The sequence below is a fragment of the Prochlorococcus sp. MIT 0604 genome, from assembly GCF_000757845.1.
Lineage (GTDB): Bacteria > Cyanobacteriota > Cyanobacteriia > PCC-6307 > Cyanobiaceae > Prochlorococcus_A.
Genome location: NZ_CP007753.1, coordinates 1,477,056 through 1,592,398 on the forward strand (window position 1 = coordinate 1,477,056; position 115,343 = coordinate 1,592,398).

General features: G+C 33.3%; 127 protein-coding genes and 2 tRNA genes (2 of these 129 cut by a window edge). 51 read left to right on the plus strand and 78 right to left on the minus strand.

Features of this window, described 5'->3' with window-relative positions; all coding sequences use genetic code 11:
• On the plus strand, positions 1-130 hold the 3' portion of the coding sequence (gene secG, locus EW14_RS08195) for a preprotein translocase subunit SecG (protein ID WP_042850981.1). Its footprint begins 98 nt before the window's first position; only the last 130 of its 228 coding nucleotides appear in the window; its start codon lies off the left edge, out of view; it ends in the stop codon at positions 128-130.
• 67 nt (positions 131-197) lie between these two features.
• On the opposite strand, the gene groL is transcribed toward secG, so the two are convergent.
• Both groL and groES read right to left on the minus strand, forming a co-directional pair.
• Positions 198-1,835: a chaperonin GroEL gene (gene groL / locus EW14_RS08200; RefSeq protein ID WP_042850982.1), complete on the minus strand. Its 1,638-nt coding sequence runs from the start codon at positions 1,833-1,835 to the stop codon at positions 198-200.
• A gap of 51 nt (positions 1,836-1,886) precedes the next feature.
• A complete protein-coding gene (groES, locus tag EW14_RS08205) occupies positions 1,887-2,198 on the minus strand; it encodes a co-chaperone GroES (protein ID WP_002806275.1) in 312 nt (103 codons plus the stop codon).
• Between the two features lie 219 nt (positions 2,199-2,417).
• Here groES and atpD point away from each other — a divergent pair, with 219 nt between their 5' ends.
• On the plus strand, positions 2,418-3,878 hold the full coding sequence (atpD, locus tag EW14_RS08210) for a F0F1 ATP synthase subunit beta (protein ID WP_011819053.1): 1,461 nt from the start codon (positions 2,418-2,420) through the stop codon (positions 3,876-3,878).
• Positions 3,879-3,922: 44 nt separating this feature from the next.
• Entirely contained in the window at positions 3,923-4,327 is a 405-nt protein-coding gene (atpC, locus tag EW14_RS08215; protein ID WP_002806495.1) for an ATP synthase F1 subunit epsilon, read from the plus strand.
• 3 nt (positions 4,328-4,330) lie between these two features.
• On the opposite strand, the gene EW14_RS08220 is transcribed toward atpC, so the two are convergent.
• From EW14_RS08220 to EW14_RS08225, 3 genes are all read right to left on the minus strand, one after another.
• A complete protein-coding gene (locus tag EW14_RS08220; RefSeq protein WP_042850984.1) occupies positions 4,331-4,807 on the minus strand; it encodes a 30S ribosomal protein PSRP-3 in 477 nt (158 codons plus the stop codon).
• A gap of 106 nt (positions 4,808-4,913) precedes the next feature.
• Positions 4,914-5,072, minus strand: coding sequence for a hypothetical protein (locus EW14_RS10500; protein ID WP_197049584.1), 159 nt, complete (start codon positions 5,070-5,072; stop codon positions 4,914-4,916).
• Between the two features lie 53 nt (positions 5,073-5,125).
• A complete protein-coding gene (locus EW14_RS08225; protein ID WP_042850985.1) occupies positions 5,126-6,451 on the minus strand; it encodes an aminopeptidase P N-terminal domain-containing protein in 1,326 nt (441 codons plus the stop codon).
• Between the two features lie 74 nt (positions 6,452-6,525).
• On the opposite strand from EW14_RS08225, the gene EW14_RS08230 reads away from it, so the two are divergent.
• The 4 genes from EW14_RS08230 to EW14_RS08245 are packed head-to-tail and all read left to right on the plus strand — an operon-like array spanning position 6,526 to position 11,029.
• A complete protein-coding gene (locus EW14_RS08230) occupies positions 6,526-7,503 on the plus strand; it encodes a CNNM domain-containing protein (protein WP_042850986.1) in 978 nt (325 codons plus the stop codon).
• Between the two features lie 3 nt (positions 7,504-7,506).
• On the plus strand, positions 7,507-8,748 hold the full coding sequence (locus EW14_RS08235) for a GTP-binding protein (RefSeq protein ID WP_042850987.1): 1,242 nt from the start codon (positions 7,507-7,509) through the stop codon (positions 8,746-8,748).
• Positions 8,749-8,756: 8 nt separating this feature from the next.
• Positions 8,757-9,335 (plus strand): nicotinate-nucleotide adenylyltransferase, encoded by a 579-nt coding sequence (locus tag EW14_RS08240; protein WP_042850988.1) that lies wholly within the window; start codon positions 8,757-8,759, stop codon positions 9,333-9,335.
• On the plus strand, positions 9,332-11,029 hold the full coding sequence (locus tag EW14_RS08245) for an NAD+ synthase (RefSeq protein ID WP_042850989.1): 1,698 nt from the start codon (positions 9,332-9,334) through the stop codon (positions 11,027-11,029). The genes EW14_RS08240 and EW14_RS08245 overlap by 4 nt, the downstream gene beginning before the upstream one ends.
• Here EW14_RS08245 and EW14_RS08250 read toward each other — a convergent pair.
• The 11 genes from EW14_RS08250 to EW14_RS08300 all read right to left on the minus strand — a co-directional run bounded on the left by EW14_RS08250 (position 11,026) and on the right by EW14_RS08300 (position 18,373).
• Positions 11,026-12,084: a DUF3326 domain-containing protein gene (locus EW14_RS08250; protein WP_042850991.1), complete on the minus strand. Its 1,059-nt coding sequence runs from the start codon at positions 12,082-12,084 to the stop codon at positions 11,026-11,028. The genes EW14_RS08245 and EW14_RS08250 overlap by 4 nt on opposite strands.
• 26 nt (positions 12,085-12,110) lie before the next feature.
• Positions 12,111-12,302 carry a hypothetical protein gene (locus EW14_RS08255; RefSeq protein WP_042850993.1) on the minus strand — a complete coding sequence of 64 codons (192 nt, stop codon included), beginning with the start codon at positions 12,300-12,302 and terminating at the stop codon, positions 12,111-12,113.
• Positions 12,299-12,625, minus strand: coding sequence for a 2Fe-2S iron-sulfur cluster-binding protein (locus tag EW14_RS08260; RefSeq protein WP_042850994.1), 327 nt, complete (start codon positions 12,623-12,625; stop codon positions 12,299-12,301). Before EW14_RS08260 ends, EW14_RS08255 begins: the two co-directional genes overlap by 4 nt.
• Before the next feature lie 16 nt (positions 12,626-12,641).
• The gene (locus EW14_RS08265; protein WP_042850995.1) at positions 12,642-13,589 is read right to left on the minus strand and encodes a F0F1 ATP synthase subunit gamma; all 948 of its coding nucleotides are present in this window, start codon (positions 13,587-13,589) and stop codon (positions 12,642-12,644) included.
• Positions 13,590-13,607: 18 nt separating this feature from the next.
• Entirely contained in the window at positions 13,608-15,125 is a 1,518-nt protein-coding gene (gene atpA / locus EW14_RS08270; RefSeq protein ID WP_011863563.1) for a F0F1 ATP synthase subunit alpha, read from the minus strand.
• A 30-nt stretch (positions 15,126-15,155) separates the two neighbouring features.
• Complete coding sequence (atpH, locus tag EW14_RS08275; RefSeq protein WP_025930851.1) at positions 15,156-15,698, minus strand: ATP synthase F1 subunit delta; 543 nt, start codon at positions 15,696-15,698, stop codon at positions 15,156-15,158.
• Positions 15,698-16,210, minus strand: a complete 513-nt coding sequence (locus EW14_RS08280; protein WP_042850996.1) for a F0F1 ATP synthase subunit B — start codon at positions 16,208-16,210, stop codon at positions 15,698-15,700. Before EW14_RS08280 ends, atpH begins: the two co-directional genes overlap by 1 nt.
• The gene (locus tag EW14_RS08285) at positions 16,207-16,668 is read right to left on the minus strand and encodes a F0F1 ATP synthase subunit B' (protein ID WP_042850997.1); all 462 of its coding nucleotides are present in this window, start codon (positions 16,666-16,668) and stop codon (positions 16,207-16,209) included. Before EW14_RS08285 ends, EW14_RS08280 begins: the two co-directional genes overlap by 4 nt.
• Before the next feature lie 68 nt (positions 16,669-16,736).
• Positions 16,737-16,982, minus strand: coding sequence for an ATP synthase F0 subunit C (gene atpE, locus EW14_RS08290; protein WP_002805169.1), 246 nt, complete (start codon positions 16,980-16,982; stop codon positions 16,737-16,739).
• Positions 16,983-17,146: 164 nt separating this feature from the next.
• On the minus strand, positions 17,147-17,872 hold the full coding sequence (atpB, locus tag EW14_RS08295; protein WP_011863567.1) for a F0F1 ATP synthase subunit A: 726 nt from the start codon (positions 17,870-17,872) through the stop codon (positions 17,147-17,149).
• A 24-nt stretch (positions 17,873-17,896) separates the two neighbouring features.
• Positions 17,897-18,373, minus strand: a complete 477-nt coding sequence (locus tag EW14_RS08300) for an ATP synthase (protein ID WP_042850998.1) — start codon at positions 18,371-18,373, stop codon at positions 17,897-17,899.
• A gap of 266 nt (positions 18,374-18,639) precedes the next feature.
• On the opposite strand from EW14_RS08300, the gene EW14_RS08305 reads away from it, so the two are divergent.
• From EW14_RS08305 to EW14_RS08315, 3 genes are all read left to right on the plus strand, one after another.
• On the plus strand, positions 18,640-19,875 hold the full coding sequence (locus EW14_RS08305; protein WP_042850999.1) for an FtsW/RodA/SpoVE family cell cycle protein: 1,236 nt from the start codon (positions 18,640-18,642) through the stop codon (positions 19,873-19,875).
• A gap of 82 nt (positions 19,876-19,957) precedes the next feature.
• A complete protein-coding gene (locus EW14_RS08310) occupies positions 19,958-20,614 on the plus strand; it encodes a cytochrome c biogenesis protein CcdA (protein WP_042851001.1) in 657 nt (218 codons plus the stop codon).
• Positions 20,615-21,901 (plus strand): cytochrome c biogenesis protein ResB, encoded by a 1,287-nt coding sequence (locus EW14_RS08315; protein ID WP_042851002.1) that lies wholly within the window; start codon positions 20,615-20,617, stop codon positions 21,899-21,901.
• On the opposite strand, the gene queF is transcribed toward EW14_RS08315, so the two are convergent.
• On the minus strand, positions 21,898-22,308 hold the full coding sequence (queF, locus tag EW14_RS08320) for a preQ(1) synthase (protein ID WP_025889331.1): 411 nt from the start codon (positions 22,306-22,308) through the stop codon (positions 21,898-21,900). The genes EW14_RS08315 and queF overlap by 4 nt on opposite strands.
• Positions 22,309-22,495: 187 nt before the next feature.
• Here queF and EW14_RS08325 point away from each other — a divergent pair, with 187 nt between their 5' ends.
• Both EW14_RS08325 and EW14_RS08330 read left to right on the plus strand, forming a co-directional pair.
• A complete protein-coding gene (locus EW14_RS08325) occupies positions 22,496-22,741 on the plus strand; it encodes a hypothetical protein (RefSeq protein WP_025923532.1) in 246 nt (81 codons plus the stop codon).
• Positions 22,742-22,765: 24 nt separating this feature from the next.
• Positions 22,766-23,104, plus strand: a complete 339-nt coding sequence (locus tag EW14_RS08330) for a P-II family nitrogen regulator (RefSeq protein WP_011377098.1) — start codon at positions 22,766-22,768, stop codon at positions 23,102-23,104.
• Between the two features lies 1 nt (position 23,105).
• Here EW14_RS08330 and EW14_RS08335 read toward each other — a convergent pair whose 3' ends face one another.
• Positions 23,106-23,918 carry a TlyA family RNA methyltransferase gene (locus EW14_RS08335; protein ID WP_042851005.1) on the minus strand — a complete coding sequence of 271 codons (813 nt, stop codon included), beginning with the start codon at positions 23,916-23,918 and terminating at the stop codon, positions 23,106-23,108.
• A gap of 290 nt (positions 23,919-24,208) precedes the next feature.
• On the opposite strand from EW14_RS08335, the gene purB reads away from it, so the two are divergent.
• Positions 24,209-25,504, plus strand: coding sequence for an adenylosuccinate lyase (gene purB / locus EW14_RS08340; RefSeq protein ID WP_042851006.1), 1,296 nt, complete (start codon positions 24,209-24,211; stop codon positions 25,502-25,504).
• A gap of 48 nt (positions 25,505-25,552) precedes the next feature.
• Positions 25,553-26,938, plus strand: a complete 1,386-nt coding sequence (locus tag EW14_RS08345) for a class II fumarate hydratase (protein WP_042851007.1) — start codon at positions 25,553-25,555, stop codon at positions 26,936-26,938.
• A gap of 10 nt (positions 26,939-26,948) precedes the next feature.
• Here EW14_RS08345 and EW14_RS08350 read toward each other — a convergent pair whose 3' ends face one another.
• A complete protein-coding gene (locus EW14_RS08350) occupies positions 26,949-29,675 on the minus strand; it encodes an RNA helicase (RefSeq protein ID WP_042851008.1) in 2,727 nt (908 codons plus the stop codon).
• 139 nt (positions 29,676-29,814) lie between these two features.
• On the opposite strand from EW14_RS08350, the gene EW14_RS08355 reads away from it, so the two are divergent.
• From EW14_RS08355 to bioA, 5 genes are read left to right on the plus strand one after another with little or no spacing between them, the layout of a single operon-like run.
• Complete coding sequence (locus EW14_RS08355) at positions 29,815-30,954, plus strand: aminotransferase class I/II-fold pyridoxal phosphate-dependent enzyme (protein WP_042851010.1); 1,140 nt, start codon at positions 29,815-29,817, stop codon at positions 30,952-30,954.
• A complete protein-coding gene (locus EW14_RS08360; protein WP_042851011.1) occupies positions 30,951-31,664 on the plus strand; it encodes a hypothetical protein in 714 nt (237 codons plus the stop codon). Before EW14_RS08355 ends, EW14_RS08360 begins: the two co-directional genes overlap by 4 nt.
• Entirely contained in the window at positions 31,648-32,418 is a 771-nt protein-coding gene (locus EW14_RS08365; protein ID WP_042851012.1) for a methyltransferase domain-containing protein, read from the plus strand. Before EW14_RS08360 ends, EW14_RS08365 begins: the two co-directional genes overlap by 17 nt.
• On the plus strand, positions 32,415-33,080 hold the full coding sequence (gene bioD / locus EW14_RS08370) for a dethiobiotin synthase (protein WP_042851013.1): 666 nt from the start codon (positions 32,415-32,417) through the stop codon (positions 33,078-33,080). Before EW14_RS08365 ends, bioD begins: the two co-directional genes overlap by 4 nt.
• Positions 33,081-34,382 (plus strand): adenosylmethionine--8-amino-7-oxononanoate transaminase, encoded by a 1,302-nt coding sequence (gene bioA / locus EW14_RS08375; RefSeq protein WP_042851014.1) that lies wholly within the window; start codon positions 33,081-33,083, stop codon positions 34,380-34,382.
• Between the two features lie 8 nt (positions 34,383-34,390).
• Here the strand turns inward: bioA and EW14_RS08380 are convergent, their stop codons facing one another.
• Together EW14_RS08380 and EW14_RS08385 are read right to left on the minus strand one after the other, a co-directional pair.
• A complete protein-coding gene (locus EW14_RS08380) occupies positions 34,391-34,648 on the minus strand; it encodes a DUF3143 domain-containing protein (protein ID WP_042851016.1) in 258 nt (85 codons plus the stop codon).
• Between the two features lie 16 nt (positions 34,649-34,664).
• Complete coding sequence (locus EW14_RS08385; RefSeq protein ID WP_042851017.1) at positions 34,665-35,105, minus strand: J domain-containing protein; 441 nt, start codon at positions 35,103-35,105, stop codon at positions 34,665-34,667.
• Between the two features lie 88 nt (positions 35,106-35,193).
• On the opposite strand from EW14_RS08385, the gene rsmG reads away from it, so the two are divergent.
• Positions 35,194-35,907 carry a 16S rRNA (guanine(527)-N(7))-methyltransferase RsmG gene (rsmG, locus tag EW14_RS08390; protein WP_042851019.1) on the plus strand — a complete coding sequence of 238 codons (714 nt, stop codon included), beginning with the start codon at positions 35,194-35,196 and terminating at the stop codon, positions 35,905-35,907.
• Between the two features lie 2 nt (positions 35,908-35,909).
• Here rsmG and EW14_RS08395 read toward each other — a convergent pair whose 3' ends face one another.
• The 13 genes from EW14_RS08395 to rpsT all read right to left on the minus strand — a co-directional run bounded on the left by EW14_RS08395 (position 35,910) and on the right by rpsT (position 51,217).
• On the minus strand, positions 35,910-37,103 hold the full coding sequence (locus tag EW14_RS08395) for an aldo/keto reductase (protein ID WP_042851020.1): 1,194 nt from the start codon (positions 37,101-37,103) through the stop codon (positions 35,910-35,912).
• Positions 37,104-37,113: 10 nt separating this feature from the next.
• Positions 37,114-37,473: a ferredoxin gene (locus EW14_RS08400; RefSeq protein ID WP_042851021.1), complete on the minus strand. Its 360-nt coding sequence runs from the start codon at positions 37,471-37,473 to the stop codon at positions 37,114-37,116.
• 8 nt (positions 37,474-37,481) lie between these two features.
• Positions 37,482-37,874, minus strand: a complete 393-nt coding sequence (locus EW14_RS08405) for a DUF1257 domain-containing protein (RefSeq protein WP_042851022.1) — start codon at positions 37,872-37,874, stop codon at positions 37,482-37,484.
• Positions 37,861-38,076, minus strand: a complete 216-nt coding sequence (locus tag EW14_RS08410) for a DUF2997 domain-containing protein (RefSeq protein WP_042851023.1) — start codon at positions 38,074-38,076, stop codon at positions 37,861-37,863. The genes EW14_RS08405 and EW14_RS08410 overlap by 14 nt, the downstream gene beginning before the upstream one ends.
• A 150-nt stretch (positions 38,077-38,226) precedes the next feature.
• A complete protein-coding gene (locus tag EW14_RS08415) occupies positions 38,227-38,994 on the minus strand; it encodes a HEAT repeat domain-containing protein (protein WP_042851024.1) in 768 nt (255 codons plus the stop codon).
• Positions 38,995-39,012: 18 nt separating this feature from the next.
• Entirely contained in the window at positions 39,013-39,138 is a 126-nt protein-coding gene (locus EW14_RS10660; protein ID WP_255347394.1) for a hypothetical protein, read from the minus strand.
• A gap of 82 nt (positions 39,139-39,220) precedes the next feature.
• Positions 39,221-40,267 carry a 23S rRNA (adenine(2503)-C(2))-methyltransferase RlmN gene (gene rlmN / locus EW14_RS08420; protein ID WP_042851025.1) on the minus strand — a complete coding sequence of 349 codons (1,047 nt, stop codon included), beginning with the start codon at positions 40,265-40,267 and terminating at the stop codon, positions 39,221-39,223.
• A 29-nt stretch (positions 40,268-40,296) separates the two neighbouring features.
• Entirely contained in the window at positions 40,297-40,449 is a 153-nt protein-coding gene (locus tag EW14_RS08425) for a high light inducible protein (RefSeq protein WP_042851026.1), read from the minus strand.
• A gap of 55 nt (positions 40,450-40,504) precedes the next feature.
• Positions 40,505-44,605, minus strand: a complete 4,101-nt coding sequence (locus tag EW14_RS08430; protein ID WP_042851028.1) for a DNA-directed RNA polymerase subunit beta' — start codon at positions 44,603-44,605, stop codon at positions 40,505-40,507.
• 35 nt (positions 44,606-44,640) lie between these two features.
• Positions 44,641-46,545: a DNA-directed RNA polymerase subunit gamma gene (locus EW14_RS08435; protein WP_042851029.1), complete on the minus strand. Its 1,905-nt coding sequence runs from the start codon at positions 46,543-46,545 to the stop codon at positions 44,641-44,643.
• A 36-nt stretch (positions 46,546-46,581) separates the two neighbouring features.
• Complete coding sequence (gene rpoB / locus EW14_RS08440) at positions 46,582-49,875, minus strand: DNA-directed RNA polymerase subunit beta (RefSeq protein ID WP_042851030.1); 3,294 nt, start codon at positions 49,873-49,875, stop codon at positions 46,582-46,584.
• 236 nt (positions 49,876-50,111) lie between these two features.
• The gene (locus EW14_RS08445; RefSeq protein ID WP_042851032.1) at positions 50,112-50,906 is read right to left on the minus strand and encodes a TatD family hydrolase; all 795 of its coding nucleotides are present in this window, start codon (positions 50,904-50,906) and stop codon (positions 50,112-50,114) included.
• 17 nt (positions 50,907-50,923) lie between these two features.
• Positions 50,924-51,217 carry a 30S ribosomal protein S20 gene (gene rpsT / locus EW14_RS08450; protein WP_042851380.1) on the minus strand — a complete coding sequence of 98 codons (294 nt, stop codon included), beginning with the start codon at positions 51,215-51,217 and terminating at the stop codon, positions 50,924-50,926.
• A 120-nt stretch (positions 51,218-51,337) separates the two neighbouring features.
• Here rpsT and hisD point away from each other — a divergent pair, with 120 nt between their 5' ends.
• Positions 51,338-52,624, plus strand: coding sequence for a histidinol dehydrogenase (hisD, locus tag EW14_RS08455; protein ID WP_042851033.1), 1,287 nt, complete (start codon positions 51,338-51,340; stop codon positions 52,622-52,624).
• On the opposite strand, the gene rpiA is transcribed toward hisD, so the two are convergent.
• Positions 52,621-53,334, minus strand: a complete 714-nt coding sequence (gene rpiA, locus EW14_RS08460; RefSeq protein WP_369794271.1) for a ribose-5-phosphate isomerase RpiA — start codon at positions 53,332-53,334, stop codon at positions 52,621-52,623. The genes hisD and rpiA overlap by 4 nt on opposite strands.
• Before the next feature lie 47 nt (positions 53,335-53,381).
• Positions 53,382-54,512, minus strand: coding sequence for a trypsin-like peptidase domain-containing protein (locus EW14_RS08465; RefSeq protein ID WP_042851034.1), 1,131 nt, complete (start codon positions 54,510-54,512; stop codon positions 53,382-53,384).
• Positions 54,513-54,670: 158 nt separating this feature from the next.
• On the opposite strand from EW14_RS08465, the gene rimP reads away from it, so the two are divergent.
• The 4 genes from rimP to infB are packed head-to-tail and all read left to right on the plus strand — an operon-like array spanning position 54,671 to position 60,242.
• A complete protein-coding gene (gene rimP, locus EW14_RS08470) occupies positions 54,671-55,138 on the plus strand; it encodes a ribosome maturation factor RimP (protein ID WP_042851035.1) in 468 nt (155 codons plus the stop codon).
• A 34-nt stretch (positions 55,139-55,172) separates the two neighbouring features.
• Positions 55,173-56,576 carry a transcription termination factor NusA gene (nusA, locus tag EW14_RS08475; protein ID WP_042851036.1) on the plus strand — a complete coding sequence of 468 codons (1,404 nt, stop codon included), beginning with the start codon at positions 55,173-55,175 and terminating at the stop codon, positions 56,574-56,576.
• A complete protein-coding gene (locus EW14_RS08480; RefSeq protein ID WP_197049585.1) occupies positions 56,573-56,854 on the plus strand; it encodes a YlxR family protein in 282 nt (93 codons plus the stop codon). Before nusA ends, EW14_RS08480 begins: the two co-directional genes overlap by 4 nt.
• Positions 56,855-56,903: 49 nt before the next feature.
• A complete protein-coding gene (infB, locus tag EW14_RS08485) occupies positions 56,904-60,242 on the plus strand; it encodes a translation initiation factor IF-2 (protein WP_042851037.1) in 3,339 nt (1,112 codons plus the stop codon).
• 15 nt (positions 60,243-60,257) lie between these two features.
• Here the strand turns inward: infB and EW14_RS08490 are convergent, their stop codons facing one another.
• On the minus strand, positions 60,258-60,494 hold the full coding sequence (locus EW14_RS08490; protein WP_042851038.1) for a DUF3493 domain-containing protein: 237 nt from the start codon (positions 60,492-60,494) through the stop codon (positions 60,258-60,260).
• Between the two features lie 55 nt (positions 60,495-60,549).
• On the opposite strand from EW14_RS08490, the gene EW14_RS08495 reads away from it, so the two are divergent.
• A tRNA-Thr gene (locus tag EW14_RS08495) sits at positions 60,550-60,621 on the plus strand.
• Positions 60,622-60,764: 143 nt separating this feature from the next.
• On the plus strand, positions 60,765-62,387 hold the full coding sequence (locus EW14_RS08500) for a photosystem II high light acclimation radical SAM protein (protein ID WP_042851039.1): 1,623 nt from the start codon (positions 60,765-60,767) through the stop codon (positions 62,385-62,387).
• Positions 62,388-62,399: 12 nt separating this feature from the next.
• Here EW14_RS08500 and clpS read toward each other — a convergent pair whose 3' ends face one another.
• A complete protein-coding gene (clpS, locus tag EW14_RS08505) occupies positions 62,400-62,717 on the minus strand; it encodes an ATP-dependent Clp protease adapter ClpS (protein ID WP_042851040.1) in 318 nt (105 codons plus the stop codon).
• 36 nt (positions 62,718-62,753) lie between these two features.
• On the minus strand, positions 62,754-63,980 hold the full coding sequence (locus EW14_RS08510; RefSeq protein WP_042851041.1) for an LL-diaminopimelate aminotransferase: 1,227 nt from the start codon (positions 63,978-63,980) through the stop codon (positions 62,754-62,756).
• A 297-nt stretch (positions 63,981-64,277) separates the two neighbouring features.
• Here EW14_RS08510 and EW14_RS08515 point away from each other — a divergent pair, with 297 nt between their 5' ends.
• Together EW14_RS08515 and EW14_RS08520 are read left to right on the plus strand one after the other, a co-directional pair.
• Positions 64,278-66,083 carry an Rne/Rng family ribonuclease gene (locus tag EW14_RS08515; RefSeq protein WP_042851042.1) on the plus strand — a complete coding sequence of 602 codons (1,806 nt, stop codon included), beginning with the start codon at positions 64,278-64,280 and terminating at the stop codon, positions 66,081-66,083.
• Positions 66,040-66,657 (plus strand): ribonuclease HII, encoded by a 618-nt coding sequence (locus tag EW14_RS08520; protein WP_042851043.1) that lies wholly within the window; start codon positions 66,040-66,042, stop codon positions 66,655-66,657. Before EW14_RS08515 ends, EW14_RS08520 begins: the two co-directional genes overlap by 44 nt.
• Here the strand turns inward: EW14_RS08520 and EW14_RS08525 are convergent.
• Positions 66,643-67,161, minus strand: a complete 519-nt coding sequence (locus tag EW14_RS08525) for a DUF1997 domain-containing protein (RefSeq protein WP_042851044.1) — start codon at positions 67,159-67,161, stop codon at positions 66,643-66,645. The two genes, EW14_RS08520 and EW14_RS08525, sit on opposite strands and share 15 nt — an antisense overlap.
• A gap of 52 nt (positions 67,162-67,213) precedes the next feature.
• Here EW14_RS08525 and pheA point away from each other — a divergent pair, with 52 nt between their 5' ends.
• The gene (gene pheA / locus EW14_RS08530; protein WP_042851045.1) at positions 67,214-68,059 is read left to right on the plus strand and encodes a prephenate dehydratase; all 846 of its coding nucleotides are present in this window, start codon (positions 67,214-67,216) and stop codon (positions 68,057-68,059) included.
• Position 68,060: 1 nt separating this feature from the next.
• Here pheA and EW14_RS08535 read toward each other — a convergent pair whose 3' ends face one another.
• The 7 genes from EW14_RS08535 to rpsL all read right to left on the minus strand — a co-directional run bounded on the left by EW14_RS08535 (position 68,061) and on the right by rpsL (position 74,428).
• Complete coding sequence (locus tag EW14_RS08535) at positions 68,061-68,996, minus strand: methyltransferase domain-containing protein (protein ID WP_042851046.1); 936 nt, start codon at positions 68,994-68,996, stop codon at positions 68,061-68,063.
• Complete coding sequence (locus EW14_RS08540) at positions 68,997-69,653, minus strand: LON peptidase substrate-binding domain-containing protein (RefSeq protein ID WP_042851047.1); 657 nt, start codon at positions 69,651-69,653, stop codon at positions 68,997-68,999. It lies immediately after the preceding gene.
• Between the two features lie 56 nt (positions 69,654-69,709).
• Positions 69,710-70,030, minus strand: coding sequence for a 30S ribosomal protein S10 (rpsJ, locus tag EW14_RS08545; RefSeq protein WP_002807536.1), 321 nt, complete (start codon positions 70,028-70,030; stop codon positions 69,710-69,712).
• A 109-nt stretch (positions 70,031-70,139) separates the two neighbouring features.
• A complete protein-coding gene (gene tuf, locus EW14_RS08550; protein WP_002806605.1) occupies positions 70,140-71,339 on the minus strand; it encodes an elongation factor Tu in 1,200 nt (399 codons plus the stop codon).
• Between the two features lie 45 nt (positions 71,340-71,384).
• Complete coding sequence (fusA, locus tag EW14_RS08555) at positions 71,385-73,460, minus strand: elongation factor G (protein WP_042851049.1); 2,076 nt, start codon at positions 73,458-73,460, stop codon at positions 71,385-71,387.
• A 97-nt stretch (positions 73,461-73,557) separates the two neighbouring features.
• Positions 73,558-74,028 carry a 30S ribosomal protein S7 gene (gene rpsG / locus EW14_RS08560; protein ID WP_042851051.1) on the minus strand — a complete coding sequence of 157 codons (471 nt, stop codon included), beginning with the start codon at positions 74,026-74,028 and terminating at the stop codon, positions 73,558-73,560.
• A gap of 25 nt (positions 74,029-74,053) precedes the next feature.
• Positions 74,054-74,428 carry a 30S ribosomal protein S12 gene (gene rpsL, locus EW14_RS08565; protein ID WP_025915119.1) on the minus strand — a complete coding sequence of 125 codons (375 nt, stop codon included), beginning with the start codon at positions 74,426-74,428 and terminating at the stop codon, positions 74,054-74,056.
• Positions 74,429-74,622: 194 nt separating this feature from the next.
• Here rpsL and gltB point away from each other — a divergent pair, with 194 nt between their 5' ends.
• Entirely contained in the window at positions 74,623-79,185 is a 4,563-nt protein-coding gene (gltB, locus tag EW14_RS08570; protein WP_042851053.1) for a glutamate synthase large subunit, read from the plus strand.
• A gap of 9 nt (positions 79,186-79,194) precedes the next feature.
• A complete protein-coding gene (locus EW14_RS08575; protein WP_042851054.1) occupies positions 79,195-79,488 on the plus strand; it encodes a YciI family protein in 294 nt (97 codons plus the stop codon).
• A 6-nt stretch (positions 79,489-79,494) separates the two neighbouring features.
• On the opposite strand, the gene lipA is transcribed toward EW14_RS08575, so the two are convergent.
• The gene (lipA, locus tag EW14_RS08580; protein WP_052044755.1) at positions 79,495-80,388 is read right to left on the minus strand and encodes a lipoyl synthase; all 894 of its coding nucleotides are present in this window, start codon (positions 80,386-80,388) and stop codon (positions 79,495-79,497) included.
• Positions 80,389-80,732: 344 nt separating this feature from the next.
• On the opposite strand from lipA, the gene EW14_RS08585 reads away from it, so the two are divergent.
• Both EW14_RS08585 and EW14_RS08590 read left to right on the plus strand, forming a co-directional pair.
• Positions 80,733-81,356 carry a recombinase family protein gene (locus EW14_RS08585; RefSeq protein ID WP_052044756.1) on the plus strand — a complete coding sequence of 208 codons (624 nt, stop codon included), beginning with the start codon at positions 80,733-80,735 and terminating at the stop codon, positions 81,354-81,356.
• A gap of 1 nt (position 81,357) precedes the next feature.
• A complete protein-coding gene (locus tag EW14_RS08590) occupies positions 81,358-81,570 on the plus strand; it encodes a hypothetical protein (protein ID WP_042851056.1) in 213 nt (70 codons plus the stop codon).
• Here the strand turns inward: EW14_RS08590 and EW14_RS08595 are convergent.
• Positions 81,567-82,475 carry a serine hydrolase gene (locus EW14_RS08595; RefSeq protein WP_042851057.1) on the minus strand — a complete coding sequence of 303 codons (909 nt, stop codon included), beginning with the start codon at positions 82,473-82,475 and terminating at the stop codon, positions 81,567-81,569. The genes EW14_RS08590 and EW14_RS08595 overlap by 4 nt on opposite strands.
• A gap of 3 nt (positions 82,476-82,478) precedes the next feature.
• Here EW14_RS08595 and EW14_RS08600 point away from each other — a divergent pair, with 3 nt between their 5' ends.
• Positions 82,479-83,237: a C40 family peptidase gene (locus EW14_RS08600; RefSeq protein ID WP_042851058.1), complete on the plus strand. Its 759-nt coding sequence runs from the start codon at positions 82,479-82,481 to the stop codon at positions 83,235-83,237.
• A 64-nt stretch (positions 83,238-83,301) separates the two neighbouring features.
• Here the strand turns inward: EW14_RS08600 and EW14_RS08605 are convergent, their stop codons facing one another.
• Both EW14_RS08605 and EW14_RS08610 read right to left on the minus strand, forming a co-directional pair.
• On the minus strand, positions 83,302-83,901 hold the full coding sequence (locus EW14_RS08605) for a photosystem I reaction center protein subunit XI (protein WP_025891181.1): 600 nt from the start codon (positions 83,899-83,901) through the stop codon (positions 83,302-83,304).
• Between the two features lie 28 nt (positions 83,902-83,929).
• Positions 83,930-84,043, minus strand: a complete 114-nt coding sequence (locus EW14_RS08610; RefSeq protein WP_011863629.1) for a photosystem I reaction center subunit VIII — start codon at positions 84,041-84,043, stop codon at positions 83,930-83,932.
• 92 nt (positions 84,044-84,135) lie between these two features.
• On the opposite strand from EW14_RS08610, the gene EW14_RS08615 reads away from it, so the two are divergent.
• Positions 84,136-84,528 carry a hypothetical protein gene (locus EW14_RS08615; RefSeq protein ID WP_042851059.1) on the plus strand — a complete coding sequence of 131 codons (393 nt, stop codon included), beginning with the start codon at positions 84,136-84,138 and terminating at the stop codon, positions 84,526-84,528.
• Positions 84,529-84,532: 4 nt separating this feature from the next.
• On the opposite strand, the gene EW14_RS08620 is transcribed toward EW14_RS08615, so the two are convergent.
• The 3 genes from EW14_RS08620 to psaA form a co-directional block, all read right to left on the minus strand.
• Entirely contained in the window at positions 84,533-85,495 is a 963-nt protein-coding gene (locus EW14_RS08620; protein ID WP_042851061.1) for a glycosyltransferase family 2 protein, read from the minus strand.
• Positions 85,496-85,598: 103 nt separating this feature from the next.
• The gene (psaB, locus tag EW14_RS08625) at positions 85,599-87,827 is read right to left on the minus strand and encodes a photosystem I core protein PsaB (RefSeq protein WP_011819135.1); all 2,229 of its coding nucleotides are present in this window, start codon (positions 87,825-87,827) and stop codon (positions 85,599-85,601) included.
• A gap of 27 nt (positions 87,828-87,854) precedes the next feature.
• Positions 87,855-90,158, minus strand: a complete 2,304-nt coding sequence (psaA, locus tag EW14_RS08630; protein ID WP_042851062.1) for a photosystem I core protein PsaA — start codon at positions 90,156-90,158, stop codon at positions 87,855-87,857.
• A 334-nt stretch (positions 90,159-90,492) separates the two neighbouring features.
• Here psaA and cobJ point away from each other — a divergent pair, with 334 nt between their 5' ends.
• Positions 90,493-92,295, plus strand: a complete 1,803-nt coding sequence (gene cobJ / locus EW14_RS08635; protein WP_042851063.1) for a precorrin-3B C(17)-methyltransferase — start codon at positions 90,493-90,495, stop codon at positions 92,293-92,295.
• 97 nt (positions 92,296-92,392) lie between these two features.
• Positions 92,393-93,181 carry a TIGR01548 family HAD-type hydrolase gene (locus tag EW14_RS08640; protein WP_042851064.1) on the plus strand — a complete coding sequence of 263 codons (789 nt, stop codon included), beginning with the start codon at positions 92,393-92,395 and terminating at the stop codon, positions 93,179-93,181.
• Between the two features lie 178 nt (positions 93,182-93,359).
• Here EW14_RS08640 and EW14_RS08645 read toward each other — a convergent pair whose 3' ends face one another.
• Positions 93,360-94,034 (minus strand): zinc-ribbon domain-containing protein, encoded by a 675-nt coding sequence (locus EW14_RS08645; protein ID WP_052044757.1) that lies wholly within the window; start codon positions 94,032-94,034, stop codon positions 93,360-93,362.
• A gap of 498 nt (positions 94,035-94,532) precedes the next feature.
• Here EW14_RS08645 and EW14_RS10505 point away from each other — a divergent pair, with 498 nt between their 5' ends.
• The 3 genes from EW14_RS10505 to EW14_RS08655 are packed head-to-tail and all read left to right on the plus strand — an operon-like array spanning position 94,533 to position 96,768.
• The gene (locus EW14_RS10505; protein WP_071840812.1) at positions 94,533-94,709 is read left to right on the plus strand and encodes an AlpA family transcriptional regulator; all 177 of its coding nucleotides are present in this window, start codon (positions 94,533-94,535) and stop codon (positions 94,707-94,709) included.
• Between the two features lies 1 nt (position 94,710).
• A complete protein-coding gene (locus EW14_RS08650) occupies positions 94,711-95,985 on the plus strand; it encodes a hypothetical protein (RefSeq protein ID WP_042851065.1) in 1,275 nt (424 codons plus the stop codon).
• 27 nt (positions 95,986-96,012) lie between these two features.
• Positions 96,013-96,768 carry a hypothetical protein gene (locus EW14_RS08655; protein WP_042851066.1) on the plus strand — a complete coding sequence of 252 codons (756 nt, stop codon included), beginning with the start codon at positions 96,013-96,015 and terminating at the stop codon, positions 96,766-96,768.
• Between the two features lie 26 nt (positions 96,769-96,794).
• Here the strand turns inward: EW14_RS08655 and EW14_RS10510 are convergent, their stop codons facing one another.
• Positions 96,795-96,944: a hypothetical protein gene (locus tag EW14_RS10510; protein WP_197049586.1), complete on the minus strand. Its 150-nt coding sequence runs from the start codon at positions 96,942-96,944 to the stop codon at positions 96,795-96,797.
• Between the two features lie 481 nt (positions 96,945-97,425).
• On the opposite strand from EW14_RS10510, the gene EW14_RS08660 reads away from it, so the two are divergent.
• Entirely contained in the window at positions 97,426-98,136 is a 711-nt protein-coding gene (locus EW14_RS08660) for a hypothetical protein (protein WP_042851067.1), read from the plus strand.
• Between the two features lie 344 nt (positions 98,137-98,480).
• Here the strand turns inward: EW14_RS08660 and EW14_RS10515 are convergent, their stop codons facing one another.
• Positions 98,481-98,627, minus strand: a complete 147-nt coding sequence (locus tag EW14_RS10515; RefSeq protein WP_197049587.1) for a hypothetical protein — start codon at positions 98,625-98,627, stop codon at positions 98,481-98,483.
• Positions 98,628-98,820: 193 nt separating this feature from the next.
• On the opposite strand from EW14_RS10515, the gene EW14_RS08665 reads away from it, so the two are divergent.
• From EW14_RS08665 to EW14_RS08675, 4 genes are read left to right on the plus strand one after another with little or no spacing between them, the layout of a single operon-like run.
• Positions 98,821-99,396: a recombinase family protein gene (locus EW14_RS08665; RefSeq protein WP_052044758.1), complete on the plus strand. Its 576-nt coding sequence runs from the start codon at positions 98,821-98,823 to the stop codon at positions 99,394-99,396.
• 2 nt (positions 99,397-99,398) lie between these two features.
• Positions 99,399-99,629 carry a hypothetical protein gene (locus tag EW14_RS08670; protein ID WP_042851069.1) on the plus strand — a complete coding sequence of 77 codons (231 nt, stop codon included), beginning with the start codon at positions 99,399-99,401 and terminating at the stop codon, positions 99,627-99,629.
• Positions 99,626-99,784 (plus strand): hypothetical protein, encoded by a 159-nt coding sequence (locus EW14_RS10520; RefSeq protein ID WP_197049588.1) that lies wholly within the window; start codon positions 99,626-99,628, stop codon positions 99,782-99,784. Before EW14_RS08670 ends, EW14_RS10520 begins: the two co-directional genes overlap by 4 nt.
• Complete coding sequence (locus EW14_RS08675; RefSeq protein ID WP_042851070.1) at positions 99,785-100,219, plus strand: hypothetical protein; 435 nt, start codon at positions 99,785-99,787, stop codon at positions 100,217-100,219.
• 3 nt (positions 100,220-100,222) lie between these two features.
• Here the strand turns inward: EW14_RS08675 and EW14_RS10135 are convergent, their stop codons facing one another.
• Positions 100,223-100,399 carry a hypothetical protein gene (locus EW14_RS10135; RefSeq protein ID WP_156095686.1) on the minus strand — a complete coding sequence of 59 codons (177 nt, stop codon included), beginning with the start codon at positions 100,397-100,399 and terminating at the stop codon, positions 100,223-100,225.
• Positions 100,396-100,749 carry a hypothetical protein gene (locus EW14_RS08680; RefSeq protein WP_197049589.1) on the minus strand — a complete coding sequence of 118 codons (354 nt, stop codon included), beginning with the start codon at positions 100,747-100,749 and terminating at the stop codon, positions 100,396-100,398. Before EW14_RS08680 ends, EW14_RS10135 begins: the two co-directional genes overlap by 4 nt.
• A 665-nt stretch (positions 100,750-101,414) precedes the next feature.
• Here EW14_RS08680 and EW14_RS08685 point away from each other — a divergent pair.
• The 4 genes from EW14_RS08685 to EW14_RS08695 all read left to right on the plus strand — a co-directional run bounded on the left by EW14_RS08685 (position 101,415) and on the right by EW14_RS08695 (position 103,209).
• Positions 101,415-101,969: a hypothetical protein gene (locus tag EW14_RS08685; RefSeq protein ID WP_156095687.1), complete on the plus strand. Its 555-nt coding sequence runs from the start codon at positions 101,415-101,417 to the stop codon at positions 101,967-101,969.
• Positions 101,970-102,255: 286 nt separating this feature from the next.
• Entirely contained in the window at positions 102,256-102,396 is a 141-nt protein-coding gene (locus EW14_RS10140; RefSeq protein WP_156095688.1) for a hypothetical protein, read from the plus strand.
• Between the two features lie 394 nt (positions 102,397-102,790).
• Entirely contained in the window at positions 102,791-102,943 is a 153-nt protein-coding gene (locus EW14_RS08690) for a hypothetical protein (protein WP_156095689.1), read from the plus strand.
• A gap of 2 nt (positions 102,944-102,945) precedes the next feature.
• Positions 102,946-103,209 carry a hypothetical protein gene (locus EW14_RS08695; RefSeq protein WP_042851074.1) on the plus strand — a complete coding sequence of 88 codons (264 nt, stop codon included), beginning with the start codon at positions 102,946-102,948 and terminating at the stop codon, positions 103,207-103,209.
• Between the two features lie 690 nt (positions 103,210-103,899).
• Here EW14_RS08695 and EW14_RS08700 read toward each other — a convergent pair.
• Positions 103,900-103,988 (minus strand) — tRNA-Ser (locus EW14_RS08700).
• A gap of 61 nt (positions 103,989-104,049) precedes the next feature.
• Positions 104,050-105,249 (minus strand): alanine racemase, encoded by a 1,200-nt coding sequence (gene alr, locus EW14_RS08705; protein WP_042851075.1) that lies wholly within the window; start codon positions 105,247-105,249, stop codon positions 104,050-104,052.
• A gap of 17 nt (positions 105,250-105,266) precedes the next feature.
• On the opposite strand from alr, the gene EW14_RS08710 reads away from it, so the two are divergent.
• A complete protein-coding gene (locus EW14_RS08710) occupies positions 105,267-105,824 on the plus strand; it encodes an HNH endonuclease (protein WP_042851076.1) in 558 nt (185 codons plus the stop codon).
• 10 nt (positions 105,825-105,834) lie between these two features.
• Here EW14_RS08710 and prfA read toward each other — a convergent pair whose 3' ends face one another.
• The 17 genes from prfA to rpsH all read right to left on the minus strand — a co-directional run.
• Positions 105,835-106,929: a peptide chain release factor 1 gene (gene prfA / locus EW14_RS08715; protein ID WP_042851077.1), complete on the minus strand. Its 1,095-nt coding sequence runs from the start codon at positions 106,927-106,929 to the stop codon at positions 105,835-105,837.
• A 27-nt stretch (positions 106,930-106,956) separates the two neighbouring features.
• Complete coding sequence (rpmE, locus tag EW14_RS08720) at positions 106,957-107,217, minus strand: 50S ribosomal protein L31 (protein ID WP_025895047.1); 261 nt, start codon at positions 107,215-107,217, stop codon at positions 106,957-106,959.
• 13 nt (positions 107,218-107,230) lie between these two features.
• Entirely contained in the window at positions 107,231-107,641 is a 411-nt protein-coding gene (rpsI, locus tag EW14_RS09945) for a 30S ribosomal protein S9 (protein WP_025938698.1), read from the minus strand.
• A 9-nt stretch (positions 107,642-107,650) separates the two neighbouring features.
• Positions 107,651-108,082, minus strand: a complete 432-nt coding sequence (gene rplM, locus EW14_RS09950; RefSeq protein WP_042851078.1) for a 50S ribosomal protein L13 — start codon at positions 108,080-108,082, stop codon at positions 107,651-107,653.
• 114 nt (positions 108,083-108,196) lie between these two features.
• On the minus strand, positions 108,197-109,003 hold the full coding sequence (gene truA, locus EW14_RS08735) for a tRNA pseudouridine(38-40) synthase TruA (RefSeq protein ID WP_042851079.1): 807 nt from the start codon (positions 109,001-109,003) through the stop codon (positions 108,197-108,199).
• 37 nt (positions 109,004-109,040) lie between these two features.
• On the minus strand, positions 109,041-109,391 hold the full coding sequence (gene rplQ, locus EW14_RS08740) for a 50S ribosomal protein L17 (protein WP_025938701.1): 351 nt from the start codon (positions 109,389-109,391) through the stop codon (positions 109,041-109,043).
• Between the two features lie 14 nt (positions 109,392-109,405).
• A complete protein-coding gene (locus EW14_RS08745) occupies positions 109,406-110,344 on the minus strand; it encodes a DNA-directed RNA polymerase subunit alpha (protein WP_041484570.1) in 939 nt (312 codons plus the stop codon).
• A 51-nt stretch (positions 110,345-110,395) separates the two neighbouring features.
• Positions 110,396-110,788 (minus strand): 30S ribosomal protein S11, encoded by a 393-nt coding sequence (gene rpsK, locus EW14_RS08750; protein ID WP_002805825.1) that lies wholly within the window; start codon positions 110,786-110,788, stop codon positions 110,396-110,398.
• Between the two features lie 44 nt (positions 110,789-110,832).
• Positions 110,833-111,198, minus strand: a complete 366-nt coding sequence (gene rpsM, locus EW14_RS08755; protein ID WP_002807728.1) for a 30S ribosomal protein S13 — start codon at positions 111,196-111,198, stop codon at positions 110,833-110,835.
• Between the two features lie 41 nt (positions 111,199-111,239).
• A complete protein-coding gene (gene rpmJ / locus EW14_RS09915) occupies positions 111,240-111,356 on the minus strand; it encodes a 50S ribosomal protein L36 (protein ID WP_011377173.1) in 117 nt (38 codons plus the stop codon).
• 45 nt (positions 111,357-111,401) lie between these two features.
• Complete coding sequence (locus EW14_RS08760) at positions 111,402-111,950, minus strand: adenylate kinase (protein ID WP_042851080.1); 549 nt, start codon at positions 111,948-111,950, stop codon at positions 111,402-111,404.
• Positions 111,950-113,269, minus strand: coding sequence for a preprotein translocase subunit SecY (gene secY, locus EW14_RS08765; protein ID WP_042851081.1), 1,320 nt, complete (start codon positions 113,267-113,269; stop codon positions 111,950-111,952). Before secY ends, EW14_RS08760 begins: the two co-directional genes overlap by 1 nt.
• Before the next feature lie 29 nt (positions 113,270-113,298).
• On the minus strand, positions 113,299-113,757 hold the full coding sequence (rplO, locus tag EW14_RS08770) for a 50S ribosomal protein L15 (RefSeq protein WP_042851386.1): 459 nt from the start codon (positions 113,755-113,757) through the stop codon (positions 113,299-113,301).
• A gap of 5 nt (positions 113,758-113,762) precedes the next feature.
• Positions 113,763-114,383, minus strand: coding sequence for a 30S ribosomal protein S5 (gene rpsE / locus EW14_RS08775; protein ID WP_052044759.1), 621 nt, complete (start codon positions 114,381-114,383; stop codon positions 113,763-113,765).
• Positions 114,384-114,399: 16 nt separating this feature from the next.
• Complete coding sequence (gene rplR, locus EW14_RS08780) at positions 114,400-114,768, minus strand: 50S ribosomal protein L18 (protein WP_042851082.1); 369 nt, start codon at positions 114,766-114,768, stop codon at positions 114,400-114,402.
• Between the two features lie 14 nt (positions 114,769-114,782).
• Positions 114,783-115,322 carry a 50S ribosomal protein L6 gene (rplF, locus tag EW14_RS08785; RefSeq protein WP_011819158.1) on the minus strand — a complete coding sequence of 180 codons (540 nt, stop codon included), beginning with the start codon at positions 115,320-115,322 and terminating at the stop codon, positions 114,783-114,785.
• A 12-nt stretch (positions 115,323-115,334) separates the two neighbouring features.
• Positions 115,335-115,343, minus strand: the 3' end of a protein-coding gene (gene rpsH / locus EW14_RS09955; RefSeq protein WP_011819159.1) for a 30S ribosomal protein S8. Its footprint extends 393 nt past the window's final position; only the last 9 of its 402 coding nucleotides appear in the window; the start codon falls outside the window, past its right edge; its stop codon occupies positions 115,335-115,337.

Sequence of the window (115,343 nt, forward strand, 5' to 3'; positions counted from 1 at the left end):
AGCAGCCAGTGGAAGCTCTATGTTCAACAGCGCTAGTAGTGCAGAAGCCTCTCTCAACAAAATAACTTGGACTTTTTTAATTATATTTTTATCTCTCGCAATTATTCTCAGTGCTGGTTGGATTTCATAAAAATTGTATAAAAAAGGGACCATTTTGAATGGTCCCTTTTAAAAAATTAATTAAAAAAATTGTTTGGTTAGTAATCGAAGTCACCACCCATACCCGGAGCACCTGCTGGAGCAGCCGAATCTTTTTTCTCAGGTAGATCTGCAACTATACATTCAGTGGTTAGAACCATACCAGCTATTGAAGCTGCATTTTGTAATCCTGAACGTGTTACTTTTGCGGGATCAACTATACCAGCGGAGGACATATCTACATATTCCCCAGTAGCAGCATTAAATCCATCATTAAATGGTTTAGTTTTTACGTTTTCAGCAATCACAGCTCCATTAGAACCTGCATTCTCAGCAATTCTCATAAGAGGAGCAGTGAGTGAAGCCTCAACAATATTAGCTCCAATTAATTCTTCTCCTTCTAAATTTTTATCAGCCCATTCTTTTAAAATAGGAGATAAATGAGCGAGAGTTGTTCCTCCTCCAGGTACAATTCCTTCTTCAACAGCTGCTTTTGTTGCATTAATAGCATCCTCAAGACGAAGCTTTTTATCCTTCATCTCAGTTTCTGTAGCAGCACCAACCTTAATTACAGCTACGCCTCCAGCTAATTTAGCTAGACGTTCTTGAAGCTTTTCTTTATCGTATGAGGAATCAGTCTCATCCATTTGCTTCTTAATTTGATCACATCTAGCTTTAACTGCTTGCTCATTACCTTCAGCTACAATAGTTGTAGTCTCTTTATTGATAGTTATTCTTCTACCAGTTCCAAGCATATCTAAAGTAGCACTTTCTAATTTCAAGCCTGCATCTTCAGTAATAAGTTGTCCATTGGTTAAAACGGCCATATCTTCAAGCATTGCTTTTCTTCTATCCCCAAATCCAGGAGCTTTTACTGCAGCAACATTTAACACTCCTCGTAATCTATTGACAACAAGAGTTGCTAAAGCCTCTTTTTCGATATCTTCAGCAATAATGACTAGTGGCTTGCCAGTTTTAGCTATTTGTTCCAAAACAGGGACTAAATCTTGCACTAAAGCAATTTTTTTATCAGTCAGAAGGATATATGGTTCATCTAAAACAGCCTCCATTCTCTCTGTGTCTGTTGCAAAGTAAGGTGAAATATAACCTTTATCGAATCGCATGCCCTCAGTAACTTCTAATTCAGTAGTCATTGATTTTCCTTCTTCCAAAGAGATAACACCTTCTTTACCAACTTTATCCATGGCATTGGCAATCATTTGACCAACTTCTTCGTCGTTTCCAGCAGCAATAGTTCCACATTGAGCAATCGCATTGCTATCACTGATAGGTTTGGAATTCTCCTGAATTTTACCAACTAGAAATTCAGTCGCTTTATCAATTCCTTTTTTTAAGGTAATTGCATTAGCTCCTGCAGCAACGTTTCTTAACCCTGCTTTAACCATTGCATGAGCTAAAACAGTGGCTGTTGTAGTACCATCTCCAGCTGCATCATTAGTTTTCGAAGCAGCTTGTCTGATTAAAGCAACCCCCGTATTTTCAATGTGGTCCTCTAATTCGATCTCTTTAGCGATTGTGACACCATCATTGATAATTTGTGGAGCACCAAATTTTTTCTCTAGTACAACATTTCTTCCTTTTGGTCCAAGCGTTACAGCCACAGACTCAGCAAGGATATCAATTCCTCTCTCGAGCGCTCTACGAGCTTGCTCATTGTAAATAATTCTTTTAGCCATGTTTAGGCAGTAATTTAGTAATAAGTTTTAATAATTTTTGAAACAAATATTCTAGCTTACAACAGCTAAAATATCCTTTTCTGAGAGCAAGACATATTCGTCCCCTCCCAATTTAATGTCTGTACCAGCATATTTGCTGTACAAAACTTTATCGCCAATACTCACTTCTGGAGTTTGTCGAGAACCATCGTCATTAAGTTTGCCAGGACCGACCTGAGCAACCTCGCCAACCTGTGGTTTTTCTTTGGCTGAATCAGGCAAAAGTATGCCCCCAGCAGTTTTTTCCTCAGATGCGGAAACTTTAATAAATATTCTATCTCCCAGTGGTTTTACTGTAGAGACTGTAAGTGAAACAGCTGCCATAGGTTAATGGAGGAACATAATTGGGACGCTTTGCGTCATAAAAATGGAAATAAAAAATCTCCATCCGTAACATCAACAACATAATCTCCTGAGTGGCAATTAAACCATACTTAAACTGTGCGGGTGGCCGAACCCATTTAACGAATCTACCCATAAGGTGGTAGTATTTTCGGATTATATGCTGTTTAAAATCAGCTTTTCATCACCAATCAATAAAAAATGGTAGCAACTCCATCAATTTCTTCACAAACAAAAGGCGTGGTACGTCAGGTAATTGGCCCAGTTTTAGATGTAGAATTTCCAGCTGGAAAATTACCCAAAATATTAAATGCTTTAAGAATTGAAGCTAAAAATCCTGCTGGACAAGATATAGCGCTAACTGCAGAGGTCCAACAGCTCCTTGGCGACCATAGAGTAAGAGCCGTAGCAATGAGCGGCACTGACGGCCTTGTAAGAGGCATGGAAGCAATCGATACAGGCGCACCAATATCCGTACCCGTTGGAGAAGCAACTTTAGGAAGAATATTTAATGTTTTAGGAGAACCAGTAGATGAACAAGGTCCAGTAAATACTAAAGATACTGCTCCGATTCATAGAGCTGCTCCAAAGTTAACAGATCTAGAAACAAAGCCCAAAGTTTTTGAAACTGGAATAAAAGTTATCGACCTTTTAGCTCCTTACAGACAAGGAGGAAAAGTTGGATTATTCGGAGGCGCTGGGGTGGGTAAGACCGTCCTTATTCAAGAATTAATTAATAATATCGCAAAGGAACATGGTGGAGTTTCTGTTTTTGGCGGAGTAGGTGAAAGAACTAGAGAGGGGAATGATCTATATGAAGAATTTAAAGAATCAGGCGTTATCAATGCAGATGATTTAACTCAATCAAAAGTTGCATTATGTTTTGGACAGATGAATGAGCCTCCTGGTGCAAGAATGAGAGTAGGCTTATCCGCACTTACAATGGCCGAACATTTTAGAGATGTAAATAAACAAGACGTTCTACTTTTTGTTGATAACATTTTTCGATTTGTTCAAGCTGGCTCTGAAGTATCTGCGTTACTTGGAAGGATGCCTTCAGCTGTTGGATACCAACCCACTCTGGGAACTGATGTTGGTGAATTGCAAGAAAGAATTACATCTACATTAGAAGGGTCAATTACATCTATACAGGCAGTTTACGTACCTGCTGATGACCTAACAGACCCTGCTCCAGCTACAACTTTTGCTCATTTAGATGCTACTACCGTGCTTGCTAGAGCTCTTGCCGCTAAGGGAATTTACCCAGCAGTTGATCCATTAGACTCAACAAGCACTATGCTACAACCATCAGTTGTTGGCGATGAGCATTACAAAACAGCAAGAGCTGTACAATCAACTTTACAAAGATATAAAGAACTACAAGATATCATCGCGATTCTTGGTTTAGATGAGCTTTCTGAAGAAGATAGGTTAACAGTAGACAGGGCCAGAAAAATTGAAAAATTCCTTTCACAGCCTTTCTTTGTAGCAGAAATATTTACAGGAATGTCTGGTAAATACGTAAAATTAGAAGATACCATTGCTGGTTTCAATATGATTTTGTCAGGTGAATTGGATGATTTACCAGAACAGGCATTTTACTTAGTTGGTAATATTGATGAAGTTAAAGCAAAGGCTGAAAAAATAAAATCAGAAAAATAAATATCTGAAATATATATAATTTAACCTTCAATAATTTTAAATTAATGGCAATTTCTCTAAAAGTTTTAGCTCCTAACAAAAATGTTTATCAAGGGGAAGCTGAAGAAGTAATCCTTCCAAGTACTACTGGTCAGCTTGGTATACTACCAGGACACATCTCTTTAGTTACAGCTATAGATATTGGCGTTTTAAGGCTAAGAATGAATTCCCAATGGAAGTCAATAGCTCTAATGGGAGGCTTCGCTGAAATTGAATCAGATGAAGTCATAGTTTTAGTAAATAATGCTGAAATTGGTTCTGAAATTAATGTTCAAAATGCTGAACAAGATCTTAAAGAAGCAAAATTAGCAATTAGTAAATTTTCTGAAAATGAAAAAAATCCAGAAAAAATAAAGGCTCTCAAACAGGTATCGAAAGCCGAAGCAAGGATTCAAGCCGCAAAGAACTAGTATTTAAGCTGTTCCACAAAAAGTTACTTCGGGAAACTTTAATTTGGCCTCTTCTAATTTTTTTGTTTTACCCTCTTCTTGCCAATAATTTATTACTTCAGTTGCTTTGTTCAGAATTTCTACTCTTTCGTTATCTGTAATCCAACCTTTATTCTCTAGCTCACTTTTTAATTTTTCCCAAGCATCATCTCTTGGCCAAAAATAATAAGCAGTAAGGGGACTAGGTCCTCCGCCTACTATTTGATCAACTGCTAAAGCAACATTATCAGGTAACCACAATACTTTAATTATGAACCTTCCTTCATCAGGTTTTGGGGTATATCCAGTAGGTACACCATCTTCATCAATTGTGGCAGCTGCTAATACAGCTGTGGCACCCATCATTCCTGAATTTGGAGAAGAATTTTTAGAATTAAGGGCATCATCATTTTTTTCCTTTTTTTCTGTTGAATTTTGATTTAACTTATCTGAGGAGGTCATTCACTTATTTATGTTTAATAAATAATTTATCAGTTTATGGTCACATTTTGATTGATTTATTCAAAATTTCTTGATTTTAGTAATTGATACCTTCTAAACAGTATTTTTATCTATCATGAGATACTTCATAAAAGTCGTAAATAGCAGCTTCCAATGAATCCCAAAGATCTTTAGGAATATCGTTTTCTTCTGCGAACATACCAAGCTGGCTGGCCAAGCCTCTTGCTTGAGAAAGTTTCGAATCATATGAATCGGGCTTATTCATTCTTGAGATTTAACTTTATAAAAAATAAATCTAATAACTAAATTAGTCAAATTTTAAAATTCTAATTCAGAAATTTCTTTTAGTGCTGCGATACTCAAAACTTCTGGGTTTGAATCAGTTACCAAAACATCATCTTCAATTCTTATCCCTATGCCTTTCCATTTTTCGTCTATTAGTGGTTGTCCCTCAGGGACTGGGATTCTATCACTAATGTAGATCCCAGGTTCTACAGTAAGAATCATTCCATTTTGTAATGGCACTTCATAATCTCCCATTCTATATGCTCCAACATCATGAACATCTAAGCCGAGCCAATGTCCAGTTCTATGCATGTAAAGATGTTTATAAGACTGACGCTCAATTATCTCCTCAGTACTGCCATACAATAAGCCAAGTTCTTTTAATCCTTCTACCAGAATTGTTAATGCAACATCATGCACAGCACTAGAATTCGATCCCTTTACGGCAGTTTTAATTGCATTTTTCTGGGCACTCAATACAATTTCATATATAGCTTTTTGCTCTTGAGAAAATTTACCACCTATTGGAATAGTTCTTGTTATGTCTCCATTGTAATAATCAGTTAATGAGCATCCAGCATCCACCAATAATAAATCTTCCTTCTTCAAAGGTGCGTTGTTTGAAGTGTAATGCAAAATACATGCATTATCTCCTGAAGCAACAATAGAATTATAAGCTGGTCCTCTCGCCCCTTTTTCCAAAAAGAATCCTTCCAAAATACCCTGAATTTGTCTTTCATTTTTTTTTGATGAGATAGATTCTCTAACTAGTTCATGAGCTTCAGCTGAAATTTGTATAGCCTCTCTCATCCTCTGAATTTCAAATTCACTTTTAATTAATCTCATCTCATTTAAATAAATTTCTGGAGATTTTATAGAATTTGCGCCAATCCCTAATCTCGAGCGGTTGTCAAGTTGTTGTGCAAATATCTCAAGTACCAGTTTCTCAATTAATGGATGCTTACCAATTGAAAAAACAAGTTCATCAGAACCATTCAGGTAAGCAGGGAGTAATTCTCTTAATTCGTTTATTGAATGTGCCTTATCAGCATTAAACTCTTTTTCAGCGCCTTCTAAACCCCATCTAAAACCGTTCCAGACTTCGCTAACAACATCTTTTGGAGAAACAAACATAATAAATCTCTCTCCCTTTGGCTTATGCGATAAGAAAAGAGCAATTGCATTTGGCTCATCGAAACCGGTTAAATACCAAAAATTGCTATCTTGCCTAAAAGGATATTCACAATCAGCATGATGCTTTACAAGATTAGCTCCAGGGATCACAGCAGCTTTTCCACCTAATTTATTTAGGAATATTTCTCTTCTTTCTTCAAAAACTTTTTTATCGGGTTTAAACATAAATTGTGTATTGGCGTGTTTTAAAAAAAAATGGAAGAATGAATTAAAACAGATTTAATACCTAATCTATTTTAATGGAACCAAGTGTATACGGCTTAATATTGCTTATCATTATCATTTTAGTAGGGTCAGCATGTTGTTCGGGAGTAGAGGCGGCTTTTTTAGCTGTTAATTCAATAAGAATTTTAGAAATAGCCTCAAAACAAAAGCCAAAAAGTTCTGCAAATCAACTACTTAAACTCAGAAAACACCTTGGAAGGACGCTGACTGTTATTACAATTACTAATAATGGATTTAACATCATTGGCAGTCTTATTTTAGGTGTATATGGAGCATTGATAATTAATAGTAGTTATGGCTTAACTTTATTTTCAATTGTTTTTTATATATTAGTTGTTCTAGTTGGAGAAGTTCTTCCGAAAGCTCTTGGTACAAGATTTTCAGTTCAGATAGCATTATTATCAGTTCCCATCTTGAGGCTATTAAATACCTTAATGAGGCCATTCTTAATATTAATCGAAAAAATATTTCCAGTTATTACTGCAGAAAATGAAATTTCAACTGATGAAGAGGAAATTAGACAAATGGCAAAAATTGGAAGTCAAAAAGGTTTGATTGAAGCTGATGAAGCAGCAATGATATTTAAGGTTTTTCAATTAAATGATCTAAAAGCTAAAGACTTAATGATCCCTAGGGTATCAGCACCCTGTTTTGATGGTTCTTCTAGCATTGATGAAATTTCAAAACTTATAATGACTAATAACTCTCCATGGTGGGTTATTTTGGGAGATAAAGTTGACAAAATACAAGGTGTGGTTAAGCGTGAAAAAATATTAGCAGAAATAATTATTGGGAAAAATAAAAAATCTTTATCAGAAATTTGCGAACCTGTGGACTACATTCCCGAAATGATTAAGGCAGATCAATTATTAACAAGATTTGACAAGGATCATAAAGGAGTAAAAGTAGTAGTAGATGAATTTGGGGGATTCGTGGGGATTATTGGGGCAGAAGCGGTGTTATCTGTACTAGCTGGTTGGTGGAAAAAATAAATCATGAGACAATTGAAAATTAATAAAAATTATTCACTTTTAAAAAATTGGTGGGAGTCTATTGATCTTACTAACTATGAAAAAAGTTTTTTTAATAGAGAAATAATTTCTTTTAATCAACAACTTTTTAGACTTAAAGAAAAAAAAATAAGAATTAGTGCTTATGGTAAATCGGGCGTAGGAAAATCTTCTGTTTTAAATTCTTTATTAAAAAAAAATATATTCAGAACAAATATTATCCATGGGACCACAAGAGAAATACAAGTGGAACCATGGACAGTCAAAGATCAAAAACTCATTAGTGTAGAGTTACTAGATTGTCCAGGATTTGATTTTTGCAATATTAAATACCCTGATAAAGTTTACCCTTACATAAATCATTCAGATCTCATTTTATTTATAGTTTCGGGAGATTTAAATAGAAATGAATTAAACGAAATAAGCTCCCTAATTAAACATGGAAAAAAAATAATCTTAATTTATAATAAAATCGATCTTTTTACTAAAAATGACGTAAAAGAAATCATAAGAAATATAAAGTTTAAACTTCCAAAAGATTTAAATATTCCAATAATTCTTAATCATGGAAACAATCTTAAAAATCACCTAACAAAAATAATAAAACAACAGGGTGAGATATTGTTAACACTCAATTCACTTCAACTAGCTGACAAATTGTTTCTGCAAATAAAAGAGCAAAGATTGAAAAGGAGGCAGAAACTAGCTCAATCAACTATTGGTAAATTTTCGACCATAAAGGCATCAACAGTAGCACTCAATCCTTTTATTTTGTTTGATGTTGCCAGCAGTTTTGCTCTAGATACTGCATTGATTGGCGAATTAAGTAAAATTTACGGCTTAAATTTGAAGGGTGAATCTACAAGAACAATCTTTAAAAAGATATCAATTAGTAATTTATATTTGGGCGTTACGCAAGTGGGCGTCAATACATCTTTCAATCTTATTAAGAAAGTAATTTTATTAACAGCACCTTTCACTAACGGTCTTTCATTATTACCTTATGGGCCTGTAGCAATTATTCAAGCAGCAATTGCTGTTTATTCTACGAAAATCCTTGGGAAATTAGCAGCAAAAGAGATATTTGTAAGAAGCAAAGTTTCGTTAATAGAACCTTCCATCATGATTCAAAATTTAACTTTAGATGAACCAGAGGTTTTTAACCACATTAATATTTATTTATCAAATAGAAATCTAAATAATAATTTTTTTAGTTTTCTGCCTTAAAATCTAAAATGGAAAAAAACATTGCATTATTTGGTACCAGTGCAGATCCACCTACCGTAGGACATGAGAAAATACTAGATGAATTATCCAAAATTTATGCTTTTACCATTTGTTATGTAAGCAACAACCCTAACAAAAAGCATAAAGAGAGTATCTCAATCCGTAGCCAATTATTAAAAACTCTCATTGAAGATTTAGATAATCCAAAAATATTATTTAATCAGAGTGTTACTAGCCAATGGGCAGTAGAGTCTATTAAAAAATGTAAAAAAATTTATGAATTAAATAATTTAGATTTTGTTATTGGGAGCGATTTAATTAAAGATATTTTCTATTGGAAAAATTTTGATAAAATTACTGATGAGGTAAATTTTTTAGTAATTTTAAGAGAGGGATATCCAGTTGAATTAAATACTCTTAAGATGTTAGAAACTTATAAAGTGAAATTTAAGATTTCACCGATAAAAATCCCAAACATTTCAAGTTCTAAGCTCAGGTCAAACTTTAATTATTCTAATTTACCAACTTCATTAATAGATGTTGTTAAAAAGAATAACTTATATGAATCCACTAAATTAGTTGAATGAAGTTTTTACTTGCTCAAATTAATCCAGTTGTAGGTGATTTAAAGGGTAATGCAAAAAAAATACTTTCTACTGCTTCGAAAGCAAGCTCAACTTCTGCTGATTTAGTTCTTACTCCAGAATTATCACTATGGGGATATCCAGCAAAAGACCTACTTCTAAAAAAAAATTTAATCAAAAATCAATATCAAATTCTTGACCAATTAGCCATAGATATTAATAAAAAATATGGAAATTTGAGCATAACAGTAGGGATAGCTGAGATAATAAATGATTCTTTTTTCCCAAATCTTTATAATTCTATTGCATTGATTGAAAGCGGTGAGTGGAAAATAATTGCTCGTAAAATTATTCTTCCCACCTATGAAGTATTTGACGAGAAAAGATACTTTAGATCAGAAGAAAAAGTTTCTGTATTTACAAAAGAAATTAATAATAAAACTTGGCGACTTGGCTTTACTATATGTGAGGATTTATGGGTCAACAAAAACATAGAAGGTAGAGGAATTCATAAAAAGAATCCTATTTTTGATTTAAAGAAAGAAAAAGTTGATATTTTAGTGAACTTATCGGCCTCCCCATATACCTTCAAAAAGTTAGAGCTAAGATCCAAAGTTTCCAGTTTTGCTGCTCAATATCTTCAAGTACCGCTGATATATGTAAACCAGATTGGAGCAAATGATAATTTAATTTTTGATGGAAATAGTTTTATTCTTGATAAGAATGGATCTAAAATAAAACAATTAAAATCTTTTTCAGAAGACCTCTCCATTTGGGACATTGAGCAAACAAAACCTCAAAAAAATAAATTTGAAAAGTCTGAGATGGCATCAATTTTTGATGCATTAGTCCTTGGTGTTAGGGATTATGCTCAAAAATGCGGTTTTAAAACAGCTTTAATTGGACTAAGTGGCGGCATTGATTCAGCACTAGTTTCAGCAATTGCGGCAGCTGCTCTTGGCAATAATAATATTTATTGCGTCTCAATGCCCTCTAAGTGGAGCTCATCTCATTCAAAGGGTGATGCGAAAGATTTAGCAAGAAGATTAAAGATCAATTACCACAGCATCCCAATTGAAAATTTGATGAGCTCTTTTGAAGAATCTTTTATAAATACCATATCTTTCAAGATGGCTGAAATAACAAATCAAAATATTCAATCAAGAATCAGAGGAACGCTTCTGATGGCTCTAGCAAATCAAGAAAAGCATTTATTACTTTCAACAGGAAATAAATCAGAGCTGGCAGTAGGATATTGCACACTTTATGGTGATATGAATGGGGGATTATCGGTAATTGGGGATTTATATAAAACTAATGTTTTTAAATTATGCAATTGGCTTGATAGTGAAGATTCAATTAATCATAGAAAATCGTATATGTTTGATACTAGCGTAGATTTAATTGGAGAAAATATACGTAAGAAAGCTCCAAGTGCCGAGTTAGGTCCTGATCAATTAGATACCGATTCTCTCCCACCTTATTCTATTTTAGATAATATTCTTAAAGGAATTATTGAAGAGAAAAAAGATTTACCACAATTAGAAGAAGATGGTTATAAAAAAGATTTAATTTTAAAAATTATCTCACTCATAAAAAAAGCGGAATTTAAAAGAAAGCAGGCTCCTCCAATCTTAAAACTAAGCAGTCAATCATTAGGAAGTGACTGGAGAGTTCCCATAGCAATATCTTATTAATCACTATAAGAACTCTGTTGGATTTTTTTTAAAGGCCGTTTAACTGAATCAAGGTTGATCCCTCTTTTGATAGCAAGAATTATACCTGCAGCTTCTAAATAATTATCCACTTCAAAAAGATTGGGATAATCATAAAATTCATTTGTCACTTTTAATATATTTTGATTTTTTACAGAGATAATATTTAAACCTTTTTCAATCCCTGCTAGTACTGCTTCTCCACCTAGTGCCCCATTAGGAACAACGATAGATTCAATATGATCAGGGTGAAGTGAGATTGATTCATTTTTAGCAGGCAATTCAACAATGTCAGGTGCATTGCTTAACCCAATCAGTACTGATGGTAAAAAGGTGTATCCTATTTCTTCTGCAGCTGCACGAGGATCTAAATTTTCATTCAATTCAATTGGATTTAAAGCAGGTGCGTGAGCACAGGGAACTTTTAAAAATTTGCTTATTAAATGACTTATAACTGCTTCGACTCCAGAGATAGGATCAACCCCTTTCCCCTCTCGATAGATATTCGTTTCTAAAGAATCTGAATCATTTGGAAATTTTGCCACAATTGCTATTGCCGTAACTCCTTTTTCTATTAAATATTTTCCAGCATCAATTAGAGTATCAGGATTTTCAATTATGCCGCCACTGATTTTTGAAGAATCAGAATCTAGAACTATGTTTAATGGCTTATTTGTGATCACATAAGAATGAACATTAATCCCTAAAGTAGAAACACATGCATCAGCAACTTGTAAATGTCTTACTAAAATTTCTTTTTCAATGGCTGAATCAAAAATTATCCCAATTTTCTGTTGCTTTACCCTTTTTAAAGCGATTTCTCCTTTAGCAAGCCGGTCTAAACTATAACCCTCAACATAAAAAATATTTTTATCTTTTTCAGAGAGAGTGCCGCCATTCATAACATTTGGATGAGTAATTAAACATCCACTTGCCGATGCTAATAATTTAGCGGTAGGAAGTGCATCCCCAGCAAAGCCTCCTACTTCACAACCAATACCAGTTGGAACAATGAATATTGTTGGTGAATTTTCCATTATTAAAAAATTTCAATTTATATTTTTTAATTAGCTAAGACAGCTTTAATTCTAAGTTTTTTTGTTCCAAAAGAGTCAATAGAACTTTGAATATCAACAATTGACCATCGAATTAAATCACCTTTTTTTTCTAAATTTGTAATGATAAATTCCCTTAAATTTTTTAATTTTATTGAAACTGGCCAATCTAAGCAATAATCAATTGAACTTAATTTCATTTTTGATATTTACCAAATTGATCATTATATAAATCATCTTCGACTTCTTTACCAATAACAATATTCAAATCTGACTTGGGATATGCCACACACAAAAGTGCAAAGCCCCTTTCCCTCAAATCATCATTTAATCCCATAGCATCATGTTGATCTACAGATCCTTCCAATATCATGGATGCACAATCTGTACAAACTCCTGAACAACAACTACTAGGTAAATCTATTCCATTCATTTTTGCCGCTGAAATAATATCTTGGTCTTCAGAACATAAAAAACTAAAAGTCTTTTGCTCAAATTGAACTTTGATATTGTATTCAGGCATATCCTAAATCTTACTGCTAAACTGCTGAACCTCCTACAACTTCTAATATTTCTTGAGTAATAGCTGCTTGTCTAGCTTTGTTATAGGTTAGATTCAAAGTACTTGCTAATTCTTTAGCATTATCACTCGCATTATTCATAGCAGTCATCCTGCAAGCGAGTTCTGAAGCTGCCGACTCTTGAAGAGCCCTTAATACCTGATTCTGTAAATATAATGGTAATAAAGAATCTAATAGTTGATCAGGACTTTGTTCGAAAACAATATCTGATGGCAACTTCTCTGAATCACTTTTTATATTTGTTTTTTCAACAAGTAACTTACTATTTTTTGTAGTCAACCTAAAAATTTCATCATTTTCCTCAGCAATTCCTTGAGGGTCGAGTGGCAATAGTGTTTGAACGACAGGAGCGCAGCTAACTAGAGTGATGAATTTCGTGTAAATAATTTCGACCCTATCAGAATTTTCTGAAAGAAATTCAGCTAAAATCTCATTTGTAACTCCTTCAGAGTCCTTAACTGTGGGTACCTGTTCTAGTTCTTTGAAAGTACTTTTAATTACATATCTATCCTTTCTATTTTGAAAATATCCAATAGCTTTCTTCCCTACCAAAATTAAATTTGGCTGATACCCTTGTTTGACTAATTCTGCGTATCTTATTTCTACCTTTTTTATTATATTTGTATTGTAACCACCGCATAAACCTCTATCTGCAGTTATACAAACTAAAGTAATGCTCTTTACTTCTCTTTTAGATAATAGAGGAGAGTCGACAGCCTCAAATTGTACTCTAGATTGAATATTTTCTAAGACCCTTGCAAGTTTATCTGCAAAAGGTCTGCTCTTAAGAACTTGATCTTGAGCTCTCCTAACTTTTGCAGCTGCAACAAGTCTCATGGCCTCCGTTATCTTTCTTGTATTTTTAACGGAAACGATTCGATCTCTAATCTCTTTAAGATTTGCCATGATATCTCCTAAATAAATTTAAACTGTTGCAAGCATTGATGATTTAACTTCATTTATCACCTCTTTTAGTGTCGCTTCTAATCCATCATTTAATTTCTTTTCTTTAAGAATCTCTTCTATAAATTCTGCTTTATTTAACTTTAGGTATTCCCTTAGTTCAGTTGCGAATTTAGTAACATCTTCAACAGGAACCTCATCAATAAGACCTTTAACTCCTGCATAAACAACTGCAACTTGTTCTGCAAGGTTTAGTGGAGAGAATTGAGGTTGCTTTAATAATTCTCTTAGTCTTTTGCCTCTTTCAAGTTGTTGCTGAGTTGCTTCATCAAGATCAGATGCAAATTGGGAAAATGCAGCTAGTTCATCAAACTGTGCGAGTTCTAATTTTAATGTTCCTGCAATTTTTTTAATTGCTTTTGTCTGAGCGGCTCCTCCAACACGGCTAACAGAAATACCAACATTAATAGCTGGTCTTAATCCTGAGTTAAATAAATCTGCACTCAAGAATATTTGTCCATCTGTAATTGAAATAACATTAGTTGGAATGTAAGCCGAAACGTCCCCTGCCTGAGTTTCAATAATTGGAAGGGCTGTCATAGAACCCCCTCCCATGGCATCAGAAAGTTTTGCTGCTCTTTCTAGTAATCTACTGTGTAAGTAGAACACATCTCCTGGATAAGCCTCTCTTCCTGGTGGTCTTTTTAAAAGAAGAGACATTTGTCGGTAGGCTTGAGCTTGTTTTGTTAGATCATCATAAATAACGAGTGTTGCTTTACCCTGATACATAAAATGTTCAGCAATTGCTGCGCCGGTATAAGGTGCTAAGTACTGTAAAGCAGCTGGTTCTGAAGCTCCTGCACTAACTACGACTGTATAATCTAGGGCTCCTCTTTCTCTTAAGACCTCTACGATATTTGCTACTGATGCTGACTTCTGACCAATAGCTACGTAAACACAAACTACGTCTTGACCTTTTTGGTTGATTATTGTGTCGATAGCAATCGCAGATTTTCCAGTTTGTCTATCACCAATAATTAATTCTCTTTGACCTCTTCCAACAGGAATCATTGCATCTATAGATGTGATACCTGTTTGCATTGGTTCATGCACTGATCTTCTCTTGATTATTCCAGGAGCCATTTCTTCAATCAATCTAGTATCACTTGTTGGAATTTCTCCTTTCCCATCTATAGGTTGTCCGAGAGGGTTAACAACTCTCCCCTGCATTGCTTCACCAACAGGAACAGATGCAATTTTACCTGTGGATTTAACGTTACTTCCTTCTTGAACACCAAGCGCCTCCCCCATTAAAACGGCTCCAACATTATCATCTTCCAGATTTAAAGCTATACCTTCGGTACCATCCTCAAATTCCAATAACTCACCTGCCATGACCTGATCTAAGCCATATATTCTTGCAATGCCATCACCGATTTGCAGAACAGTTCCTACATTGCTAACACTTACAGATTGGTCATAATCAGTTATTTGTTGTTTTAAGATTGAACTGATTTCATCAGGGCGTATAGATACCATGGATTTAAGAATTTAAGGTTGATTTAAAAGTTACTTGGAAAGAGATAAGCCAAGTTTTCTTATTTGTGAAGCAAGAGAAGCATCAATAACTTTTGATCCTACACTGGCGACGAAACCACCAATAAGAGATGGGTCGATTTTAGTTACAAGTTCTAATTTTTCTGTTCCAGCAATATTGATGATCTTTTTGGTAATTAAACCTTTCTGTTCATCAGTAAGCTCGACTGCAGAAGTAACAGTTGCTAATGCAATATTACTATTTTCTCGGTAAATCTCTAAAAATCTATCAAGAATTGAAGTAAGGATTCCAATTCTTTGCCTATCGGCCAATAATTTTAAGAAATTCAATAAAGAAGAATTAACCTTATTTGAAAAAATTTCAATAATGATTTTCTTCTTAGCATCTGTCTCTAAAATGGGAGAGGATAGTGCCTTCTCCAATTCAGGGGAATCATTTATTAATTCCAAGAGTTGTTTAACCTCAGAAACCATCTCTTCAGTTTGCGAATTTTCATTCACAACTTGAAGTAATGCCTCTGCGTATGGTGTAGTAACTGAATTTAAAAGTGGCATTAGTTAACCTCAATATTGTTAATTGATTGAGTTACCAAATTTTCTTGTGTTGTTTTATCAAGTCGATTTGGTAGAGAATCTAAAGCTTTCTTAATTGCCAGTTCAACAGCTTCTTTTCGAAGTTGAGAAATTGCTCTGGATGCTTCAGAGCTCTCATCAGAGATTGCACTTTGTTTAATTCGTGCCATCTCCTCTATAGCTTTTTTCTCACTTTCCATTCTGATTGATTCAGATCTTTTAAGGGAATCTGCTTTTATTTGAGAAGCTTTTTCTTCTGCTAAAGATAAATCTTTCTTCGCTTTTTCTAAAGCTTGAGTTGCATTTAGTAGTCGATCTTCAGCATCTTTTAATTCAAGAAGGATTCCCTCTCTCCTTTTTTGAAGCATTTTACCTAGGAAACCAGGCAAAAATTTATAAAGACCGAAAACTACTACAGCCCAATTAAGGATATTAGTTTCGAATAAATTGAAGTTCAATCCAAAACCTTCTGTAGCTAAGAGAGTTAAATTCATTTTTCTAGAATCAATCTATTAACAATAAGTTCGCTTAGATCATCAGCCTGTTTAGAAAGTTGATCACGAGCAACAGACGTCTGACTTTCAATTTCTAGTCTTGCCTTTTCTTTTGAAGCATTTGCTTCATTGTTAGCAAGTTCTAGTGCTTCTTTATAGAGCTTGTCAGACTCATTTTCAGCTTCGCTCACAATTCTTTGGGCTTCTGTACGAGCACTTTGAAGCTGAGTTAATAAATCAGCTTCTAATTTTTTAACCTCAGAAAGTTTATTTTTGGCCTCAATAATATTATTACTTACAAACTTTTCTCTTTTTTCTACAACATTGCCAACAGGCTTAAAAAAGAGAGAATTTAATATGTAAGTAAGTGCAACTACTTGTATCGCCATTAGTGGCAAAGTGGCATTTATATCGAATAATCCACCTTCTGTAGCACCAAAAAAATTAAAGGCCAACATATGTTTTAGTTGAAGTTAAAAAATTAAATTTAAATATTGCTAATAAGGATTAAAAGCAATATTAACTTTTAGGAAAAAGGATTCGCAAAAAGTAGTACCAAAGCCACAACTAATCCGTAAATTGTTAATGACTCCATGAAAGCGAAAGATAAAAGAAGAGTTCCTCTAATTTTACCTTCAGCTTCTGGCTGACGGGCAATACCCTCAACAGCACCTTGAGCTGCGTTACCTTGTCCAAGACCTGGGCCAATAGCACCTAGACCAACTGCTAAACCAGCAGCTACAACTGATGCAGCGGAAGTAATCGAATCCATAATTTTGAAATAAAGAGCTTAATACTTGTGATAATCTTTGTTGTCATACACGCTTGGACATCCTTTGTTTTAAGAATGGGTCTGATATTTTCAGACCTACGCGATTAGATATTTTGCCAGATTACAGACCCTTTGTAAAAGCGTCTGAATGTATTGGAAGACAGCTAATGGTGTTCTTCAACAGCTTCTCCAATGTAGTAGGCCGCTAGTGTTGCAAAAATCAATGCCTGAATTGCACTTGTAAATAATCCTAGGAACATAACAGGTATTGGGAGAATTAGTGGAACTAAAAAGACTAGAACACCAACAACAAGTTCATCAGCCAAAATATTTCCAAATAGCCTAAAAGAGAGTGATAAAGGTTTCGTAAAGTCCTCTAGAATTTTGAAAGGAAGCATAATCGGAGTTGGGTGAACATAATATTCGAAGTATCTCCAACCCTTATTGCTTAAACCTGCATAGAAATAAGAAAGTGAAACCAATAAAGCCAAGGCTATAGTTGTATTAATATCTGCAGTAGGTGCTCCTAATTCTCCACTTGGTAACTTAATCAATCTCCAAGGAATTAAAGCTCCTCCCCAATTACTAACAAAGACGAATAAAAATAAAGTACCAATAAATGGCATCCAATCTCTATAAACTTTTTCACCTATTTGCGTCCTAGCAAGATCTCTTATGTAATCCCAGAGGAACTCAAGCAGGTTTTGAAGGCCTTTAGGATCATTTTCCATTTTTTTAGTTCCTAAAGAAATAAAAACTAATAAAGCTCCTAATAAAATCCAAGATGTTAAAAATACCTGCCCATGTAGTCTGATATTTCCAATTTGCCAATAAAGATGTTGACCAACTTCTAATGCTGCAAAATTTGTTAGCAAGGAATTAAAAAACATTTGTTTTGAATAAAAAAAATTTACTTAAGAACGTGAAAAATAGAGAATGAGTGAAGGCTTATAAATGAAAAAACCTATCATCGCAGGAAAAATATCCAAAGATCCTAGCTTGCTAGCAAAAATAAAGAGGCAAACTGGAACCAAAAGTTGCAATTTTGATACACCTGATGATTCTTTACCAAGTTTCCCTATACTTTTGGCAAGCAAACGTAGGTAAAAAATGCCGGCAATTGCACCTATAAAAATACTAAAACCAAAATTAAAGCCAAGAAAAATTCCAGTTATTGATGCTAATAAAATAGAAACAATAAAAGTAATTCCAAAAATTGTTAATTGCAATTTTGTGTATTCATCATTTTGGGAAAGCAAATGAGCTATTTGATTGGCAATGCCAGATTTACTTTCTTTGATGATCGAATTATTCAGGGATTGAGGAAATTGAACATTCTTATTAGAAGGATGCTCAAGTTTTTTTCTATTTGAGTCCACTGATGTGAACATAGTTTAGAAACCCCTCTGAATGGTTTAAGTAAGTATATAAACTCACGGAATCTATCATGAAGAGGTGCCTTTTAGCTAGTTTTTTTTTATAAAAAATTAATTCTTAAGATTTATGATGAATCTGTAGGCCATTTTTTACTTTATTCTTCAAAAACAAAATTTTATGAAAAGTCATCTTTTTAATACCGTTAACACTTTAAAACGTTAATAAAAGACTTGGCAAAATCTCAATTAAACGTCTCAATAGTAAATATACATCTAAAAAATTGGAGATAAGTCAAGAAAAAATAAAATATAAAAGAATTTCTAAAAGAAAAAAAACCTTTAGTTATTATTACAAAAAAAATTTCAGCAATTTAAAAGAGTCTATATTTCCCTTACCTTGGGCGATTTGGCCTCATGAAGCAAAAATTCTCATTGTCATAATTGGAATTTGGTCAATCTTTGGAATATGCATACTAGGATCATCAAGTTGGTGGGTGGCTAGTAGAGAAATGGGAAATTGGGCTTACTTCTTAAAAAAACAAATTATTTGGACAATTCCTGGAATTGGTTTATTTTATTTCGTACTTAATACAAACATTAGAAATCTTTTAAAGTTTTCAAGAATTATTTTTTATATTTTATTCTTTTTGATTTTCCTTACCAATCTTACTGGAATTACAGTTAATGGATCTTCAAGATGGCTAGTGCTTGGCAATTTACTTCTCCAGCCATCTGAATTAATTAAACCTTTTCTAATTCTAGAAGCTTCTAATCTTTTCGCACACTGGAATCTAATAAAGAGTGATAAAAAATTAATTTCAATTATAACCTTTGGTTTATTAATTTTATTAATACTTAAACAGCCTAACTTAAGTACTGCATCATTAACTGGAATTCTTCTTTGGGTAATGGGTTTATGTGGAGGAGTAAAACTTAGCTCTCTTTGCTCATTTGCTTCAGTAGGATTAATTACTGGATGTATCAGCATCCTTAATAACGAATATCAAAAACTGAGAGTTACTTCATTTATAAATCCTTGGAAAGATCAACAAGAAAATGGATTTCAATTGGTTCAAAGTTTATTAGCTATAGGTTCAGGTGGTCTATTTGGCCAAGGTTTTGGACTGTCGATACAAAAATTACAGTATCTGCCGTTCATGTATACAGATTTTATTTTTGCCATTTTTGCGGAAGAATTTGGTTTATTAGGATGTACTTTATTCTTAGGATTTTTAGCAGTATTCTCTTATATAAGCCTAAGAATTAGTCTTAAGTGCAGGAACAACTATACAAAATTAGTTGCTATCGGATGTGGTGTGTTGTTGACAGGTCAATCAATAATGCATATTGCTGTAGCAACAGGTTCAATGCCTACTACGGGGTTACCACTACCTTTCATTAGTTATGGTGGCAATTCATTAATAGCGTCTTTTTTTATTGCAGGGATGTTAGTTAGATGTTCATTAGAGTCAACAGGATTCATTGGTATGATTAGTACACGAAAGACTCTTAATTAGTTAGAATTTAAAGGATTAAATTCAAGCTATCGAATCATTTAATTTAGTTATTTCAGAATTATCTCAAAAGGGTAATCTGCTTATGCAGAATGGTCTTAATAGTCCTGGTCCATTTACTATATTTTTGGTTTTCAGCGCAGGACTTCTAACAAGTCTTGGGCCATGTTCATTATCATTACTTCCAGTAACAATTGCTTATATAGGCGGAACAGAGAAAAATAAATTTAAACTTATTAGTTTTTCAGGAGGTGTAGTTTTTTCGCTTGTTGCACTAGGGGCTGCGAGTGGATTCTTAGGTAAAATATATGGGCAAATTCCATCTTATTACACTTCATTTGTTGCCCTAATAGCAATAATAATGGGTTTAAATTTATTAGGAATTCTAAAGTTTCAATTTCCGAATGGACCTGATATAAAAATAATTGAAGATAAAATACCAACATTTATAGCGCCTTTTGCCATAGGGACTACTTTTGGACTAGCTTCTTCACCTTGCATTACTCCAGTTTTAGCAACTCTTTTGGCTTGGGTATCGCAAGCTAAAAACCCGATAATATCTATTATTTTTTTATTTTTCTTTGGGATAGGCCAAGTAACCCCATTAATCATTGCAGGAGCTACTGCAGAAAACTTAAAGCAATTTTTAGCTCTCAGAAAATTTAGTCAAATAATTCCGACTTTAAGTGGGATATTTTTAATTTCCCTAGGGTTATTAAATTTATTTTCAAATTGGATCTAAATGATTATTTTTAAGAATCTAATTTTAAAAATATCAAGTTTAAGATTCGCTATATCGCTGATAATCTTCATTGCTTTTGCCAGTGGAATAGGTACCTTTATACCTCAAGGTAGTAATGATAAATTCTATATCGATAATTTCGATAGAGCTCCCATTTTTGGACTTTTAGATGGAGAAAAAGTCTTAAAACTTCAATTGGATCATATATATACAAGCTTTTGGTTTTTATTTGCATTAATTCTTCTTTGCATTTCTCTGGCAGCTTGTAGTTTCAGGAGGCAAATTCCTTCATTAAAAGCTTCATTAAAATGGGTTGAATATAAGAGCGAAAAAAAATTTAGCAAACTGCAACTAACTACAAGTCATCCAATAAATCAAGATGGAGAACATATATCAAAAGTAGATTTATTACTTAAAAAAAAAGGATGGAAAACATACAAATTTAATAGTCATATTTCTGCAAGAAAAGGGTTAATTGGAAAAATCGGTCCTTTAGTTGTACATATCGGATTAATAGTCTTACTTATAGGTTCAGCATATGGAAGTTTTACAAGTCAATCAAAAGAACAATATTTACTGCCTGGAGAAACTTTAGATCTTGTTAATGAGAGCACAAACTCAAAAGCTAATGTAAAGTTAGTCGATTTTTCTATAGAGCGTGAAAGTGATGGTGTGCCCAAACAGTTTATTTCAAAATTAAATTTTTCTTCTGAAGATCTAAATTTAAATGAAATAAAAATAACCAAAGTTAATCACCCAATCAGGTTTAAAGGATTAACTATTTATCAAGCAGATTGGGCAATATCAAATGTTGTTTTAGAAATAGATAATATCCTTTATCAATTACAATTAAAGGAGATTCCAGAAATTGGTAATCAAGTTTGGGGAGTTTTAGTTGAATTAGGATCGGAGACTAAGAAAAATTTCCTTTTAACAATAGATAATGAAAATGGTCCACTTAAAATTTCGAATATAGAAAATTTTTCCGAGAATAATCTCTATATCAATGACGATCCTTTAGAAGTTAACTCTTCAAAAGTATCTCTGAAAAAAATAATCCCCATCAGTGGATTAATAATTAAAAATGATCCGTCTATACCATTTATTTACTTTTCTTTTATCTTAATAATTTTTGGAACAATAATCAGTCTTATACCAACTAACCAATTATGGATTCTGGTAAACAAAGAATCACAAAAGTTATCTATTGGAGGCCTTAGTAATAAAAATCTAGTTGGTTTTAAAAAAGAATTTTTTAAATTATCAGACGAAATAAAAAATTTTTAATTTCTTTTCTGCCCACTAAAAATATCTAACTGCATAGAAACATTCCCTCTGGGGTTAAATGCAGCATTTAAATGTATCCAGTGAGGTGAACCTTCATTCACTAAATCATCCATAATTCTATTCACAACTTCCTCATGTGATATTTTTATATCCCTAAAATTATTAATATAAAGCTTTAAAGACTTCAACTCATAGACTTTCAAATTAGGTTGATAAATAATATTTAGCTTTGCAAAGTCTGGATAACCAGAAAATGGGCACTTACATGTAAATTCAGGTAACTGAATAGAAATTTCATAAATTCTTTTCTTATTTGGATTATCGAAACAAATTATTTTTGATTCTTCAATAATTCTTTCACCATATAGCGGTCTTTGAGTCGAATCCTCTAATTTAGCTGTACTCATTTTTAGTAGAACTTTTTACTAAACCTATATAAAAACTATATATAAAGAAAAAAATTCGCAAAAGTATCAACAAATTTAAGTATTACAATTGACTAAGTCAAATGATGTTAAATCTTATTTTTGTATCAACTGTAACATTCATTATGTCCGCCGAAAGGTTTATATGTGTGTAGTTCAATAAAAATTAATGGACATTTGTTTGATAACTATCGATAACAACTTAAATAAATCACTTCAACCAAAAACTGCAATTGGAATGTTATGGCTTCAAACACACTTTGAGAATGATCAGTGGGAAGCGTTGTCAAATAGTACAGTAATAATTTCTGAAGAAAATTCCCAACTATTAATTGAAGACGCCAAGAATGCAGGCCTTAATGTTGAATGTTTGTCTGATATTTCAATGCTGGATGTTTTTCCAAAAAACAATTAAAATAGGAATGTTCAATCTTTAATCATGAAGAAAATTGAAGCAATAATACGTCCATTTAAGCTGGAGGATGTAAAAATTGCATTAGTAAATTCCGGCATTGTTGGAATGACAGTTAGTGAAGTTAGAGGTTTTGGGAGGCAAAAAGGACAAGTTGAAAGATATAGAGGTTCCGAATTTACTGTTGAATTCCTTCAAAAACTTAAAGTAGAAGTTGTCGTAGAAGATGAAAAGGTTAATTCAGTCATAGATGCGATTGCTGAAGCAGCAAAAACTGGAGAGATAGGTGACGGAAAAATATTCATCACATCAATTGATTCAGTTGTAAGAATTAGAACTGGCGACAAAGACGAAGAAGCTCTTTAATTCAAAGAGTTTCTTTTACTAAATTTTGTATATATTCACTATTAATACTCTTATTTGATTGACTTCCTAAGGTCATCCAAGCTAGATATTCATGATTCCCAGCAGGACCTACCAGCGGAGAAGCTATCAAATTCTTTATATTCCATTGGAAATTCTTAGCAGCATAGATAACAGACTCTATAGCCTCAGTATGGAATTTAGGATTGCGAACAACACCTCCTTTACTGACTTTATCTTTACCTACCTCAAATTGGGGTTTAATTAAAAAAATTCCCTCAATACAATCACCTTGTAATAAATTACCAATAGATTTAAAAACTAACTTTAATGAAATAAAAGACAAATCAGCAACAACAAAATTTGGTAATTCATTACTTCTAGATAAAAGATCATTAGGTTTTAAATTTCTAATATTAGTTCGTTCAAAAAGTATAACTTTTGGGTTATTTCTAATCTTCCACGCAGTTTGTCCATAACCAACATCTATCCCATAAACTAACTTTGCACCTTGTTGCAATAAGCAATCAGTAAATCCCCCAGTAGAGATTCCTGCGTCAATACATATTTTGTCTTTTACTTTAATTTCAAGTTTTTTAAATGCCTCCAACAATTTTTCGCCGCCCCTTGATACAAACATAGGCGCGGAATCAATAAAAAACTCAGATCCAAATAATACTTGTTGTCCAGGTTTATCCCATACTTTTCCATTGATATCTCTAACCTTGCCCGCAAGAATTAACCCTTGGGCTTTTTGACGAGTTTCACATAAACCACTTTTAAGAAGATAAAGGTCTAATCTACTTTTTTTAATCATCTATTAATCAATAAAAAAAGACTGAATAATGAACTTCTACAAGATTAAGATCCAAATTCTTTAATACCTTCCAATTTTAAATAAGAACTAAAAAATTACCCATTATTAACGAAAGGAATAAAGGAATAAATGCAAACATTTTTATATTTAAGCTTTCTTAATTAGCCAGAAAAATGTTACATAAGAAAATAATAGCCAGGCAAATATCTTCAATGGCAAGTACATCTATAAGGTATAGAGCAATAATTCGATTTTAGTTATAAAGTTTAAATTGATAATTAATAAAAATTGTGATCGAGCGTTACACATTACCCGAAATGGGGAAAATCTGGACTGATAGCGCAAAATTCCAGAGTTGGCTTAAAGTTGAAATAGCTGCATGTGAAGCAAATTTTTCCCTGGGAAAAATTCCTGAGAATGCCATGAAAGAGATACGTTCAAATGCAAAGTTTGATGAATCTAGAATTACAGAAATTGAGAAAGAAGTTAAACATGATGTCATAGCATTTCTTACAAGCGTTAATGAATTTGTAGGAGATTCTGGAAGATATATACATGTTGGTATGACCAGTAGTGATGTACTTGATACTGGCTTATCTCTTCAGTTAAAAGATTCTTGCAAATTGTTATTAGAAGAAATTGAGAACCTAGAAAATGAAGTCAGATTATTAGCAAGGAAGCATAAAAATACCTTAATGATTGGCAGATCTCATGCAATTCATGGGGAGCCAATTTCCTTCGGTTTTAAACTTGCTGGATGGTTAGCAGAAATAATAAGGAACAAAAAAAGATTGTTAACACTGAAAGAATCTGTAGCTATTGGACAAATAAGTGGTGCAATGGGAACTTACGCTAATACGAATCCCAAAGTAGAACAAATAACTTGTGATTTACTCGGCTTAAAGCCAGATACAGCAAGTACGCAGGTCATATCGAGAGACAGGCATGCAGAATATGTTCAAACTATTGCACTAGTTGGCGCTTCTCTAGATAGATTCGCGACTGAAATAAGAAATTTACAAAGAACTGATGTTTTAGAAGTTGAGGAGGGCTTTACAAAAGGGCAAAAAGGAAGTTCTGCCATGCCTCATAAAAGAAATCCTATTCGAAGTGAAAGAGTAAGCGGTTTAGCAAGAATTTTGAGGAGTTACGTCGTAACAGCACTGGAAAATGTTCCACTTTGGCACGAAAGAGATATAAGCCATAGTTCAAATGAACGTATCATGTTACCTGACGTATCAATCTGTTTGCATTTTATGCTCAGGGAAATGAAAGATATAGTAAGCAATTTGCAAGTTTATCCAAAAAATATGCTCAAAAATTTAAATATATATGGTGGTGTAATCTTTAGTCAGAAAGTTTTACTTTTGCTTGTAGAGAAAGGGTTGTCTAGAGAAAAAGCTTATAGCTTAGTACAAAAAAATGCGCATCATGCTTGGAATACCGAAAATGGGAATTTCAAACAAAATATAGAGAGAGATAATGAAATAATAGATTTAATTGATCAAAGTGACTTAGAAGAATGTTTTAATCCTTCAATTCATCTCAATAATTTAAGTGTAATATGGGAGAAGTTAGGTATATAGGATTACTGAAAACCTTATCTAAGTTAAACCAGTGTTTTCAGAGCAATAATGACAAAAAACTTTAGGATTGAAAAAGATAGTATGGGAACAATAGAGGTTCCCATTGAAGCTTTGTGGGGCGCTCAAACACAAAGATCGATAAAAAATTTTTCTATTGGAGAAGAATTAATTCCAATCGAATTAATTTATTCACTCACCCTCATAAAAAAAGCTGCTTCAATCGCTAATTTTAATTTAGGTTTAATGGATAAAAGAAAAAAAGATTTAATTGTAGAGGCATGTACAGAAATACTTGATGGGCTTCATGATTCACAATTTCCCTTAAAGGTTTGGCAAACAGGAAGTGGCACGCAAACAAATATGAATGTAAATGAGGTAATTTCAAATATTGCAGCATTAAAAACAAATTCAGAGCTTGGTAGTCATCAACCAATTCATCCTAATGATGATGTAAATAAATCTCAGTCAACTAATGATACTTTTCCTGCTGCTATTCAAATATCAGTTGTTAATGAAATAATCAAAAATTTAGTTCCAACGATACGAGAACTTACTAAGAGCCTTGATAAAAAAAGTGAACAATGGAAAGACCTCATAAAGATAGGAAGAACCCATTTTCAAGATGCAGTGCCCCTTACTTTTGGGCAAGAAATATCAGGATGGTCAGAGCAACTTAAAGATGCTGAGAATGCAATTATTATAAGTCTGAATGAATTGTATTTTTTACCTTTGGGAGGAACTGCAGTTGGAACAGGGATTAATTGTCCAAAAGGATTTTGTGAAGAGTCTATAAAATCAATTTCCGATGATACAAATCTAATGTTCTATAAATCGAAAAATAATTTTTCTATCATGGCCTCTCATGATCGTCTAGCTCAAGTAATGAGTCAGATAAAAATATTAGCAGGTGCATTATTTAAAATTTCAAATGATATAAAAATTCTATCTTCTGGTCCAAGATCAGGAATATATGAACTAATTATTCCTCAAAATGAACCTGGAAGTTCTATCATGCCGGGTAAAGTGAATCCAACTCAATGCGAAGCCTTATCAATGGTTTGCACTCAGATAATGGGTCTTGAATATGCAGTCTCAATGGCAAATTCTAGCGGCACTTTACAGATGAATGAATATAAGCCTCTTATTGGATTTAATATTCTCACAAGTTTAAAATTACTTAAAAATGTAATAGAAAACTTCAGAATTAATTTAGTTGATGGGATGGAACCTAATCAAAAGAAAATGAAGTTAAATTTAGAAAATTCACTAATGTTGGTTACAGCCATAGTGCCAAAAGTTGGTTATGAAAAAGCAGCTAAAATTGCAAACCTTGCCTTCAAAGAATCATTAAATTTAAAAGAGGCAACACTTAAATTAGGTTATTTAAACGAAGATGAATTTGATGAAGCAATGAATATCAATTCAATGATTTGATTAAAAAAATTTAAGAATTATTGTCAATTCTTTTTGTTGCAGGATTAATATCTTCAGAGACTTTTATAAGATCATTAGATTCAGAAACAGGAAAACGATTAATAGCTTTTAATGCTAGCTTTGCTTTGCTTTTTAATTTATTACTAACACCATTACAGTATTGCACTTGAGAAAGGACATCAATTGATCTTCTAATAATCCTCACTACATCACCTTCGTCTAATGAAGTATTAAAAACCAAATCTTTCCATTTTTTTCCTCTTGCCCATTCAGAAATAATTCCAGTCAACTCTGTTTCTAAATAGATAGGAATTTCAATATGAAACTCATTTTGTTGAAATGAGACTAATTTTCTTAAACCATCCAATTCATTAAAAACATCTATTACCTTTAAAGAAGGCTTGAAATTACACCAAAGATTAGGCCTCCTTACATCAACACATATAGCTTGAATAATTGCAGCTAACTCAGGAGGATCTAAATCGTCTAAATAACCACTAACTAAAACAAGACCAATCCATAATTCATTTTCACTTCTTATTGCACCCACTGTTTGTCCAACTTCTGTCAATTCCAAATCATTTAAACAACCAAAATGATTCAAAATTTGTATCAAATCGGTAAAAGTTCTCCAGTTATGATTTTCTTTATCCTCAAGAAGTTTTTTTCTAATATTTATTTCTTGTTCAATATCAATAATTCTTTTTCTATATTTCTTTAATTTCTTAGAGTCTCCAAATCTGTGTGCAGGATGATCAGTAACTGTTTCTTCTAAATTATTAATTTGTTGCTGTTGTGCCAAAACTTCCGTTGTCAAATCATATTGTGGAGTTTGTAAATCATTTTTTTTAGAAACTTCAAAAATTTGATCCGCATAACACTGCGACTTATCATCTCCCCTAAATACCTCTCCAGAAAAATACATCTCTGGCACTTCGAGTCCTAAGACATCAATTGCATCCAAATCATTAAAAATACTTACTATGTATGAGGGTTTTATAAGAATAAATAAATTATCAATTGTCAAACACAATAAACTCTTAATTTTTTGGGATTCATATATTTTCTTGCAAATTAATCCTGGAACAATTTTTCTTTTCATTTGAGGAGCCTTGATTGAAATTAAGCTTCCATCTTTGATATATGGGAGTGCATTAGTTATCTCTTCTGATAATTTTTCTGCTGATTGTTTTTCTAAAATTTTCAAGAGTCTTCTCTCTTCTTTGAGACGATTTCTTAACTTTTCGTATGCATCAAAATCTTTCCATGAAACGTTAGATGTAATTTTTTTTAATTCAATTAAATCCTTATCTAAATTTTCAAGAATTATATTCTCGCCTGATGATTCACCTAAATATAAAAAACTACCAAAACTTCTTTTAATTAATTCTTTAGACTTCTCTAAAGTATAACTTTGTAAAAGATTCAGTACCATACCATAGCTGGGAGTGAATTGGCTTTCTAAATTATTTGGTTTGCTAATAGCCAGTGCACTTGCTTCTTTGGCCCCTTCGAATCTTGTTTGTAATGTAACAACATATCCCTGGGTATCTTTTCCTCTTCTTCCAGCTCTTCCTGACATTTGCAAAAATTCACTGCTAAATAATAATCTATGCCCATCTTCTGTCCTTTTTGATAAAGAAGAAATAACAGTTGTTCTTGCGGGCATATTTATTCCTGCAGCAAGAGTTTCAGTTGCAAAAACAACTTTTATTAAACCTTGCTGAAATAATTCCTCAACCAATTCTTTCCATGCAGGCAATAATCCAGCATGATGAGATGCAATACCGCGTTTTAATGCCTCGCATTGAGATTTATCTTTAATTGCTTCTTGATTATTTTTAAGATAAACGTCTAATTTTTGGGATATCATACTTGCTTCGGAATAACTTACTAAAGTTAAATCTTTTATATTCTCAATTGCCTTGTCACATCCTCTTCTACTAAAAATAAAATAAATAGCTGGCAACATATTTCGTTCAGCTAGTTTCGAGACCACAAAGCCAATTGAGGGAGACTTTGGTTGCATTATCCTACCCACCTTTCCTCTTATTTTCTGCCCTTTAGGAGCTCTCCAAATCTTACAGTTTGGATGAATTCCATTACCCTTATTATTTAAAAGTGGATGGAGGCCTTTAACACTACAAAAAATAAAATCAAGTGGGACTGGTCTCTTATCACTATTAATTAGTACTGTGGGGCCATGAACTTTTTCTATCCAATTTTGTAATTGATCTGAATTGGCTATTGTTGCTGATAAAGCTATTATTTGAGTTCTACTAGGGCAATGGATAATAGTTTCTTCCCAAACTGTGCCTCTTTGGGGATCATTCATATAATGACATTCATCAAGAATCACAGATTCTAAATTTTCTAAGGGATCATCAAATTCATCAAATTCGCCATAAAGCATATTCCTAAAAATCTCAGTCGTCATAACTAAGATTGGTGCTTCTCTATTTATGCTTATATCTCCAGTTAAAAGACCAACTTTATTCTCTCCATATTGATTAGCAAAATCTCTAAACTTTTGGTTTGACAGGGCCTTTAAAGGGGTTGTATAAAAAACTCTGCTGTCATGAGACAAGCCTCTATATATAGCAAATTCCCCTATCAATGTTTTTCCCGAACCTGTTGGTGCCGTTAAAACAACAGAATTTCCGCTATTAATAGCTCGTATTGCTTCTAATTGGAAATCATCTAGGGGAAAGGGGAAATATTCCTCTAAATTAAGCAATAATTGTGATTGAAGAGAGGATGAGTTAACTTCTTAATATATGATCTATATAGATATTAATAAACAAAAAATACCTTGCAAACTTTAATAGTAAATCTAGATCTTTTTAATTAAATCCACTTTATTTTATTTTACCAAAATGAAAAAAGTAAAAATTCCAAAAAATAGAATCCGTAAATTAAAAACATTTTCTTTAGGTAAAAAATCATTCGAACTTTTAAGTTTAAATTCGCAAAATAAAAAACTTATAGACTTATGCAGTAATGATTATTTTGGATTAAGTAGGGACAAGGATTTAATAAAAGCTGCTTACGAAATAAGCTTGTTAGAAGGTGTTGGTTCAGGAAGCTCTAGGTTTATTACAGGTTCAAGACCAATACATAAATTATTAGAAACAGAACTTGCCAAGTGGCTTGATCAACAAAAAGTATTACTTTTCCCAAGCGGATTTCAAGCAAATATAGCCGCTATCGAGGCTTTAGCAAACAGAAATAGTATCGTCATAGCAGATAAATTGATCCATAACTCTTTATTGGTTGGAGTCAAAGCTGCTCAAGCAAGACTGGTTAGATTTTCACACAATAATTTAAAAGATTTAGAAGATAAAATTATTAAATCTAACCCTTCAAAAAATTCCATTTTAGTTGTTGTTGAATCTCTTTATAGCATGGAGGGATCAATTGCTCCGCTCAGGGAAATAACGGAAATTTGCAAAAAAAATAGTGTTCAATTATTAGTTGACGAAGCTCATGCAATTGGAATCTTGGGCCCTGAAGGCAGAGGTTTAAGTTTTAATTGTCGTTCAGATATAACTATGATTACTGGAACTTTTGGAAAAGCATTTGGAAGCGGTGGAGCTTTCATAGCTTCTAATTCAGAAATTGGTGAGTATCTTATCCAAACAAGTGGTGCATTTAGGTATACAACTGCTCTTGCACCATCTTTAGCTGCTGGAGCGCTAGAAGGTTTAAAAAAGATTTTAGAAAATAAAGAATGGGGTAATGATTTGTTATCTTCTGCGAAGATATGGAAAGATGAAATTATTAAAAATTTTAGTTTTCCAATTCAGGGAGATTCTCACATTTTATCAATTATTGTTGGCAAAGAAGAGAAGGCAATTTATCTACAAAAATATCTTGAGGAAAATGGGTTTTTAGCAATTGCGATAAGACCTCCTACTGTTCCAGTTGGGCAATCAAGAATCAGAATAACAATACGAAGGAACATAGATTTTAATCTACTAAAAAATTTCATTGCAGTATTAAAAGAGTTTAAATGAAACAAATTATTACTCAACATGGATGGGGACTAAATAAATATTTCTGGGATGATTATAAAATTGATTTTTTAAATAATAATTGGCATTGGCAAGATAATGAAAGGGGCTATTTTTCAACAAATAATTATCAAGCAAAATGGATTAAAAGCGAATCTAAAAAAGAAATCAGAATGACTTTGTGCCATTCATTTGGTTTTCATTTAATTCAAAAAAAAATCTTAAAAGAAGCAACTCATATTGTTCTTATAAATTCTTTTAATAATTTTCTTCCTTTAAGTAATAAGAGAAACTTTATTTTGAGGTCTCTAAAAAGAATGGAAACAAAAATCATAAAAGATGAACCTAGGGATATGTTGAAAGAATTTATACATAGATCATTTATGCCAAATCATATGAATAATAGTTTTAAAAATATCTTTTATAAAAGTTTAGAGAGTTTAAATAAAACTCTTCTTTTAGGAGATTTAAAACAACTTTACATCAATAGAGATTTTCCAGTATTTTTAAGAAAAGATTGCAAAATTATTTTTATAAAATCAGAAAATGATTTGATTCTTGACAACGAATCAAATAATAACTTTTTAGATTCTCTAAATAAAACACTTGATAAGAAGCCAATTTTAATTAAATTAGCTCAGCAAGGTCATTGCTTGAATAATTTAAATTTATACGAGATCTTACTTAATACACTTAATGATGAAAATGGATAGTAAACAGTGGAATACGAAAATAAAAAATAATTTCAATGATGCTGCATATCGGTATTGCGAACATTCAAATATTCAGAAATTTTTTGCAAAAAAGATTGTTCAATTTATCAAAGAATTAAATCCCCAAAAAAAAGGTGAATGGATAGATCTAGGATCAGGACCAGGAATATTAGCTGATGAAATAGAAAAAATATTTTCTTCCCAAAAAGTAGCCAGAATTGATTTCAGCAAAAAAATGCTTCTTGAGAATAAATTATCTAGTAAAAAAATTTTATGGGATTTGAATAATGATTTACCTTCTGAAATTAATAACTGTTCTCTTTTAACATCTAACTTTTGTATCCATTGGTTAAACAACCCAGAAAAGATAATTAAAAATTGGTTTAGTAAATTAAAACCTGGAGGTTTTTTAATCATTTCTTATCCAACAAAAGATTGTTTTCCTGAATGGAAAGATACTTGTAGAAAAATTGATATTGAATATAGTGGTCTTAATTTCCTTTGCTCTGAAGAATTATTGAAATATTTCAAATCAACTGAAATTCATTATTCAGAAAAGTTTAGTTATCTTGAAAATTTTGAAGATGTATATAAGCTTTTCAAAAGCATTAAAAATGTAGGGGCACAATCAACAAATTGTAAACGCAAAACAGTGAAGGAGTTAAAAAAAATTCAAAAGTTCTGGCCAAAGAATTACAATAATACAGTTAACCTTTCATGGCAAATTGAGATTCAAATCATAAAGAAAATATGAGCAGTCAGAATAGTATTTTCAAATTTATAATTTGTGGAACAGATACTGATATTGGAAAAACTTTAATAAGCTCTTTTTTCGTTAAAGGATTAAATTCCTTTTATTGGAAGCCTATTCAAAGCGGTATTGAATCGCAAACTGATAGTCAAACTGTTGAAAAACTTGCACAATTAAGTAAAGAGAAAATCATCAAAGAAGCTTATGTCTTTACGAAACCTCTATCTCCTCATTGGGCTGCTGAAATAGATCAAAAAACTATTAACTTTGACAAGTTGAGATTACCAAAAGTGCAAGGCTCATTAATTGTAGAAACTGCAGGTGGATTAATGGTTCCAATAACACGCAATTTTTTGCAAATAGATCAAATAAAACAGTGGAATCTTCCGGTAATACTTGTGTGTAAGAGCTCACTTGGCACTCTTAACCATACCCTACTTAGTATTGAGGCATTAAAACGAAGAAATATTGAGATTTTAGGTTTAGTAGTAAATGGCGAAAAACATCTAGATAATCCAAAAACTCTAGTTGATTTTAGTGGTATTCCGTTAATTGCTGAATTTCCTTACATCAAAAAAATGGACTCAAACAATTTAGATATACTATGGAAAGAACTAGACATCAAGAATAAGTTGATCTCACTTTTAAACTCAAAAATAAGTTAAATGAAATCTTTGGACTCAAAAACTCCAAATCAAGATTGGCACCCAAATATTTGGCCACCTTTTACACAAATCAATAAAAGCAAACCGCAAATAGAAGTAACTCATGGTAAAGATGCCCTCCTATTTACTAAAGATCCTAAAAAAGAGCTAATAGATGCAATTAGTAGTTGGTGGGTAACCCTTCATGGTCATAGTAACGAATATATTGCGGATGCAATTTTCAATCAATCAAAAAAACTTGAGCAAGTTATATTCGCTGATTTTTTACATCCACAGGCAAAAAAATTGGCAGAAAGACTTAGTGAATTAACAAAACTAGAAAGATTATTCTTTTCTGATAACGGTTCTACTGCAGTGGAAGTCGCTTTAAAAATTGCCTTCCAATCTTGGCAAAATAGAGGAGAGACAAGAACTCAAATAGTAGCTTTTGATGGCGCCTATCATGGCGATACATTTGGGGCAATGGCTTTAGGTGAAAGAAATATTTTTAATGAGAATTTCGATAATCTTATGTTCCCAGTTAGAAGAGTCCACTGGCCTTCAACTTGGATAAACGATGAAGAAGTAGAAAATAAAGAAAATGATGCTGTTCAAAAATTAGAAACTCTACTTAAAACTCCCACAGTTGCAGTGATCCTTGAGCCACTTGTTCAAGGAGCAGGAGGCATGAATATGGTTAGGCCTCAGTTTATAAAAAAAGTTTCAGAAATTATAAAAAATAATAATTCATTGTTAATTGCTGATGAAGTTTTGACTGGGTTTGGAAGATGTGGAAGTCTTTTTGCGTTTCAAAAGGCAAAAATCGTTCCTGACTTAATAAGTATTTCAAAAGGCTTAACTGGTGGATTTTTACCAATGGGAATAACTTTATGCAAAGAAAAAATTTTTCAATCCTTTATTGATGATTCCCCAAGAAAAACTTTTTGGCATGGACATAGTTTTACTGCTAATCCTTTAGGTTGTGCTGCGGCTAACGCTAGCCTTGATTTATTAGAAAAAGAACCACACAGATACCTTTCATTTGAAGAAAAACATTTATCTCACTTAATTAAATTTAAAAACTTACCGCATATAAAAAAGATAAGGGTATCCGGCACAATTGCTGCCTTCGATTTAGATATTGGGAACAAAAAAGGTTATTTCAATAATATTGGCAAAGAAATAAAGAGACTTGCAATGGAGCAAGGTTTATTTATTAGACCCCTTGGGAATGTTATTTATCTCTTACCACCTCTCTGCATAACCGATGATCAATTAGAAAAAAGTTACTGGATAATAATGCAAATTTTAGAAAATCTTTAGATAGAAATTTACGGGCCCTGCAGTATTTCATTTTCCACATCTTCTCTATTAATGCAATAGGAAAATAGTCTTTTAGTTTCTTGTCCTTCACTTTCCCAGATAACACTTAAATCTTCTTGTTCAAAAATAATAGTTGCATTCCAATTTGAAAGTAACAGATACCATTTAGATGGATTATTAATATCCTTCACAGCACCTAGATCATTTAGCCACAATTCCAATGATTGAAGTGAATTTTGATTAATAGGTTTTTTAGAGGGATTCACAGACTTTTTAAAAAAATTATTTAATTAGCCAAAGCGGTATTGTCTCTAATTCTTTTCCAGTAAATGAAGCAATAAAAATTGAACAAATTAAACTTATAGCAATGATGATAATTAAAAGAAACAACGAAAACAATTCTCCATTCGAAAAAGGTCTTCTATTTCCAATTAAATTTTGATTATTAGAATCGATTACTAAATTATTTAAAACGTTAGAATTATTTCTACTTCTAGAGTTTTCTTTAAGTTTGTCATCATATATTTTCCTTAAATTACTATTATTTAAATGTTCATAAGCTTCTAGAACTTCTTGAAATTTACTTTTAGCAACGTCTATTTCTAATGAAGTTGTATCAGGATGCAACTCAATAGAAAGTTTACAAAATGCTTTTCTTAATTCATGATTGGATGCATTTTCATTTACACCTAAAATTTTGTAATAGGAAGTTTCCCCTTTCAAAATAATCTTTTATTAATATTGTAATTCTAATAAATTTTTACTAAATAGAATGTATTTAATGGATGGTTAAATTCATATTTATAACGAAATGAAAAAACAAAACATTCCAGAAGAAATTCTTTCCTTAATAACTGAAGAAGAAATAAATTTATTTCAAGAGTTACAAGTTAAAATTAAAGAATTAAATAATAAAACTAATCTAACAAGATTAACTGATGGGGATGATTATTGGATATCTCAAGTTTTTGACAGCATTTGGCCATTTAAAGCTTTTACGAATATTAATTTTGATAATAAAAAATATTTAGATATTGGATCAGGCTGTGGCTTCCCAGGATTAGCTTATGCCATAACTCATCCTAATTCTGAGATATACCTTATTGATTCTTTGAAAAAGAAAACAGATGCAATAAAAATTTTAGTTGAACAGATCAATTTCAAAAATAATATTCATGTAATCAATGATCGGATTGAGAACTTAGCTCACCAATCATCAATGAGAAATAATTTTAATATTGCAACAACTAGAGCGGTTAGTAATCCATCAACAGTTTCAGAATATATCCTACCAATGTTAAAAAGAGAAGGGTTTGGAGTTTTATATTGTGGCAAATGGACGAATGAAGAAAGGAAAAATCTAGATAAAACTTTAGAAATATTAGAAGGGAAAGTTAAAGATAAAAAAGAGATACTATTACCAAGAAATAAAGGCACCCGAAATATTATTCTTATTCAACAAAAAAGATTATGCCCTGAAATTTACCCAAGAAAAGTTGGCAAACCTGAAAAAAATCCATTATGAAATTATTTTTTTGATAACCTTTTAGCATTCTTATCTCCAAACTTTTCTTTTAAATTTCTCAATTTTCTTATAACTTTTTTTGGATTTATATGACCTTCTAATACTTTCAATAATTGTCGCTCAGAAACATCTTCATCTAGTAAATTTGCGTTGAATCCTGGGAACCAGTGGCTTCCATTACCAAGCAATTGATATCTAGCTCTTGCATATCCTTCCATACCCAACCAATCGATTAAATTTGAAAGCCAAAGCAGAACAGGAATATTAATATTTCCCGGCGTATATTCCCAACTTGGTAAATTTCTATTCCAATTTTGATGCCACTCTAAACCTAAGGAATTAATTGATTCCTGCCTTAATCTGTTTATTATCTTAGGCACATACTTCTCAGATTCTGATAACAACGAGACAGCTTCTAAATGCAAAGCAAAATCTGTCTCTTTTGCAATACCCACACTCAAAGTATGGACATTTTGATTTCTTAAGCAAAAAAGATCATTAAAAACTATAGGATGAAGTGGTTTACATAATTCCATTAATTTTATTGATGGAGTATGAAGATGTCCCCCTTTATCAGTGGGACTTATTATGAAAACCCCAAGATCATGCTTATTGGCTAAATTAATAACCTTTGTATTTTCCTGATTAATAAAATACCAGTGCAAATTTACATAATCAAATAAGTTTGTTGATATGGCCTTTTCAATAAGTGAAGATTTTCCATGGGTTGAAAATCCTATAGATCCAATTAAATTTTCTTTTTGAAAATTCCTCAAAATATCAATGCAACCTCCATCTCGAATAGACTGATGTAAATGTTCAGCAGTATTAATACCATGTATAGCTAACAAATCAATTTTTTTAACTTTCAGTTTTTCAATACTTGTCTTAACATCTCTCTCGAAAATTTTCGGATCACTATTTGGTGGAATCTTTGTTTGAATTATATTTGGGATTTTCTTAGTATTCTTAAAACACATCCCTAATTGCACCTCAGAAGTTCCATAGTACTTGGCTGTTTCTACATGACTAAAGCCATATTGTGATGCAAGATCTAATATATTTTCTAATTTAATTTGCTCTTCGTATGAAACCTCAGAAAAATCTAATTCATCCCAACTTTTTTGAAATCTCATACCACCTAAAGATAAAACAGGAATCTTCAGATTGGTTCTACCAAATCTACGATATTGCATCTTTTTGTTATTAGTGCTTATTCATTCTCGGTGGCTTCCCAAATGTTTGAAACATATCTCTATCGAGACTATTCTCTAAATCATCCAATTCTTCAAATTTGACCCAATGAATACAATCAACAGGGCATGTATCTATTGCTTCTTGAATGACATCAGAACTATCTCCATCTTGCCTAATAGCTCGACTTCTACCATGAAATTCATCAACAGTGAAAGTGTTTGAAGCGACATGTACACAGTATTGACAGCCAATACACTTGGACTCATCAACCCATACAGCTTTTTCTGCTAACTGACCACCTAAAACGGGCTCAAAACCTGTAATTTCTACATTTTCTGCAAATTTATCAGATGGATCAATAAAATCCATACACGAAATTAATTATCCCACTTGGTCAAAACCAACTCGATAGAACCATCATTTTTGTTTTTTTGTTCTACGATTTGATATCCATCCTCATTGGTTTTTGAAATAATTGTGTGGTAGGCATACATTTGAGTAACTTTAGAAATAAACCTTTCTACAGGGATCTCAAATTTCCAAAGATCAAGATCAGTAACTAATTCATAAGCATTTGAATTAGTGTCCCATTTAAATCCAACTTTAGTATCACCTGGTAAATTCATGCTTATATCTACTGCTGTAAACTTGCCCCTATAGCCTTTTACAAACTTTTCTTCTTGATTGATGGGATAACCAAGATGATTTAAGGCCTTAATTAATGGCTCTGCTTCTTTGAGCTGGGTTTTAATAGTACTAAAATGTGACATTAGATTCGTTATTTAGTTGTTTTAAGTTTTCATGTTGATTAGAGGTGAAAGCATCAGATGTTTTCTTCTTTACTGTTACTTTACCAAGAGCATTTTCGAGATTTTTTGTAGCTTCATTGCATGAATTACCAGTAAATCCCTCAACAGTTTCTTCAACTCTTCCGTCTTGATGAATTTTGAATCTCAATGTTTTTTGAGGCATTAAATTCAAGTACTGAGTACTTTTACTTTATATAGAATAACGAAAATATTTTGTTTCAGTTGGTACAAGTTAATTAATTTTAATTTTTATATTGAATATGTGATAAATTGATTTTGTTATGAAGCTTTTTGTATAAAAATTTATAATTTTTCAATTATAAAAACCTTGCATACCCATTGAATCAAGAGCAGTTTTAGCTTCTTCCATAACGGATGGCTCTTTATCAAAAAGTGCTATTTTAGTACATTCATCAACAAAACTTTCTTGAAAGGTGTTGTTTAACTTTGCATACAACCTACACAATGACCAAATGCAATTACTTCGTACACCTGATTCATTATCTATCTTTAAACTTATTAAAAGTTGTTCTGCTGCTAACTGAGCGTTCTCAAAAGAAACATTTCCAATTTCAGCTAAAGAACTAGATGACCATAACCTTACTGCAGCCACATCATTCTTTAAAGCATTTATTAATGGTTCTAAAACAATTTGGTTATCATAGTTAGCTAAGCTCCATGCAGTCGCTCTTCTGACATAAGCATTATCATCAGTCTTCAAAAGACTGACAAGTTTCTGGACTGCGCTAGGACATGGATTACGACCTAAAGCATATACAGCACTCATTCTTTCAACTGGGCAAGGTTGATCAAGCAATGGTAACAAAAGGGGGAAAGATCTTTGGTCTCTATACTCACAAAAAATTCTTAAGCCTTGTATCCTCTCTTCTCTATTACCTTTGAGCATTTTTAAAGCTTCATCACACTCTTGACTAATATTTAAATTTTTTGAAAAAACATCTTCATCAATTTGCTCTAAAGGATCTATTTCAATCTCTAAAGCCAGTTCTCTTGCTAAAACATCTGGATCAACTGCAATTTCAGCTAAGCTTTCTTGATTAGGATCCTTATTTTTTGTCATTTTCAGAATCTAATAGAATTAATTCACTGGTGCAGGTGACAACATATCTCCTGGCAACCAAATTCTTGCACTAACTGCAAAGAAAGCAATCCCAAAAAGTGCAACGATAGCGAAAGGTAAAATTTTTGTCTTAATAAAACCCAAAGATTTAAGATTAATTAAAACAATGATAGCCTGTTTAAGAGACTTTTAAAAAAATTTTTAGATAATATTTTCTTAGACAATATTATTTGTTTCTTGCATTTTGTCTTAACTGTCCACATGCAGCATTTTTATCGAGACCTCTGCTTTTGCGCAAGCTGTTAGCGATGCCATTAAGAGAAAGTCTAGATTGAAATGATTGCATATTTTTTAAAGAGACTCTTTGAAATTCAACTTCCTCAATTTGGTTATACTGTATTAAATTTACGTGGGATTGAAACCCTTTCAGCAAATTACTTAATTCATTAGCATGTTCCAATTTATCATTAACCCCACTTAGCATTAAATATTCAAAGCTTACCCTCCTACCAGTATCTCTTACGTATTGCTTACAGTCTTTAATTATATTTTCGATTTCGTAGTTTTTTGCACTTGGAATTATCTTTTCTCTTATTTTTTGGTTTGAAGCGTGTAGGCTTATTGCTAACGTAAATTGACAATTACCTAAAATTTGAAAAGACTTTGCTGATAATTTATTTATCATTTTTGGAATAGCCACGGTGCTTACAGTTATCTTTCTCTGGCTAATTTGAAAATCCTTATTTATAGATCTTATTGACACGAGCAACTCATCAATATTCAATAATGGCTCGCCCATACCCATGAAAACAATATTGGTCACTTTTCTATTCATTTCATTTTCAATAAATAAAATTTGATCTAAAATTTCACTTGCTTTTAAAGATCTCTTCAAACCTTCCTTGCCAGTTGCACAAAATTTACAGTCCATAGGACAACCAACTTGACTAGAGAGACAAGCAGTTAGTCTTTTTTCAGTTGGTATACCAACGCACTCAATACTTTCATTATCAGTTGTAGAAAGTAACAACTTTAGAGTACCGTCGTTAGCTAAGTTTCTTTCCTGAACACTTAGTTCACTTAATTTAAAACCATCATCTTTTAACTTCTTTCTGAAATCTAAAGGTAATACTTCTATTTGATCAATACTCTTCTTCTTATTTTTAAAGTTATAAATCCAATTATAGATTTGGCGACCCCTAAAAGCAGCTTGACCATAATCTAAAGCCACATTTTCTAAATCTTTAACACTACTCCCAAGAAGATTTTTCAAATTAAATAGTCTTTATTTAAAAACTATTGTCACCATAACAGCAAACCATGTTTTAGAAAGAATTCTGTAAGAATAAGCGCAATAAAACCAATCATGGCAATTCTTCCATTAAGTCTTTCATTATAAGAATGGAATCCATAACGAGGTAATTTTCTTTTGGGGACAATCTCTGGCTTAATCATCACTTACAAATTTAAAAAATCTATTCTAGTCACTGAAAATAATAATAGTTAATATTTATTCATCAGACAGGAGGCCTTCCTCTTGCAATCCCTCCAGTGCAGCAGGATCTGGTAATTGATCTTCAGAAAATTGATTTTCAGCATTAGGTCTTGCGAAGGCCGCAAAATTACTCGAGGTAGGGTCAATTCCATGTCGGTTTCTGGTTGTCTCCAAATCTTCATCACTAGGATCATCAAGTATTGCTGTAGAGCTTACGGAAGGTGATTGTGGCATATCAACTGTATAATCTGGCCTTAAGTTCTGTGCTCTTCTGTAGCCGCCAGATTCTTCTGCGAGGATATCGGGATGGGGGCCAGCCTCTGAGGATAATTCTTCCACAAAACCGCTAAAACCAGTTCCTGCAGGTATTAGTCTACCAATGATAACATTTTCTTTTAAACCTCTTAACCAATCAGATTTACCTTCAATTGCAGCTTCTGTAAGAACCCTTGTTGTTTCTTGGAAAGATGCTGCTGAAATAAAGCTGTCTGTATTGAGTGAGGCTTTAGTAATACCCAACAAAACAGGAGTAAATTCTGCTGGAGCTCCTCCTGTAATTGACATTGCTTGGTTTGTATCTTCCACTTGCCTCAACTCTATGAGTTCACCAGGCAAAAGAGTAGTATCTCCAGCATCTTCTATACGGACTTTACTTGTCATCTGTCTAACAATAACTTCAATATGCTTATCATCGATTGCTACACCCTGTGACTTATAAACATTTTGGACCTCACTTACCATACTTCTTTGAAGTTTTGATATGGATTCTCGAGCTGCATCAATCAGAGGTTTCTGATCTTTTAAATCATTGAAATAGCAATCTAATAGTTCATGCGGATTAATTGGACCATCAGTTAAAGATTCTCCACCTGTAACTTGTTGTCCATCACTAACCATTATATTTTTTCCAATTAATAATTGATATTCATTCAATGAATCATCATTTTCAATTACCGATAAAGAAACTGATTCTTCATCATTACCTTGTTTAATCTGAACAATTCCAGATTTTTTACATAGAATTGCAGAGTCTCTCGGTCTCCTAGCTTCTAATAACTCTTCAATACGAGGCAATCCTTGTACAATATCTCCAGTTTTCTGCCTCTCAAAAACAAGTAAAGCTAAACCATCTCCCCTAAGAACTAAATCTCCATCTTTAACATGTAAAACTGAATCAGGAGAAACCATATAAGGCCTGCCAAGTCTTAAGGTTACTAAACTATTAGAAACCTCTTCTATTTCTCCACAAGAAGTTGATTTTACAGACTTACTAATAGGATCACCATCAACTACCCGATCACCAACTTTAACAACTACTTTTTCACTAACTTTAATTTTAATTTTATCTTCTTCTCTTTCAACAATTAACCTTCTTATGGGCTCATCGTCAACAACATTTGGCAGTTGAACCAATCCCTTCTCTTTACAAAGAATTTGAGTAGTAGCTATTACATCTCCTGCTTTTACTAATTGGTCATTATTAACTTGAAGTTCAGTATGTGTTGAGCCATGACTGGAGTCAGACATAGTATCTCTTCTTACAAGAATAGACTCCAATATTACTAAATTTAATCTATTGATTGATGGATCATTCTCATCTTTAATTGACTCGACATCGATAGTCATTTGAGGAGTAGCATCAAAGCTTTCGATGCTTAAATGTGTTCTAAGCAATTCAACTCCTTCAACTGATTTTATCAATTCACCATCTTTATAAGTAAGCCTTTGGATAGCTTTTAAGCCTAAATGTGGTCCTTTTTCCTGCTTAACATGTGATAGTTGAGGTAATTCCGCTTGGTCAGGAATAGTAAATTCTTCAACTGTTCTTAATAACAAGCCTCTACATTTAGGTGTTTCTAATTTTTGAACAAATAGGATTTCTTTATTATCAACGCCATCTAAAATCTTTTCGCCTGGATTTACAAGATTTCCTTCTTCTGTAAATCTATTCAGTACTTCTTCATCATCGCACTCATGAAAAGTTCCATTTCTTACAGTTATTTCACGGAGGATATCATTTTTTTGCGTAACAGTAACAATTCCTGATGTTTGACTAAAAATATCTTTTACAACTTCTGTTCCAGCTTCAATCCATTTCATATCTTCGATCATTAGAAGAGATATGTCTTTATTGATTTCATGTGTCTCTTGAGGAATCCAAAGCAATGTCCCTCCTTGACTTACTTCAAAACCATTTTTAGATGATCTTGCTTTTTTAACACTTAATCCAGGTGCATATTTTACTAGACCACCAGTTTTGGTACGGAACCTTTCATCCGTTAAATCTGCTATTACCTCACCATTACTAATTTTACTTCCAGGAGAAGTATTTAAACGATAAGATGTACCATCACTAGATTCCAAATTAAATATTTGACCTGAGTGAGTAGATTCTTCAATTAATTTAAAATTAGTTAAGGACATTGAAGTAGTAACAATCTGAACTTCTCTTGAATCTCCTATTGACTCTCTTAATCGAATTTGTCCGCCAAACTCACTTGATTGACTTGCTTCTGCCAAAACAGTTCCTTCATCTACAGATTTTCCAGATGTGATAACCGGTCTTGCATTAGGTGGTAAGTTATAAACATCTCCAGCTAAAACCCACAATCTGCCTAATCTTTGAGCTTTTAACGTAATATTTCCCTGCCTATCTGTTACCTCCTTTGGTTGAATAACCTTGTCATACCTAACCTGACCAGCCAAATCACAGATAACATCTTTTGTTGCTTTTTCAACACTCTTTTTCACCGCACCCGCAGTTATCTGAGCAACAGTAATGTCAGAATTAATTTCTTGACCGTCATCTACAAATAAAAGAGATCCACTAGAAACTTCAATTTTTTGAGCTTTGCCAGAATTATTGCCTTTAGGAACTATCTTTAGTATGAAATCAACTTCCGCTTGTTTAGCTTCTACTCCATGTGGTGTTCTATAACCTCTAACCTTTGCTTTTGAACTAAATTCAACTTTACCAGAAATTTTTGATCTTACTACTCCACTTTCAGCAGTTGATACACCTCCAGTATGGAAAGTTCTCATTGTCAATTGCGTTCCTGGCTCACCAATAGATTGAGCAGCAATAATTCCAACTGCCTCACCTAAATCAACCAAATGATTATGAGCCAACGCCCACCCGTAACACCTTCTACAAACAGATCTATTAGCTTCACATGTTAATGGGGATCTTATTTTTATTTTATTAATAGATGCTTTCTCAATTTCTCCTGACAATGCAAGATCTATTGCAGTGTTTTGAGGAACAATAAGGTTTTCTTCAGCATCAAGAATATCTTCCGAGGTAAGCCTTCCAAGAAGCCTCGCTCCAAACTTACCGTCTTCAGCTTCAATAACTATTGATCGTTTTGTTCCACAATCCTCTTCTCTAACAATTACATCTTGAGCGACATCAACTAATCTTCTTGTCAAATAACCAGAATCTGCAGTTCTTAGGGCAGTATCCACCAAACCTTTTCTTGCTCCATAAGACGAAATTACATATTCAGTAACGGTGAGTCCTTCTCTAAAATTAGTTCTTATTGGCAAGTCAATTATTTCTCCTTGTGGATTAGCCATCAATCCCCTCATGCCAACGAGTTGTCGTACCTGAGACATATTCCCCCTCGCTCCTGAATTAGCCATCATCCAAACGGAATTTAGGGGATCATTTTGATTGAAATTATTCTTGACAGCATCTACTAATCTTTCATTAGTTTCGGTCCAGGTATCTATAACTTTTGTGTGCCTTTCAACTTCGGTAATTTCACCAAGCCTGTAGCATTCTTCTGTAGCAGATATTTGCTCCTCAGCTTGCCCTATTAAATCTTGCTTGGCTGCAGGAACTTTTAAGTCATCTACTGAGATAGAGACAGCAGCTTGGGTAGCATATTTAAACCCCAAGTCCTTTAGATTATCAGCCATGGCTGCAGTTATTGCAGTTCCATGAGTTTTATAAGCCCAAGAGACTAAATTCTTTAAGGCTTTCTTATCAACTACCTTATTCTTAAATGATGGCGGCGTTTTAGCTAGAGCAGGCATTGTAACTGGATTTTCCTTTTTTGAGTTTTTAGTAGTTTTACGTACTCTTGATGTTTTTTTAGGTTTAGATGAAGTCATGATTTTTAAGTGAATGAAGAATAGTTTTTAAAAGATTACGTCTTTGATACAGAATCGATGATGGTATAATTCATAACCACTCTCCCGACAGTTGTCAGCACAAATCTACTAATTAAATTATTATCAGAGTCAAATCTATCCCTTCTTAAATTCCATAGCTCTAGTCTTGAGCCATCTTCTAGCTCTTTAGTTTTTTGTGGGCTACGCATTTCGTCTTCATCTTCAACTTCTCCGTTAAATCTAACCCAAACCCATTCATGTAAGCTGAGTCTTTTATCTTCAAAAGCAAAAATGACATCTTCTAATGAAGCAAAAGTAGTGTTATTATCTCCAAATTCTGGTTTTTGATAATTCGGTTGCAAAGCTGTCAAATAATAAGATCCCAAAACCATATCTTGTGATGGAGTCACAATTGGTTCTCCAGTAGCAGGAGAAAGAATATTATTACTGGCCAACATAAGCATGCGTGCTTCAGTTTGAGCCTCTAAAGCTAAAGGAACATGAACTGCCATTTGATCTCCATCGAAGTCAGCATTGAATGCAGGACAAACTAAAGGATGAAGTTGTATTGCTCTACCTCCAACTAATTTAGGTTCAAAAGCTTGAATACCTAAACGATGAAGCGTAGGAGCTCTATTCAAAAGAATTGGATGGCCTTCAATAACTTCCTGAAGTACCTGCATAACTTCGTCATCGGCTTTTTGTATTAATTTTTTTGCAGCTTTTATGTTATTTACAATATTTTGTCGTATTAATCTATGAATTACAAAAGGTTGAAAAAGCTCTATCGCCATTTCTTTTGGGAGACCACACTGATGCATTTTCAATTTAGGACCCACAACTATTACAGATCTTCCTGAATAATCAACACGCTTACCAAGAAGATTCTGTCTAAATCTTCCTTGTTTTCCTTCTATTATGTCACTAAGAGACTTAAGAGCTCTATTATTCGCTCCAACAACAGTTCTACCTCTCCTTCCATTATCTATAAGGGCATCAACCGCCTCCTGAAGCATTCTTTTTTCATTTCTTACGATAATTTCAGGAGCTAAAATTTCTTGAAGCCTAGCTAGTCTGTTATTTCTATTTATAACTCTTCTATATAAGTCGTTTAAATCTGAAGTTGCAAATCTTCCCCCATCAAGCTGAACCATTGGTCTAAGATCAGGAGGAATGACTGGGATTGCATCTAAAACCATCCATTCTGGTTTTGCATTAGTTGCAATAAAATTATCAATAACTCTTATCCTTTTTATAAGTTTTGCTCTCTTTTGCCCTTTGCTATTAGTAATTTCTTCTCTAAGCTCCTCAGCAACCTGATTCAAATCAAGGTCCTCAAGTAATTGCTTCAGTGCCTCTGCACCAATTCCAACAAAAGGTTCATTTTCGATAGTTGAATCTTCAGCATAAATTTCATCTTCAATTTCCAGCCACTCATCCTCAGTTAGTAATTGCTTATATTTAAGTTCTTTATGGTCACCTGGATCTAAAACGACATAACAATTAAAATAAACTATTTGTTCTACATCTCTAAGCGGAATATCCAAAAGTATTGCAACGTAGCTAGGAATTCCTTTCAAATACCAAACATGTGAAACTGGTGCAGCTAGTTTTATATAGCCCATCCTATGTCTTCTGACTCTACTTTCAGTTACTTCAACCCCACATCTCTCACAAACAATGCCGCGATGTCTTACTCTTTTATACTTTCCACAATGGCATTCCCAATCTTTAGATGGCCCAAAAATCTTTTCACAAAACAATCCATCCATTTCGGGTTTAAGTGTCCTGTAGTTAATAGTCTCTGGTTTCGTAACTTCACCAACTACTTGTCCATTGGGCAATGTTCTCTGCCCCCAATCCATAATTCTTTGTGGAGAAGCTATTGAAATTTTGACGTAATCAAAGTGATTTTCGGTTCTTAAGTTGCTGTTTGTCATTTTTGGCTAATTTAAATAAAAGTTTTAATTTGGTATTTAATCTTCCTCATATTCAGAGGTTCCGAGTGATTCGTATGTCGGCCTTGATGGAGTATTTCTTCTAGGATTTACATCTTGCATTAAATCTACCTCTTTCCCTTCATCTGTATAAACCCCTATATCCAAGCCTAGAGATTGTAATTCCCTCATAAGAACTTTGAATGACTCAGGAGTACCAGGTCTTGGGATCGGTTTACCTTTTACAATTGCATTGAGAGCTTCATTTCTTCCTTGCATATCATCAGATTTAACAGTTAACAATTCCTGAAGAGTATAAGCGGCTCCATAAGCTTCAAGAGCCCATACTTCCATTTCTCCAAGCCTTTGTCCACCTTGCTGAGCTTTACCACCTAATGGTTGCTGTGTAACTAAAGAGTATGGACCAGTAGATCTAGCATGAATTTTATCATCCACCAAATGTACTAATTTAAGGAAGTGAGAGTATCCGACGGCAACTGGCTGATCGAAGGGTTCCCCTGTTCTTCCATCTTTAAGTAATAACTTTCCAGGGTCATCAGGATTGTAAACCCATGCTTTACCTGGTTGTTTTGATGCTTCCTCTAAAAATGCTTGAACAGTTTGATGTGATTTTTCAGCTCCATACATTTCATCAAATGGAACAACTTTAACTCGACAATTTAAGTTGGAGGCTGCCCAACCCATCAATAATTCAAAAACTTGACCTACATTCATCCGACTTGGGACCCCTAAGGGATTAAGAACTATGTCTACAGGCGTTCCATCGGGCAAATAAGGCATATCTTCTCTTGGTAAGATTCTGCTAATAATTCCCTTATTTCCGTGCCTTCCAGCCATTTTGTCACCTACTTGAATTTTCCTTCTCTGAGCAACGTAAACTCTTACAACCATATTGGCTCCAGGAGGTAATTCATCACCTTGTTCTCTAGTATAAATGCGAACATCTAAAACCCTTCCCTTTTCAGTTTTGGGTACTCTGAGTGAATTGTCTCTCACATCTCGAGCCTTTTCACCAAAAATAGCTCTTAAAAGTTTTTCTTCAGGTGGTTGGTCTGATTCCCCTTTTGGAGTCACTTTTCCGACAAGTATATCTCCACTCTCGACAAAAGCACCAATCCTAATAATTCCCATCTCATCAAGATTATTCAAGCTTTCTTCAGAGATATTAGGAATCTCTCGTGTGATTTCTTCAGGTCCTAGCTTCGTTTGTCTTGCTTCAATTTCATATTTTTCGATATGGACTGAAGTATATAAATCATCAGTTACCATCCTCTCGCTCACAAGTATTGCATCTTCATAGTTGTATCCCTCCCATGGCATGTAAGCGATTAAAACATTTTGGCCAAGGGCTATTTCCCCTCCTTCGCAAGCAGATCCATCTGCTAAAACCTGACCAGATATAACTCTATCTCCAATTTTCACTATAGGTCTTTGGTTGAGGCAAGTATCTTGATTTGATCTTTGATATTTCTGAAGATAATGAAAATGTTCATTACCATGCTCGTCTTTAACGACAATTTCATTAGCGTCAACGTAAGATACAATTCCATTAACTTTTGTTATGGGAACCATCCCCGAATCTCTAGCAACTTGAGATTCTAAACCTGTACCAACTAAAGGTCGTTCTGGCCTGAGCAAAGGAACCGCTTGGCGTTGCATATTTGATCCCATTAGAGCTCTATTAGCATCATCATGTTCCAAGAAAGGAATAAGTGAAGTCGCAACTGAAATCACCTGAACCGGAGAAAGCTGAACGTAATCAACTTGATAAGGAGGAACTTTTTCAAAATCCTGTCTATATCTCACTGGTATTAGATTTGCGATTATGTTGCCATCCTTATCAGTTGCGACGTCTCCAGGAGCCACCCTACACTCATCTTCTAGATCAGCAGAAAGATAAACAGGATTACCTTCTTTAATAACTTTACCGTTATTAACTTCCCAAAAAGGTGTTTCAATAAAACCATACTCATTAACTCTTGCGTGGGTAGCCAAAGAATTTATAAGTCCTGCATTAGGACCTTCAGGAGTCTCGATAGGGCATAATCTTCCATAATGTGAAGGGTGTATATCTCTTACCGCAAAGCCAGCTCTTTCTCTAGTTAAACCTCCTGGACCTAATGCTGAGATTCTTCTCTTGTGTGTTAATTCAGCCAGCGGATTAGTTTGATCCATAAACTGGCTTAATTGACTGGAACCAAAAAATTCCTTTATAGCAGCAACTAAAGGTTTGGGATTGACTAGTTGAGCGGGAGTTAAGGAATCTGTTTCCCCAACAGTCATTCTTTCTTTGATGATTCTCTCTAAACGATTAAGTCCAACCCTAACTTGATTTTGAAGCAGTTCTCCCACAGATCTAACCCTTCGATTACCAAGGTGGTCGATATCATCCAGACTAGCGCCGCCAATATCCAATTCTAGGTTTATTAAATAATCAATGGTAGAAAGAACATCTTCATGGGTAAGTGTTCTCACATCGTCTGGTACAGTAAGCCTCAATTTTTTATTTATTTTGTATCTACCAACTCGGCCTAAATCGTATCTTTTAGGATCAAAAAATCTACTATGTAATAGCTGTTGTCCTCCAGAGACAGAGGGTGGTTCACCAGGACGTAGCTTCTTGTATAGCTCAAGTAATGCTTGATCTTCTGAATTTATACCCTCTTCATTAGCAGACTCAATTGAGTTTTGATAAAACTCAGGATGCCTAAGTTTATCGACCACATCATTATCTGAAAGACCCATCGCTCTCATAAGAACATGAGCATTAATTTTTCTAGTTTTGTCAACTCTAACGTAAAGTAAATTATTTTTGTCAGTCTCGAATTTTAGCCAAGCACCTCTATTAGGGATAACACTAGCGTTGTAAGTTCTTCGGCCATTTTTATCAAGTTCATCTTTGAAATATACTCCAGGACTTCGAACAATTTGATTAACAATTACTCTTTCAGCTCCATTTATGATGAAAGTTCCCCTTTCAGTCATTAATGGTAATTCTCCAATAAATACTTCTTGTTCTTTAATTTCCCCTGTCTCTTTATTAATTAGCCTGCAAGTTACATACATTTGAGATGCAAATGTAGCATCTCTTCTTTTGGCTTCCTCAACATCATGCCTAGGTCTTTTTAACCTGTACTCTTCACCAATAAAATGTAATTCTAATTTACCTGTGTAATCAGAAATGGGAGAAAAATTTTGTAGTTCTTCTATTAAACCCTTTTCTAAAAACCATTTAAAGCTTGCTCTTTGTACTTCAACTAAATCTGGTAGATAAGTAGCTGTTTTTGCTACCTGTAAAGCGCTACTGCTCATCCAAGAAAACCTGCGATTTTGTGAGATTTACTATTTACTTTTAATCTACTCAATAATTAGTTCTTTAACTTTTCACTTGATATTAGATCAACCATTAGATCTCGATTTCAACAAAAATAAATTCAATTAAATAAGAATTAAATTTTATTTAATGCTGATAAATCATTAACTGTGTTAGTTAAAGCTAAAAAATTAAGAAAAATTTCCAGTAATTCCTAATACTAACAGCTGCTATGTCAAATTAACAAGTCAAATTTAAACAAATCTTCAGCATTCTTAGATGACTCTCTAGCAATTGTGATTAATTCAGTAGATCTTAAATCTGCCATAAAATTGGCAACTTTTTCAACAAACGCAGGTTCATTTCTTTTACCCCTATGAGGGACAGGAGCTAAAAATGGTGAGTCAGTTTCAATTAAGTATTTATCACTAGGAACTATTTTGGCACACTCATGAATTTCATATGCTTTTGGGAAAGTTACTATTCCACTAAAACTGATGTAAAATCCAAGATCTAAGAATTGCATCATTTCTTTTGGAGTTCCCGTCCAACAATGAAGTACACCATTAGGACATTTTCCGTTTTTTGAGAGATCACTACATATCTCAATCATTTCTTTTGCGGCATCTCTGCAATGGATGATTACAGGTAATTTAAGTTCATTTGCTAACTCCAGTTGAGGAATAAGTGCTTCAATTTGCTGAGTTTTATTTTTATTTTTAAAAAAATCCAATCCTAATTCCCCAATAGCAACTACCCTTCTATCTTCTTGTGCTGATTTTCTTAAAAGAGATTTTGAGCTCTCTTCCCATTTTTTTGCTTCAAGGGGATGCAAACCAACTGAATAGTAAATTTCATTAAATTCATGAGATATTTTTTTCAACTTTGGAATTTCTGTTAATTCACAACAAGCATGAACTAATTTTTTTACACCTGAAGAGCGTAATCTTAGAACAACATCTTCAAGATCTTTTTCGAAATTTTCAAATATTAAATGACAGTGGGAGTCTATGAGTTCGATTTCGCTCATAATTTTGATCTAACTTTTTACTTACTTGTGAGTGTAGTTTTTACTAAATTGTTGATTTTCGATTTTTTGTTAGCACCGTTATTCTTGTGAAGAACATTTTTTTTCACTGCTTTATCAATTAAGCTAAAAGCTTTATTTAGACTTGTTTTCACTAGATTTTCGTTATCCTCATTCGGATTTTTTTTATATTTTTCACAATTCTCTAAGGTTTTTTTAGTTAAAGTCCTAACAGTAGATTTATATGACTTATTTATTAAACGATTTCTTTCGGCAATTTGTATTCTCTTTTTTGCTGATTTGTTATTGGCCACAGAGGGTATATAAATAGAAGTATTCATCATAACAAATAAATCGACTCCTAATCAATCATATATAATTTAGAAAGCTATTAAATTAGGTTTTGAGCCTTTCAATTTGAAAAAATTAAGCATATGAAGATCATAAATAATAAAAAAGAAGCTATTGAAGAATTAAAAAGAATTTCTACTCGAACTAATTCAGAAAACAATAATGAGATAAATAAAATTGTTGAACAAATTCTTCAAGAAGTAAAAATTTCTGGAGATATAGCAGTAGAAAAATATACAAAAAAATTTGATGGTTTCGACCCTGACCCTATGCAAGTGAATGCAGATCAAATAAAGAATGCATGGGATGAAATTGATAACACTTTGAAGCGCTCACTGGAGGTAGCTCATAAAAGAATTCAAAGATTCCATGAAAAAGAAATTCCTCAATCTTTCACTATAAAAGGTGAATATGGTGACACAGTCGAAAGAAAATGGCGACCAGTTAAGAATGCAGGTATTTATATTCCTGGAGGTAGAGCTGCTTATCCAAGTACCGTATTAATGAACGCAATACCTGCAAAAGTAGCAGGAGTAGAGGAAATTATAATGGTATCTCCTGGGAATAAAGAAGGGGAAATAAACAAAACTGTTTTAGCTGCAGCTCACTTATCAGGGATCAATAAAGTATTTAGAATTGGAGGAGCTCAAGCAATTGGTGCTTTAGCATTTGGCACAAATCAAATCAATAAAGTTGATGTTATTTCAGGGCCAGGGAATATCTATGTTACAACTGCAAAAAAAATCATTTACGGATCTACAGGTATTGATTCTTTAGCTGGTCCAAGTGAAATATTAATCATTGCAGATGAAACAGCTCAAAGTACTCATATAGCATCTGATCTACTAGCGCAAGCAGAACATGATCCTTTAGCTTCAGCAATACTTCTAACTACATCAAAGAACCAGGCAAAAGAAGTTTTAAAAGAACTTTATAAAAAAATAGATGATCATCCAAGAAAAGAAATTTGCATGCAATCAATAAAAAATTGGGGGTTAATTGTGATTTGCGAGAATTATGAATCATGTATCGAACTAAGCAATAACTTTGCACCTGAACACCTAGAAATTATCACCATACATTCAAAAAAAATTCTTGCAGGTATAGAGAATGCAGGAGCGATATTTTTAGGGAAATGGACCCCAGAAGCTGTTGGAGATTATCTTGCAGGACCAAATCATACTTTACCTACATCAGGAAATTCTAGATTTAGCGGTTCTTTGGGGGTTGAAACTTTTATGAAAAATACTTCAATAATAGAATTTAATGAAGAAAGTTTAAAAGTTAATAGCCTTGATATTATTAATCTTGCTAAAAGTGAGGGCTTACATAGCCACGCTAACTCGGTACAAATAAGATTTGAAGATTAGCTAGCTTTTGAGGGCGAGTAAACCACTGGAGCATCGTTTTCAATTTTACCAACTAATACTTTGTCTGTAAGATCAACGAATAATCCATTTTCTAATACTCCTGGAATATTATTAATCTTCATTTCAACGTCTTTTGGATTCTTAATACCATCATTAAGTAATACATCAAGGATGAGGTTGCCTTGGTCAGTAACAACTGGGCCAGCTTTTTTTGTAGCCATTCTTAAAGAAGAACTGCCATTCATTTCTGAAATCACTTCCTGAACTTGCTTCCAAGCATTTGGAAGAACTTCTACAGGTAAAGGGAAAGATTGATTTAGATTTTCTACAAGTTTAGTTTCATCTACGACAATCAACAATTGATCGGCTTTAGATGCTACTAACTTTTCTCTAACATGGCATGCTCCTCCTCCTTTAATTAATTGAAATCTTGGATCAACTTCATCTGCTCCATCAATAGCTAAATCAATTTGAGATACGGAGGCTAAATCGATAAGCGGGATATCCAGTTCAAGAGCTAAAACTTCTGATTGAAAAGAAGTTGCAACACCACTTATATTTTTAAGTTTTCCAAGACGAATTTCATTAGCGAGGCTTTTTATCATTAACGCAGCTGTAGAACCAGATCCTAATCCTAGAATCATGTCACTCTTTACTTCCCTGATTGCTGCATCAGCAACAACTTTTTTCATTTGAGTTTGTGAATCCAAAATCATTTTCCCTTATGTTTATAGATTATTAAATTTCAATGGGTGATTTATGTCAAACCTGGGAGAGGTTCTGGTTTAATATTTATTTGTATCTCTTTATTATCTCTCAAAATATTTAAAAGGAATACTTTTCCTATCTGAGCTTTTTCTACTTCATCCAATAAAGCTTTAGGTTCTTTTATCGAGATATTTTCGGCTGCTATAACTAAATCACCTCTTCTTAAACCAGCTTTTTCAGCCGGGCTATTAGGTATTACTGATTGAATTAGAGCTCCATTTCTTTCAGGTAATTGAACTAGTGAATTAGGGTCTCGATTATGTTCTTTAGCAATTCTAGGATTTAAAGAAATCAATTGTATCCCTAAATATGGATGAATAACTTCCCCATTTTTAAGAAGCTGATCAGAGACGCTTTTAGCTAGATTGATAGGAATCGCAAAACCTAAGCCAGCTCCAGGGCCGCTTCTTACTAATGTATTAATTCCTATGACCTCACCATTGGAATTTATGAGTGGTCCTCCAGAATTTCCTGGATTTATTGCGGCATCAGTCTGAATAAGATCAAGCCTTTTATCTGAAAACCCTAAACTATTAATATCTCTATGCAGGCTACTAACAATCCCTAAGGTAACTGTTTTTTCAAGACCATAAGGAGTACCAAGAGCTATTGCCCAATCACCAACTTCAAGATCTTCAGAATTTCCAAGTGGAGCAAAACCAGAATAAGTATCTTCATCAATTTTTACTAAAGCTAGATCAGTTACTGCATCTGTACCCAAAACTTGACCATCACAAATAGATCCATCTGCCAAAGTAACTGAAACATCATCGACTCTTTCTACGACATGCGCGTTTGTAAGAATCAAACCATTCTCATTAATGATCACTCCAGAACCTTGTCCTCTCTCTCTTTCAGGAGTAATTCCTTGCTCACCGAGTAAATCTCTCAATAAAGGGTCAAGTAAAGTAGGGTCAAATTGTTGCCTTTCCACCAATCTCTCAGTATCAATTTTTACAACTGCAGGACCTACATTTTTTACTGCTGATGATACGAAATTATGACTTTCAAAAGAAGTTAAGGCTAAAACTTCAGCATTTTGAAATAAATTGACTAAACAAAAACAAATACCAATGAATATTTTGATTAAATTAATAAATTTAATCTTGAGAAACTTCATTTAATTAATAGTTTTTGAATTTATTTGATAAATCTAATTGAAGAAATATATTATTGTTGTTTTTTTGTTTACATGCATAAAATACAAATTTTTAAATTTTTCAGTAGAAAAAATTCCTTTATGTGTGAAAATAATTTTAAATAAATTTATGTTTAAATTTGAATAAAGAAAACAAAGGAAAACTAGAAGCTCTGTTAGAAAAAGTTGCTAATGAAAGGGATTTAGAAATTTACGGTTTAAATATACAAACTAATCAAAATCCAATTGTTATTGAAATAATCATAAAAAAAAGGAATGGGGATGACATTTCCTTAGATGATTGTGCGCTATTTAATACCCCAGCATCTGACGAAATAGAAAAATCAAATCTTTTAAATTGTTCATATGTTTTAGAAATTAGTAGTCAAGGAGTCAGTGATGAATTAACCTCAGAAAGAGACTTCAAAACTTTTAAGGGTTTTCCAGTTAATGTTGAATTAAACCAAAAGAATTCAAAGATAAAATTCCTGAATGGTTTACTTTATGAAAAGTCTAATGATTATTTAGCCATTAACATTAAAGGAAGGATTAAAAAAATCCCTTTCAATGAAGTATTAAAAATTAGTCTTTGTACCTTAAAAGATTAATTATTTCAACCATTATTCAATTCTCCCATCATAGATGGCATTAGTTATTCTCCCAGGTTTAAACAATCTTATTGAAGATATTAGTGAGGAAAAAAAGTTACCTCCTAATATCGTGGAAGCGGCTTTACGCGAAGCCTTATTAAAAGGTTATGAAAAATATAGAAAAACTTTTTACATTGGAGTTAATGAAGATCCATTTGATGAAGAATACTTTAGTAATTTTGATGTTGGACTAGATCTAGATGAAGAAGGCTATAGGATCTTATCAAGTAAAATCATTGTGGAAGAAGTTGAAAGCGAAGATCATCAAATATCATTATTAGAAGTAAAACAAGTGGCAGATGATGCTCAAGTAGGTGACACGGTTGTTTTAGATGTTACCCCAGAGAAAGAAGATTTTGGGCGAATGGCTGCTTCAACAACAAAGCAAGTTTTAGCTCAAAAATTAAGAGATCATCAAAGAAAAATGATCCAAGAAGAATTTGCAGATTTGGAAGATCCTGTTTTAACTGCGAGAGTTATAAGATTTGAAAGACAATCGGTAATAATGGGAGTTAGTTCGGGTATTGGTAGACCTGAAGTAGAGGCCGAACTTCCAAAAAGAGATCAATTACCAAATGATAATTACAGAGCTAATGCAACTTTCAAAGTATTCTTGAAAGAGGTTAGCGAAATAGCCAGAAAAGGACCACAACTTTTTGTAAGCAGAGCAAATGCTGGATTAGTCGTTTATTTATTTGAAAATGAAGTACCTGAAATACAAGAAGGTACAGTAAAAATTATTGCTGTTTCAAGAGAAGCGAATCCTCCTTCAAGAGCTGTTGGACCACGAACAAAAGTAGCTGTTGATAGCGTTGAACAAGAAGTTGACCCCGTAGGTGCCTGTATTGGAGCTAGAGGAGCAAGAATCCAACAAGTAGTAAATGAACTACGAGGAGAAAAAATTGATGTTATTAAATGGTCATCTGACCCAATACAATATATTTTAAACTCTTTAAGTCCTGCTAAAGTCGATCTCGTAAGACTTGTTGACCCAGAAGGTCAACACGCGCACGTACTAGTTCCTCCTGATCAATTGAGTCTCGCAATTGGCAGAGAAGGACAAAATGTCAGACTTGCAGCAAGATTAACAGGTTGGAAGATTGATGTCAAAAACTCACATGAATACGATCAGGAAGCAGAAGATGCTGCTGTCTCTGAATTAATAATTCAAAGGGAAGATGAAGAGAATCTCCAGCGAGAAGCTGAGCTTAGATTAGAGGCAGAACAAGCTGAACGTGCTGCGGAAGATGCAAGATTAAGAGAACTTTATCCTCTTCCTGAAGATGATGAGGAATATGGACAAGACACATATGAAGAAAAAAACTTCTCAGATAGTGATCAATTAGAGAATATTCAAGATGGTGAAACATCTGCTAATGAGGGGCGAAAACGGTGATTCAACATACCCCTGTTATGCGTATTTGCATTTCATGTAGAAAAACATATGACAGGAAACATCTTTTAAAGATTACTAAAGATCATAAGCAAGGTATTTTGTTTCAACAAGGTATGGGGCGATCAGCTTACATTTGCAATTCAAAAAAATGTTACTCAGATTCCAAGATCAAAAAAAAGCTTCAAAAAGCTTTAAAAACATCTCTAGAACCTGAATTTATTGATATTTTTAAGAAAGAAATTACAAGCTTCAATGAGTATTCCAATAAAGGAATATAATTAAATTAAATCCTCTTTAAATTTCCAAAAAGAGTACAAATCAGATTAAATGACTATCAGCGATAAAATCAGAATTTACGAACTTTCCAGAGACTTAAATTTGGACAATAAAGACATATTGGATGCCGCTCAAAAACTTTCAATTTCAGTAAAAAGCCATAGCAGTTCAATAAGTGCAAAGGACGCAGAAAAAATAAAAAATCTTATTAATAAAAAAAATTCAGATAAAAAAATACTTTCTATTAAAAAACCTTCAATTAAAAAAGATAATTACAAACAAAACAATGAAGATAAATCTTCTGATATCTCCTCTATGAATGGGAAACCCCCTAAAGATAATTCAAATAAAAAGCCACTATTGATTAAACCTCTTAATAAACCTGAAAGTCTAAAAATAATTTCAAATCAACCTAAGTCTCTCAATAAACCAACAATTACCAACAGTTCAAAGACTCAAGCAAATCTTACGAATCAAAAATTTAATAGTAAAACTTCACAAAATCTCAATCAAGATAAAAGAAATTTCTTAAATAAATCAACCTCACCTATAAAAAGTGCCGCAAAACCACCTATTCAGCTAATTGCTAAGCCTAAAAATATTAATAATAGTTTTAACTCTAACAAATCCCCCCAGAACGTCTCCAATTCTGGAGGGGGAAGACAAATATCAAATAAACCTGACCAAAATTCGAACAACCCTAAAACAAAAAATGTTAATAGCAGAATTTCCCCCCCTGAGCTAGTTGGAGCTCCAATAAAAAGAGATGAACCCAATAAGCAAAACATTCCTTTAAAACAATCTCTCCCTAACAGATCTGGCACGCCTAACAGACCAGGATTAAGAAATAAACCATTAGATCAAAGCAGACCTGGATCTTTCAATAGACAAGCCAATATGAATAGGTCTGGTGCTCCCAACAGGCCAGGCATGCCCAATAGGCCTGGATTTAGAAATAAACCATCAGATCAAAGCAGACCTGGATCTTTCAATAGACAAGCCAATATGAATAGGTCTGGTGCTCCCAACAGACCAGGCATGCCCAATAGGCCTGGGCCAAGATTTAATGGTCAGAAGTCACCTGGAATCAGGAAGCCAGTGTCACCTAATGAACTCTTACAAATCCAAAAAACTAACAAATCTGAGAATGACAAACAAGTTATAAAGAATAACGAAACAAAAAATAGTGAGGCAACGAAACAAAAGGCGAAAGCTCCAAATAGTCGTCCACATAATGCCCCTAACTCTAAAAAAACCCCCCATAGAACATTTGCAAATAATTCTAAAAAACCAGGGAAGACAGACTGGGACGATAGCGCAAAACTTGAAGCATTAAGAAGCAAAAATCCCCAAAAACAAAGGCAGAAAGTACATATTATCGGTGAGAATGATGATTCACTAACATCTGAAACTAGTGGATATTCAGGCGAAAAAATTTCAATCCTTTCAGCTAGTTTGGCCCGTCCAAAGAAAGAAAAGTCGGATGAATCCAAATCTCAAAAAACCATAAAACAATTTAAAAAGAAGAAAAAAGAGACTACAAGACAAAGGCAGAAAAGAAGAGCTATGGAGTTAAAGGCTGCCAAAGAAGCCAAACAAATAAGGCCTGAAATGATAATAGTACCCGAAGATAATTTAACCGTTCAAGAATTAGCTGATAAATTAAGTCTTGAAAGTTCTGAAATAATCAAATCACTTTTTTTCAAAGGAATAACTGCAACTGTTACTCAATCACTCGACTTAGCAACAATTGAAACAGTAGCTGAAGAGTTTGGGGTGCCTGTCTTGCAAGATGATATCCAAGAAGCTGCTGAGAAAACAGTAGATATGATTGAATCTGAAGATCTTGATGATCTAATAAGAAGACCACCTGTTATTACAGTGATGGGCCATGTAGATCATGGCAAAACAAGTCTGTTAGATTCCATCAGAGAATCAAGAGTAGCTTCAGGAGAAGCAGGGGGCATCACTCAACACATAGGAGCTTATCAAGTTGAATTTGAACATGAATCTCAAAAGAAAAAATTAACTTTTCTTGATACCCCTGGTCATGAAGCCTTTACTGCAATGCGAGCAAGGGGTACAAAGGTTACAGATGTAGCTGTTCTTGTAGTTGCTGCAGATGATGGTTGCAGACCTCAAACACTTGAGGCTATCAGTCATGCAAGAGCAGCAAAGGTACCAATTGTTGTTGCAATAAATAAAATTGACAAAGAAGGGGCATCACCAGACAGAGTAAAGCAAGAACTATCAGAAAAAGATTTAGTTGCTGAAGATTGGGGAGGAGATACAGTTATGGTTCCAGTAAGTGCTATCAAAAAACAAAACATTGATAAATTACTCGAAATGATTTTATTAGTTTCCGATGTAGAAGATCTACAGGCTAACCCTGATAGATTCGCAAAAGGTACTGTTATTGAAGCCCACCTAGACAAAGCCAAAGGGCCTGTAGCTACTTTATTAGTACAAAATGGGACCTTAAAATCTGGAGATGTTTTAGCTGCGGGTTCAGTCCTCGGAAAAATTAGAGCAATGGTTGATGAACATGGTAACAGAATCAAAGAAGCAGGACCATCATTTCCAGTTGAAGCCCTAGGATTCAGTGAAGTACCAACAGCAGGAGATGAATTCGAAGTCTATCCTGATGAGAAAACTGCTCGAGCCATTGTCGGCGAAAGAGCAACAGATGCTAGAGCTACAAAATTAGCTCAGCAAATGGCATCTAGAAGAGTCAGCTTATCATCCTTATCTACTCAAGCAAATGATGGTGAACTAAAGGAGTTAAACTTGATTCTCAAAGCTGATGTTCAGGGTAGTGTTGAAGCTATATTAGGTTCACTAGAACAATTACCAAAAAATGAGGTTCAAGTCAGAGTTCTACTCTCTGCTCCTGGAGAAATAACTGAGACAGATATAGATCTTGCTGCTGCATCTGGGTCAGTAATCATTGGGTTTAACACCTCATTAGCATCTGGCGCAAAGAGAGCTGCTGATGCTAATGACGTTGATATAAGAGAATATGAAGTAATCTATAAACTTTTAGAAGATATTCAGTTGGCAATGGAAGGACTACTTGAACCTGATCTTGTTGAAGAATCTTTAGGAAAAGCCGAAGTTCGAGCTATTTTCGCAGTTGGCAAAGGAGCTATAGCAGGCTGTTATATACAAAGTGGTAAATTACAACGGAATTGTTCTCTTAGAGTTATTCGATCAGAAAAAGTAATATTTGAAGGTAATTTAGACTCACTAAAAAGGTCTAAAGATGATGTTAAAGAAGTAAATACAGGATTTGAATGTGGAGTTGGATGCGATAAATTCTCTTCTTGGATTAATGGAGACATAATCGAAGCATTTAAATTTGTCACCAAGAAAAGGACATTAAGTCAATAATTAAATTTTAACTTATCAATCTTTATTCCTATCAAAGAACAATAAAGTTGGAAAAAGTATACAAGCGCCAAATTGTATAAAAAGATTATTTTGTTGTAATTCACCACCACTTGCAATTTTGGAAAGCATTATTAGAAGACCTAAAAATGCTGAACCACTAAAAGCTATCCACAATATTCTCCTCAACCCTTTGAAGGGAGACTGGGACTCTTTCAATAATTTCTTTTTTAATTCAGGATCTATTTTTGACATTAATAAACTAAATTATAAGATTAATTTTATACGAAAATATTAATATTTTAGTACTGCCGATATAGCTCAGCGGTAGAGCAACTGTTTCGTAAACAGTAGGTCATTGGTTCAATTCCAATTATCGGCATTTCAAAAGCAAATTAACATCAAAAATATACCCAAATAAATTAGTAATCATATTTATAGATTTTCTTAGGATTTTTAATTTCTCCGAATTAGTAATAAAGTAGTTAGATTCTTAAAGAGAATAAATTCATTAAATTTCATGATATGAATTTTAATTTGAAGTTTAAAAAATTAAATAAAAAAAATTACCATAGAAAACATTATGGAAAAATCCTTACTGTAAGATTGCCATGTAACCCAATATTTCCAATAGGGCCTATTTACTTAGCCGATCATATCCATAAATGTTTTCCAGATATAGAGCAGCAATTCATTGATCTAGCAATAATTCCATCTAATAAAGTTTCCAAATATTTAACTAGAAAAATTGATCAATTTAGACCTCATCTAATCATTTTTTCGTGGAGAGATATACAAATTTATGCACCCGTAGATGGGAGAAGTGGAAATCCATTACAAAACTCTTTTGAAGTTTTCTACTCAAAAAATATCCTTAAAAAAATTAGAGGTTCTTGGGGCGGATTAAAATTAATTGCATCTCATTATGGAGAAATATATAGAAATACATCTTTAGTCAAAATGGGACTAAAAAGAGCACAAAAATACAACAAAAATGTAAGCGTAATATTAGGAGGTGGGGCTGTTAGTGTCTTCTATGAACAATTAGGAAATCTACTTCCTAAAGGGACTGTAATTTCTGTTGGGGAGGGAGAAAATCTCTTAGAGAAAATCATTAGGGGAGATTCTATAGAGGAAGAAAGATGTTATTTTGCTGGACAAAAACCTAGGAACAAATTAATACATGAACAACCTTCAGGCACAGTTAAAACTGCCTGCAACTATCAATATATAAAATCAATATGGTCCGAATTCAATTGGTATATAGAAGGAGGAGATTACTATGTAGGGGTACAAACGAAAAGAGGTTGTCCACATAACTGTTGTTTCTGTGTTTATACAGTTGTGGAGGGAAAGCAGGTTCGCGTTAATCCTGTTAACGAAGTAATCAAAGAAATGAAGCAACTATATGATCTTGGAGTAAGGGGATTTTGGTTCACAGATGCACAGTTTATTCCAGCAAAAAAACATATTGAAGATGCAAAAACACTTTTGCAAGCCATCAAGGATCAAGGCTGGGACGATATTAACTGGGCTGCATACATTAGAGCAGATAATATTGATGCTGAGCTTGCTCAGCTAATGGTTGATACAGGTATGAGCTATTTTGAAATAGGTATCACTTCGGGATCCCAAGAACTTGTGAGAAAAATGAGATTAGCATATGACCTAGAAACTGTTCTAAATAATTGCAGAATGCTAGTCCAATCAGGTTTCAAGAACCATGTATCAGTCAATTATTCATTTAATGTTTTTGACGAAACGCCAAGCACCATCAGACAAACAATTGCATACCATAGGGAATTAGAAAATATTTTTGGTAAAGGCTTAGTTGATCCAGCTATATTCTTTATAGGCTTGCAACCTCATACTCTTCTTGAGAAGTACGCCTTTGATCATAAAATCTTGAAGCCGAATTATAATCCAATGAGCATGATGCCTTGGACCGCGAGAAAACTTCTTTGGAATCCAGGTCTATTAGGTGAAAAACTTGGTCAGGTTTGCTTAGAAGCATTCGATAATCCAGAAGACGAATTTGGTAAAACAGTTATCAACATTCTTGAAAGAGAATATGGAAAGTCTTCCTTAAAAGAATCATTAAAAGTCCCTCCCTTATCAGAAAGGAAATTAGCCAAATCTAAATTTTAAATGAAACCGCTATTAATCCTCTTTCTCAATTGAACTAGAAATTCCTTTAGATTTTAATGATTCTGAGTAAAATTCTGCTGGTTCTAAATCACAAACAATTACCAATCCAACACCAGTATTGTGTGCCTCTAACATTATTGAAATAGCGTCTTGTTCGCTTAATTGCGGCACAACTTCTCGTAGTGAAATTGTGACATACTCCATAGAATTTACTGGATCATTATGAAGTAAAACCTTATATTTTGGAGATTTATTTTTTAATTCAGCAGGTTGCTTTTCAATCACTGCTGAATTATTACTTGCACTTTGTTCTAACTTTATAGATAGCATTTTAATTTTAGAATCTTAACAAAATAATATTAATAATTATATATTAATTATTCTTTCCATTGCATCAATGACGTTTGATCGTGAGTTAAATGCTGACAAACGAAAATAACCCTCTCCTGATAATCCAAATCCGCTCCCAGGTGTTCCCACTACACTAACTTTTTGGAGCAGGAAATCAAAAAAGTCCCAAGATGTCATTTGATCAGGGACTTTAATCCAGATATAAGGAGCATTGTCCCCACCATAAACTTTATATCCTGCATTCTGAAGTTTATTTTTCATGATTTTTGCATTTTCCATATAAAAATCAATTAAACCTCTCACCTGTTTCTTCCCTTCAAGAGAATAAACAGCCTCTGCTCCTCTCTGAACTACATAACTTACTCCATTGAACTTTGTAGATTGTCGCCTATTCCAAAGAGGCCATAAGTCTATTTCCTCATTGGTTGAACTCAAACCTTTAAGATTTTTAGGTATTACTGTAAAAGCACATCTAACTCCAGTGAATCCTGCATTCTTTGAAAAAGATCTAAATTCGATAGCACAATCCTTTGCTCCCTCAATCTCATATATTGAATGTGGAATGTCATTCTCTTGAATAAATGCTTCATAAGCTGCATCAAAAAGTATTAGAGATTTGTTTTGAAGAGCATATTCAACCCACTTTTTCAATTCTTCTTTATTAATCGTTGCTCCAGTTGGATTATTAGGAAAACAAAGATACAAAATATCAACTTTTTTTTCAGGTAGTTCTGGCAGAAAGTTATTCCCCTCGTTTATTGCAAGATATGTCAATCCTTTATAAGTACCATTTTCGAGAGCAACTCCAGTTCTGCCTGTCATAACGTTACTATCCACATAAACAGGGTAAACAGGATCAGTTACAGCAATTGAATTATCCTTGCCAAGAATATCTAAAATATTGCTACTGTCGCACTTAGAACCATCTGAAACAAAGATTTCTTCAGGTGAAATTTGACAGCCTCTCGAAATAAAATCATGCTCAGATATTTTTTCTCTGAGCCAAGAATAACCTTGTTCTGGTCCATAACCTCTAAAACCATCTAGTGTTCCCATATCATCTAAGGCTTTACCCATCGCATCAATGCACGCTTTAGGTAATGGTTCTGTAACATCTCCTATGCCAAGCTTAATAATTTCAGCACTCTTATTTGATTGAGAATATATTTTTACCCTTTTTGCAATTTCAGGAAATAAATAGCCTGCTTTGAGTTTTAAATAATTTTCGTTTACTTGAACCACTTTAGATAAAAAATTTCACCAATATAAGAATAATGTATCAACGTGCTTTAGTGGTGATTAGATGTTAATATTATTTTAGTTATGGTTAATTTAAGAGATAATCATAGCTATGAATTAAATTTCAATTAGTTTGAAAATCGTCTAAAGCTCTATAAATAGCATAATTCAATCACTATTAACTTTATTAATTTTAAAAAGTAAATCATAATCGCTATAAAAATTGCTTTACTAAAAGATAAAAATCTAATTCTTTAATGTAGATGATTTTCAAAATCCAAATCATTCAGAATCAATTATATGTCTCAGCAAATTATCATCGCTGAGCAGGCTCGAATTGCAGCACTACTCACAGATGATCGAGTTGATGAATTAATCGTCGCACAAGGTCAATATCAAATTGGCGATATTTTTTTAGGAACAGTGGAAAATGTTCTCCCTGGTATTGATGCCGCTTTCATAAATATTGGTGAAAGTGAGAAAAATGGATTCATCCATGTTTCAGATTTAGGTCCATTAAGACTCAAAAAAGGGACATTTGGAATAACTGAATTACTAGAACCAAAACAAAAAGTTCTTGTACAGGTAATAAAAGAACCCACTGGATCTAAAGGACCAAGACTAACTGGCAATATTTCAATCCCAGGAAAATACTTGATACTTCAGCCAAATGCCCAAGGAGTAAATATTTCAAGAAAAATAAATACAGAAACAGAACGAAACCGTTTGAAAGCTCTTGGGGTTTTAATAAAACCCCCTAGTACAGGCTTATTATTTAGAACAGAGGCTGAAAAGATAAAAGAAGAACTTCTAATTGAAGATTTAGAACATTTAATTCAACAATGGGAAAATGTTCTAAAAGTTTCTGAGGCTTCTAATCCTCCAAATTTAGTAAAAAGAGATGACGATTTCTCTATTAAGATCTTAAGAGATCATATTAAAGAATCAACTAAAAGCATAATTATCGATAGTAAATTTTCAGTTGCAAGGGCAAAAGATTTTTTAATTAATTATGAATCTGATATAGATATTAAATTTCACGATAACAGTTTAAACCAACATATTTTTGATAAATACGAAATTAAGAAAACAATTCAAAAAGCCCTCCTCCCAAGAGTAGATTTACCTTCGGGGGGTTATATAATTATTGAACCTACAGAAGCTTTAACAGTTGTAGATGTAAACTCTGGATCATTCACAAGATCCGCCAACTCAAGACAAACCGTTTTATGGACTAACTGCGAAGCAGCAGTTGAAATCTCAAGACAACTGAAGTTAAGAAATATTGGTGGAGTTATAGTAGTAGATTTTATTGATATGGAATCTAGAAGAGATCAATTTCAGTTACTTGAACATTTTACTTCAGCAATAAAAGATGATTCTGCTAAGCCTCAAATAGCTCAGCTTACTGAATTAGGATTAGTGGAGTTAACCAGAAAAAGACAAGGTCAAAATATATATGAATTATTCGGGAAAAAATGTTCTACATGCGATGGAACAGGGCATGTAGAAAATATATTAAATCACGAAATTTCTAACTTAAAAATTAAGAATATTGAACATAAATCAAATAATCTTAAATCTCTAGATACAGATACTTCTCAATCAAATGATGAGGAGGAAAAAATAATTGACAGGGATTTACTTAACTCCAAAGACTTAAATAAAGAGAACTCTTCTTATAAAAATGAAAATGATAATTTAAACCAATCAAATTCAAAAGAAAAAAAAATAATAACAGTTGATCTTACTAATGAAGAAAAAATTGTTTTCAGTCAATTAGGTATAAATCCACTTATAAAGTTAGGTAAAGAATATCTCACTAGCAATAATTTTGTACGTTTAAATGACAATAATAAGGAATCGGGAAAAACCTTAGATAATAAAAAAACAAAAACAAAACAAATTAAAAAAATCTCAAAATCGGGAGAAGAAAAGATTCAAATTAAAAATGAAGCAAATGCAAATTCTAAAGACAAATCAACACATAAAACTAATGAGAGTAATGAAGTTGTATTTACAGATAAAAAAGATGAAATTGAACTTACAGATGAGCTAAACAATGCAAGAAAAAAAAGAAGAAGATCTTCAGCAAGCATTGAATAAGGTATCCGAAGTTGGAATGGATGAAGTTGGAAGGGGAGCAATTTTTGGTCCAGTTTTTTCAGCAGTTGTAGTATTAACTGAAAAAAATAAGTTTCTTTTAAAACAATTTGGAGTAACAGATAGTAAAAAATTAACTCCAAAAAAAAGAAAATTACTTTTACCAAAAATTTTATTACTCTCTTCAGATTATGGAATTGGGCAATCTTCGGCTAGAGAAATAGATAAGTTAGGTATCAGAGTTGCGACAGAACTTTCAATGATAAGGGCTTTAAGAAAATTAAAAGAAGAGCCATCTGAATTAATAATTGATGGCCCTTTATTATTAAGGCCATGGGAAGGAACTCAGAAAAACATAGTATCTGGAGACTCAAAGTTTATCTCGATAGCTTCTGCAAGCATAGTTGCCAAAGTTTCGCGAGACAATCTAATGGTAAAGTTAGAGAAAAAATACTCAGGATACTTGATATTTAAAAATAAAGGATATGGCACCAGAGAGCATCTTTCATTGATCAAAAAAAATGGAATAACTAAACTACATAGGAAAAGTTTTTTAAAAAAATCAAATCTTATTTAATTCACACCAATCTAAAAAATCTTTTACGAGTTGCTGTTGAACCCTCGACTTTATACCCAAAAGAATCCCATTTAATACAGAATGACCAGTAGATTCCAAAATTTTCTTTGGCACCAGCTTCAACAGAGGGGGTTGGCTAACAGATACCCCGAGAAGCGCCTCACCTTCCAACCCAATATCAGTTGCTTCCAAATTAGCTTTCAAAATAAGGTTAAAATCATCTACCATCCCTAAGCCATCCAATTTACTTTCAAGAGCACTCATTTTTAAAATTCCATTTTTATTTTCTACCGCAATTGAGACAACAGGGTTAATATCTAATTGAAAAACCTTAAAACTTGTTACTGTATACTTATATCTACCTACTCCTTCTGGTACTAATTTTTTGGAGTCAAGCATTGCTCCAACAACTCTTTCTTCTTCCAAAAGATATTTAGAAAGAAAATCTTTATTACTTGTTATAGAGAGCTTTAGTTTCTGTTTAGCATCAAAAGACAATAGCATTTTCTATATTCCTCCAATGCTTATTTGATCTCTTTTTTTTTTACGATTAATCATGCGCAAACAAGTTGCATATTTAGGTCCAAAAGGAACATACGCCGAAAAAGCAGCTACTATATTAACAAAGCTCGCCAATTTTCAGACACCTATATTTGTACCATGTAATGGGTTACATTCGGTCATTAAATCATTAGCGTACAACAATTGTGATGCTGCTGTAGTCCCCATAGAAAATTCTGTAGAGGGGGGGGTTACCGCTACTCTAGATGCACTTTGGAAATTTCCTGAAATTTCTATAAATAGAGCAATTGTTTTACCTATAAAACATGCATTAATTAGTGATGGAGAACTTTCAAACATCTCAGAAGTATTATCTCATCCTCAAGCATTAGCTCAATGTTCAGAATGGTTATCTGAAAATCTTCCAAATGCAATATCTCTCCCGACAAATTCAACATCAGAAGCTGTCAATATGGTTAAGGGGAGTAAATTCAGAGCTGCTATCGGTTCAAAATCATTAATTCAAATCGGAGGACTTAAAGAATTAGCCTTTCCTATTAATGATGTTCCAGGTAATTGCACTAGATTTATATTATTGAGCAAGGAGTTAAATTCAAATTTAGCTAATATTGCCAGTTTTGCTTTCTCATTAATGTCAAATAAACCTGGTGCTTTGCTTCAAGCCTTAAATAATATTGCAGATTTTGGATTTAATATGAGTAAAATTGAATCTAGACCTTCAAAAAGAGAATTAGGCGAATATATAATTTATATTGATTTAGAAATAAATGATCAAAATAATATTAAAGACCTTTTTGAATTAAAAAATAAGCTCAAGCCACTCTGCAAGAATTTTGTAGATTTTGGAAATTATTTTTCTGAGAATATTGAACTAGATTAATTTATCCTCTACATTTAAAAACTCCAAATTCCATTAAACCTTTCCGAAATGCCCAATTCATGAGAAGTATTGTTGGAATCTCTCTAATAGACTTCACTATCGCAATCGGGCCAAGTGACAAAATTGTAAAGGGTCTTCGAATTCCTTCAATAATGGAGTCATACCATGAAGGATTTGTGTAGGAATTCCAATTGTCAGAAATAATCTTTCCTGAACTATTTTTGTTAGTCCTAAGAATATTACTGAATTCGTTTATACTAATAAAATTAGGATGTACCCATTGTTCAAGTAATTGTTTAAGAACTAACTTCTCAAAAAATGATGGGGGGCATAACTCGAGGTCTCTTGAGTTCCAATCAGCTAATGCCAAATAACCTCCAGGTCTTAGTGTTCTCAACATTTCATCTGCAAACCTAGTTTTATCATTCATATGTGCACCTGCCTCAACACTCCAGATAGCATCAAATAATCCATCTTCAAATTTCAAATTCAAAGCATCCATAACTTGGAAATCGCAGTTTAACCCATGAGGAGTAAGTTCCCTTGCTCTTTTTACTTGAGCGGGACTAATTGTAATGCCAGTGACATTAAACCCATAATATTCTGCAAGAATCCTAGAACTTCCGCCTATTCCACAGCCTACATCAAGTACTCTAGATCCCTTTGGTAATTTATCTAAGCCACTCCATTTGACTAATTCATGAACAAACTTAACTTTAGCCTTTCTAAAATCAATATTTTTTTTCCCTGAGGGATAAAAACCCAAATGTATATGTTCTCCCCACAGTCTCTCGAGTAATTTATCCTGGGTCCAAGCATCATATGCCGAAGCCACTGTACCTGAAGAAATATATTTTCTAGCGTTAATTCTCCAAAGTATAGATAAAACTAGAAAAAATGAAACTAGTAAAAAAAAAGGAAATAATAATTCAAACATCTAATTTTCTTTTGTATCAGGAAAAGTTTCTTTCAATGCAGTTCTTGCTGCAAGTTGTTTTCTTGTATGATCAAGCATTTCATATTCCCTTTGCAAACGGGTAAAAGTATTTCTTTCCTCAAGAAGTCTTTGCTGTTCCTCTGCAACAGGACCACCCAAATGAGCTCCTATCCAAAATGATAAATCCATTGGATTGTCAGGTAATTTATCAGGCAGATTTTTCTTAGTATTAGTCAATTTACTTGTTAAGTTAATAACATCACTAAGTGCTTCTTTTACTGAATCTTTTAGAGTCTCTAATCTTTGGAAATCATCAATATTGTCATCACTAATCCAACTAACCATCGCGGAATAAAATGGCGTCGAACGCATAATTTCTAAGACTTGAAACCTTTGTTGTCCAAGAGTGATAATATTACTTCTCCCATCCTCAGCAGTTTGATGTTTTATAATTTGTGCACAACATCCAACGTTAGCCATACTTTTATTAGTCGGATCCCACTTAATAACCCCAAACATAGAATCACTTTCAAGAACAGATTGGAGCATAATCCTATATCTTGATTCAAAAATATGTAAAGGCAATACTTCTTGAGGAAAAAGGACTACATCTGGCAAAGGAAATAAAGGCAATTCCCTTACTGAGAGTTCTCCCATTTAGACCTCATTTCATTGTTTTTATATTAATCAATTTAGGGCAGTTTCGGGATTTATTAAAGTTTAACTTCTATATCTACACCACTAGGGAGATCTAGTTTCATTAAAGCATCAATAGTTTTTGCAGAAGGACTATAGATATCTATTATTCTTCTATGTGTTCTTGTTTCAAAATGCTCTCTTGAGTCTTTATCAACATGTGGTGATCTTAGGACACAATAAATCTTTCTTTTTGTAGGTAAAGGTATTGGGCCTATTGCTGAGGCAGAAGTAGTATCAGCAGTTTGGATTATTTTGTCGCAAGATAAATCAAGCATCCTTCTATCAAATGCTTTCAGTCTTATTCTTATTTTTTGTTGTGCAATTGATGCAGTCATAATTTTAAATAACTTCTAATGAAGGGTCATTGATATTTAATGACCCTTAATTAATGTACCTAATACCTATATTAGATGATGGAGGTTAAATTCTTAAACTTCAAATATATTATTTGAGTATTTTAGAAACAACTCCAGCACCGATAGTACGTCCACCTTCACGGATTGCAAATCGCATACCTTGTTCAATAGCTACTGGACAAATTAATTCTCCAGTCATCTTAATTCTGTCTCCTGGCATTACCATTTCAACATTAGAGCCATCATCAGAGGTAAATGCGGTTATTTGACCTGTTACATCAGTTGTTCTGATGTAAAACTGAGGTCTATATCCTGCAAAGAAAGGAGTATGTCTTCCGCCCTCTTCTTTTTTGAGGACATAAACTTCCCCTTCAAACTGAGTGTGAGGAGTAATAGATCCTTTCTTAACAAGAACCATTCCTCTCTCAATATCTTCTTTCTGGACACCACGCAAAAGTAAACCAACATTATCTCCAGCCATACCTTCATCAAGAAGTTTTCGGAACATTTCAACTCCAGTAACAGTTGTTAATCTTGTGTCTCTTATTCCAACTATTTCTACTTCTTCTCCAACCTTAACTTTACCTCTCTCAATTCTTCCAGTAGCAACAGTTCCTCTACCAGTAATTGAGAAAACGTCTTCAACAGCCATCAGGAAGGGTTTATCCACTTCTCTTTCTGGTTCAGGAATACTAGCATCTACTGCTTTCATTAATTCTTCAATCTTTGATTCCCAAGTAGAATCACCTTCAAGAGCTTTTAAACCTGAAACCTGAACTATAGGAATATCGTCTCCGGGGAAGTCATAACTGTCTAACAGTTCTCTAATTTCCATTTCGACAAGTTCAATAATTTCTTCATCATCGACCATATCGCACTTATTTAGAGCGACCACAAGAGCTGGCACACCAACTTGTTTAGCTAAAAGAATATGCTCTTTAGTTTGTGCCATAGGGCCATCTGTGGCTGCACAAACTAGAATAGCTCCATCCATTTGGGCGGCTCCTGTAATCATGTTTTTTACATAATCAGCATGACCTGGGCAATCGACATGAGCGTAATGTCTGCCTTCAGTTTCATATTCGACGTGAGCTGTATTAATAGTAATGCCACGCTCTCTTTCTTCAGGAGCACCATCAATGTCTCCGTAGTCTTGAGCCTGAGCTTGACCTTTTTTGGCTAATACGTTTGTAATAGCAGCAGTAAGTGTTGTTTTTCCATGGTCAACATGGCCAATAGTACCTATGTTGACATGTGGTTTGTTCCTTTCGAACTTCTCGCGAGCCATTTTGAATTAAAGAATCGAGGGTTTAATAGTGTTTTAGTTTAGAGATCAGGAGTTGCCCTGATTCTTGGAAATGATAGCTTCAGCAACATTACGAGGAACTTCCTCATAATTTGCGAACTCCATTGAAAATATACCCCGACCTTGAGTCATTGATCGGAGTTGAGTGGCATAACCGAACATTTCGGCTAAGGGCACTTTGGCCTGTACCTTAGACAATCCATCATCAACAGATTGTCCTTCTACTTGACCTCTTCTAGAAGAGAGATCACCAATTACAGATCCAAGAAAGTCATCAGGACTTTCGACCTCGACTTTCATCATAGGCTCTAAAAGTACCGGGTTGCATTTTTTAACCCCATCTTTAAAAGCCATGGAACCTGCAATTTTGAAGGCCATTTCAGATGAGTCTACATCGTGGAATGAACCATCGACTAGTGTTACTTTTACATCAATGAGTGGATAACCTGCAAGAACACCGGATTCACAGGTTTCTTTCATGCCATTAGATGCAGGCCCAATGTACTCTTTCGGTACAGCTCCACCAACAATTTTGTTTACGAATTCAAATCCTTTACCAACTTCAGCAGGTTCCATTTCAATTATTACATGACCATATTGGCCTTTTCCTCCAGTTTGTCTTGCATATTTACCTTCACCTTTAGAACTAGACCTAATGGTCTCTCTATAAGAAACCTGAGGGGCTCCAATATTAGCTTCAACTTTAAATTCCCTTAACATTCTGTCAACGAGGATTTCTAGGTGCAACTCACCCATACCAGCAATTACAGTTTGATTTGTCTCAGGATCTGTACTTACCCTAAAGGTTGGATCTTCTTCAGAAAGTGCAGTTAAAGCTTTGGATAATTTTTCCATATCTCCTTTTGTTTTTGGCTCAACTGCCACTGAGATAACTGGTTCGGGAATAAACAATGTTTCCAAGACTATAGGATCATCTGTATTACATAACGTGTCACCAGTTGTTGTATTCTTGAGACCTAGTACTGCTCCTAAATCTCCTGCCCTCAATTCATCAACTTCCTCTCTTTCATCAGCCTTTAAGATTACTAATCTAGAAATTCTCTCTTTAGCATCTTTAGTAGAATTCATGACGTAACTTCCCTTTGAAAGTACACCTGAGTACATCCTTACGAAAGTTAATTTCCCATAGGGATCTGACATTACTTTAAAGGCTAGTGCACTGAAAGGAGCATTATCATCTGAAGGTCTTACATCTTCCTTACCACTTGGTAAAACTCCTTGTATTGGTTTTACATCAACTGGCGCTGGTAAGTAATCAACAACAGCATCTAAAACAAGTTGGACTCCTTTATTCTTAAAAGCTGAACCACATAATACTGGAACCAATCCATGTTTTAAAACTCCTTCCCTAATTCCTTTTTTTAGTTGTTCTTCATTAAGTTCTCCTGTTTCAAGGAATATTTCTATTAACTCTTCATCATTTTCAGCTACACTCTCCATCAACTTATATCTCCACTCAGTCGCTTCCTCCTCCATTTCAGGTGGAATTGGTGCTTCTTCGATATCAGTACCTAAATCATTTTTGTAAAGATATGCTTTGTTAGCTACTAAGTCAATAATGCCTGTGAGATCACCTTCAGCTCCAATAGGTAACTGAATTGGGAGTGCATTTGCCTTAAGTCGATCTTTAATTTGCTTATTAACCTTTAAAAAATCAGCACCAGTTCTGTCCATTTTATTAACAAAAACCATTCTTGGAACAGAGTATCTATCTGCTTGACGCCAAACTGTTTCTGATTGAGGTTGAACTCCACCAACTGCGCAAAATACAGCTATGACTCCGTCTAAGACGCGCATTGATCTTTCCACCTCAATAGTAAAATCAACGTGTCCAGGGGTATCAATAATATTAATTCTGTGGTCTTGCCAACTAGTAGATATTGCAGCAGCAGTAATAGTTATTCCTCTTTCTCTTTCTTGAGCCATCCAATCTGTTACGGCAGCACCATCATGAACCTCTCCTATTTTGTGAACTACACCTGAATAAAACAAAATTCTTTCAGTTGTTGTTGTCTTCCCTGCATCAATATGAGCGGCTATACCTATGTTCCTTACTCGTTCTAGGGGAAAGTCGCGTGCCAATTTAAAAGCTCCAAATAAAATAATTTTTGATAAGTATAGTTCACCCTAAAAGCAAACTTTTATAATAATAAACTACTTCAGTACCTTTTTGATGAAATTAATATCTGTAATGCGCAAAAGCTTTATTAGCCTCAGCCATTTTGTGAGTATCTTCTCTTTTTTTAACTGCACTACCAGTTTCATTTGCTGCATCCATTAACTCACCAGCAAGTTTTTGGGACATACTTTTGCCATTTCTTGCCCTAGAAAATGTTACAAGCCATCTTAATGCCATAGCTGTACCCCTCTCTTGGCGTACTTCCATGGGTACTTGATATGTCGCACCACCAACTCTTCTAGCTCTTACCTCCACAAGAGGAGTAGCATTTTTCACAGCTGTTTCAAATAATTCGACTGCATTCCCACCTGTTCTCTCACTTATTAAAGAAAAAGCATCAGACAATATTCTTTGAGCTGTAGATTTTTTACCATGTTTCATCAATCTAGAGATCATCATAGAGGCAAGACGACTATTAAATTGAGGATCTGGAAGAATTGGTCTTTTTACTGCAGCATTACGACGTGACATTTTTTTAGAAAGTGATGTTTACAAGTTAATCTTTTGGAGCTTTTGCTCCATACTTAGATCTGGATTGACGTCTATCTTTGACTCCAGCCGTATCTAAAGTTCCTCTTATTATATGATATCTAACTCCTGGTAAATCTTTAACTCTTCCGCCCCTAAGAAGAACCACAGAGTGTTCTTGCAAGTTATGTCCAATGCCAGGTATGTAAGCCGTTACTTCGAAACCTGAAGTTAATCTAACTCTTGCGACTTTTCTTAAAGCTGAATTAGGTTTTTTAGGTGTTGATGTATAAACTCTCGTACATACCCCTCTTCTTTCAGGGCAAGCTTTAAGTGCAGGAGATTTTGTTTTCCTAGTCAGACGTTTTCTTTCTGAACCTATTAATTGCGAGATGGTGGGCATCTATTTATATTTTGAAAAAATAAACATTTCATCATCATAACCTTTTAAGAGCACTTACTAAAAGTTTTTAATTATATTTTTTTTAAATTTGTCAAATTAAAATTATTTGGTAAATATTCATTATCTTTAGATTTATTTTCATATTTATTTTTATAATAGTAATACATAAATAACTAAACAGAATTAAATAATCTATGGGAGAGAGTATCAAAAGAATCGTTGGCCCATATCAAGATAGTTATTCCCCAAATGGAATAATTGGGGAGAAAGATGCGTGTGGAGTTGGTTTCGTAGCAAATGTTGAAGGTATAGAAAGCAACTGGATCCTTAAACAATCTCTAAAGGGCCTCAACTGCATGGAGCATAGAGGAGGTTGTGGAGGAGATAGTGACTCAGGAGATGGAGCAGGCATTTTATGTTCAATTCCTTGGGATTACTTAGAAAAAGAAGTTAATCTTAAAAATAAAAAAGATTACGATAAAGGTTTAGGCATGATTTTTATGCCTAATAAAAAAGAGAAAATTGAGGAATGTAAATCAATATGTGAGGAGGAAGCAAAAAAATTAAGAATTAACCAAACATTTTGGAGAATAGTACCTGTTAATAATGAAATCTTAGGTCCTTTAGCTAAAGCAAATGCTCCATTCATCTGTCAGTGGATTTTATATATAGATAAAAAAGACCATAAAGATGTTGAAAGGCTTTTATTTCAATTAAGGAAAAGAATTGAGAAAAAAATAAGAGAAACTTTCAAAAACGATGTTGGGGATTGTGAATTTTATTTTGCCTCACTAAGCTCTCAAACAGTTGTTTATAAAGGTATGGTTCGCTCAGAAATATTATCCGAGTTTTATCAAGATCTAAAAGAGGAAAGTTTTAAAGTTTCATTTTCTGTTTATCATCGTAGATTTAGTACTAATACACTTCCAAAATGGCCACTAGCTCAGCCCATGAGATTTTTGGGTCATAATGGCGAAATAAATACTCTCTTAGGCAATATCAATTGGGCTAAAGCTTCAGAAACACATATAGATGATTTTTGGGGAGAGTTATCTAATGAGATTAAACCCATTGTAGACGTAAACAAAAGTGATTCATCAAATCTTGATGCAACCCTTGAAATCAATATTCGTTCAGGTCAGCCCATTACTGACTCATTATTAAAACTTGTTCCTGAAGCATTTAGAGATCAACCAGAACTTGAGGAGAGAGAGTATATAAAAGCTTTTTATGAATATTCTGCAAGCCTACAAGAAGCTTGGGATGGTCCAGCACTACTTGTATTTGCTGATGGAAATTTTGTCGGAGCAACGCTTGATAGAAATGGCCTAAGACCAGCAAGATATTCAATCACAAATGATGGTTTTGTAATAATGGGTTCTGAAACAGGAGTAGTAGATATTGAAGAAGAAAGAGTAATAGAAAAAGGTCGATTAGGACCGGGACAAATGTTAGCAGTTGATTTTCATCAGCATAGAATCCTAAGAAATTGGGAAGTAAAATCTGAAGCCGCTCAAAGGCATGATTATAAAAATCTTCTCAGTAATAGAATTATTAAAATTAAAAATAATGAATGGGTTAAAGACTGCAAACTAAAAGACCTTGAGTTGTTGCAACAACAAACTGCATACGGGTTTTCAGCGGAAGATAATGACCTTATCTTAGATTCAATGGCTTCATTAGCTAAAGAGCCTACTTATTGCATGGGCGACGACATCCCATTAGCAGTTCTTTCATCTAAGCCACATATTTTATACGACTACTTTAAGCAAAGATTTGCGCAAGTTACTAATCCTCCTATTGATCCTCTGAGAGAAAAACTTGTAATGAGTTTAGAGATGCATCTAGGAGAAAGATGTACACCATTTGAAATTAAAGACGCTAAACCTTTTATTCATTTACAAAGTCCGATTCTAAATGAGGAAGAACTCATTTCCATCAAAAAATCAGAAATTAAATCTCAGACAATTTCAAGTTTGTTTGATTTAGAGGAAGGTATTCAAGGCTTAGAGAAGCAATTAAAACTAATCTGTAAACAGAGTGAGCTGTCTATAAAAGAAGGTTGCTCTCTAATTATCATTTCTGATAAGGGAATAAATCCTAAAAAGACTTACATACCTCCTTTACTTGCTGTTGGAGCAATTCATCATTATCTTCTTAAAAAAGAAATCAGGCTAAAAGCTTCTCTAATAATTGAGACCGGTCAATGTTGGAGCACACATCACTTAGCTTGTTTAGTTGGATATGGAGCAAGTGCAGTTTGCCCTTGGTTGACTTTCGAAGCAGGTAGACACTGGTTAAAACATCCAAAAACACAAAAACTCATTGATAGCAAAAAAATAAATCCATTATCAATAGTTGATGTTCAAGAAAATATTAAAAAAGCTCTAGAAGACGGTCTAAGAAAAATTCTCTCAAAAATAGGTATCTCACTTTTATCTAGTTACCATGGTGCACAAATTTTTGAAGCTGTAGGCCTTGGATCTGACTTAATAAAAATTGCTTTTGATGGTACAACAAGTCGTATCGCTGGCATAACATTAAAAGAATTAACTAATGAAACACTTTCAATACATACGAAAGCCTATCCAGAGATCGATTTAAAGAAATTAGAATTTCTAGGATTTGTACAATTTAGAAATAATGGAGAATATCATTCCAATAACCCAGAGATGTCCAAAGTTTTACATTCGGCAGTAAAACAAGGGCCAGGATACGATCATTTTGAAACTTACAAAAAACTTATTAGTAATAGACCGACAACATCTCTTAGAGATTTACTAACAATTAATTCAAAAAGAAAAAGTATTCCATTAGAGGAAGTTGAAAGTGTTGAATCAATTTGCAAAAGGTTCTGTACTGGAGGAATGAGTTTAGGTGCTTTATCCAGAGAAGCTCATGAAGTTTTAGCAGTTGCAATGAATAGAATTGGTGGAAAAAGTAATAGTGGAGAAGGAGGAGAAGATCCAGCTCGTTTTAATGTTTTAAATGATATCGATAAAAATACTCAGTCAGCGACATTGCCATTTATTAAAGGCTTAAAGAATGGAGACACCGCATGCTCCGCTATTAAACAAATAGCATCAGGAAGATTTGGAGTTACACCTGAATATCTAAGAAGTGGTAAACAACTCGAAATTAAAATGGCACAAGGTGCAAAACCCGGAGAGGGGGGACAATTACCTGGTCCAAAAGTTGATTCTTACATCGCAAAACTAAGAAATAGTAAACCTGGAGTAGCTTTAATATCTCCTCCCCCTCATCATGATATTTATTCAATTGAAGATTTAGCTCAACTTATCCACGACTTACACCAAGTTCATCCAAAAGCGAAAGTAAGCGTTAAACTTGTTTCTGAAATTGGCATAGGCACTATTGCTGCTGGAGTAAGCAAAGCTAATGCAGATGTAATTCAAATTTCTGGACATGACGGAGGTACGGGTGCTTCACCCCTGAGTTCTATTAAACATGCAGGTTTACCATGGGAACTTGGTGTTGCTGAGGTTCATAAATCTCTCTTAGAAAATAACTTACGCGCAAGAGTGATTTTGAGAACTGATGGAGGTCTTAAAACAGGCTGGGACGTAGTTATTGCAGCTTTACTAGGTGCTGAAGAATACGGTTTTGGTTCTGTAGCGATGATTGCTGAAGGATGTATAATGGCTCGGGTTTGTCATACAAACAAGTGTCCTGTTGGAGTTGCCACTCAAAAAGAAGAATTAAGAAAAAGATTTAAAGGTATTCCAGAAAATGTCGTCAATTTTTTCTTCTATATTGCTGAAGAAGTAAGACAGATAATGAGCAGTATCGGTGTTTCTAATATGGAAGAACTGATTGGTAATCAAGAATTTCTTTCTGCAAGAAATATCGATCTTCCAAAAACTTCTAATATTGATCTTTCTTCTTTAGTAAATGAACACTCAACCCCTGATAGATCATGGTTAAAACATTTAAAAACTGCCCATAGTAATGGTTCTGTATTAGAAGACGAATTTTTGTCTGATACTAAATTTATAGATTCAATTAAAAATCACGAAATATTAACCAAAGAAATTGAGATAAAAAATACAGATAGAAGTGTTTGTGCGAAAATATCAGGTGAAATTGCAGAACTTCACGGCAATACTGGCTTCAATGGCGAACTCAACTTAAATTTCAAAGGATATGCAGGACAAAGCTTTGGTGCCTTTTTATTGAAGGGAATGAATGTTCAATTAATCGGAGAAGCTAATGATTATGTTTGTAAAGGAATGAATGGAGGAATACTCACAATAATTCCACCAAAAATAAATGAAATCTCCTCCGAACAAGTCATCCTAGGAAATACTTGTCTTTATGGAGCAACAGGTGGAAAATTATTTGCATTAGGAAAATCTGGAGAAAGATTTGCGGTTAGAAATAGTGGTGCTACAGCGGTAACAGAAGGGGCAGGTGATCATTGTTGTGAATACATGACTGGTGGGAAAGTAGTTATTCTAGGTTCCACAGGAAGAAATATTGGTGCGGGCATGACTGGTGGAATAGCTTTTATAATCGATGAAAATAATGATTTAAGTAATAAAGTAAATAAAGAAATAGTAAGGATTCTTCCAATAACTTCATCAAAGCAGGAAAATATCTTATTGGAAATTATTAGAGAATATCAAGCAAAAACAAATAGCTTAAAGGCTGCCAAAATAATTGAAAATTGGTCTCATTTTAAGAGTACTTTCAAATTGATTGTTCCCCCAAGTGAAGAAGAGATGCTTGGTATATAAAAAATGTAAATGCCTTTCTTTGTAAAAACTGAAATTATAAAAAAAGAATACTTAATTAATAATGATTTAAAACGAAAAATAATTAACGAACATATTGATTGGGTAAAAAAATTAAAAAAAGAGGGAATTAATATTAAAAGTGGCTTTTTAGTAGATGAGTTAAATAGGCCAGGTGACGGCGGATTACTTATTCTTGAGATGAATAATTATAGAAATGCACTAAAAATCATTAAGAATGATCCAATGATTCAAAATGATCTAGTTGAATGGAAATTCAATGAATGGATAGATTCAAATAAATAAAAATGACTATCTTGGATACTTTTTCATAAGTTTTTGAATCTCTTCAGCATGGTAACTGCTACGAGTTAAAGGAGAACTAACTACTTGCATAAAGTCCAAATCTTTTTCCCCGAAAACTTTAAAATAATTGAATTTAGAAGGACTCACAAATCTTTGTACAGGTAAATGATTATGGCCAGGAGATAAGTATTGGCCAATAGTAACAATGTCAACGAAATTACTTTTTAAATCCTTAAGAAGACTTATGACCTCCTCATCTTTTTCCCCTAAACCAAGCATAAAACCTGACTTTGTATAAACTTTAGGAGAATATTCTCTGGTCCTTTTAAGTAACTCAAGAGTCCTCTCATATTTACCCTGAGGTCTTACTTTTTTATATAGCGAAGACACAGTCTCAATATTATGGTTTAAAACGTTTGGATTTGAATCAAGCACTTTTTCAAGAGCTTCCCAGTTGCCGCAAAGATCAGGTATTAAAAGCTCAATAGTAGTTTCAGGAGATTTTTTTCTTACTTGATAAACACATTCAAAAAATTGAGATGCACCACCGTCCTCAAGATCATCTCTATTAACAGATGTTATGACAACATGTTTAAGTTGCATTCTATAAACAGCTTCGGCTAAACGATATGGTTCAGTTGGATCTAATTCTCTTTTAGATCTATCAAAATCAATATCGCAATATGGACATGCCCTAGTACAGCCAGGACCCATTATAAGGAAAGTGGCAGTTCCACTTGCAAAACATTCACCAATATTTGGGCAACTTGCCTCTTGACATACAGTATTGAGATTTAAATCACTTAGCAAATTTGCAGTATTCCCAATTCTTTCAACTTGCGGAGCTTTTACTCTTAACCAATCAGGTTTTGAAATTAAACTATTAGAATTATTAGTCACATTAAATCTTCTTGACCTGTAATTTTATTTTACTAAAAACAAGATGAATTAACTATTTATAATTGCAAAGACGATGCTCATTCAACAGAAGTAAATAAATAAATGAATTCAACTAATCCTTCTGCAATTTAGAAAATCTTAATTAAATTAACTTGTTACACAACATTCTTGTTTCATTAACTAAAATTGAATCAGATTTCATAACGTTATTTTTAATACAGATATCAGAACGTACTAATTTTTAAATAATAGGTTTAACAATTTATATAATATGCACTAGTTTGTACTAAAAAGTGTTTTTTTAATTATTTTTTGATACAGTAAAAAATATATGTAATAAAACATTGACTTTTAAATTTAAAAGAAAACGTATTTTATTATCGGAAAGAAATAAAAATTCTAAAGCAATAGGTTATGCAAGAGCTACTCATAACGAATATGAATATTTAGAAGAGCAAATAAAAATTTTGAAGAAAGAGGGTTGCAGTTTAGTGTTCTCTGAATTTATAAGTTTAGATGAAGAAATCAAACCCCAACTCAATAAAGCTATAAATTCCTTATCAAAAGGCGATCAATTAATAATAACTCAGCTTGATCGAGCATTTAAAAATAAAAAAGAATGTTTGATAACAATAAATAAACTTATTAATAAGGATGTTCAATTGCGAACTTTGACTGGTTTTTTTGCTGCTAATGAATCTTCTAATACAAATTCTTCAATTTTTAAGATCTTATATGAATTAGATAATTTAGAAGACAAAAGTTTAGGTGAAAGAAAAAAAGAACAACTATTACGCAGAAAATTATCAGGAAATAATTTAGGAGGCAGGCCCAAAATAAGTCCTTTAAAAGAATCTTTAGTAATCAGATTGCGTAATGAAGGATATTCATATCGATCAATTAGAACACAAACTGGAATTGCATTATCAACAATTAGGAGAGTGATTTTAGAGGGAGAATTAACATAAAATGATGAAGAAAGAAATTGAAAATTTAATAAAAGAAAATTTTAAAGATACCGCATTGCGTATTTATGAATTAGATAATGAAGATAGAAAAAGTTTGTTAGCAGAATATAGAGAATGGATTATGAATGATTTAGATTTTGAAGAAGTAATGATGCTACCTTATGAAGCATATACTGACAAATTAGATTCTAATTTCTTAGAAGATTCACTTTAGTCCTCAATAGTATATCTCTTATTAAAATCGTATACTTCTTTTGCTATAAACGGTAAAAGGGAAGAATCTTTGGAATATTTTTCTCCATTACAAAAAACTACTAATAAAGTTTGTAGAGATTGATTATTAATCCACCAAGCTGAATCATGTCTAACTTCAGACATTAAGCCTGCTTTACTCCAAAGATTAATGCTTTCTGGTAATCCTTCACCCAAAAAACCATCTATTTGATTAAGAGAATCCTTTTTAAGAACAACTTTGTTTAAATTTCTTTTTAAAAAACTTCGCAAATTTAAATTATATTCTTGATAATCAATATGAATCATAATTTCCTCCAAAACCCTTGCAGCTGAATCAGAGTTCATAGCGTTTCTATTTTTATTATCATATCCATAAAATTCTTTCTCACGACCAAATGGTTCATCATCCCAAGTCTTCTGACAGCAATTTATACCAACCAATTCTTCCCAATTTAAATCATGTAGCCAATCATTTATTATACTTCTTTGGTATTTCCAATTTTCCCATAGTTCGCCTTCAATACGAGGTCCACTTGTTGTTCCAGTAAGTAAATCAATTAAAAAGCTTGTTGCATTATTACTGGAAAAAGACAACATTTTCCCTACAGCATCAATAATTTCATCTGATAATAATAAACTTCCTTTTTTAATCCAATAAAATGCAGCAAGGCCATAAACTAACTTGACTATGCTGGCAGGGTAAACCATTTTTTTGTTATTAATGCCAGTTCCAAAACCTTTAAATACACTTTTATTTTCACTTTTATAATTAATCCAAGTTATCGAAATATCTTCTCTTGAAAAATCTTTATTATGAGAGCATACTCTCCTTAAAATATCATTTAAGGCTAGACCCATCTCCTCACTTAAATAGTAAAAGGACATTGTATGGAAATTTATAAAAATCCTATCTCACTATTTAAACAAACTAATTTTTCAAAAACTATTTGGTGGCAATTAAAAGTTAATATTTCGGGATATCAAAATGAAACAGAAGATAAATTAGTTACTGAAATATTTAAAAATAGAATTTTTAGGCTGATTTATCCAAATATTTATCAAAACAACCATAAATTTTCAAGAATACTTGTTCAACTATATGAAGATGGTTACGTCTGTTGGATAAATTTAGATGGATTAATTATCGAGAAATACGTATTCAAAAAAAATAACAGTTTAGAAAATGAACACTTCTTGATAAAAGATAAAGTTAACTCAATTTTAAAATGGATCAAGGATCAATCTGAGTTAAATAATGAATATCTTTGGGGAGGTACATTAGGACCCCATTTTGATTGTTCTGGATTAATTCAGACTGCTTTTTTAAAGCATCAAATTTATATACCTCGAGACTCTTTTCAAATAAAAAGTTTTTGTAAGCACCTTTTTTATTACAAAGAATCGTATGCGGCTTTACGACCTGGCGATCTTTTATTTTTTGGAAATGAAAAAAAATGTGATCATATTGGAATCTACAAAGGAGACGGATTCTATTACCATAGCTCTGGAATGGATTTTGGCAGAAATGGAATAGGATTAGATACGCTAAAAAATTCTAATGATAAAATCTCATTGCATTATAAATCTAAACTAATTTCAGTAGGAAGAGTAGTTAGGAATTATGGATGGGACCGCACTATACGTTAATTAATAGAGCTCACCTTTAAATTTTAAATTAAATTAAAATATTACCTATTCTTCTATTTAGAAATTAACCAGCAGTCCAAATATTTTTAATGATTGGCATTATGGTATCTAAGTGTAATGTCCCAACAAGTAACCAAGCAAAAACAGCTCCTCCACATCCTCCTAACCAAAATCCACTTGTAAAATCAGCCCAACCAGCTCTTGTAAATAAGTCCTTTGGCGGATTATTCACAGTCGCATCTGGAGGTTGAACATTAGGTGCTTTACCTGGTGCATTGTATAGAACAAAAAGTGCTGTCAAAATATGGACAGCTCCTATAGTCGCGAGAAGTCCAGCTGTTAGAGCAAATTCAGAATTTCTTAATGGGCCAGTCATAGTAAAAGGTCCGTATAGAAGATATCCAAAAGCTGCTCCGGTTTCTAAACCTCTAAAATTAGGGGAAATACCTTCTCTGTAAAAAGGTAAATTGTTTATAAAGGCTTTTGTGAAATAACCACTATTAACTGGAGTAGCTAAATTGCCAACACAAGGATCAGCAACTGTTTTTACTGCCCATTGTTCTGCTACGCCAATATCATTTGGTTGTACAGAAGTATCTATGTATTTCTCATCAAACTTAATAGAACTTGTAGATTCAGAGAATGATTTTTGAAAGTCGCTCATTTTTTTAATAGTTTTAGTGTTTGATAATTTATTCAGTTGCTGTGATTAATCTTCCAATCAATACGATAAAAACAGCAGGCATTGCTATACCAATTAATGGAACAAAAATTGAGGGTAAAAGACTTGGTAAATCAGATGGCATGGTTCTTTAAACATCTTTAAACACTTTAGTATTTATCAGCTAAATAATGTTAATTTTATTACTGGATGATATAAAAATTATTAACTTTTTACATGTTAAATTTTTTCGCAATTTTACTTATTATTTTTATAGGAATATTACTTCTAGTTTTTAAAAAAAGAAGCCTTAAAAAGTTAATAAATCAAAGTAATTTAAATTCTATTAAATTAAAGAAAAATAAAAAAAGTAACAATATAATCCTATCTAAAAAAAATTGTTATTTCTATAATCACGAAGAAAAAAATTACTCAGTATTTGATAAAAATTCTCAAAGAAATGAAATGATTATTCTTTTTCAGGGTGATACAGAAAATAAATTAAAGGCATTAAAAATTGCGGAAGAATTGGCTGATAAATCAACATTACCAATTTTACGAAAAGGCTTAAGAGATATTTCTCCTGAAGTCGTTGAAATTTCAGCTTTATTAATAAGAAAGTTCAAGTAAACAATCAATTTTGCTTAGCACTGTTTATTGATCTAATTCTGTAAATTGGACGACTTTGACTTTCATGATATGTCCTAATTAAAAGTTCGCTCAATAATCCAAAGCTAAATAATTGAACACCAGCAATTCCTAATATTAATGCAAACATCAGCAAAGGACGATTTCCAATATCCTCACCCATTATTTTTAAAACTATCAAATAAGAACTTATCGCAAGGCTAGAGAAAATACTTATAATTCCAACAAAACCAAATCCATACATCGGTCTTGTTAAAAATTTAGTCATAAACCAAACAGTTAGTAAATCCATTAAAACTCTAAAAGTTCTATCAATTCCATATTTACTAGATCCATATCGCCTGCTCCTATGATTTACTTTAATTTCTTTGATTCTTGCACCTTCAATATTTGCTAAAACGGGCAAAAACCTGTGAAGTTCCCCATATAACTTTATATCTTCTATTATTTCTTTCTTAAATGCTTTTAATGAGCAACCATAGTCATGCAAATTCAAACCTGTTACGTGAGCTATTAACTTATTAGCTATTTTTGATGGTATCTTTCTATTAATTAATTTATCTTTTCTATCAAACCTCCAACCACAAACCAAATCAAAACCATTATTAATCTCTGAAATTAATAAAGGAATATCATTTGGATCATTCTGTAAATCACCATCCAAAGTAATAACAATATCGCCCTTAGAATTATCAAAGCCAGCTGACATTGCTGCAGTTTGACCATAATTTTTGCGAAGGGAAATTACAGACAATTCTTTAATTTTGAGAGTTAGTTCCTTTAATACTTGATGAGTATTATCTTTAGAACCATCATTTACAACAATCAATTCAAAATTAAATTTATGAGATGACATTACATTTATAACTTCATCCAATAAAAGACCAATACTCTCGCTTTCATTGAAAACAGGGACGATAATAGAAATTAATTGTTTTATATCTGACATTTATATCTAATAATAATTACACAATTTTAACTTAATTTAGAACATTAAAATTAAACAAAAAAAATCACCACAAACGTGGTGATTTAAATTATTTAAGGGAAATTTAACCAAACTTACCTGAAGTGGATGCGATAACAAATGCCCCAAATGTAAGTATGTTTCCAATCGTGAAATGTGCTAGCCCAACTAATCTAGCTTGAACAATTGAAAGTGCAACTGGCTTATCTCTCCAGCCAACAAGGTTAGCAATTGGAGTACGCTGATGTGCCCAAACTAATGTTTCAATTAATTCTTGCCAGTAACCACGCCATGATATTAGGAACATGAAACCAGTAGCCCAAACTAAGTGACCGAATAGGAACATCCAAGCCCAAGGAGATAGGGAATTTACTCCAAATGGGTTATATCCATTAATAAGTTGAGCAGAGTTTAACCAGAGATAATCTCTGAACCAACCCATTAGATAAGTTCCTGATTCGTTAAATTGTGCTACATTACCCTGCCAAATTGCTAGGTGTTTCCAATGCCAGTAGAAAGTTACCCATGCTAGTAAATTTAATGCCCAGAACATAGCTAAGTACATAGCGTCCCAAGATGAACTATCACAAGTACCTCCTCGTCCAGGACCATCGCAAGGGAATGCATAACCTAAATCTTTCTTATCAGGAATTAATTTTGTTCCCCTAGCATCAAGTGCTCCTTTGATAAGTATTAAAGCGGTTGTATGAAGACCTAAAGCGATAGCATGGTGAACTAAGAAATCTGCAGGACCGATAGGTAAGAAAGCACTTAATGCATCTTGTCTATTGATCAAATCCATCCAGTAGTGATTACCTGGCAATGAATTAGCAGCTAGACTTGCTGAACTTGTTGGATCAGATAATAAAGCATTAAAGCCGTACATCATTTTACCTTGAGCAGCTTGAACAAATTGAGCAAATACTGGCTCAATTAGAATTTGCTTTTCAGGATTACCAAAAGCTACAACAACGTCGTTATGAACATAAATTCCTAGAGTATGGAATCCAAGCAGCATTGTTACCCAACTAAGATGGCTTATCAAAGCTTCCTTTGTTCCAAGAACTCTTGCCAATACATTATCTTTATTTAATTCTGGATCATAATCTCTTACAAAGAAAATAGCTCCGTGTGCAAATGCACCAACCATCAAGAACATTGCTATGTACTGATGATGACTATATAAAGCAGATTGTGTAGTGTAGTCCCTGGCAATAAAAGCGTAAGAAGGAAGTGCACCCATGTGTTGAGCTACAAGAGAAGTTGCTACACCAAGGGATGCTAATGCTAATCCAAGTTGGAAATGTAATGAATTATTTACAGTTTCATATATTCCATCGTGGTTAATTCCAAAACTACCTTTATGAGGATCATTAGGGTGTCTTGTGTTATGGGCTTCTGTAATTTCTTTAAGACTATGACCAATACCAAAAGTATTTCTATACATATGACCAGCAATTACAAAAACTGTTCCAATCGCAATATGGTGATGCGCAATATCGGTAAGCCATAATGCTTCACTTTGAGGATGAAGACCACCTAAGAAAGTAAAGATTGCTGTTCCAGCTCCTTCAGCTGTTCCAAATACTTGATCTAAAGAGTCAGGATTTTGGGCATAAGCTCCCCAGTTTAAAGTAAAGAAAGGAGCTAATCCTGCAGGGTGAGGAAGCACTGTTAACCAGTTATCCCAACCTACATGCTGACCTCTTGATTCAGGTATAGCAACATGAACCAAATGGCCTGTCCAAGCAATACTACTAAAACCAAATAAGACAGCTAAATGATGATTTAATCTTGACTCTGCATTTTTAAACCAAGCTAAAGAAGGTCTGAATTTTGGCTGTAAGTGTAACCAACCAGCAAATAGAGTCCAACAAGCCAAAATACTCATAAATATTGAAGCTTGGAAGAGTTGCTCGTTAGTTCTCATTCCAATTGTGTACCACCAATGGTAGAGACCTGAATAAGCTATGTTTACTGGACCACTTGCTCCAGCTTGTGTCATTGCTTCTGTTATGCCAGATCCAAAATGAGGGTCCCAAATAGCATGAGCTATAGGGCGGACATGAGTTGGATCTAGTACAAATTGCTCAAAATTACCTTGCCAAGCAATATGAAATAAGTTACCGGCTACCCAGAGAGCAATTATTGCTAGATGTCCAAAATGTGTAGAAAATAGCTTCTGATAAAGTTTTTCTTCGGTCATACCGTCATGACTTTCAAAGTCATGAGCGGTAGCTATTCCGTACCATATTCGTCGGGTTGTGGGGTCCTGAGCTAGACCCTGGTTAAATGATGGAAATTTTGTTGCCATTGAATTAATAAGGTGAAGTTCAGGTTATTAGCCCAGCCCGAAAAGGCGAGCATGGAAGAAGGCCCATGTGGTAGCTATACCACCTACAAGGAAGTGTGTAACACCTACTGCACGTCCCTGAGTAATAGATAGAGCTCGAGGTTGAATGGTTGGTGCAACCTTTAATTTATTATGTGCCCAAACAATTGATTCGAACAATTCTTGCCAATATCCTCTTCCGCTGAAGAGGAACATTAAACTGAAAGCCCATATAAAGTGAGCTCCCAAGAACATCAAACCGTACATGCTTATTGATTGGCCATAGCTTGTTAATACTTGAGAAGCTTGAGCCCAGAGGAAATCTCTTAACCAACCATTGATAGTAATTGAACTTTGTGCAAAATTACCACCAGTAAGTCCCCAAACATCACTCTGCATTTTCCAAGAGAAGTGGAAAATAACTATTGATAAACAGTTATACATCCAGAAGAGAGCTAAGAAAACGTGATCCCATGAAGAAACTTGACATGTACCACCTCTTCCAGGACCATCACAAGGGAATCTAAATCCTAAAGATGCTTTGTCAGGAATCAACCTTGAACTTCTTGCATAAAGAACTCCTTTAAGAAGTATCAAAACAGTTACATGGATTTGGAAAGCATGAATATGATGAATCATTAAATCAGCTGTCCCTAGTGGAATTGGCGCTATAGCTACCTTTCCACCAACTTCTACTAAACTTCCATTAAAGACTTCACTTAGAGCTTTGTGAGGTAAAGCTTCTGCAGTACCTGCTAAAAGGGAAGTCCCAACAGCAGATGCTTGAATACTCTGTACCCATTGAGCAAAGATTGGCTGAAGTTGGATAGCAGAATCACTAAACATATCTTGGGGTCTACCCAAAGCTCTCATAGTATCGTTGTGAATATAGAGTCCAAAACTATGGAATCCTAACCACATACAAACCCAGTTCAAGTGACTGATTAATGCATCTCTTGCCTTAAGAATTCTGTCTAATACATTATCAATATGTTTTGCTGGATCGTAATCTCTAACCATTGCAATTCCAGCATGCGCTCCTGCTCCTACTATGAATAATCCACCTATCCACATGTGATGGGTAAATAATCCAAGAACTGTCATATAGTCAGTAGCTATATAAGGATATGGAGGCATCGCATACATATGATGAGATACAAGTATGCTTATTGATCCAAGCATCGCTAGGTTTACTGATAGCTGAGCATGTCTACTTTCTGCCATGAACTCAAAAAGACCTTGATGACCTTTAGGGGCAGGGAATAATATTGGGTCTCCTTGTTGTGAATCTAATATTTCTTTCATACTATGACCAATACCATAATTGGTTCTGTACATATGACCACCTATTATCGCTATTACACCAAAAGCTAAATGATGATGTGAAACATCAGTCATCCACAAGCTTCCTGTAACAGGGTTAAGTCCACCTTTGAAAGTAAGGAAGTCTGAGAAAGCTAACCAATTTAAACTAAAGAAATTACCTGTACCACTTGCTAATCCTGGAAATATCTGACCGATAATTTGTGGATCGCAGAGTTGATGCGGCATAGGTATATCTGCAATAGTTGCTATTTCTTTTCCATTAATAACTAAAGGAGAGCCTGCATCAATTGCATCTAAGAGAGCTGCAGTAGGAGCTCCGATATGAATACAATGGCCAGCCCATGCTAATGATCCTAAACCTACTAAACCAGCTATGTGGTGGTTAAGCATAGACTCAATATCTTGAAACCACTCCATTTTTGGAGCTGCTTTGTGATAGTGAAAAATTCCAGCATGAAGCATAAGTGCAGCCATTACTACAGCACCTATTGCTAAAGCCATAAGTTCACTCTCATTAGTGATTCCCCATGCTCGCCACATGTGGAATATTCCTGAACTAATTTGAATACCGTTGTAGTTAGCACCAAGGTCAGCATTAAGCATCTCTTGACCAACGATTGCCCATACTTGCTGAGCTCCTGGTTTGACATGAGTTGGATCAGCTAACCAACCTGAGTAATTAGAAAATCTTGCTCCATGGAAAAATGCAGCACTCATCCATATAAAAATGACTGCAAGATGTCCAAAATGAGCTGAAAAGATTTTTCTTGTTGCTTCTTCAGCATCGCCTGTATGCACATCAAAATCATGTGCATCAGCATGCAAATTCCAGATCCAAGTTGTAGTTTTCGGACCTTTAGATAATTTACTTGACCAGAATCCTGGCTTATCTAATTTGGCAAAATCAATAGGTCTTGGATCGGCCTTGACAGGATCTTCCAAAACTTTTTTGTTTTTTTCTCCACTTTCTGGTGGGCTGATGGTCATCTAGCACCTCGAAAATAATTGACATTAAAGCCGATTGATCGGATCTTGAACCTATTTTTAATGATAATGTTCAAGAAAACGAATCCTTCGGAACTTTAGATATTCGTTTCAAAAATAATAAGGCAAAGATTCTTTCGTTATGCATTAACGTAACAAATGTTCTAATGATTGTTACTATATGAATATTTTGTTAAATTCTAGTCTATGACTAAATTATGAGTATTTTTACTCAAAATTTATATAAATTTCTTAAATTTTTTTTTATATTTCAAAGAAAATTTTTTAAATCCAGCGACAGGATATAATTTCAAAGTTACTATCAATAGTTTCTAATTTGAAAGGCATTGCGATTGGTCTATCTAATAATTCAAAAGAAATTTTAAAAAGGCTTAAAAAAACCGAATTTGTCAAAGACATATATGTTGCGGGTTCTTCAAAAGACGATGGAAAGGAAAATGAACTTATTCAAGTACAAAAACCTAGAGAAATATTACTAAAAAAATGGCAGAAGATAGATTTAATAATTTTTATAGGCTCAATTGCTGCATCAATACGCATAATAAATCCATTTTTAACCTCTAAAGATCAAGATCCAGGAGTAATAGTTATAGATAACAAATGTTCCAAGATAGTTCCATTAATTGGCTTACATCAGTCAAATACGCAAAATATTTCATGTCAAATTGCTAATTTGCTTGGTGGCGAAATTATAGAAACTAATAATTCCAATGATCAAAGCCTCTTAAATCTTGATGCATTTGGAAATCAATGGGGGTGGAAAAGATCTGGCAAAATAAACGATTGGTCAAAACTAGTAATTAAACAATCTAAAAACGAAGAAATATTTTGCAAACAATTATCTGGTAATAGCTTATGGAAAACTTCAGAATCAGCTGAGATTATTAATCAAATTGATAAAAAAGAAAAAGAAAAACCAGATTCAACATTTCATGTGAGTATATTCGAAAATCATGGAACAACTTGGCACCCGCCTGTATTGTGGATTGGCATTGGATGTGAAAGAAATACAAGCAAAGAATTAATAGCAAATTCTTTAAATAATCTTTTGGAGTCAGGAAATTTATCGCAGCAATCAATTGCGGGATTTGCAACTATAGATATAAAAAAAGATGAGAAAGGAATTTTAGAACTTTCTGAAGAAAAAAACTTGCCTATAAAGTTTTTTAGTAAAAAAGATCTTTCAACAATAATTGTTCCAAATCCATCAAGTGTCGTACAAAATGAAATTGGTACACCTTCCGTAGCAGAAGCCTCTTGCTTACTCGCAGCAGGACAAGAATCAAAATTATTAGAAGAAAAAAGAATTTTCAAAAATCAATCTGGGGCAGTAACTATCGCTGTAGCAGAATCAAAAAATCAATATAATCCAACCCATGGTGAGATCCATATTATTGGAAGTGGGCCAGGTGATATCTCCTTCCTAACCAATAATGCGAGAAAAGCACTTTCAAGATGTACTGTTTGGATTGGATACAAAATGTATTTAGATTTAATAAAACCCTTAAAAAGGAATGATCAGGTTTTAATTGAAAGTAAACTTACTGAGGAAAAAGAGAGATGCAATAAAGCAATTAAACTAGCTGAAGAAGGAATAAAAGTGGCTTTAATTTCTTCAGGTGAATCTGGATTTTATGGAATGGCAGGTTTACTTTTAGAGTTACTACAAAAAATCAAAAAAGAATATAGACCTTACTTTGAAGTACATCCAGGTATAAGTAGTGTTCAGTTAGCTGCTGCAATTAGTGGAGCACCACTAATGAATGACTTTTGTTCAGTAAGCTTAAGCGATAAATTAACTCCATGGCCTTTAATAGAAAAAAGAATTAAAGGAGCTCTTATGGGCGACTTTGTAATAGCTTTATTTAATCCTCAATCCATTGAGAGAAATTGGCAGCTTAAAAGTGTAATAGATATATGTTTACAATCTAGGCATGGTGATACTCCAGTTTTATTAGCTAGACAAGTAGGGAGAGAAAATCAAACCAAAAAATTTTTTACTTTAAATACCATACCTTTTAAAGAGATTGATATGTTATCAATCATTATTATTGGCAATTCTCAAACAACCTTAGTTGACGAAATATTTCTCACTCCCAGAGGATATTTACAAAATTAAGTTTCGTTAATCCATAATTTTTATAAATAGAATGTTTTTCTTTGCTTTTTCTTTATAAGAATACTAATCTTTTATAATAATGATGTAAGAAAATTAATTGAAAAATATTGGTTTAATTTTGTTTGACATTGATGGGGTAATCCGCAGCGTAGAGAATAGTTACAGACTTTCATTAAAAAAAACTGTCTACAAATTTACCGGATGGGAGCCAAGTTATATAGATATTGATAATGCCAAAAATGAAGGGATCTGGAATAATGACTGGGATTTAAGTTTAGAACTTATAAAAAGATGTATAAAAAAAGAAAACTTAAAACTTAAAATTCCTCCAAGAGAGGAGATAGTAAAATGTTTTGAAAAGTTTTACTTTGGTGGAGATCCAAATAAAGATAGTAAATACTGGTCGGGTTACATAACAAATGAGGAGTTGTTAGTTGATAAAAAGTTTTTTGATTTAATTCAAGATAATGGAATAATCTGGGGTTTTGTTAGTGGTGCAGAGTCTGCTTCTGCAAAATTTGTTTTAGAAAAAAGACTTGGACTAAAATCACCACCATTAATATCTATGGGAGATGCCCCGGATAAGCCTGATCCTAAAGGTTTTATTAACTTATCAAAAAAGCTTATTGGAGATAAAATTGGTGAATCAAATATTCCCATTGCATATGTAGGAGATACTATTGCAGATATAAATACAGTTATAAACGCTAGAAAGGAAATACCATCTCAGAAATTCATAAGTATCGGAATAGCTCCCCCTCATTTACATTTAAATTCTCGATTAAAAGAACGTAATTCTTACGAAACAAATCTTAGAAATGCAGGCGCTGACTTGATTTTAAATTCTATTTATGACCTAGAAGATATTGATCTTGACTTGTTTTAAAACAAATATTAATTAAAAATTTTCTAAATAAATCACGGAGAGGGAGGAATTCAGAGTGACCCGAAGAGAGCAGTTATGGAACGATATGAACCAATAAATCTTAAAAAATAGGTGATTTTATCCCCTATTTTATCCCCTCAATCTAAGAAGTTATTTGTATAGAAATTCACAAATATATCTATTTACAAATTCGGCACCCTTTTGACCTTCTTTTATCATTTCTTGTTCTATCTTGAATTCTTGCATCCCAAAAATGTTCTTCATTCTTTGGGCACTGCCACCATACTTTTTGATGAGAACTATTAAAGACATCTTTTGGTGTCAATGGAGCATTCAAAGTTGGATGCCACTCTTTTGCTATTTCTGGAGAAAGAGTTGCTAATGATCTTTCTGGACTGACTTTTATATTGCCACTACAAAATGAACAACCATTTTTATTTTTACCAGTTCTTGAATTAACTTCTGCTTCATAAATATGTTCTTTTACTGCTGGGCATTGCCACCATACTAATTTCCTTGATCCATTGAAAATATCATTTGGTGTCAATGGGGCATTCAAAGTTGGATGCCACTCTTTTGCTATTTCTGGAGAAAGGGTTGCTAATGATCTTTCTGGACTGACTCTCAAATTTCCGCGACAAAAAGAACATCCAACTCTTTTATTTTTATTCGTCCTATCAGAGATTATCGCATCATAAATATGGTCTTTAACTTCTGGGCATTGCCACCATACTTTTTGACCGGATCCATAAGTCACATTTTCAGGAGTTAATGGATCATTAAGAGTTGGATGCCACTCTTTTGCTATTTCTGGAAATCTATATTTAAGTGTTCTTTTTGGATCAATGCCCATAAGAAATTAAATAAATTACTTCTTAAAAGAAAAATACCTTACAAAAGCACTTTATCCCCTATTTTATCCCCTAACAAACTGAAACTTCGTGATATGTTATCAATAATCCCTAACTCCCACAATCAGAGAGAACCACTACAATATCTACAATTTAAGTCTTTATAACGCCTCCTAGCACCAAATAATCACGGAGAGGGAGGTATTCAGACTGAATCTTAAAAGGACTGTATGACACGGATTGGGACATAGCATTTGTGTTTTTGGATTTTCCCAACAACAATCCCAACAACACATAAAATGTCCCGAAATTATGACCTCCTGATTCCGTCAGATCCATTCCAGCACTTGACATTTGGACAAGTTTCGTCTATAATTAGAAGACAACAGAATAACACCGCATCCGATAAGGATCTCTCTTTTAGACAGACATTCCCGCCCTGTCTCCGCCTGACTAACAAGTTAAAAAATCGTCAATATTTTTACTTTTTAAAATTCATCATGGAATCACTTCGTCTGTTCACGCAGAAAGAGGTTTGTTCGCTATTTCAAATTTCAAAAACGAAATTATACAGAGATATAGCATCAGGTCTTTTTCCTAAACCAATCACTATTGGCAAAACATCTGTTCGCTGGAGATATATCGACTTAAAAACTTTAATTGAGGGAGGAAAATAAGATGCTTAAAAGCAAAGATATTAAATCGTTAGTTCCTACCACTAAAACCTATAACAAAAGTTGTGGTACTGGTAATGGATTGATTATTGAAGTTTCATCTATCAAACAAGGCGGTACAAAATGCTTTGTTGGAAGAACCAGATTCAGAAAAAAACAGACAACTGTTTATATTGGATCTTTTGGAAATGGATTTGGAAAATTTTCAACTGTACCTGAAGCAAATAGAGAGTGGGAGAAAAGATTAATTTGGTCATCCCAAATGGGAAAGAGTCCAAAGGATTATGGAAAAAAAGTAATCTCACAAACAAAAACTTTGAAGCACGCTATTAATGGATTCTTAAAACAGAAATCCCATGAAATAAAGCAAACTTCACTTAAGGAGTATGAAAACAAATTCAATAATCAAATACTTTCAAAGATTGATGGGGACATACCTTTAAAGGATCTGGAGTGGGATGGAGAATTAGGCAGACAAGAAATAATGAGAGTTGTAGAGGAAATTAAGGATGCTGGAAAAGGGAATAATGTAGATCTTTCTAGAAGATGCCAAGACATATTAAAAGGAGCATTTAATTTTGCGATTGCTCAAGGTTGGATGAGCAGAGGACAAAATCCAGCAACTAGACCAGAAGGAGAGAAGAATCATCATAAACAGAGTCATCACAAGACAATATCCTTTGATGATGTTCCAAAATTTCTCAAAGAAGTAAATCTAAACCGACATAATGCTCATCCAATTTCTGTTTTATCTACAAAGTTTTTACTATTAACTTTCCTTCGTGCTGGTGCTAGTACCAGATTGGAATGGAGTTGGATCAAAAAAATTAATGGAATCAGATGTATTGAGGTTGAAGGGAATACATCAGGTTTGAAGAGAAAAAAGGGAGTGAACGACCACATTCCTCACTATGTCCCATTAACTGAAAATTTGGACAAACTATTAAGTCAAATTGCTGAATACAGCATGGGCGAAAAATATATTTTCACTCCAATTCGACAAAGTAGATTTTCACATCTTGATCCAAGCACTCCCAACAACTATTTAAGAAACATTGGATATCAAAATGTTTTAGTTGCTCATGGTTGGAGATCCACCGCACTCACAGTAGGTCAAGAAATACTTGGAGAAGATTCAGAAATCATCCAAAGACAGATGGGTCATTTATTAGGAGACAAAGTAAGAAAAGCGTATGACAAATCAATCATGCTTGAAAGAAGAAAGAAATTTCTTGAAAACTGGGGAAATCTATTGATACAAAATGGATTAAAAATTTAGTGTATAATTTCAAAAATTTTCAGGGATATGGATTGGTCTTGGTTAGAAAAACTCAATAGCAGAAATATTCCTGAAAAAGTTTTGGGTAAGTATGAAGATAGTGGAATTGAATATGGGGAAAGTTCTTGGTTATGGGATACGGAAGTAATAATTGGGAAAAAAGTATTAGCGAAGTTTCCAGAAGATGAACAAATAAAGTGGCATAGAAATCATGTAATGATGCCAAATTTATTTGATGAAGAATGGTTTTGGTATAAGGGGATGAAAGAAAAAATTGAAAAGGGGAATTGGGATGGAGATCCTATGTTTTTTAATGTTGAGGAACTAAATTGGTTTTTTGGAAAACCACCCTCAAATCAACCTATTTACATAAGAGGATTTAAGAATTTTACTTTTTTTGATTACAAGAATTTTTATGAATTAGCAATCAAAAATAAGAAAAAACCACTTCAACACCTTCAAGTAAAAATTAACCAAAAAGAACTTCTAAAAAATAAAAGAGGAGATTTATTAGATTCGTATGCTTATAGAGAAGAAGATAAGGAAAAGGTAGTTGCTCGTGCAGAAACTTTATTAAGTGAAAACTATAAAGTCATATATTCTGTTCCTGATGAAAAAAATAGAGAGTTTAAAACTATTGCAGATGATGAGAAAGAAGCAAATGAACAATTTGAGGCATTTATTTGGAATGAACTTTGGTTAAACGAAGAGAGATGTGATGAAGATACTATTGACCCAACAGTAAAAGATTGGAAAGTAGTTTCAATAGAAAAAATTAAATAAATTAAGCAACTTCAGTACAACTATTTTCAATATGCAAATTGATGATTTTTGTACATTTTCCTGTAATCATCATGCAATCTTTCTGTTGCTAGTCTTCTTTTTTTCATTGCGTCTCTAATCAAATCCATTTCATTGAATTTTCGATTGAGAATAGTGAAAGGAGTAATGAGTTTCATAAGACCTCCTATATCTACACTTATATTGTCCTCCTTTTTACTTGAAATTCATAGGGTATTTCTACCCGAGTATTAGTGCTTTGTGGTTGTCACGACTATCTTTTGCCATTAATTAGGAGTAGAAATAATTCAGGAGTCAAAGCACTTCCCCGACTTTGTAGACAAGGAAGTGAATAAGACTAGAAGAGGATGAACCAATCATCTCCGATCTGGTAGCAAAATTTTCAGTACTTTTGAAGATAAAATTGTTTGAAATCTAATTCTGCACATTTTAAAAGATATACTTAAGAAATTGGCGTATCATTAAAGATGTCTTTGAAAGCAACTTTCTGAATATAATGAATCATCCTCATAAGTAATGCAATTCTCATTAGAGATTCAAAAAGTATCAACTAATCATTTATAGTTTAAATTGCTGAAATTTTTAACTACTTTAAGCATAATAATATTCAGGATATACATTTAATGAAAAAAAACTTAAATGAAAGAGGACAATAAAGGGATATTGCATATGTTTCCTGAAAACTTTAAAAAGATTTTTTTTAAAAATTTTTTATTAAATCCTTGGATTTTAACACCGATGATTTTTGGAATGTATCTTTTTCCTGAACAATTTAAGGAACTTCTCCAAGGAAATTTAGAACTTTCACGAACTGCATTAACTATTTACGATTTTTGTTTAATATCAGGTTCAATATCAAAAAAACTATTCATTTTTAGTTTTGTAGAAACTTTTATTTATAAGTTAAAACTGAAAAATATAGAACATGAACTGAAAAATATCTTAATTATCTTCTGGGAAAAAGATAATGAAGAAATAACTCTTCCTGAAATCAAAAGCGTGCAATTATTGCAAGATCGAAAATACTTAATAAGAGTTCTTCCCGTTTGGAATCCCACATACAAATTAAACAAAAATATAAAAACAATAATGCTCAACAATTTATCCTTACTAGATCCATCTCGGAGACAACAGATTAAAATATATAAATCCTTTAAACCAGAAGAAAAGGATTGGATTAGTAAAAGTATAAAGAATGCAGATTTGGGTGAATTTAATACTAAATCTCCTTTTTTTAAAAAATGTTTTGAATCGGAAATTATGTATGGCATTCCCAAACCTTATATTCATCATTTGGGTTTTAGAAAATGGTTCATAAAAATGCTTTATAAAGAAGGTTTAATTGAATAGTTTTAAGTGACATATACTACGTTTAATTTCCATAAAAAAGACTGCCTATCATTAGGGTTATCAACGGTTTTAATTAATCTGCAAAATATACGATTAAAAAATATCCCGCTTATTTTTCTATTTTTCCATTAAGTTATTGCTTCTTTTTCCTAGTAGCAAAGCGAAATTTTTTGGATGCCAACTTTTCTCCCGAAAAAAGTAGTTTAGATGCAGAGCAAAAAGTTTTAGTTGTTGAAACTGCTTTTAGAGAGCGTTCAAAAACAAATAATGAACTGATAACAGACTAATAAAAAGTATTGAAAGTAGGATTTCAAAATGGCACGATTTATTTTTTGATTAAAGATTTAAGCAAATTGATGGTTTTTATTCATTTTTCTATAATCTTCGTGCAATCTTTCTGTTGCTAATTTTCTGTTCTTCATTGCCTCTCTAATCAAATCCATTTCATGAAAGTTTTGATTGAGGATAGTGAAAGGAGAAAAGAGTTTCAAAAGACCTCCTGTATCTACATCTATATTATCCTCCTCTTTTTATTGGATTCATAGTTCGGATATAGGAACTAAAAGGGTTCAATAATTCGTAATTATTGACACCCCATATCCTGGTATGTAAATACTGGGTTCTTAAGGTGTCATAATATGGTGTCAAAATGCTATGATACGGATATAAGAAACACCCCAGAAAATGAACACAATTTACGGATATTGGAGATGCTCAACTGATGCTCAAGATCAGGAGAGACAGATCAGATCATTAACTGAAGCAGGGTGCGAACAGATCGTAGGAGATTTCATTACAGGTACATCAAATTATGGAGATAGAAAAGAATTATCCAAATTATTAGATGAAATCCAAGAAGGAGATCTTTTAATTCTTGATGAATTAAGCAGATTAGGAAGAACTATGGTCACTATGTTGGTAGAAGTGAACAAGTTATTAGAAAAGGGAGTAAAGATAAGAACTTTAGATGGCAGATTAGATACGACTACTATGAATAAAGAGATTATTAATTTAATAGTTGGAGTTATGGGTTACTCTGCTGAAATGGAATTGAATAATATTAGAAGAAGAACATCTGAAGGAAGAGCAGTTGCTATTTCAAGAGGCGTGAAGATGGGTAGAAAGAGAAGTTTTAGTCAACATCAAATGGAGGAAATTAAAAGCATGAGACAGGCACAGAGAGGGTATGGGTCAATCGCAAAATCATTAGGCATGAGCAAATCAACAGTCGCAAGATTCTGTGTCAGTTCAGGGATTTAATTATGAAAGAAGAGATAGATTGGAAAAAAGAAATCCTTGAAAGTGGGCATTTCAATAATAAATTTGAAAGAAATCTCCTAGAAAATGGAGCAAAGAATTTCATGCAGGGAATCTATCTTGGGTATATGTATTCCAGATACAGAAAGATAAGAGGTTTAGACAAAGATGATCCAAAAGAAAATACAGGACAGATGCAATCATCATTAAAAGAGTTCTGGGAGAAAATCAAATGAAGATAATTGCAAAAGTCCGATATGTAGATTTTCAAAAAAGATCTCATACAGTTGAAGTTGAGAGTGATACTGCTGACAGAAGACACCTAGAAGACCTAGTTAAGGCAAGATATCCAGCAGATAAAGTTTATTTTCAGTCAGTCAGGCAAAAATAAATGGATAAACCCAACACTTGGTTAATTAGTGTATTTGCTGTTGTTCTTATTTGTTTTTCCCTTTTTGCATATCTAAATGCACAAGCGAACCAATCCTTACTCCGACCTAGTATTGAGGATTTGGACTATAAAGCATTCTTACTCCGACCAAAACCTAGTATTGAGGATTTGGAATATAAAGCATTAGATAAGAAAAGGGCAAATGCTGAATATGCAGCGAATAGGGATTTTACTGACTATGAAAAATTTGGAAGTATTCTTTTTTGTAATTCTTCATTCAATAGTCGGATTGAAGCAGCAACCTATTCGGCAGAAATGGAATTATATATTTCTGGAAAAGAAGCAGATTTATCAAAATGGGATTCTGCTATCAAAGATTATGAAAACGAAAAATCAAAATGTAAAGACGTTTATCCTTTAGTAAAGCAGCAATAATTTTCAAGCAAAGAAAGCATCCAATTTCACAGGAGTTTCTTCTTCGACTTTCCTTCTTTGCATAATATTTGGTTCAAGAATTTCAATTATTCTTCTTGCCTTATTACCAGAAACAACAAAAGATGCTTTTGATTCTATACCTTGATTCCCTTGAATCGTAATTGTGAAAGTGTTTCTCATGGTTTTTTAAATAATTTAGGATTTGCGATATTGTGACCCTTCCCAGTAGTTCCAGAATGAAACCTTTCCATCTGATATTTGTTGAAAAGATCTTGATTTAGCATTGCAAGAAAGTTTGGGAATGATCGACTTGTCTGACACTCATTAGTTTTATGCCTATGACATTTGAATACCCAACTAAAACTTTCTTTTTGAGGAAGTAAGTAAGCACATCTCTTATTTCTGGAAGATTCCTTGTCGCACATCATTGAACAAAAAGGACATGGGAACTCATATCCAATTAATCCGTTAATAGTTACTTCTCTAACTGACTGATTCGGAAAAATTGCAACATGATGCTTCAGTACCATTTGAAGGTACTTCTCTGTTATGGTCATATATTTTAAAAAGTATATCTTTATAGATATGTGTATATATTGTATATTAATTTTTTATATTTTTCAATCTTAAAAATATAGAGAAGTATCACGCAGTATTGTCTGGTATCACTTGTTTCTTAATGTTAAAGAATGGAAACAAATACACCTAATTAATGTAAGTCTAATGTGTTTTCTGTATATATAACTATGTTATATCTGCAAAGGCATCTTATATAAAAATCCAAAAATACAAACCAAAAAGTTGTTCCGAAGGACAAAGGCATTTAAAGAGTTTTAAAAAAAAATTAAATAATTTCTCATTAAATTGGATTTTTTCACTGTGATTGGGTTGATAATTAAAATAAAAACTTTTGTTTTTTATAGGTTAGGGGTCGCTAATATAAAAAATATAGTCAGAGTAAAAGAATTATTTTATGGAACCTTTTGATAAATTTTTAGGACCTCTATTAACCTGGTTGAAAACGAATTTTGACCTTTGGGAGTCGTTCAAAAAAAACCCTGCAAAATCATTCGTGATTTTTTTTATATTATTAGTTAATTGGAATATTATTACATCTCAAAAAACCATTGAAGAAATAAAATATTTGATCGTACAGAGTTTAATTTTTATTGGGTTTATTTTTAGTTTTTCACAAATGATAAAAAAATTTTATTTTGATAGAAAGAACTTAAAAAACCTAGAATCTAAACAAAAAGATCTTCTAATTGAATTCTATGAGAGCGGAAAGGATTTTATAAAATTTAAAAGAGAACCCTATGTGAGACAGTTAGAACAGAAAAATTACTTAATAAGAGATTCTAAAAATTTTTATAGATTAAACGGTAATATAATGAGACTTCTAAAGGACAATCCATCACTGCTAGATCCGTCTGACAAAGAACAAATTTACGAAAAACTTACAGCAGACGAGAAAAACTTGGCAATGAGTTTTATAAAAGATCTACAACATATGAATAGATTGGTTGAGGAAGTTACCGCTGCAAAAATACGAATACGCGAGAAAGAAAAGAATGAGGATATTTTTTGGAAAGATAAACTTCTTAATAAATTAAGAGATTACAAAATTGTTTTTAATAATAAATATTTTTATGAAGATTCCACCACTGATTACCCTTTGAGGCAATGGTTCAAAACTTTAATTGAAAAAGAATATGAAGGGAAAGACTTTGGTGAATTTATAGTAATTTAATATTTATTGATAGGATTTCAAGAAAACTAGATGTTATTGTATTCAATTTGTTTAAATTTAATTTATATTTAATGACAAATAACTCCATTAAAATAAAAACTACATAAATCCTATTTCTCAACACATAAAAGTTCATACAACTCTAGTTAATAAAAATATAGGGTTAATTTAATTTATTAAATGCATAGTGAAAATATTTATAATAAGAGTGCATCTACCTTCTTAAGTTAAAAGAAAATAAGAAGACAAAATAAAAATTGATGACGGTTTTAAAATATCATCTCGAATGGCAATTAAACCTATTAACCCTTATGTACTAAAAATAGAATCAATAGCGGAAATTAAAGAAGATAATGTATATAAATTACACTTTGAAAAATTTTTAAGATCAAGATATCCAGAAGATATATCTATCTTAAATCAATAATGAGGGATTACTTCGATGGCAAAATTTGATCAAATTTCGTGAATTCCAATCATATTGAATCCATTCAAAAAAATATGTTTTGATATCGCAATATATGTATAAGTCAAATACATAACTTGTATAGATACCTTTGTATCGGTTGAAAGATTACTATAGGCAAAAACAGAAATAAAAAAACAAAAAGTTGTTCCGAAGGAAGTTTGTCCGAAGGACAAAGGGTTAAGACACATTAAAAAGCATCAAAAAAATATAGTTGTGCGTTCTATAGAAGGCAAGTTAAGCGTGCAAATTATGGAAGGCAGCAGATTGAACATAAAACCCGACTAAATATTTACTACACATAAACCACACAGCGAAAATGCAAGCATTAAAGATTAAACAGAACAGATTTCAAATGTCATACAAGAAAGATGAAGTTCCAAAATTTGAAAAAATAGAGAATTTCCTAATGGAAGATCTAGGGGTATATACAAGAGCAGATGTATATAAAAGGTGTACGAATATGATCTACAACTTACGCAAAAAAGATGAATTAGAAGGAGTATAAAAATGTATTACGGACAAAGGACTTTCCAAGATTTAAGAAACATGAATCCACTTATTGGAAAGACATTTTATGAAGAGGGAGAAGGGCAATTTGAAGGCATGATTAGAACCTACTATATGGTGTGGAATGCTTTTGCAAATCGAATATCACCACAAGTGTCAAACTGGCATCATGGAACGCCTCCTGAAGGTGCTGAACCCTATCATCCGAAGATTATGCAAGCAGTAACAACTGCTCAACCTCTGCATAAGGGAGAGTTTTACTAATGCAACCCAAACTGACCCCTATCCGAGTGCAAATGCTGAAAGATATTTCTAAATTTGCAAAAATGGATCTTCAAAATACTATGAACCGACTTCTAGAAGTTGTTTATATGGATGAGAAGTTGAAGAAGCAGATTTTCAAGAAGTAGGAGGGGCGTTCGTTCGTGAGAATCTGCACCTTGATATAAAAATGCCTAACTTCCCTAGTCTACAAAGTGTTACGACAGGCAGATCTACACTCCACGATTCAAAAAAAATTTTCGCCCATGAAAATTTCCTCTCAAGGTCGAATAAATAATTAAGGAGAAATCGGACAATTCTCCATTTAGGGATAACAATTTTCGACTCAATTTTTGCAGGGATTGGGTCTTTTTTTATGCCAAAAAATATCTTTATATTTAAGCAATTACTAAATGAAATTTAGTGATTACTAATTAACAAATAGTGATTACTAAATGAGAAATAACGATTTTCCCTACAACATATCATTATCCCAACAACATAATCCTTCTAAAGTATTACTATTACTGAATTATTACCAACAACAAAGATTTGTTTCCCAACAACAATACCAACAACACAGAGAAAAAATATATGGCACAATATGGGTATCCAAGACACTATGCTTTGTCGATTTTCATGTGATACAAAGCGATTTGGGACTGTATATTACTTCTTGAAACCGAATAATCACGGAGAGGGAGGGATTCGAACCCTCGACAAAAGTTACCTCCTGTAACTCCTTAGCAGGGAGCCGCTTTCAACCACTCAGCCACCTCTCCAGTTCTTATACATTATCAATTTTTATGCAAACATTCAAAATTTTTTATTTAATCGAAATGTCTAATCAACTTGAACTTTCGGTAATCTATTTTTAAAAGAACAAAGAATTTCCCAAGGAATAGTATTAGATTCTCTTGCCCAATCAAGAGGAGAAATTGTTTTATCTCCATCAGATCCTAGTAATACCATTGTACTGCCAACTTTAATTTCATTCGAATCTGTTATGTCTATCATCATTTGATCCATAGTTATAGATCCAACTTGGGGATAAAATTTATTATTATGGATAACGTTTATCTTGCCTGAAAGATTTCTTGGTACACCATCTGCATAACCAATACTTAATACAGCTAATTTAGTTTTTCTATGACTTACAAATTTCCCTCCGTAACTTACACTTACACCTTTATCAATAGTTCTTATAAAAGCTACTTTAACCTTCAAAGATAAAGCTGGTTTAAGCAATAAATTTTTATTTGATTTTGATAAAGGTTTATATCCATACATAGATAATCCAACACGTACCATATGAAAATGGAAATTTTTATCAAGAAGCATTGCCGCTGAATTAGCCAAATGAATCTTGATATTTTTATTTCTATCAAAATTAATTTGCTTTAATAATTCCTGAAACTTCTTCCTTTGTAGTTGTGTAATACTTTTTGGATCTAATGAGTTGAGTTCATCTGCAGAGGATAAATGACTATATATTCCTTTTATTAAAATGTTTTCAAAAGATCTTATTTTTTCAAATTGCTGAACAAATTTATCGTATTCAAATCCTAATCTTGACATTCCGGTATCAACTTTAAGGTGTAAAGGAAATTTCGATCCAAAGTGCTTACCAATATTATTGCAAATTAAACATTCTCTTATACTACTGATAGTTGGCATAAGATCATTTTTAAAACATATAATAAGATCCCTTTTCGTATAAAGATTTCCGAGGATAAGTATTGGTTTTTTAACTCCAGAAGAACGGATCTTAATGCCTTCATTTAATGTGGCAACACCTAATTGAGATGCTCCACCTTTGATAGCATACTGTGATACTAATTCCGCATCATGTCCATATCCATCTGCTTTAACGACTGCCATAAATTGACAATTTTTACTTAATTTTGATCTTAACTGCCTAACGTTTGTTTCTATTGCTTTACCTTTAACTTCAATCCATGCTCTTTGTTTAAAATCTATATCTTTTTCAAAATTTGGAAATTTGTCAAATTTAAATACCTGATTTGTTTGCCTATTTTGCATTAACTTTGCACAAATATATGCGCTTATTGAAATATACAGTTAGCATGACATGTAAATTGTATTTTGGCATGGGCCAGACTCTAGTTTTAAATGCATCTTATGAACCTTTAAACATCACTTCCTGGCGAAGAGCAGTAATTTTGATGATTAAAGGTAAAGCAGAAAGCTTAGAGGAAGATAAGACATATTCTATTCATAGTGGGAAAAAGTTGCCCACAGTTATAAGACTTCGTTACTACGTCAAAGTTCCTTTTAGAGAGGTTTCTTTAACAAGAAAAAATATTCTTCTGAGGGATAATAATTCTTGCCAATACTGTAACTATAGGGGTAGTGACCTATCAATAGATCATGTTTTACCGAGAAGCAGAGGTGGAACAGATAACTGGGAAAATGTTACTACAGCATGTCTAAGATGTAATGTACAAAAAGGTAATCGAACCCCAGAAGAGGCGAATATGCCCTTAAAACGTGGGCCTTATCGTCCATTAAGTAATCTAAATTTTGAAGCTACAAGACAAATCGACTCTGGCAAGCATAAAGAATGGAGTAAATACGTAATAGGGGTTGCTATCTAATAAAAAAATCTTAATTTACTTCTTTATTAAAATCTTCCATCATTCTTTTTTGTTCTTGAGCTATGCATGCATTAATCACTTCTTCTAATTGACCAGCAAGAATTGGCTCAAGAGAAAAATTGGAACCTAATCTATGATCAGTTGTCCTGTTATCTTTAAAATTATAAGTTCTGATTTTTTCACTTCTATCGCCTGTTCCAACCTGGGAAAGCCTTTGTGATCTCTCTTTTGCATTGGCTTCTTTTAATTGAATTTCATACAATTTAGCTCTTAAAATTTCCATTGCTCGTTCGCGATTTTGCAATTGTGATCTCTCTTGAGTACAAAAAACTCTTATTCCTGTTGGCTTGTGGAGAAGATCAATAGCTGTCTCTACCTTATTAACATTTTGTCCCCCTGCACCTCCTGATCTTGCTGTGCCAACCTCTAGATCAGTTGGATCAATCTTAACTTCAACAGGATCAGCCTCAGGCATGACAGCCACTGTGGCAGTAGAGGTGTGAACTCTTCCTTGCGATTCAGTAGCTGGAACCCTTTGGACTCTATGGACACCAGCCTCAAATTTAAGTTGACTATATACAGAATCTCCCTTAACGGATATAACTAACTCCTTGAATCCTCCCATATCTGACTCGGAAGCACTAACAGGTTTTACAGACCATCCAATTTTTTGTCCATATCTTTCATACATTCTTGCCAAATCACCCGCCCAGATACAAGCCTCGTTACCTCCTGCACCGGCTCTGATTTCTAACATTACACTTCTCTCATCTCTTGGATCTTTTGGTAATAAGGCGATGGTGGTTTTTTGAATCAGTTCATTCTTATATTCCTCTAGAATTATTAACTCCTCATTAATCAAAGATTCCATTTCTTTATCATTTCTATTCTCTCTAAGTAGATTTTTTGAATCTTCAATTTCTTTATCAGTATCAAGCAACTTATTAAAATCAATCACCAAAGGTTCCAATTTTGACCTTTCTCTTGCTATAGATTCTAATTTTTTTGGATCATTAGCTATATCAGGATCTGCAAGTTGCACTTCCAAATTTTCAAAACTTTCTGAAGCAGTTTTCAACCTTGCAATTAATGTTGAGTATTCCAATTGAAATTGTGCTTAATTTTGAAAATTCTATTTTTTAGAATCTTTTTCTTCTTTTTGATCTTTTGATGTGGCTGAATTAGCTGAACCCATTCCATATTTTTTCATAAACCTATCAACCCTTCCTTCTGTATCAAGAATCTTTTGAGTTCCGGTGAAGAATGGATGATTTCCACTCCAAACATCAACATGTAATTCAGGCTGCGTGGAGCCAGTAGTCATCACAACTTCTCCATTACAAATAACTTTTGCATCTGGATACCATTTTGGGTGTATTTCTGATTTTGGCATAATTGAAATTACTTTAGCGTTTAGAGAATTGAGGAGCTTTTCTTGCTTTTTTAAGACCATATTTTCTTCTTTCTTTAGCTCTAGGATCTCTACTGAGATGGCCTTCAGTTTTTAGAGGTTTCCTATTATCAGGAGATAATTCGCAAAGTGCTCGAGCTGCACCTTGCTTTATAGCATCTGCTTGACCAGTCAATCCACCACCAAAAACATTTACCAAAATATCATAAGAATTTTCAAGGCCTAATGTTTGCAAAGGCGCTTTTATTGAATTTAAGTGCAGAGGATTAAAGTTTAAGTAATCATCTCCGGCACGACCATTAATTTTTATTAATCCATTTCCTGGAATCAAGCGAACTCTAGCAACTGAAGTTTTTCTTCTTCCAGTTCCCCAATAGACAGCTTTGTTTTTTATTTGACTATTCATTTTGATAAATTAACTATTTAATAATACAGGATTCTGAGCAGCATGAGGATGATCAGCACCTTTATAAACTTTTAGTTTTTTAAATTGCTGTCTTCCTAAAGAGTTATGAGGCAGCATGCCCTTAACAGCTTGCTCGATGATTCTTTCAGGAATTCTTTCTTGTAAAGACTCAAATTTTTCAATTTTCATTCCTCCTGGTCTTCCAGAATGTCTCCTGTACAATTTTTGTGATGCTTTTTTACCTGTTACATCAACTTTCTCGGCATTTACTACAATGACAAAATCTCCAGTATCTAGATGAGGTGTAAATGTCGGTTTATTCTTACCTCTCAATACAGTTGCAATTTCTGTAGCAAGTCTACCAAGCGTCTTATCCTTTGCGTCAACTAAAAACCAATTTCTTTCAATTGTTTCTAAAGATGGAGTAATTGTTTTATTCATTTACCAAATTTCTGCAAATAAATTTAAATTAGTCTTAAATTCTACCTTATTGAAGGAATATTAAACAACAGTTTTGAATGATTTATACAAAAAATTCTCTTAATTAAACCTTACTTAAGAAAAACCCTTAATTAAAAATAAAGGGAAAAAATCATTGTTATTAATCTTTTTAAAAACATTTTCTTCATAAACAGCATTTACAAAACATAACCCCTTAGCTGGAGCAGATTCTTTAACATCATTTTTCTTTTTGTTAACCCATCTATCTGTAAAAATTTCTGGCGATATTTTTTTTTCTCCAACTAAAACTAGTTGTCCAATAATTAAACGCACCATTCCATATAAAAAACCAGAAGCTTTAATATCAACAAAAATCAAATCTTCTACTCTTTTGATATCAATATTTTTTATTTTAGTAATAGAGTTTGTTCTATTACTACCACTTTTCTGAAAAGCAAAAAAATCATGTTCTCCTTCCATTGTCTTGGATGCATTTAACATTAAAACTTCATCTAATACTTTTTGATATCTATGCCATGACCAATTATTGATGAACAAATTAGGGAATATACTATTGTTAATGACATATCGATAATGTCTATACATTGCTGAATAGCATGCATGCCAACTATCTTTAACCTCTACTGATTCCAAGATCCTAATTGTTGAGGGTAAAATACTATTTAAGACATCAGAATAACTATTTCCTGGAATAATACAATCAACATCAAAGTGTACTACTTGACCTGATGCATGAACCCCAGCATCAGTCCTCCCTGCTGCAAAAGTCTTTACTTTGTGATTTGTAATCTTTAAAAGAGCTGTATCTAAAATTTCTTGAACAGTAGTTGCATTTTTTTGTTTTTGCCAACCTGAATAATTAGATCCATCATATTGGACTAATAAAGCTACCCTTTTCAAAAGTTATTGTTTAGTAACAGCCCCTGTATTATCCAACTTAAACAAGCTCGATTATGGCCATCTGAGCGTTATCACCTTTTCTAGATACAGTTCTGACTATGCGTGTATAACCACCATTTCTGTCCCCATATCTTTCCTTTGCTTTTTCAAATAATGAATGAACTAATTTTTTATCATAAATATATCCAATAGCCCTTCTCCTAGAAGCCAAACTCCCATCTTTAGCGAGTGAAATCATTCTTTCAGCTTCATTTCTTAAAGCTTTAGCACGAGCTTTTGTTGTAGTTACTCTACCTTCCCTAATTAATTGTGTAGTTAAACCTCTAAGAAGTGCTTTCCTCTGGTCAGCAGGTTTACTTAATAATGGAATTCTAAGTTGGTGTCTCATAATCTTTAAAATTGTTAAACAGATGTTCTGCTTTGTGGGATAGAAATGCCGATTCGCTCTAGAGCCTCAATAACCTCATCTGCAGATTTAGAGCCAAAGTTCTTAATTTCAAGAAGATCTTCATAACTGAAGCCCATTAAATCCGAAACTGAGTTAACTTGCGCCCTTTTCAAACAATTATATGCTCTAACGGACAAGTTTAGTTCCTCTAGAGGAATTTGAGCTTCAGGAGATGGTTCAGGTTCTTCAGGAATTTCCTCAACCATTGTGACAGTAGCGAGGGGTTGGAAGAGTTCTATTAATTGATTTGCAGCTTCAGCAATAGCATCATCAGGACTTGTTGAGCCATCTGTCACTACTTCCATTTTTAATCTTTCTCTTCCTGTTGCACCTTCTGCTACAGCAGTTTCATCAATTGTAAAATTCACTCTCTTAACTGGCATAAATACAGCATCTATTTGAAGTAAGTCAATAGCTGTTGTCTCTTCGCTCTTACGGTCAACGGGTCTATATCCAACACCTCTTTCAACGTGGATTTCCAACTCTAAGTTATGACCCTCCTGAATAGTCGCAATCGGTTTTTCTCCATCCACAATTTCAACTTGAGAGGAGAATTGAATGTCATTCGCCTTCACCTCCATTGGACCGCTTGCTACTAATCTACCGATTTCGAGCTCTGGATTAGAACTATTTATTGATAGTTGCTTACAATTGAGAAGGATATCTAAAACGTCTTCTCTAACTCCAGGAATAGTGGCATATTCATGATTAATTCCTGCTATTCTTACTGCAGTAACCGCACTCCCTTCAAGTCCTCCCATAAGGACTCTTCTAAGAGAATTACCCAAAGTTGTAGCTTGTCCCCTTTCTAGAGGGCCAATTAAAAAAGTTCCTGTTTGGGAGCGATCATCTGCTATTTGATGGTCGATTCTGTCAATCTGGTATTGCAACACGGAAAATAATGAGGTTAAAAGTTTTTTTGGGGGGTTGAGAATGGTTAAAACCTAAACGCGTCTCCGTTTAGGTCTTCTACATCCATTATGAGGTAATGGAGTTACATCTCTTATTAGAGTTATTTCTAATCCGGCCACTTGTAAAGCTCTTATGGCCGTTTCCCTACCTGCGCCAGGTCCTCTAACTAGTACTTCTATTTGTCTCATACCTTGATCAAGTGCTCTTCTCGCTGCAGCTTCAGCAGCCGTTTGAGCTGCAAATGGCGTACCTTTGCGAGCACCTTTAAATCCACTTGCGCCTGCAGAAGACCAAGAAATTACATGACCAGAGGTGTCAGTAATTGAGACGATAGTATTATTAAATGTACTTTGAATATGTACCACACCATTAGGTACATTACGTTTAGATTTCTTTGAACCTGTTTTTTTTACTGTGGCTGCCATGATTTTTAAATTTAATACTTCAATTTGTAAATAGATTTAGTTAATTATTTTTTTCTTCCAGCAACTGTTTTTCTAGATCCTCGTCTTGTTCTCGCATTCGTTCTAGTTCTTTGTCCTCTTACTGGAAGACTCATTCTATGTCGTCTTCCTCTTACACACCCTATATCTTGTAGACGTTTTAAAGCCATTCCCTCTTTTCTTCTCAAATCTCCTTCTAAAGTGAATTCCTCTGTGGCACCTCTAAGTTTTTGCACATCAGAATCTGAAAGGTCTTTGACACGAGTATCTGGGTTTACACCCGTATTAGCAAGAATTAGCTTCGATCTCGTTAAACCAATTCCATAGACGTATGTAAGTGCAATTTCAACTCGCTTTTCGCGAGGTATGTCAATTCCTGCAATCCTGGCCACGTTTTTTGAATAAGTAAAAGTTTGAATTTAAGGGTTGAAATTTAACCCTGACGCTGTTTATTGCGAGGTCTTTTCTTGTTAATAACATAGATTTTACCTCTTCTCCTCACGATCTGATCGTCAGGACTAATTTTTTTGACTGAAGATCTGACCTTCATAGGGGTTTAACAAATAAAACGTTAATACTATATTCTACATCATCATCAAGCCATTTTTAGTTTGATATCAGCGGAAACGGTTTTTAAATCTCTATCAGCATCAATATATTCTAACAATGAGAGATCTTTAAAATATCGAATCAATGGTTCTGTAGTTTTTTTATAAATATCAACTCTTGTTTTAATTGTCTCTTCCGTATCATCTTTTCTACCTCTCAAAAGCAAACGCTTAATTAGTACTTCTTCCGGGATATCTAAATAAAAAACTAATTCCAAAGGTTGATTTATTTCATTTAAGACTTCATTCAATGAATTTACTTGAGATAAATTTCTTGGGTAACCATCTAGAATCCAACCTTTATTATCCTTGACTAAATTTTGTCTTACTATCTTTAATACAAGTTCATCACTAACAAGTTCCCCTCGATTCATAATATCCTTTACCTGAATACCAAGGGCAGTATTCATTTCGATTTCTTTTCTTAATAATTCACCAGTAGAAAGGTGTAAATAAGAATTACTTTGACTAAGCAATTCCGCTTGAGTCCCTTTCCCTGCTCCAGGAGCTCCTAAAAATAGTATATGTTTCTTCATTAATTGTTAATTAGTCCCTCATACCTTTGTGAAATAACATAAGTTTGAATTTGCTTAGCAGTATCAATAGCAACACCCACAAGAATAAGCAATGAAGTTGCTCCTAAACCTTGAAAGGTCTGAACATTAGTAGCTCTTTCTACTGCAGCTGGGATTATAGCTACTGAACCCAGAAATAATCCTCCCAATAAAGTCAACCTATTTTGTATACCTGATAGGTAGTTGGCTGTATTTGTTCCTGGTCTAACTCCTGGAATCGCTACTCCTCCTTTTTTTAAATTTGAAGCTACATCAACTGGATTGATAGTAAGAGATGCATAAAAATAAGAGAACCCCAAAATCAAGGAGAAGAATGTAAGAGCATATGGCCATGGATTAGAAGATCCTGGATTTAAACTACTGGCTAACTTGATTAAGACTGGATTACCCGTAACATTTGCAATAGTTATAGGTAAAAAGATTAAAGCAGATGCAAATATGATAGGCATGACTCCTCCTGCATTTAATTTCAAAGGTAAATAACTTTGCCTTGTAGGAAGTAGTGTTGAATTTCCTATCTGCCTTTTTGCACTAACAATAGGAATGCGTCTTGCTCCCTCTTGGACAAAAATGATCCCAACAATTGTCAGTAAAAACACTCCAAGTAAAACTGCTATACCTAAAACATCACCTCTATCACCAGTTTGAGCTTTTTCAATGGTTGAACTTAGAGCCTTAGGTAAGGTCGAAACAATATTCAAAAAAATTACCAATGAAGCTCCTTGACCTATCCCTTTCTCCGTAATAATTTCACTAAACCACATTACTAACATTGAGCCAGTAACTAAGGCAATGGAGGTTTGCAGGACAAATGTAGTTTCACTTATTCCCTGAATAGCATATTGTTTGAGAATTAAGGAAAAAATTATACTTTGCAAAAAACCCCATCCTAATGAAACATATCTAGTTATTTGAGCAATTTTTCTTCTTCCCGCTTCTCCTTCATTTTTTTGTAAATCTTCAAGCACAGGCAATGAAGCTGTTAGAAGCTGAATAATAATTGATGCGTTGATAAAGGGAAGTATCCCTAATGCGAATATTCCTAAAGTTGAAATTCCTCCTCCAGTAAAAATATCTAAAAAACCTATTAATTGCCCCCCCTGATCTATAAAACTTTTAAAAGCAACCCTATCAATACCAGGCATAGGGATATATATACCAAGTCTTACTAAAAGGAGGAGACCTAGAGTAGTTAAAACTCTGCTCCTTAGCTCTTTATTTAAAAATAATTGGGAAAGTATTTCAGAAGCGCTAGGATTTCTACTTTTGTTGACAAACATTTTGAAGATTACCTAAATTTTTAGTAAATTTATTTATTATTTATAAGCTCGCAGGATCCACCAGCGTCCTCAATTTTTTGTTTTGCAACTTTCGTAAATGCATGAGCTTGGACTTTTAACTTTACATTAAGTTTTCCGTTACCAAGGATTTTTAAAGGAAATTTGGGCTTGAAGATTAATCCTTTCTTAATTAGTGAGTCTAGGTTAACAGTATCGTTATCTTTGAAATCATTTAATTTTTCTAAATTAATTATGGAAAAGTTCTTTTGATTAATTATTTCAAAGTGCTTTAATTTTGGAACTCTTCTATATAAGGGCATTTGGCCACCTTCAAAACCTGGACGTGTAGGTCTTCCAGAACGTGACTTTTGTCCTCTCATTCCAAAACCACATGATGCACCCTGACCAGCTGCAATACCTCTACCCTTTCTTAATTTTTTCTTTCTCGAGCCAGAGTTTGATTTAAGTGTATTTAAAGTTGAAGTCATAATTTTCAAGAATAGAGCTGTTCAAGTGAGATGCCTCTCTCCCTTGAGGCAGATTTGTGTGTTCTTAATTGAGAAAGAGCTACCATAGCAGCTCTTGCATTATTCAAAGGTGTTTTACTACCTAATCTTTTTGCTAAGACATTTTTTATACCGGCTAATTCTAAAACTGTTCTTATTGAACCACCAGCAATTACACCTGTACCTGGGGCAGCTGGTCTAATTAATACATTAGCAGCACCATCACGACCTTTAGATAAAGTCGGTATTGAATTATTTGGGGTTAAGGGAACCCTAACAAGATTCTTTTTACCATCTGAAACTCCCTTTCTCACCGCACCAATGACATCCCCTGCTTTACCAACTCCAACTCCAACTTGACCTTTCTCATTTCCAACAACAACAATTGCTCTAAAACTCATTTTTTTTCCACCCTTAACAGTCTTAGAAACGCGTCTAATTTGAACAACTCTTTCTTGCCAATCAGAATCTCTCTCTAGATTTTTTGAATCACCTCTTCTATTTCTTTTTCGATCATTACGATTATTCTTTTTTTGTTCCACGGGCATAGCTCCAGGAACGTTATCGTTCTTGGATTGAATTTCTTGTTTTGTTGGAGTGTCAGTCATAGTAAAAAATTAAGAGTTAGAATTCTAGGCCAGCTTCACGAGCAGCGTCTGCGAGTGCCTTTACTCTGCCGTGATATAAATTACCTCCACGGTCAAAAATTACTTGCTTAATACCTTTTTTTATGGCTCTCTTAGCTAATAATTTTCCAACAATGGAAGAAGAATTACAATCAGAAGATAATTTCTGAGATTTTTCTCTAAGTTCCTTATCAACAGTTGAAGCTGAGCAAATAGTTGTTTGAGCGCTATCATCTATAACCTGAGCATAAATATGGTTATTAGAGCGAAAAACAGACAATCTTGGACGGGTTGCATCTCCAATTAAGAATCTTCTTAATCTTCTATGTCTTTTTTGAGTTTGTAATTTCCTTGAAAGTTTGGTCATTTTTTTAATTGGAATTATTTTTTGCCAGATTTACCAGCTTTTCTGAGAATTCTCTCATCATGGTATTTAATTCCTTTTCCTTTATATGGCTCTGGAGGTCTAATTGATCTGATTTTTGCTGCTTCATTGCCAACAATTTCCTTATCAATTCCAGATACGGTAACGTTTGTATTACTCTCAACTTTGTATGTTATACCATCAGGGGGGATCATTTCTACAGGATGACTATATCCTGCACTTACAACTAGATTTTTACCTTTTACTTGTGCTCTTGATCCAACGCCTACAATTTCTAGTTTCTTTGAAAAACCTTGAGTAACCCCTTCAACCATATTTGCAATTAAAGCTCTACATAAACCATGTCTCTGCCTTGAATGTATTTTGGTTGTGGTAGGACTTACGACAACAGTATTATCTTTCTTATCAAAACTAACTCCCTCAGGCATGAGACGTTTTAACTCACCCTTTGGGCCCTTAACTGTAACTGTTAATCCATCAAAATCAACTGTAACTTTCTCTGGAATAAGTACTGGTGTTTTTCCGATTCTTGACATGATTAATTCTCCTTAATAAAC

Bases quoted from the DNA above. Each gene is read 5' to 3' on its own strand.
- EW14_RS08410 (WP_042851023.1), bottom strand. From the start codon at position 38,076: ATGCCTCAAAAAACATTGAGATTCAAAATTCATCAAGACGGAAGAGTT.
- EW14_RS08260 (WP_042850994.1), bottom strand. From the start codon at position 12,625: ATGCCTGAATACAATATCAAAGTTCAATTTGAGCAAAAGACTTTTAGT.
- rpmE (WP_025895047.1), bottom strand. From the start codon at position 107,217: ATGCCAAAATCAGAAATACACCCAAAATGGTATCCAGATGCAAAAGTT.
- atpE (WP_002805169.1), bottom strand. From the start codon at position 16,982: ATGGATTCGATTACTTCCGCTGCATCAGTTGTAGCTGCTGGTTTAGCA.
- EW14_RS08660 (WP_042851067.1), top strand. From the start codon at position 97,426: ATGAAAGAGGACAATAAAGGGATATTGCATATGTTTCCTGAAAACTTT.
- EW14_RS08500 (WP_042851039.1), top strand. From the start codon at position 60,765: ATGAATTTTAATTTGAAGTTTAAAAAATTAAATAAAAAAAATTACCAT.
- rpsK (WP_002805825.1), bottom strand. From the start codon at position 110,788: ATGGCAGCCACAGTAAAAAAAACAGGTTCAAAGAAATCTAAACGTAAT.
- EW14_RS08255 (WP_042850993.1), bottom strand. From the start codon at position 12,302: ATGAAATTAAGTTCAATTGATTATTGCTTAGATTGGCCAGTTTCAATA.
- rplR (WP_042851082.1), bottom strand. From the start codon at position 114,768: ATGACCAAACTTTCAAGGAAATTACAAACTCAAAAAAGACATAGAAGA.
- psaB (WP_011819135.1), bottom strand. From the start codon at position 87,827: ATGGCAACAAAATTTCCATCATTTAACCAGGGTCTAGCTCAGGACCCC.
- EW14_RS08695 (WP_042851074.1), top strand. From the start codon at position 102,946: ATGTATTACGGACAAAGGACTTTCCAAGATTTAAGAAACATGAATCCA.
- rplF (WP_011819158.1), bottom strand. From the start codon at position 115,322: ATGTCAAGAATCGGAAAAACACCAGTACTTATTCCAGAGAAAGTTACA.
- EW14_RS08670 (WP_042851069.1), top strand. From the start codon at position 99,399: ATGAAAGAAGAGATAGATTGGAAAAAAGAAATCCTTGAAAGTGGGCAT.
- EW14_RS08645 (WP_052044757.1), bottom strand. From the start codon at position 94,034: ATGGGCATTGATCCAAAAAGAACACTTAAATATAGATTTCCAGAAATA.
- EW14_RS08600 (WP_042851058.1), top strand. From the start codon at position 82,479: ATGGAAATTTATAAAAATCCTATCTCACTATTTAAACAAACTAATTTT.
- EW14_RS08230 (WP_042850986.1), top strand. From the start codon at position 6,526: ATGGAACCAAGTGTATACGGCTTAATATTGCTTATCATTATCATTTTA.
- EW14_RS10520 (WP_197049588.1), top strand. From the start codon at position 99,626: ATGAAGATAATTGCAAAAGTCCGATATGTAGATTTTCAAAAAAGATCT.
- EW14_RS08465 (WP_042851034.1), bottom strand. From the start codon at position 54,512: ATGAAGTTTCTCAAGATTAAATTTATTAATTTAATCAAAATATTCATT.
- EW14_RS08395 (WP_042851020.1), bottom strand. From the start codon at position 37,103: ATGCAATATCGTAGATTTGGTAGAACCAATCTGAAGATTCCTGTTTTA.
- EW14_RS08415 (WP_042851024.1), bottom strand. From the start codon at position 38,994: ATGACAAAAAATAAGGATCCTAATCAAGAAAGCTTAGCTGAAATTGCA.
- EW14_RS08665 (WP_052044758.1), top strand. From the start codon at position 98,821: ATGAACACAATTTACGGATATTGGAGATGCTCAACTGATGCTCAAGAT.
- EW14_RS08595 (WP_042851057.1), bottom strand. From the start codon at position 82,475: ATGTCCTTTTACTATTTAAGTGAGGAGATGGGTCTAGCCTTAAATGAT.
- rpsJ (WP_002807536.1), bottom strand. From the start codon at position 70,030: ATGACTGCATCAATTGCACAACAAAAAATAAGAATAAGACTGAAAGCA.
- EW14_RS08520 (WP_042851043.1), top strand. From the start codon at position 66,040: ATGCAAGAAAAAAAAGAAGAAGATCTTCAGCAAGCATTGAATAAGGTA.
- infB (WP_042851037.1), top strand. From the start codon at position 56,904: ATGACTATCAGCGATAAAATCAGAATTTACGAACTTTCCAGAGACTTA.
- rpsI (WP_025938698.1), bottom strand. From the start codon at position 107,641: ATGAATAGTCAAATAAAAAACAAAGCTGTCTATTGGGGAACTGGAAGA.
- EW14_RS10500 (WP_197049584.1), bottom strand. From the start codon at position 5,072: ATGAATAAGCCCGATTCATATGATTCGAAACTTTCTCAAGCAAGAGGC.
- nusA (WP_042851036.1), top strand. From the start codon at position 55,173: ATGGCATTAGTTATTCTCCCAGGTTTAAACAATCTTATTGAAGATATT.
- rpoB (WP_042851030.1), bottom strand. From the start codon at position 49,875: ATGAGCAGTAGCGCTTTACAGGTAGCAAAAACAGCTACTTATCTACCA.
- EW14_RS08330 (WP_011377098.1), top strand. From the start codon at position 22,766: ATGAAGAAAATTGAAGCAATAATACGTCCATTTAAGCTGGAGGATGTA.
- EW14_RS08300 (WP_042850998.1), bottom strand. From the start codon at position 18,373: ATGTTCACATCAGTGGACTCAAATAGAAAAAAACTTGAGCATCCTTCT.
- EW14_RS08610 (WP_011863629.1), bottom strand. From the start codon at position 84,043: ATGCCATCTGATTTACCAAGTCTTTTACCCTCAATTTTTGTTCCATTA.
- EW14_RS08225 (WP_042850985.1), bottom strand. From the start codon at position 6,451: ATGTTTAAACCCGATAAAAAAGTTTTTGAAGAAAGAAGAGAAATATTC.
- groES (WP_002806275.1), bottom strand. From the start codon at position 2,198: ATGGCAGCTGTTTCACTTACAGTCTCTACAGTAAAACCACTGGGAGAT.
- rplO (WP_042851386.1), bottom strand. From the start codon at position 113,757: ATGACTTCAACTTTAAATACACTTAAATCAAACTCTGGCTCGAGAAAG.
- EW14_RS08615 (WP_042851059.1), top strand. From the start codon at position 84,136: ATGTTAAATTTTTTCGCAATTTTACTTATTATTTTTATAGGAATATTA.
- rpsE (WP_052044759.1), bottom strand. From the start codon at position 114,383: ATGACTGACACTCCAACAAAACAAGAAATTCAATCCAAGAACGATAAC.
- alr (WP_042851075.1), bottom strand. From the start codon at position 105,249: ATGCAAAATAGGCAAACAAATCAGGTATTTAAATTTGACAAATTTCCA.
- rpmJ (WP_011377173.1), bottom strand. From the start codon at position 111,356: ATGAAGGTCAGATCTTCAGTCAAAAAAATTAGTCCTGACGATCAGATC.
- groL (WP_042850982.1), bottom strand. From the start codon at position 1,835: ATGGCTAAAAGAATTATTTACAATGAGCAAGCTCGTAGAGCGCTCGAG.
- EW14_RS08345 (WP_042851007.1), top strand. From the start codon at position 25,553: ATGACAAAAAACTTTAGGATTGAAAAAGATAGTATGGGAACAATAGAG.
- psaA (WP_042851062.1), bottom strand. From the start codon at position 90,158: ATGACCATCAGCCCACCAGAAAGTGGAGAAAAAAACAAAAAAGTTTTG.
- atpB (WP_011863567.1), bottom strand. From the start codon at position 17,872: ATGTTTTTTAATTCCTTGCTAACAAATTTTGCAGCATTAGAAGTTGGT.
- EW14_RS10505 (WP_071840812.1), top strand. From the start codon at position 94,533: ATGGAATCACTTCGTCTGTTCACGCAGAAAGAGGTTTGTTCGCTATTT.
- EW14_RS08430 (WP_042851028.1), bottom strand. From the start codon at position 44,605: ATGACTTCATCTAAACCTAAAAAAACATCAAGAGTACGTAAAACTACT.
- EW14_RS08655 (WP_042851066.1), top strand. From the start codon at position 96,013: ATGGATTGGTCTTGGTTAGAAAAACTCAATAGCAGAAATATTCCTGAA.
- EW14_RS08235 (WP_042850987.1), top strand. From the start codon at position 7,507: ATGAGACAATTGAAAATTAATAAAAATTATTCACTTTTAAAAAATTGG.
- EW14_RS08315 (WP_042851002.1), top strand. From the start codon at position 20,615: ATGATTATTTTTAAGAATCTAATTTTAAAAATATCAAGTTTAAGATTC.
- EW14_RS08325 (WP_025923532.1), top strand. From the start codon at position 22,496: ATGGACATTTGTTTGATAACTATCGATAACAACTTAAATAAATCACTT.
- EW14_RS10140 (WP_156095688.1), top strand. From the start codon at position 102,256: ATGGCAATTAAACCTATTAACCCTTATGTACTAAAAATAGAATCAATA.
- EW14_RS08675 (WP_042851070.1), top strand. From the start codon at position 99,785: ATGGATAAACCCAACACTTGGTTAATTAGTGTATTTGCTGTTGTTCTT.
- EW14_RS08365 (WP_042851012.1), top strand. From the start codon at position 31,648: ATGATGAAAATGGATAGTAAACAGTGGAATACGAAAATAAAAAATAAT.
- bioD (WP_042851013.1), top strand. From the start codon at position 32,415: ATGAGCAGTCAGAATAGTATTTTCAAATTTATAATTTGTGGAACAGAT.
- pheA (WP_042851045.1), top strand. From the start codon at position 67,214: ATGCGCAAACAAGTTGCATATTTAGGTCCAAAAGGAACATACGCCGAA.
- rsmG (WP_042851019.1), top strand. From the start codon at position 35,194: ATGAAAAAACAAAACATTCCAGAAGAAATTCTTTCCTTAATAACTGAA.
- atpC (WP_002806495.1), top strand. From the start codon at position 3,923: ATGGCAATTTCTCTAAAAGTTTTAGCTCCTAACAAAAATGTTTATCAA.
- EW14_RS08425 (WP_042851026.1), bottom strand. From the start codon at position 40,449: ATGATTAAGCCAGAGATTGTCCCCAAAAGAAAATTACCTCGTTATGGA.
- EW14_RS08535 (WP_042851046.1), bottom strand. From the start codon at position 68,996: ATGTTTGAATTATTATTTCCTTTTTTTTTACTAGTTTCATTTTTTCTA.
- EW14_RS08540 (WP_042851047.1), bottom strand. From the start codon at position 69,653: ATGGGAGAACTCTCAGTAAGGGAATTGCCTTTATTTCCTTTGCCAGAT.
- atpH (WP_025930851.1), bottom strand. From the start codon at position 15,698: ATGCCACTTTTAAATTCAGTTACTACACCATACGCAGAGGCATTACTT.
- queF (WP_025889331.1), bottom strand. From the start codon at position 22,308: ATGAGTACAGCTAAATTAGAGGATTCGACTCAAAGACCGCTATATGGT.
- bioA (WP_042851014.1), top strand. From the start codon at position 33,081: ATGAAATCTTTGGACTCAAAAACTCCAAATCAAGATTGGCACCCAAAT.
- EW14_RS08245 (WP_042850989.1), top strand. From the start codon at position 9,332: ATGAAGTTTTTACTTGCTCAAATTAATCCAGTTGTAGGTGATTTAAAG.
- rpsG (WP_042851051.1), bottom strand. From the start codon at position 74,028: ATGTCACGTCGTAATGCTGCAGTAAAAAGACCAATTCTTCCAGATCCT.
- EW14_RS08710 (WP_042851076.1), top strand. From the start codon at position 105,267: ATGCGCTTATTGAAATATACAGTTAGCATGACATGTAAATTGTATTTT.
- secY (WP_042851081.1), bottom strand. From the start codon at position 113,269: ATGTTTGTCAACAAAAGTAGAAATCCTAGCGCTTCTGAAATACTTTCC.
- EW14_RS08685 (WP_156095687.1), top strand. From the start codon at position 101,415: ATGATAAAAAAATTTTATTTTGATAGAAAGAACTTAAAAAACCTAGAA.
- EW14_RS08620 (WP_042851061.1), bottom strand. From the start codon at position 85,495: ATGTCAGATATAAAACAATTAATTTCTATTATCGTCCCTGTTTTCAAT.
- EW14_RS08760 (WP_042851080.1), bottom strand. From the start codon at position 111,950: ATGAAGAAACATATACTATTTTTAGGAGCTCCTGGAGCAGGGAAAGGG.
- EW14_RS08310 (WP_042851001.1), top strand. From the start codon at position 19,958: ATGCAGAATGGTCTTAATAGTCCTGGTCCATTTACTATATTTTTGGTT.
- EW14_RS08650 (WP_042851065.1), top strand. From the start codon at position 94,711: ATGCTTAAAAGCAAAGATATTAAATCGTTAGTTCCTACCACTAAAACC.
- rplQ (WP_025938701.1), bottom strand. From the start codon at position 109,391: ATGAGACACCAACTTAGAATTCCATTATTAAGTAAACCTGCTGACCAG.
- hisD (WP_042851033.1), top strand. From the start codon at position 51,338: ATGAAGATCATAAATAATAAAAAAGAAGCTATTGAAGAATTAAAAAGA.
- EW14_RS08280 (WP_042850996.1), bottom strand. From the start codon at position 16,210: ATGAATTTAACTCTCTTAGCTACAGAAGGTTTTGGATTGAACTTCAAT.
- clpS (WP_042851040.1), bottom strand. From the start codon at position 62,717: ATGCTATCTATAAAGTTAGAACAAAGTGCAAGTAATAATTCAGCAGTG.
- EW14_RS08515 (WP_042851042.1), top strand. From the start codon at position 64,278: ATGTCTCAGCAAATTATCATCGCTGAGCAGGCTCGAATTGCAGCACTA.
- EW14_RS08490 (WP_042851038.1), bottom strand. From the start codon at position 60,494: ATGTCAAAAATAGATCCTGAATTAAAAAAGAAATTATTGAAAGAGTCC.
- EW14_RS08355 (WP_042851010.1), top strand. From the start codon at position 29,815: ATGAAAAAAGTAAAAATTCCAAAAAATAGAATCCGTAAATTAAAAACA.
- EW14_RS08285 (WP_042850997.1), bottom strand. From the start codon at position 16,668: ATGTTGGCCTTTAATTTTTTTGGTGCTACAGAAGGTGGATTATTCGAT.
- EW14_RS08575 (WP_042851054.1), top strand. From the start codon at position 79,195: ATGCCTTTCTTTGTAAAAACTGAAATTATAAAAAAAGAATACTTAATT.
- EW14_RS08220 (WP_042850984.1), bottom strand. From the start codon at position 4,807: ATGACCTCCTCAGATAAGTTAAATCAAAATTCAACAGAAAAAAAGGAA.
- EW14_RS08250 (WP_042850991.1), bottom strand. From the start codon at position 12,084: ATGGAAAATTCACCAACAATATTCATTGTTCCAACTGGTATTGGTTGT.
- EW14_RS08360 (WP_042851011.1), top strand. From the start codon at position 30,951: ATGAAACAAATTATTACTCAACATGGATGGGGACTAAATAAATATTTC.
- EW14_RS08605 (WP_025891181.1), bottom strand. From the start codon at position 83,901: ATGAGCGACTTTCAAAAATCATTCTCTGAATCTACAAGTTCTATTAAG.
- EW14_RS08400 (WP_042851021.1), bottom strand. From the start codon at position 37,473: ATGGATTTTATTGATCCATCTGATAAATTTGCAGAAAATGTAGAAATT.
- EW14_RS10510 (WP_197049586.1), bottom strand. From the start codon at position 96,944: ATGAAACTCATTACTCCTTTCACTATTCTCAATCGAAAATTCAATGAA.
- EW14_RS08240 (WP_042850988.1), top strand. From the start codon at position 8,757: ATGGAAAAAAACATTGCATTATTTGGTACCAGTGCAGATCCACCTACC.
- EW14_RS08525 (WP_042851044.1), bottom strand. From the start codon at position 67,161: ATGCTATTGTCTTTTGATGCTAAACAGAAACTAAAGCTCTCTATAACA.
- atpA (WP_011863563.1), bottom strand. From the start codon at position 15,125: ATGGTATCTATACGCCCTGATGAAATCAGTTCAATCTTAAAACAACAA.
- gltB (WP_042851053.1), top strand. From the start codon at position 74,623: ATGGGAGAGAGTATCAAAAGAATCGTTGGCCCATATCAAGATAGTTAT.
- EW14_RS08265 (WP_042850995.1), bottom strand. From the start codon at position 13,589: ATGGCAAATCTTAAAGAGATTAGAGATCGAATCGTTTCCGTTAAAAAT.
- EW14_RS08435 (WP_042851029.1), bottom strand. From the start codon at position 46,545: ATGACAAACAGCAACTTAAGAACCGAAAATCACTTTGATTACGTCAAA.
- EW14_RS08405 (WP_042851022.1), bottom strand. From the start codon at position 37,874: ATGTCACATTTTAGTACTATTAAAACCCAGCTCAAAGAAGCAGAGCCA.
- EW14_RS08445 (WP_042851032.1), bottom strand. From the start codon at position 50,906: ATGAGCGAAATCGAACTCATAGACTCCCACTGTCATTTAATATTTGAA.
- tuf (WP_002806605.1), bottom strand. From the start codon at position 71,339: ATGGCTCGCGAGAAGTTCGAAAGGAACAAACCACATGTCAACATAGGT.
- EW14_RS10135 (WP_156095686.1), bottom strand. From the start codon at position 100,399: ATGAGAAACACTTTCACAATTACGATTCAAGGGAATCAAGGTATAGAA.
- atpD (WP_011819053.1), top strand. From the start codon at position 2,418: ATGGTAGCAACTCCATCAATTTCTTCACAAACAAAAGGCGTGGTACGT.
- EW14_RS08680 (WP_197049589.1), bottom strand. From the start codon at position 100,749: ATGGTACTGAAGCATCATGTTGCAATTTTTCCGAATCAGTCAGTTAGA.
- rpsL (WP_025915119.1), bottom strand. From the start codon at position 74,428: ATGCCCACCATCTCGCAATTAATAGGTTCAGAAAGAAAACGTCTGACT.
- EW14_RS08690 (WP_156095689.1), top strand. From the start codon at position 102,791: ATGTCATACAAGAAAGATGAAGTTCCAAAATTTGAAAAAATAGAGAAT.
- rplM (WP_042851078.1), bottom strand. From the start codon at position 108,082: ATGAATAAAACAATTACTCCATCTTTAGAAACAATTGAAAGAAATTGG.
- EW14_RS08590 (WP_042851056.1), top strand. From the start codon at position 81,358: ATGATGAAGAAAGAAATTGAAAATTTAATAAAAGAAAATTTTAAAGAT.
- EW14_RS08335 (WP_042851005.1), bottom strand. From the start codon at position 23,918: ATGATTAAAAAAAGTAGATTAGACCTTTATCTTCTTAAAAGTGGTTTA.